Annotated in this window: 53 protein-coding genes; 29 read left to right on the top strand and 24 right to left on the bottom strand. The window is 44.1% G+C overall.

The features are described 5' to 3' along the window. Positions 1–572 precede the first annotated feature (572 nt). From FHS10_RS24960 to FHS10_RS24935, 6 genes are all read left to right on the top strand, one after another. Positions 573–1,148 carry an ankyrin repeat domain-containing protein gene (locus FHS10_RS24960; RefSeq protein WP_259096401.1) on the top strand — a complete coding sequence of 192 codons (576 nt, stop codon included), beginning with the start codon at positions 573–575 and terminating at the stop codon, positions 1,146–1,148. Positions 1,149–1,484: 336 nt separating this feature from the next. Then, positions 1,485–2,543 carry a hypothetical protein gene (locus tag FHS10_RS24955; RefSeq protein WP_259096398.1) on the top strand — a complete coding sequence of 353 codons (1,059 nt, stop codon included), beginning with the start codon at positions 1,485–1,487 and terminating at the stop codon, positions 2,541–2,543. A 668-nt stretch (positions 2,544–3,211) separates the two neighbouring features. Continuing rightward, positions 3,212–6,010, top strand: coding sequence for a type I restriction endonuclease subunit R (locus FHS10_RS24950; RefSeq protein ID WP_259096396.1), 2,799 nt, complete (start codon positions 3,212–3,214; stop codon positions 6,008–6,010). Then, positions 6,010–7,893 (top strand): restriction endonuclease subunit S, encoded by a 1,884-nt coding sequence (locus tag FHS10_RS24945; RefSeq protein ID WP_259096393.1) that lies wholly within the window; start codon positions 6,010–6,012, stop codon positions 7,891–7,893. Before FHS10_RS24950 ends, FHS10_RS24945 begins: the two co-directional genes overlap by 1 nt. Positions 7,894–7,895: 2 nt before the next feature. After that, entirely contained in the window at positions 7,896–9,152 is a 1,257-nt protein-coding gene (locus tag FHS10_RS24940; RefSeq protein ID WP_259096391.1) for a putative phage abortive infection protein, read from the top strand. Beyond that, positions 9,152–10,627, top strand: a complete 1,476-nt coding sequence (locus FHS10_RS24935; protein ID WP_259096390.1) for a class I SAM-dependent DNA methyltransferase — start codon at positions 9,152–9,154, stop codon at positions 10,625–10,627. The genes FHS10_RS24940 and FHS10_RS24935 overlap by 1 nt, the downstream gene beginning before the upstream one ends. An 887-nt stretch (positions 10,628–11,514) precedes the next feature. On the opposite strand, the gene FHS10_RS24930 is transcribed toward FHS10_RS24935, so the two are convergent. The 3 genes from FHS10_RS24930 to FHS10_RS24920 all read right to left on the bottom strand — a co-directional run bounded on the left by FHS10_RS24930 (position 11,515) and on the right by FHS10_RS24920 (position 13,643). Next, positions 11,515–11,859, bottom strand: coding sequence for a response regulator (locus FHS10_RS24930; protein WP_259096388.1), 345 nt, complete (start codon positions 11,857–11,859; stop codon positions 11,515–11,517). 301 nt (positions 11,860–12,160) lie between these two features. Further along, positions 12,161–12,877, bottom strand: a complete 717-nt coding sequence (locus FHS10_RS24925) for a pirin family protein (RefSeq protein ID WP_259096386.1) — start codon at positions 12,875–12,877, stop codon at positions 12,161–12,163. 178 nt (positions 12,878–13,055) lie between these two features. Then, positions 13,056–13,643, bottom strand: coding sequence for a Crp/Fnr family transcriptional regulator (locus FHS10_RS24920; protein ID WP_259096383.1), 588 nt, complete (start codon positions 13,641–13,643; stop codon positions 13,056–13,058). A gap of 387 nt (positions 13,644–14,030) precedes the next feature. Between FHS10_RS24920 and FHS10_RS24915 the strand changes: the two genes are divergently transcribed. The 9 genes from FHS10_RS24915 (at position 14,031) to FHS10_RS24875 (ending at position 29,631) form a co-directional block, all read left to right on the top strand. Continuing rightward, positions 14,031–15,203: a glycoside hydrolase family 172 protein gene (locus FHS10_RS24915; RefSeq protein ID WP_259096381.1), complete on the top strand. Its 1,173-nt coding sequence runs from the start codon at positions 14,031–14,033 to the stop codon at positions 15,201–15,203. Next, a complete protein-coding gene (locus FHS10_RS24910) occupies positions 15,203–16,060 on the top strand; it encodes a fumarylacetoacetate hydrolase family protein (protein WP_259096379.1) in 858 nt (285 codons plus the stop codon). The genes FHS10_RS24915 and FHS10_RS24910 overlap by 1 nt, the downstream gene beginning before the upstream one ends. A gap of 42 nt (positions 16,061–16,102) precedes the next feature. After that, on the top strand, positions 16,103–17,380 hold the full coding sequence (gene fucP, locus FHS10_RS24905; RefSeq protein WP_259096377.1) for an L-fucose:H+ symporter permease: 1,278 nt from the start codon (positions 16,103–16,105) through the stop codon (positions 17,378–17,380). Between the two features lie 34 nt (positions 17,381–17,414). Then, positions 17,415–18,203, top strand: coding sequence for an SDR family oxidoreductase (locus FHS10_RS24900; protein ID WP_259096374.1), 789 nt, complete (start codon positions 17,415–17,417; stop codon positions 18,201–18,203). Positions 18,204–18,505: 302 nt separating this feature from the next. Beyond that, positions 18,506–20,107 (top strand): SusR family glycan utilization regulator, encoded by a 1,602-nt coding sequence (susR, locus tag FHS10_RS24895; RefSeq protein ID WP_259096372.1) that lies wholly within the window; start codon positions 18,506–18,508, stop codon positions 20,105–20,107. Positions 20,108–20,683: 576 nt separating this feature from the next. Further along, complete coding sequence (locus tag FHS10_RS24890) at positions 20,684–23,824, top strand: SusC/RagA family TonB-linked outer membrane protein (protein WP_259096370.1); 3,141 nt, start codon at positions 20,684–20,686, stop codon at positions 23,822–23,824. A 23-nt stretch (positions 23,825–23,847) separates the two neighbouring features. Then, entirely contained in the window at positions 23,848–25,668 is a 1,821-nt protein-coding gene (locus FHS10_RS24885; protein ID WP_259096368.1) for a RagB/SusD family nutrient uptake outer membrane protein, read from the top strand. 129 nt (positions 25,669–25,797) lie between these two features. Continuing rightward, positions 25,798–27,936, top strand: a complete 2,139-nt coding sequence (locus FHS10_RS24880; protein ID WP_259096366.1) for a glycoside hydrolase family 97 protein — start codon at positions 25,798–25,800, stop codon at positions 27,934–27,936. A 432-nt stretch (positions 27,937–28,368) separates the two neighbouring features. Beyond that, the gene (locus FHS10_RS24875) at positions 28,369–29,631 is read left to right on the top strand and encodes a glycoside hydrolase family 99 protein (RefSeq protein WP_259096363.1); all 1,263 of its coding nucleotides are present in this window, start codon (positions 28,369–28,371) and stop codon (positions 29,629–29,631) included. A gap of 14 nt (positions 29,632–29,645) precedes the next feature. Here FHS10_RS24875 and FHS10_RS24870 read toward each other — a convergent pair whose 3' ends face one another. The 4 genes from FHS10_RS24870 to FHS10_RS24855 all read right to left on the bottom strand — a co-directional run bounded on the left by FHS10_RS24870 (position 29,646) and on the right by FHS10_RS24855 (position 35,879). Continuing rightward, entirely contained in the window at positions 29,646–30,323 is a 678-nt protein-coding gene (locus FHS10_RS24870) for an NAD-dependent epimerase/dehydratase family protein (RefSeq protein ID WP_259096360.1), read from the bottom strand. A gap of 337 nt (positions 30,324–30,660) precedes the next feature. Further along, positions 30,661–31,437: a GLPGLI family protein gene (locus FHS10_RS24865; RefSeq protein ID WP_259096357.1), complete on the bottom strand. Its 777-nt coding sequence runs from the start codon at positions 31,435–31,437 to the stop codon at positions 30,661–30,663. Between the two features lie 5 nt (positions 31,438–31,442). Next, positions 31,443–34,244, bottom strand: a complete 2,802-nt coding sequence (locus FHS10_RS24860) for an outer membrane beta-barrel family protein (protein ID WP_259096354.1) — start codon at positions 34,242–34,244, stop codon at positions 31,443–31,445. A gap of 327 nt (positions 34,245–34,571) precedes the next feature. Then, positions 34,572–35,879, bottom strand: coding sequence for an amino acid permease (locus FHS10_RS24855; protein ID WP_259096352.1), 1,308 nt, complete (start codon positions 35,877–35,879; stop codon positions 34,572–34,574). A gap of 799 nt (positions 35,880–36,678) precedes the next feature. Here FHS10_RS24855 and FHS10_RS24850 point away from each other — a divergent pair. Further along, positions 36,679–38,457 (top strand): PQQ-dependent sugar dehydrogenase, encoded by a 1,779-nt coding sequence (locus FHS10_RS24850; protein WP_259096350.1) that lies wholly within the window; start codon positions 36,679–36,681, stop codon positions 38,455–38,457. Between the two features lie 48 nt (positions 38,458–38,505). Here FHS10_RS24850 and FHS10_RS24845 read toward each other — a convergent pair whose 3' ends face one another. Then, positions 38,506–41,085 carry an NACHT domain-containing protein gene (locus FHS10_RS24845; RefSeq protein WP_259096348.1) on the bottom strand — a complete coding sequence of 860 codons (2,580 nt, stop codon included), beginning with the start codon at positions 41,083–41,085 and terminating at the stop codon, positions 38,506–38,508. A gap of 292 nt (positions 41,086–41,377) precedes the next feature. On the opposite strand from FHS10_RS24845, the gene FHS10_RS24840 reads away from it, so the two are divergent. The 6 genes from FHS10_RS24840 to FHS10_RS24815 all read left to right on the top strand — a co-directional run bounded on the left by FHS10_RS24840 (position 41,378) and on the right by FHS10_RS24815 (position 61,063). Beyond that, positions 41,378–53,089 carry a T9SS type B sorting domain-containing protein gene (locus FHS10_RS24840; RefSeq protein WP_259096345.1) on the top strand — a complete coding sequence of 3,904 codons (11,712 nt, stop codon included), beginning with the start codon at positions 41,378–41,380 and terminating at the stop codon, positions 53,087–53,089. 64 nt (positions 53,090–53,153) lie between these two features. Then, positions 53,154–54,155: a PorP/SprF family type IX secretion system membrane protein gene (locus FHS10_RS24835; RefSeq protein WP_259096342.1), complete on the top strand. Its 1,002-nt coding sequence runs from the start codon at positions 53,154–53,156 to the stop codon at positions 54,153–54,155. Between the two features lie 12 nt (positions 54,156–54,167). Next, entirely contained in the window at positions 54,168–56,129 is a 1,962-nt protein-coding gene (locus FHS10_RS24830; RefSeq protein ID WP_259096340.1) for an OmpA family protein, read from the top strand. Positions 56,130–56,314: 185 nt separating this feature from the next. Further along, on the top strand, positions 56,315–56,536 hold the full coding sequence (locus FHS10_RS24825) for a hypothetical protein (RefSeq protein WP_259096338.1): 222 nt from the start codon (positions 56,315–56,317) through the stop codon (positions 56,534–56,536). A 45-nt stretch (positions 56,537–56,581) separates the two neighbouring features. Then, complete coding sequence (locus tag FHS10_RS24820; RefSeq protein ID WP_259096335.1) at positions 56,582–56,911, top strand: hypothetical protein; 330 nt, start codon at positions 56,582–56,584, stop codon at positions 56,909–56,911. Positions 56,912–57,082: 171 nt separating this feature from the next. Then, positions 57,083–61,063: a Pls/PosA family non-ribosomal peptide synthetase gene (locus FHS10_RS24815; RefSeq protein ID WP_259096332.1), complete on the top strand. Its 3,981-nt coding sequence runs from the start codon at positions 57,083–57,085 to the stop codon at positions 61,061–61,063. Positions 61,064–61,369: 306 nt separating this feature from the next. On the opposite strand, the gene FHS10_RS24810 is transcribed toward FHS10_RS24815, so the two are convergent. Both FHS10_RS24810 and FHS10_RS24805 read right to left on the bottom strand, forming a co-directional pair. After that, positions 61,370–61,588 carry a hypothetical protein gene (locus FHS10_RS24810; protein WP_259096330.1) on the bottom strand — a complete coding sequence of 73 codons (219 nt, stop codon included), beginning with the start codon at positions 61,586–61,588 and terminating at the stop codon, positions 61,370–61,372. Then, entirely contained in the window at positions 61,588–61,890 is a 303-nt protein-coding gene (locus FHS10_RS24805) for a hypothetical protein (protein ID WP_259096327.1), read from the bottom strand. The genes FHS10_RS24810 and FHS10_RS24805 overlap by 1 nt, the downstream gene beginning before the upstream one ends. A 253-nt stretch (positions 61,891–62,143) precedes the next feature. Here FHS10_RS24805 and FHS10_RS24800 point away from each other — a divergent pair, with 253 nt between their 5' ends. The 5 genes from FHS10_RS24800 to FHS10_RS24780 all read left to right on the top strand — a co-directional run bounded on the left by FHS10_RS24800 (position 62,144) and on the right by FHS10_RS24780 (position 65,988). Then, positions 62,144–63,211 (top strand): family 8 glycosyl hydrolase, encoded by a 1,068-nt coding sequence (locus tag FHS10_RS24800; RefSeq protein ID WP_259096325.1) that lies wholly within the window; start codon positions 62,144–62,146, stop codon positions 63,209–63,211. Positions 63,212–63,286: 75 nt separating this feature from the next. Beyond that, positions 63,287–63,949 (top strand): MgtC/SapB family protein, encoded by a 663-nt coding sequence (locus tag FHS10_RS24795; protein WP_259096323.1) that lies wholly within the window; start codon positions 63,287–63,289, stop codon positions 63,947–63,949. Positions 63,950–64,001: 52 nt separating this feature from the next. Then, positions 64,002–65,204, top strand: coding sequence for a DUF2252 domain-containing protein (locus tag FHS10_RS24790; RefSeq protein WP_259096320.1), 1,203 nt, complete (start codon positions 64,002–64,004; stop codon positions 65,202–65,204). Positions 65,205–65,316: 112 nt separating this feature from the next. Beyond that, entirely contained in the window at positions 65,317–65,562 is a 246-nt protein-coding gene (locus FHS10_RS24785) for a DUF6364 family protein (protein ID WP_259096318.1), read from the top strand. A 6-nt stretch (positions 65,563–65,568) separates the two neighbouring features. Then, positions 65,569–65,988 carry a type II toxin-antitoxin system VapC family toxin gene (locus FHS10_RS24780; protein WP_259096317.1) on the top strand — a complete coding sequence of 140 codons (420 nt, stop codon included), beginning with the start codon at positions 65,569–65,571 and terminating at the stop codon, positions 65,986–65,988. Positions 65,989–66,184: 196 nt separating this feature from the next. Here the strand turns inward: FHS10_RS24780 and FHS10_RS24775 are convergent, their stop codons facing one another. The 6 genes from FHS10_RS24775 to FHS10_RS24750 form a co-directional block, all read right to left on the bottom strand. Beyond that, positions 66,185–67,891, bottom strand: a complete 1,707-nt coding sequence (locus FHS10_RS24775; protein WP_259096314.1) for a sodium:solute symporter family transporter — start codon at positions 67,889–67,891, stop codon at positions 66,185–66,187. Positions 67,892–68,470: 579 nt separating this feature from the next. Continuing rightward, complete coding sequence (araA, locus tag FHS10_RS24770; RefSeq protein ID WP_259096312.1) at positions 68,471–69,961, bottom strand: L-arabinose isomerase; 1,491 nt, start codon at positions 69,959–69,961, stop codon at positions 68,471–68,473. Positions 69,962–70,099: 138 nt separating this feature from the next. Then, positions 70,100–71,500, bottom strand: a complete 1,401-nt coding sequence (locus tag FHS10_RS24765; RefSeq protein WP_259096310.1) for a glycoside hydrolase family 27 protein — start codon at positions 71,498–71,500, stop codon at positions 70,100–70,102. Then, entirely contained in the window at positions 71,472–72,170 is a 699-nt protein-coding gene (locus FHS10_RS24760; RefSeq protein WP_259096307.1) for an L-ribulose-5-phosphate 4-epimerase, read from the bottom strand. The genes FHS10_RS24765 and FHS10_RS24760 overlap by 29 nt, the downstream gene beginning before the upstream one ends. Then, positions 72,167–73,882: a ribulokinase gene (locus FHS10_RS24755; protein ID WP_259096305.1), complete on the bottom strand. Its 1,716-nt coding sequence runs from the start codon at positions 73,880–73,882 to the stop codon at positions 72,167–72,169. The genes FHS10_RS24760 and FHS10_RS24755 overlap by 4 nt, the downstream gene beginning before the upstream one ends. Positions 73,883–73,983: 101 nt before the next feature. After that, complete coding sequence (locus FHS10_RS24750) at positions 73,984–74,691, bottom strand: NUDIX hydrolase (protein ID WP_259096302.1); 708 nt, start codon at positions 74,689–74,691, stop codon at positions 73,984–73,986. Between the two features lie 312 nt (positions 74,692–75,003). Between FHS10_RS24750 and FHS10_RS24745 the strand changes: the two genes are divergently transcribed. Then, positions 75,004–76,176: an aldose epimerase family protein gene (locus FHS10_RS24745; protein ID WP_259096301.1), complete on the top strand. Its 1,173-nt coding sequence runs from the start codon at positions 75,004–75,006 to the stop codon at positions 76,174–76,176. Positions 76,177–76,219: 43 nt separating this feature from the next. Next, entirely contained in the window at positions 76,220–76,804 is a 585-nt protein-coding gene (locus FHS10_RS24740; RefSeq protein ID WP_259096298.1) for an RNA polymerase sigma-70 factor, read from the top strand. Here FHS10_RS24740 and FHS10_RS24735 read toward each other — a convergent pair whose 3' ends face one another. The 8 genes from FHS10_RS24735 to FHS10_RS24700 form a co-directional block, all read right to left on the bottom strand. Further along, entirely contained in the window at positions 76,805–77,383 is a 579-nt protein-coding gene (locus FHS10_RS24735; protein ID WP_259096295.1) for a YdeI/OmpD-associated family protein, read from the bottom strand. A 272-nt stretch (positions 77,384–77,655) separates the two neighbouring features. After that, entirely contained in the window at positions 77,656–78,222 is a 567-nt protein-coding gene (locus FHS10_RS24730; RefSeq protein WP_259096293.1) for a DUF4256 domain-containing protein, read from the bottom strand. Beyond that, complete coding sequence (locus FHS10_RS24725; protein WP_259096291.1) at positions 78,223–78,615, bottom strand: DoxX family protein; 393 nt, start codon at positions 78,613–78,615, stop codon at positions 78,223–78,225. 6 nt (positions 78,616–78,621) lie between these two features. Next, positions 78,622–79,089, bottom strand: a complete 468-nt coding sequence (locus FHS10_RS24720) for an SRPBCC domain-containing protein (protein ID WP_259096288.1) — start codon at positions 79,087–79,089, stop codon at positions 78,622–78,624. Between the two features lies 1 nt (position 79,090). Then, complete coding sequence (locus tag FHS10_RS24715) at positions 79,091–79,411, bottom strand: ArsR/SmtB family transcription factor (protein WP_259096286.1); 321 nt, start codon at positions 79,409–79,411, stop codon at positions 79,091–79,093. A 515-nt stretch (positions 79,412–79,926) separates the two neighbouring features. Further along, on the bottom strand, positions 79,927–80,601 hold the full coding sequence (locus tag FHS10_RS24710) for a cyclase family protein (protein WP_259096283.1): 675 nt from the start codon (positions 80,599–80,601) through the stop codon (positions 79,927–79,929). Positions 80,602–81,133: 532 nt separating this feature from the next. Next, positions 81,134–83,533 carry an ABC transporter permease gene (locus FHS10_RS24705; protein ID WP_259096282.1) on the bottom strand — a complete coding sequence of 800 codons (2,400 nt, stop codon included), beginning with the start codon at positions 83,531–83,533 and terminating at the stop codon, positions 81,134–81,136. A gap of 93 nt (positions 83,534–83,626) precedes the next feature. Next, positions 83,627–86,029, bottom strand: a complete 2,403-nt coding sequence (locus tag FHS10_RS24700) for an ABC transporter permease (RefSeq protein WP_259096279.1) — start codon at positions 86,027–86,029, stop codon at positions 83,627–83,629. Between the last annotated feature and the right edge of the window lie 240 nt (positions 86,030–86,269).

Genomic DNA, 86,269 nt, shown 5'->3' with positions numbered 1-86,269 from the left:
GGAATTAGCGGAACAATCTACTAACTGAAAACCGCCCTCTGCTATCTGCAAACCGGCTTCCCCCGCTAACTGCCTGCCGAAAACTGAAAACTCAAAAGATCCTTAATCCAATAATTTTTTATCACTGGCCGAACGTTCTTATAATTCCATTTCTGCACGGTGTATAGTCCCCAGGATCTGTCAATCACAACCCTCAAAATCCACTCTCTCATCATTCTAACTTCTACTGTCCTTATTCTTTGCTCCTAAAATTCTTGCTCTATTGTCAATATAATGTCATAAAGGAATTTATTTCAAGCAAAAGTACCCTTCACGGTGCATAAACTATTAATTAAGCCCTTATAGCTTTGCGTTGTAGCGCCTAAAACGTTTATTCATTCTCCGTTCATTTTGTTCACTGAATTAAATTTCATTCAGGTTAAAATTTAAATAATAAGAAAGTCGACGCGCTCGTTGCCCTCAATTAGCGGTAAAACCGCCCCGCGGGGCCAAAACCAGGCAGTAAAAATTTGTCGTATTTTGAAGTAATTAACTTAACCGGCGAAAGCCACAAACTTTTTAACTGACTAACTATGACAAAAAAGATTGCCATTTTATGCCTGCTACTTGCAGCCTCATCCGCCACTTTTGCGCAAACCATTTTCACCGCCATTCAAACTAATGACATCCCCGGCGTGAGGTTTTTGCTTAGCCACGGTGCCGACCTGAGCAGTAAAGACGAAAACGGCAACACGCCCTTATTGGCCGCCATTAAAGGCAAACAGGATAGGGCTGTAAACCTGCTTTTACAACAACCCCTTAATGTTGACGCTAAGGACCGCGATGGTAACACTGCCCTGATGGTAGCCGCCAGCCAAAACAATACGGCTATGGTAAGCCTGCTGCTTACTTATTACCCCAACCTTAACACACGTAACAGCCAGGGAGCAACCGCGCTTATAGCCGCTGTAAACGCTGGTAACGCCGGCATTGTAAAAAGCCTGTTAGAACATGGTGCCAGCACCAAAATTAAAGACAAACAGCACAAAACCGCGGCCGACTACGCCCAAACCCAAAACAATGCCGATTTGCTTACCCTGCTTAACAACACCTACACCGTAACCGCCGCCCTGCGCAACACCACAGTCAGCGCTTACGTACCTTACTAACAACGGTTGGCGATAGTAACCTCTCCCCCGGTTACCAACCACAAACATCCCCCAAAACCAAAAGCTTTAAAAGCGCGACGGGTTAACCCCCATCCCTTTTAAGGCTTTTACTTTTTAAGCCCCTTGCGGTTGTTTTTTAGTCCGAAAGTCCGGGAAGTCGGTAAGTCCGGAAGTAGGCGGGTAATAAGTTGTGACTCACCAAAAATGCTTAAGTCCCGAAATTCAGATTCCGCCAGTCCAATAGTCCCCCAGGGCCCACAGTTCCAAAGTAAACAGTAGGGCGGGTTTTGAAAACTTTAGCGGTTAAATTTTAAAAATGATTATATTGGTTCAGTTATGCTAAAGTTTAAAAGTATTTATAAATATGCCGCCAGTTTTATTGGGGTTTGGGCGCTGCTATTCAGCGCGTGTCACAAAAATAACGGCTTGCCTGATCAGCCCAATAAGGTAGATTCCATTCCTAAATATACAGCCAACGTGTATGTGGCCGGCAGCACTTATGATTCTGTAACTTACCAAAGGGAGGCTGCTTATTGGAAAAACGGAGTGCCCGTAATCCTCACCCAGGGAATTAAAGATGCCGCTGCAAATGCCATAGCCGTGCAGGGTACCGATGTTTATGCCTCGGGCTACATCACCGCCACCAATGGAAAATACGTTGCCGTTTACTGGAAAAACGGGGTGCAAACAAACCTAACAGGCACCGGAACAAACGCGTCGGCAGGTAGCATAGCCATACAGGGCAACGATGTTTATATTACCGGCTTTGTAGAAGACGCGGCTGTATACTGGAAAAACGGACAACGGGTAACGCTTCCCCTATTGCCGGGCCGTACCAGCGCAAGCACCGCGGGCATAGCTATACAAGGCACCGATATTTATGTATCGGGTTACCAGATAGGGCAACAAACATCGGCGGTGTATTGGAAAAACGGGTCTCCGTTTACGCTTCCGAATAGTGCCAATTCATATGCCGGCAACAATATTGTGTTTCAAAATGGCGACATGTATATGCCCGCATCTTACCTGCAACCCGATTCAAAAAGCACAGTTACCAACTATTGGAAAAATGGCCTGCCGGTATCCCTGGCCGACGGAACAGTAGCAATCAATGCCATCGAAATGGCGGTTAGCGGTGCCGATGTGTATGTGGCCTGTGGTACATCAAAAGGACCGGGCTATTATAAAAACAGGAAACTAACTGTGTTTTCCGACTATTCCTCCGAAGTAACGGGTATCGCGGTGCTCAATAATGATGTTTATACCTCTGGCCAGTCCACTTATCAACAAAAATCGGTGGCTACGTTTTGGAAAAATGGTTTACCTGTCCGTCTTTTCTCGTCAATTGGTAAAGGCGGCTTCGCCTCGGCCATTGTGGTAACCCCCTTTCCATAAACTAACCCCCAATAAATCTTAAGGTATTACCCCTGCGCCGGCAAAAGGCCGAAATCCCCAAGCCAGCCAGGGTAAAAGATCCCCACGGCAGGCAAAGCCGGCGAAGTTCCCAGTTTGCATACGTCAACCAGTAGGATAGCCCGGAAAGCCGACACAGCACCCAAACCCTAATTTTATCCGCCGAACAAGTAGTCCGGAAGTCCGAAAGTCCGCGAAGTCCGGAAGTTGAGGAAGCTCGCCGCACGGCAATCCAATAGTACCCAAAGTTTCATAGTCCGAAAGTCCAAAAGTCAGCGAAGTCCGAAAAGTCCGGAAGTTGAGAAAGCCTTCCGCCCGGTAATCCAATAGTCCCCAAAGTCCCCGAAGTTGAGAAAGCCTTCCGCCCGGCAGTCCAACAATCCTCAAAGTCCGCAAATCCCAAAGTCCCCAATCCCAAAGTCTTAATTCTTGATTCTTGTCTCTTGACTCTTTCCCCCAATGGCGTTCCCTGCGGGCCGGGCTTTCCATTCATACGCCTGCAGGCCTTACGCGCTTTTGGCCGGTATCCATTTCAATCCCTAACGCTGAGCTGCGGGGGAATGGTTCAACATTATCACCTCACATACCGTACTAATAATATACTATGATTTCAAAAATGATACTATATTTATAAATTCCTAACTAAGCTAATGAACCAAAACCCCGAGCAATTGGCCCGCGATCATATCGACAAGCAATTAGAAGCTTGTGGCTGGCTGGTACAGGGTAAAAAACAAAGCAATATTAGTGCGGGTATAGGCGTGGCCATCAGGGAGTACCAAACCGAAACCGGGCCTGCCGATTATATATTATTTGTAGATAAAAAACCCGTCGGCGTTATTGAAGCTAAACGGGAAGACGAAGGATATAAGCTCATTGTAGCCGAAGATCAATCTACAGATTACGCTAATTCCAAACTCAAATACCTGAATAATGATCCCTTGCCCTTTGTTTATGAGAGTACTGGCGAGTTAACAAGGTTCACCGATTACCGTGACCCTAAACCGCGTTCACGACCTGTGTTCACTTTTCACCGGCCCGAAACCTTTCAGCAATGGATAAAGGAAGCCAAAACATTACGTAGCCGATTACATGATACGCCGGTTTTACAGGTTGATGGTTTGCGTGATTGCCAGGTAACAGCTATTACCGGTGTGGAGAAATCTTTCCGGGAAAACCGCCCTAAAGCCTTGATACAAATGGCTACGGGTTCGGGTAAAACTTTTACGGCTATTTCTTTTATATACCGTCTGCTCAAATTTGCCAAAGCCAAACGTGTACTGTTTTTGGTTGATACCAAAAACTTAGGCGAACAGGCCGAACAGGAATTTAAGCGTTACCAGCCACAGGATGATAATCGCCTGTTTCCCGAATTGTATGGCGTTACCCGTTTAAGCAGTTCGTTTATTCCTCAAGACAGCCAGGTTTATATCAGTACTATACAACGGCTGTATTCGATATTAAAAGGTAGCGAACTGGATGAGCGCGATGAAGAACAAAACCCTAATGAAAAAAAGTGGGCGGCTAAAGAACCTTTGCCCGTAATATATAATAAAAAAACGCCCATGGAGTTTTTTGATTTTGTGGTGATTGACGAATGCCACCGCAGTATTTACAACCTGTGGAAACAGGTATTGGATTATTTCGATGCCTTCCAGGTTGGCCTAACCGCTACGCCCGATAACCGCACCTTTGGTTATTTTAATCAAAACCTGGTTTGCGATTATGGTTATCAAAAAGCGGTTGAGGATGGCGTACTGGTACCTTACAATGTTTTTGAAATAGTAACCAAAATTACGCAACACGGCTCAAAAATTGAATTGGGCGAATACATTGGCAAGCGTGAAAAGCTTACCCGCAAGCAATTTTGGAACACCCTTGACGAGGATATAGAATACAACGGCAAGCAATTGGATGATAAGGTTGTAAACCCAAATCAGTTGCGCCTCATCATCAAAGCTGTTAAAGAGCAATTACCCGTCATGTTTCCCGATAGGGTTACACCGGCCACTCCCACCACCCTCGAAAGTTTTGAAGTACCCAAAATGCTCATTTTTGCCAAAAGCGATAGCCATGCCGACGACATTATCAATATAGTACGCGAGGAATTTGCCGAAGAAAACAAATTTTGTAAAAAAATAACCTACCGCAGCGAGGAAGACCCTAAAAGCATCTTACGGCAATTCCGTAACGACTATTTTCCACGTGTGGCCGTTACTGTTGATATGATTGCTACCGGTACAGACATACGTCCACTGGAAGTATTGCTGTTTATGCGAGATGTAAAAAGTCGCAGCTATTACGAGCAGATGAAAGGCCGGGGTACCCGCACCTGTAGCATTGAAGAATTGAAAGCTACGGGTACGCCTGCCGCCAAATTTACCAAAGACCATTTTGTTATTATAGACGCTATCGGTGTAGAAAAAAGCCAGAAAACTGATAGCCGCCCCTTAGAGAAAAAGCCGGGCCTGTCGCTTAAGGAAGTGATTGAAAGTGTGCATATGGGTAATACTGACGAGGATATGCTCACCACGCTGGCAAACCGATTGATCCGTTTGGATAAGCTGATCACTGAAAAGGAAAAAATGACTTTTGCCGAAAAGGCCGGAGGTCAAACCATTACCCAAGTAGTAAAGCAATTATTAAATGCTTACGATGCAGATGCGTTGGAAACCATCAGGCAAACTGTTGACAGGCAGATGCCGGGTGCTGCACCCATTGATAAGGATGCAGCCATTAAAGCACAGCACAATGCGTTGATAGACCAGGCCACCGCCGTATTTAACAGCTTTGAACTGCGCAATTATATTATTGACGTACGCAAACAGTACGACCAGGTGATTGACCACGTAAACCCCGACGAATTGTTAAACATAGGCTGGGTAAAAGATAATACCGCCATAGCCGAAGGCTTGGTACAGGATTTTAAAACCTGGATAGCCGATAACAAAACCGAAATAACCGCCCTGCAGTTATTTTACGGGCAGCCCTACCAACGGCGCGAACTCACGTATAAGATGATTAAGGATTTGGTAGATACTATTAAAACCAGTAAACCCATGCTGGCACCCCTAAATATATGGCGGGCTTATGCCCAGTTAGAAAAGGTAAACGACCAACCAAAAAACGAATTAATAGCCTTAGTTTCGCTCCTCCGTAAAATAAGCGGGATGGACGAAAGTTTAACGGCGTACGATAAAACGGTAGACCTTAACTTTCAGCAATGGGTGTTTAGCAAACAGGCGGGTAAAGCTGCCAAATTTAACGCCGAGCAAATGCAATGGCTGCGTATGATTAAGGATTACATAGCATCCAGCTTTCATGTAGAACAGGACGATTTTGAACTCGATCCTTTTAATAAACAAGGGGGCCTCGGTAAAATGTGGCAATTGTTTGGCGATAGCACCGGCGAAATAATTAATGAATTGAACGAAGTATTAGCGGCATAATGGATAAGAATATGGAATTGCCGGAAGGGTGGATAATGGTTAAACTCGGCACTGTTTGCAAACTTAAAAATGGTTTTGCTTTTAAAAGTACTGATTATTTAACTGATGGTATACCAGTAATAAGAATTTCAGATATTAAAGTAGGCCATGTTACTACTAAAAAATCAGTACGGGTAAAAGCAGGTAGCGAATACGAAAACTATTTAATTAATAATAACGACATTCTTGTCGCTATGTCAGGCGCGACAACTGGAAAATTTGGAATTTTCAGCAGTAATGAAATCGCATACCAAAATCAACGCGTCGGGAAGTTTAACATTTTAAATACTAATGCTTTAAATAATCAATTTCTTTTATACCAGCTTCATTCGTTAAAAAGGCAGATTGAAAAGGATGCTTATGGAGGGGCACAACCAAATATATCCTCAACAAAAATCGAGGAAATGGAAATTGTGCTTCCTCCAATAAAAGAACAGTATGAGATTGTTCAGAAAATAGAAGAGCTTTTCGGCGAACTTGATAAAGGCATTGAAAATTTAAAAACAGCACAGGATCAATTGAAGGTTTACAGGCAAGCAGTTTTAAAATGGGCCTTTGAGGGTAAGTTGACGAATGAGAACGTTAAGGAAGGGGAGTTGCCAGAAGAATGGGCACACAAGGAATTGGGAACAATAGCAAGCAAAATTTTCGATGGACCTTTTGGATCAAATCTAAAAAGCGATGATTATGTCGATGATGGAATTAGAGTTATTAGATTAGAAAATATAGGTGTTTTGGAATTTAAAGAGGAATACAAAACATTTATTTCTAAAGAAAAATATGCTTCTCTCGATAAGCATACTGTTAGCGCCGGAGATATTATTTTTTCATCATTTATTATCGAAAAGGTTAGGGTAGCCGTTTTGCCACCCGGTATAAAATTAGCCATAAATAAAGCGGATTGTTTTTGTATAAGGGTCGATGTAAAGAATTTAAATACCAATTACTTAGCTTACTTTTTGTCAACAAAAAATGTTTATAATCAATTAATAGACGAAGTTCATGGCGCGACAAGACCGAGAATAAATACAAAACAATTGAAATCTTGTATAGTCCCTATTTGTAGTTTAGACCACCAAAAACAGGTAGTTCAAGAAATTGAAAGCCGTCTAAGCGTTTGCGATAAAATAAAAGAAACCATAACTACCAGCCTGCAACAAGCCGAAGCATTAAGGCAAAGCATTTTGAAAAAGGCTTTTGAGGGTAAACTGTTAAAGGTGCAGCAAGCAGCCGAAGAAACTAAAGTTGTATCGATAGTTAAAAGAGGTAGTGATGACTGGCAGCGCAAAGTACTTGCCGGGCATATTATTTATTCGTTTCAAAAAGGTGGCTATGTTGGTCGTACCAAACTCCAAAAAATGTTGTACCTGTGTGAGCAACATGCAGAATTGGATTACGAAACTCAATATGTAAAAGAAGCGGCCGGGCCACTGGATTCAAAGTTTTTGTACGCATTTTTAACAGAAGGCAAACAAAAGAACTGGATTGAGGAAACGCCAGTAGGGCATGGTTACAAATATGAGCCAGCTGATGCCATTTCTGAATTGACAAAAGAATACCCTAAATATTTCCGGCCAATTAGTGAGAAGATAAAATTTATTATAAAACTACTTAAAGACAAGGACACAGACACCGCTGAATTGATAGCAACTATTTATGCGGTTTGGAATAACTACATTATTCAAAAAAAGGAATTAACCGACCAGTTGCTATCCGATGAAGTTTACCAATGGGATGATAGTAAATCTAAATTTAGCGAGCGATTGATTGCATCAACGTGGCAGTGGATGATAGAGGAAAAGTTATTGCCGGTTGGTTTTGGGAAAGTAATCGTTAAAAATTAGGTATGAAAAGAATAACAAAACATAACCTTTATATCGCGTCTTCAATATCCGTCATAATCTTGGGTGTATTATTTTCTTTTTTGTTTTATTTACATCAACCAGTTCTTCAATCTAAGTATTCGAGCAAAGAAGAAATGGAAGTTGCTTTAAATTATTACAAGGACTATTATGTTAGAAATGGAACTATAGGTGATTTCATAGCAGGCGTTTCAGGAACACTATTTTCCTTATCTGCATTCATAATAGTATATTTTACCTACATTGACCAAAAAGAAGATTTAAAAAAGGAAAAAATAGAAGAGCGTTTTTTTGAGTTGCTTAAGCTTCATAAAGAGAATGTTAGTGAAATTCAAATTAATAATTTGAAAGAGCCCTGTGAAGAAATTAAGGGGAGACAAGCTTTTAATTTTATTTACGAGCAAGTACAGATTTGTTATAAGGAGATTGCTCCATTCTTTGTAGATACTGAAAATAAACAAATATATCTTCCATCTTATCTGCCAACAATAGAGAATTTAATGCTTACAAATGACTCATTGGACGGCGTACAGCTTGCGCAGTGTGATATAGCTTATGATTTAGTTTTCTTTGGTGTAAACTACGATGATATAACTGTCCTATTACGACTTTTTTCTGAAGTTTATCAAGGCGAGTTTATAAGGAAGGTTGCATTATATATTAGTGCTAAACCTTTAGATAAAGATTTATTACTCCACTGGGAAAAGGTTGCTAATACTGTAAATAAACTTGAAGTTGTCAATTCAATAGAAAATTTCAGACATGGTATTGAAATTGCTAACCCCAATAATCTAAATTATTATCATCACCATTTAAAGAAAATTTTAGCAACTCCTAATTTTTCGAAATTTTATGCCGGGCATCAAGATGTAATAGGACATTATTATAGACATATTTTTCAAACGGTTAAGTATATTAATAAACAGTCATTGCTTACATACGATGAAAAGTATGAGTATATTAAAACACTAAGAGCCCAACTTTCCACGGTAGAACAATACTTGTTTTTCTTTAATTCGATTTCTTTTATGGGAAGGTCTTGGGAATTTAATTCGTTAAAGCAAGATTCAACAAAAAATGATGTGAATAATTATTTGGTTACAAAGTTCAGTTTTATAAAGAATATTCCTAATCAATTTATTTTCCAAGATATAGTATTGAAAAATTATTATCCGTTGGTTCATTTTGAATTTGAAGCCGAACCATTAAAAAGAGCAGCAGTTGCTAAATTATTTAACTAATGACATCTTCCGCAATAATATCTAAAGTCTGGTCTTTCTGTAATACACTTCGCGATGACGGTGTAAGCTACGGTGATTACCTGGAACAACTTACCTACCTGTTATTTTTAAAGATGGCAGATGAATATAGTAAGCCTCCATATAATCGTAAACTGACTATCCCGCAAGAATATAACTGGGAAAGCCTCACCGAGAAACGTGGGGCCGAATTGGAGTTGCATTACTCGGTATTGCTACGTGAATTAGGTCAGCAAAAAGGCGTGCTTGGCCAGATATTTACCAAAAGCCAAAACAAGATCCAGGACCCGGCTAAGCTGTACAAGCTGATAGATATGATCCACCGTGAAAACTGGATCATGATGGGGACAGATGTGAAGGGGGATATTTATGAAGGTCTGCTGGAAAAAAATGCCGAAGATACCAAGAGCGGTGCCGGGCAATACTTTACGCCAAGGGCATTGATCAGGGCTATGGTAGCCTGCATCCGCCCCGAACCAAACAAGACCATTGCCGATCCGGCCTGTGGCACAGGTGGTTTCTTTTTGGCCGCTTACGATTACATAGTTGACAACAATAAGCTTGACCGCGAACAAAACGTATTTTTAAAATACCATACCTTTTACGGTAATGAGATTGTAGCCGGGACCCGCAGGCTTGCCCTAATGAACTTGTTTTTGCACAATATTGGAGACATCGACAGTGATAATAATATTTCGCCGGCTGATGCTTTAATTGCGCAAAGCAGCATTACCTACGATTACGTGCTGGCCAACCCACCGTTTGGCAAAAAAAGCAGCCAGACATTTACCAACGAAGAAGGCGAACAGGAAAAAGAAGATTTGACCTACAACCGCCAGGATTTCTTCGCAACTACCAGCAATAAACAACTCAATTTTGTGCAGCACATCCGCACCATGCTTAAAACTACAGGCATGGCCGCCGTGGTATTGCCCGATAACGTTTTGTTTGAAGGAGGTGCAGGTGAACTGGTGCGCAAAAAGATATTAGAAACAACAGACTTACATACTATACTCCGTTTGCCTACCGGTATATTTTATGCCAACGGTGTAAAAGCGAACGTAGTTTTCTTTGACGCCAAACCATCGGCCAAAGAGCCATGGACTAAAGAGATCTGGTACTATGATTACCGTACCAACGTACACCACACCCTAAAAAAGAACCCACTCAAATTAGACGATCTGCAGGATTTTATCGATAGCTACATGCCGGGCAAGCGCCATAAACGTGTCGAAACATTTCACCCCGAAACTAATCCCGAAGGACGTTGGAGAAAGTTTAGCTACGAGGAAATTGTTAGTCGTGATAAAACAAGTTTGGACATTACCTGGCTAAAAGATAAATCATTAGCCGATTTAGACAACCTGCCCGACCCTGATGTTTTGGCATTGGATATCATGGAAAATTTAGAAGCAGGGTTGGAGAATTTTAGATCGATAATAAAGCAATTGCAATAGTACGGAACTTTCTCACTTTGTAAAGTTCGGGATTGCTTCATACCTCCCAATGATATAGCTTTTGCATCCACAATCCCCGCGTTAGTGATGGAAGTGGATACCGGCCCCGCGCCTAATGCCTTGTGCGCGTATGAACGTACAGCACGGCCCGCAGGGAATGCCCTTTTAATTCAAAAGTAAAAATTCAAAAGTAAAAAAGCTTTGCAGGTGGGAGTAAGTAGGTTGGTTTCCTGGTTGTTCGGGGATTAGCGGAACTGATTGGAGGTATTGACAATTCGGGTAGAAAATCGGGGGCGATTTTCCTGGATGTGCTAAATCGGTTTATCTTATTGATTGGCCAATATCACACCGGGCTTGAGCAAGCGGATGCGGCTATTGAAGCCGGGCTTTTGGTTAGCAGCACGGATGTTGAGGGGCTTTTTTTAAATAGCAGAAAATTGCTTTAGTACTTTAGTTTATTCGTTCGTTGCTTTATTGGTTTATTGCTGAAGTTTACACAAACCTGCCTGTTAATTAACCGCCTGCGCTGTTCTACCGGGCAAAGAAAATCGCGCTTTGGCAGCACCTCGGGTTTCATAGAATTTAGCCATCAACGGCCTTTTTCCCCCTGCGGGAGTGTTGTAAAACCTGGAAATCCGGTAGCCCAAAACATTGGTAAAAGCACCTGTTTTCGGGTCGTTTTTGGGCTTAAAAACGCAAAAATAGCTTTAAGTAGCTGATAGTGAAGTGTTAAGGTGTTCCAGGACTCGCCTTTTTTTAAAAAGCCTAACTTGTTGATTACTAATGGAAACGCGTTCCAAAGCGTTCCACAGTGTTCCATGCGTTCCGGTGGAACAGTAACAAGGTAATGCATAGTAGCTATCTGCCATGCCCCATCAACCCAATACCTACTTTAGTGCTTCGTAAATTTCGGCTGCTAACAACCCACTGCCGCCGCCGTAGTGTTGCACAATTTTAATTTGTGGGTTACGGCTCATGAAATAGGCGCTTAGGTGTTGCTCGCTTTCGGGCGGGATGCCGCCGCCAAGCAGTACCAGGGTGCAGGGTTGGGTATCAAAGTGTTGAATGGCTTCCTCGTCGGTAAGGCAGCCGGTGGCTTGCCAATCGGGGTTGTTGTTTATCAGGCGTACTACTGTTGCCAGTATTTCGGGATGACGACCGATGACGAGGATGGGAGCCCCACCTAAATCCTCCCCTGAAGGGTGAGACTTTTGATTTGCGTTGTTGTTCATATCTTATTAACTCTAAATTATGTCATTGCGAGGTGTGCCTACCCATGACGTATTTTTGGATGATTATTTTTTAAATCCCCTCTTGAGAGGGGGTGCGCCGGAATGAGTGATGGCAGGGGTGTGTTTAGCCCGCGTTCTATCGCATGTATAACACACCCCTCCGCCCCTCTCAAGAGGGGATTCGCACACGCCCTCGCTTTTAATCGTCATTTCCCCCTTCAAAGTCCACGAATTTTATTACTCGCAATGACATGGTTTGTTAGCTTTTCATCTGCACATCTGAAATCTGCACACCCGCACATTAAAACTCCATCGGTACATCCATCAGCAAAAATTCAGCGTCGGTGGTGGCGGTGATGGTAAAGCCTTCGGTGTCCCAGATGCCAAGGGCGTCGCGGGTTTGGAGGGTTTGGTCGTTCACCTGTATTTCGCCGCTTAGTACAAACACGTACACGCCGTTGCCGGGTTTGTGGATGGTGTAGGCGGTGCTTACGCCGGCATCAAACTTGCCCAGGTTAAACCACGCGTCCTGGTGAATCATTACGCCGGCATCGTCGGCACTGGGCGAAAGTACTTGTTGCAGCTTGTTGTGGCGGTCGGTCAGGTTAAGGGTAATCTGGTCGTACCGTGGTGTTACGTTGCGTTTGTTGGGGTACAGCCAAATTTGCAGGAATTTTACCCGCTGGTGCGCGTCCTGGTTGTACTCGCTGTGGTAAATACCGGTGCCGGCGCTCATGGCCTGGATGTCGCCATTTTTGATAACGGCTACGTTGTTCATGCTGTCGGCATGTTCCAGGTTACCCTCTAAGGGGATGCTGATGATCTCCATATTATCATGCGGGTGTTTGCCAAAGCCCATGCCTGCATCAACGGTGTCGTCGTTCAAAACGCGCAAAGCGCCAAAGTTCATCCTTTCGGGATTGTAATAGCTGCCGAAGCTAAAAGAGTGGTAGCTGTTAAGCCAGCCATGACTTGCGTGGCCACGGGTTTCGGCTTTATGTAATATGGTTTGTGCCATGATGTTGTTCCTTTTGTTTGTTGATATAAAGGTACGGCAGGTTTGGGGTGGAGAAGTTGATGTAGGTTAAGATTTAACACGAATTTCACGAATTGCGGCGAATTTCTCTAATCGTGCTGAAGAGATGCCAAACAGGTTGAATACGCTTTACTGCCCACTGCCAACCGAAAACTGCCCACTACTTCCGGCTTCTCATCCTGCTAAAAAACTCGGGCGTTACCCCAATATACGATGCTATTTGTTTGTGGGGCAGTGTGTTGATAAGCGTTGGGTAGCGCTTGCAGAAGTTGTTGTAGCGATCTTCGGCGGTAAGGCTTAGCCCGTCAATCAATCGCTGCTGACTGGCTACCAGCGAGTTTTCGATGAGTACACGAAAGAAGTGCTCAAACTTTGGCACCTGCTTATACAGCGTTTCCTGGTTGTGCTTGCTCAGAAGCAGTACCTGGGTTTCTTCCAGCGCCTCGATGTTGAGGATGCCGGGCTTTTGGCTAATGAGGCTGTACATATCGGCCATCCACCAGTCGACAGGGGCAAAGCTCAATACGTGTTCAATGGCGTTTTTATCTACGGTATAGCCCCGCAGGCAACCCTGGGTTACAAAGGCCGAATGCTTGCAGATGTCGCCATCGGTTAACAAAAACTGCTTGCGCTTAATGGTACGCGGCTGCAGCATGGCAGTAAAAACGGCCTGCTCATCGGGCGTTAAATGGATGTGTTTGGCAATGTTGTTTAGTATGAGGGTGTGGGGCATGTGTAAAAATCGCATTTCTTTTTTATATATAAGCAATGGAGATCGCAGGGCGAAGACGACTCACCCGGTCTACGCTTCGCTGGACCGCCCTCTCTCCGGCAAGCCGCAAAGAGGGCGGAGAAAACATTTTTTTAGCCCCTCTATGCGACGCAGTCGGAGAGAGGGGCAGACGGGCGTAGCCTCGTCGGGGTGAGTCGTCTGCATTATACTTTGCCTTGCCAATATCCTTGAAGTTTATGCTAATAAAGCGGGATGTTATAAAAAAAATTATCTTTATGATTGTGACCAGCTTTGGGCTTATTGGGCGTGAAGCAAGCGTTACAGCAAATAAACCGGGTGTGCATTTACCAATTTTGCATTACCGGTATTTACTAACAGGAAACCTGCTTCAATTTTTTGACCATGAAAAAACCTATTTTGTTGAGCTGTGTGTTTGTTTTGCTGACGTATGCCCATTCGTATGCCCAAAAAAAGTTTAATGGTTTGGATGTTGGTTTGGGTAATTTATACCGGACGAGCGATGCCAAAACCAGGTCGATAAGTCCGGAGAATTTTACGGGCGAGAAGGGGAAGGGCGGTATGGCTACCACGGGTACGGGCAGCGGTCCCTCGCGCGATTTGGGCCAAACCTGGAAGGTAAGCCCAAGCGTTGTGATCAAAAAGCACACCACCTACACCATTGCCGAAATAAACGAAAGCGGTGCCATACAACACATTTGGATGACGCCTACCGGTAACTGGCGCTACAGCATATTACGTTTTTATTGGGATGATGAAACCACCCCCTCGGTTGAAGTGCCCGTGGGCGATTTCTTTTGTATGGGCTGGGGCAAATATTCGCCATTGTCGAGCCTGGCGGTGGCGGTTAACCCGGGCAGCGCCTTTAACTGTTACTGGCCGATGCCTTTCCGCAAAAAATGCCGTATCACTATGGAAAACATTGACGATGCCGATATGGTGCTGTACTACCAGGTTGATTATACATTGACCGAGATCCCCGACGATGCAGGCTACTTCCATGCCCAGTTCAGGCGCAGCAATCCGCTGCCGTATAAAAAAGATTATGTTTTGGTTGATAGCATTGTGGGCAAGGGCCAGTACGTGGGTACTTACCTGGCCTATGGCAGCAACAAAAACGGTTGGTGGGGCGAGGGTGAGATTAAGTTTTATATGGATGGCGATACCAAATTCCCTACCATAAACGGTACGGGTACCGAGGATTATTTCTGCGGATCGTATGATTTTGATACCCACCACAAGGATGCCGCCGGCAAGGAGGAAGATAAAACCGAATACACCGAGTTTAACACGCCTTACACCGGCCTGGCCCAGGTAATTCGTGGTGATGGACATTATAACGTGGCCCAGCGCTTTGGCCTGTACCGCTGGCATATTGCCGACCCTATCCGCTTTGAAAAAAGCCTGAAGGTTACCATACAGGCCCTTGGCTGGCGGCATGATGGCCGGTACATGCCTTTGCAGGATGATATTGCCTCCACCGTGTTTTGGTACCAGCAGGGGCCACACACGCCATTCCCTAAGTTACCCTCACGCGATGAACTGGAAGTAAACTGATGAAGCTATATAAAATTGCCAAAGGTAGCTTGCTTGTAGTTCATGACGCTGCCTATATTATTGACGACGACTGGGATAAACTGATAAACCGGGATAACCTGGCAGGCTACCTGCAACAGATCCCGATAGATGCTATACCCTTAAGCGACGAGGTATATGCTGAATTTATGAGCGGACCGGTACTGCCTCCAATAGGCTCACAGGAGGTTTGGGCTGCCGGTGTTACGTATTTAAAAAGCCGGGATGCCAGGATGGAGGAGTCGGAAGGATCGGGAGCGGCAAGCCTGTATGATAAAGTTTACGACGCCGAACGACCGGAGCTGTTCTTTAAGTCGACAGCGCACCGGGTAAGCGGGCATGGCCGTGAGGTATACATCCGCAAGGATTCGGCATGGAATGTGCCCGAACCCGAGCTGACCTTGTATATTAACTCCAGGGGAGACATTCAGGGCTACACCATTGGCAATGATATGAGTTCGCGCAGTATTGAGGGCGAGAATGCCCTGTATCTGCCGCAGGCTAAGATCTACGAAAAAAGCGCCGCCCTTGGCCCATGCCTGTTTGTGAGCGCTGTGCCGATAGATGCGGCGTCGGCTATTAAGCTGGTGATTAAGCGGGATAATGAGGTGGTTTATGAAGATGCCACCACGGTATCGCGCATAAAACGCACTTTTACCGAACTGGTAGGGTTTTTATATGCCGAATTAAGTTTCCCTACCGGATGCTTTTTAATGACGGGCACCTGCCTTGTACCGCCCCCAACGTTCACCTTACAGGTAGGAGACGTGGTAGAAATGACGATAGACCACATCGGCACCATGGTGAACACGATAGCTTTTAACCCTAAACATCAATAAAAGATAAACCAACCCAATAAACCAATTATAACTAACCAACGGATGTCAAAAAATAATAACCTGTTTGCTGTAGCCCTCATTACCTCGCTGTTCTTTATATGGGGTTTCGCGCTAAACCTTAATCCCATACTTATCCCGCACCTGAAAAAAGCCTGCCAGCTGAGTGATCTGCAATCATCACTCATCGATTCGGCATCTTATATTGCCTATTTTTTATTACCTATTCCGGCGGCACAGTTCATGAAGCGTTATGGCTACAAAGGTGGTATTCTTTTAGGGTTGATCCTGTTCTCGTTCGGGGCGTTTTTGTTTTACCCAGCATCCATTGTACGTAATTACGCTTTCTTCCTTGGGGCTTTATTCATCATATTTTCGGGAGCTGCCTTTTTGGAAACCGCTGCCAACCCTTACATCAGCGTTATCGGCGATCCGGCAGGTGCTACACAACGGATCAACTTCGCACAAACTTTTAATGGTTTGGCGGCAGCACTGGCACCCTTAATCGGTGGGATATTTATCCTATCAGGAAAAAATTTAACAGTTAATCAGGAAAGCGCCATGTCGGCAGCGCAATTAAACGATTATTTGAATAAAGAGGCATCATCGGTGCAAATCCCTTATGTGATCATAGCGGTGGGAGTTTTGATAGTAGCCTTATTATTATGGAGAACCCACCTGCCCGAAATTGTGGAGGAAGGAGAAGGTACTATTCATCACGAAAGTCTTTCATTTTTTGAACGTACAGGTGTTTTATTACGCGAAAAAAACCTGAGGTTTGGCGTAGTTGCACAGTTCTTTTACGTAGGCGCGCAGGCATGCGTTGGCAGTTTCTTTATCCGTTTTGCCGAGCGTGTTGCTTTGTTCGATGAAAAATCTGCGGCTTATTATTTAACAGCAGCACTGATCGCCTTTTTGGTGGGCAGGGCAGTAGGTACATTCCTAATGACTTTTATCAACCCGGTAAAACTTTTGGCCATTTATGGCATTACCAATGTGGCGCTTATTGTACTATCGGTGTTTTTGCATGGTAAATTCCCGGTATTCGCGCTAATAGCAGTTGAGTTTTTTATGTCGATAATGTTCCCAACCATATTTTCGTTAAGTATCCGTGGTTTGGGAGCCAAAACAAAAGAAGGCTCTTCGCTGGTGATTATGGCTATTGTAGGTGGCGCAGTGTTTCCGCCAATCATGGGTAAGCTTTCGGATATGACCAACATACAGGTAGCTTACCTGGTACCGGCTTTGTGTTTCCTGTTCGTGTTTTATTTTGCCATCAGGAATTTAAAGGTAAAAGAGGTGAAACTCAGTGTTTCGCACTAATAATTTGATATTTTTATAACGTATACATATACCCATGAATTTACAGCTTACAGATAAGGTAATTATAGTAACAGGCGGCGCAAAAGGCATCGGCGAAGGAATTGTTAAAGTGCTGGCTGCCGAAGGTGCTATACCGGTCATAGTTGGTCGCAGTGCCGAAGATAACCTTAAAGTAGTTCATGAAATTGAAGCTACAGGCGGTAAAGCATTCCAGGTGGTTGCCGAACTGACCGATCCCAAAGCAAGCGAAACAGCTGTTAACGCGGTAGTTGCGCAATATGGCCGTATTGATGGGCTGGTAAACAATGCAGGGGTAAACGATGGCGTAGGTTTGGAAGATGGTACTTACGAAGGTTTTATATCGTCATTACATAAAAATGTGGTTCATTACTACATGATGGCCCATTATGCCCTGCCCGAATTGAAAAAATCAAAAGGCGCTATCCTTAATATCACCTCCAAAACAGCCGATACCGGCCAGGGGCACACCTCTGGCTATGCGGCATCAAACGGCGGGCGTAATGCCTTAACCCGCGAGTGGGCTGTGGAATTATTAAAATATGGCATCCGCGTAAACGCCATTGTAGTGGCCGAATGCTGGACCCCGCTTTACGAAAACTGGATTAAAACCCTGCCCGATCCTGAAGCCAGGCTACAGGAAATAGAATCAAAGATACCGCTGGGTAACCGCATGACTACGGCCGAAGAACTGGCCAATACAACCGCTTTCCTGCTGTCGCCAATGTCAAGCCATACCACCGGGCAACTGATTCATGTGGATGGCGGATATGTGCATTTAGACAGGGCGCTGGCGAGGGCGTAGGGAAGATGTGCAGATTTTAGATTTCAGATGTGCCGATGGGTTTTGCGATGACCTGAAAAGTAATGAAATCTGGAGTAAAAAGGCTAATAATTTTGTCATCCTTCGCGATAGTCAGGGATGACAAAATGTTTTTACGATATTTCTTTGAGTGGTACTTACAACCATCCCCTAAATGAAACTACGCCGCTTCATATCCACTTATTTTTGTAATTTTATGCTATAAACAAATAACCTGTTTACAGCATACCCAATTATCTAAATACTTATAAGTTAATGCCTCTGCAGCTTAACTATGCCTTGATATGAAACGAAGTTTACTCGCGCTTGCTTTTTTATTGATTTGTAATTGTGTTTGGGCCGAAGGTTATGACAGCCTTTTAACCAGGCTCAATAGCGTGATTGACAAAAAGAAGGAGTTTGATGGCGTTAAGCTTGCACGCATAGAAAAACTTAAGGCCACCCTGGCCAATACCGGGAACCCTGATCTTAACCTCAGGTACAATACCTATCTCAGCCTATATAATGAATATAAGTCGTTTAATTATGATGAGGCTTTTAACTATGCCCAAAGACTACAGCAGGTTGGGCACCTGTTAAATGATCCCCAAAAGATAGCTTACAGCCGGGTTAAACTGGGTTTCATTTTACTATCGTCGGGGATGTTTAAAGAAACTTTCGACTCATTAAAAACAGTGGATGTAAAGTTGCTTAATAATGATGGGCGAAAGGAATATTACTTTTTGAGCGCCCGTACTTATTATGACCTGGCCGATTTTGACAAGGATAATTATTACACGCCAATATATAACAGCCGGGCCGAAAAATATATCGATTCGGCCACCAGCCTATGTAAAACCAACTCGTTTGAATATCTCTATTACACGGGTTTAAAAGCACTAAAAGCCGGTAATATTGATAAAGCCATTGCCAATTTAAGGTTGCTGATAGATAAGTATAAGCTTACCGATCATGAATATGCGGTTACCACTTCAACCCTAAGTGATATTTACATCAGGATAAACCAGCCCGAAAAGGCCATAGATTTGCTGATAATGGCCGCAATGGCCGATGCCCGGTCGTCAACAAAAGAAGCCGCGGCCATGACCAACCTGGCCCAGCTGCTGCATCAGCATGGTGATGTTAAAAACGCGTATGCTTTCATCAAGCAGGCTATGGACGACGCCGTTTATTATGGTGCCCGGCAACGCAAGATCCAGGTGGGGGCCATATTACCGGTAATTGCCGGCGAGCGGATCAGTTATGTAGAGCAGCAGCGCCAGGTATTGTTCCTGTATGCTTCGCTATTAACGGTGTTGGCTATTATCGTGGTTGTATTCGCGGTGATCATTTACAAACAACTACGCAAAATCAGGATTGCCGATAAGGTGATCCTGGAATCAAACCATAACCTGCAGGTGAGTATCAATAAACTGAACGAGGCTGATAAGATCAAAGAGGAATACATAGGCTACTACTTTAACCTTATTGCGGAGTATATTAACAAGCTGGATAAGTTTAAACGATCGGTTGATAACAAGCTCACCACAAAAAAATATGATGATATCCGTTTGCTGGTAAACAATATCAACCTTACCAAGGAGCGTGAGGAGCTATTCATCAACTTTGATAAAGCATTTCTCAAAATCTTCCCCAATTTTGTGCATGATTATAATGCCCTGTTCTGCGAGGAAAACCGGGTTAAACTTTTACCCAACCAGTTACTCAATACAGATCTCCGCATTTTTGCCCTGGTGCGCTTAGGCATCAGCGATACCGAAAAAATAGCCCATATCCTGGAGTACTCTGTAAATACCATCTACAACTACAAAGCCCGCATCAAAGGCAAATCAAACATCAGCAATGACGAGTTTGAGCATAAGATCATGGCGATAAAGGCGATGTAGCGGAGGACTTATCTGCCATATCCCGTTGCCAATACTGATTTGTAAAACCCGTGAACTGTGAAGGGGATATGACGTTTTACAAAACGTTATTGGTAGGAACGAAGTAATCGCGAACTGCGCAAATGGGTTACAGGCGCTCCATATTCCTTTTTTGCTGTTATATACCGTTTATATTTCCATTCACTTTTAATTTTATTAATTAGTTGTATATCAATTATATAGGTAGGTTATGCTTTTCAATTTATTTATATTTTTACTGTGTAATTTGATGTGCCTGCATTAATCCCCTCTCTTTGATATTGTAATTGTGCTGCAATTGATACCGTTAGCTGCCGCCAGTTTATAAACCAGTTACCAGTTAAAATTTTTTATTGTCTATGAATTTAAGTCACTCATCCCGTGGGGTATTGGTGCGCTTTTTTGCACGCGGGTTATTGCGGCAAACAGGAGCAGCAGGTTCATCAGCAGGTTTAACCCGCCTGCTATCAGGCTAAAATATTTGCCGGTAAAAACATTGCAACCGGCAAGCACAGCATATCAACCAACCAATCATGAAATAAACCAAATCAAACCATTATGTATAGAAAACAATTACTACAGAAATTACTTTTTTGTCCTTTGTTTTTGCTGATATCCATGGCATCCTTTGCCCAGGTATCAGTTACGGGCAAAGTAACCGACGATAAGGGCGCACCACTCCCTGGTGTATCTATCGCCATTAAAGGAACAACAAAGGGTACCAACTCCACAGCCAATGGCACGTACTCGGTAACGGTCGACAATAGTTCGGCGGTGCTGGTATTCAGTATGGTGGGTTTTACCCGCCATGAAGTTACTGTTGGCAGCCAGCGGGTAATCAACGTAACCCTGCAAGACGATCAAAGGCAGCTTAACGAAGTTGTGGTTGTAGGCTACGGCACACAGCGCCGCCGCGATATTACCGGTTCGGTAGCATCGGTAAAAGGCGACCAGTTTAAAAACCAACCCATCACCAATCCTACCGAAGCATTACAAGGCCGGGTAGCAGGTGTGGATATTGTTAAAAACTCCGGCGCGCCGGATGCCACGCCTATCATTATTATTCGTGGTGTAGCTTCACTGAGCCAACCCAATCCGTTGTATATAGTGGATGGTGTGCGTGTGCCTGATGGTAACAACATCAACGTGCAGGACATCGCATCGGTTGATGTGTTGAAAGATGCCGCCGCTGCTGCAATTTATGGTTCGGCCGCTGCGGGTGGTGTAATTTTGATTACTACCAAGCGTGGCAGCACCGCCCAGCCAACTATTAACCTGAGCGCGCGTTACGGTATCACCAAACCCAAGCTGATTCACCTGCTGGATAAAAATGACTTTATTAAGCTGGAGAACTACATCCACCCAACTTATTTTAAAAACGCCGATGGCTCACCAAAAGCAGGCATCGATACACTGGCCAATACTGATTGGGTGAGTGCTTTGTATGGTAATGCTTATGAGCAAAACTATAACGTATCTATCTCGGGGCAGTCGCCGGTAGTAAATTACCTGGTATCGGGTTTTTATAACGATCAAAAAGGCATCTATATCAAAAACTACTCAAACATTGGCGGTGCGCGTGTTAACACCGATTACAAGCTGGGTAAATTTATCAAAGTAGGCGAGCAGATTGCTTTATCGCAACGCAAAACCGAACCGCCGGTAGGTTCAGAAGCGCAGCTGCATAACGCGCCGTTCCGCACGCTGCCTATTATCCCTATTATGGACAAAAGGGGCAATTACGGCATAGTACCACAGGGCTACGACCAGGTATCGCAGTTTGGCGGACCAAACCCGGTGGGTACCGCTCACTTTGCCGATGCGCAAAACTTTAAAAACAACCTGCAAACCAATTTTTACGCCGAGGTACAGTTGCCATTTCATTTAAACTTCCGTACCAATTTAGGCTATAACTACTACCTGGAAACCAATGACTATTTCCAGGATAAGTTTTCAATTGGTAAGGTAGGTATAGGTACCAACTCACTCACCAAATCATCATTACAAAGCACGCAACTGCTTAACAACTATGTGTTAACTTTTGACGAAAACTTTGGCAAACATCATGTGAACGCGGTTGCCGGTTTTGAGCAGATCATCAACAAATTCAACAACATTGTAGGTATCGAAAGTTCTGTAGGCTTGCCGGGATACTCTTTTGTGCAGTCATCGGCATCAAATCTTTCATTAAGCGGGCACTATGATCCAAACGGTTTAATCAAATCTGAATTTGGCCGGGTGAATTATAACTATGCCGGTAAATATTATCTATCGGGCTCTATCAGGCAGGATGCCAACTTTACCACTTTTGGTCCTAATAAACAAAAGGGAACATTCCCCGCTGCATCTGCCGGCTGGAATGTGAGCGAAGAAGGGTTCTGGAAGAATAATGTCCCGGTTATTAATGCCTTAAAATTAAGGGGCAGCTGGGGTCAGTTGGGTAACAGCAATATAGGTCAGTACCGCTTTTTATCAACCTACAGCCAGTTTAACGCTACCAACGGTATCGCGTCGGGCGCGCAAAACTTTGCGCCGGGTGGTCCGCTTATTATTGCCAATTCTATTAACGCTATACCCAACCCGGCCTTGCATTGGGAAACCGTTACCGAAACCAATATTGGCTTAGATGGAGAGGCATTGAACGGCAAAATTTATTTTACGGCCGAGTATTATAACAAAAATACCAGTAACATGCTGTATGGTATAAACCTGCCATTAAGCACGGGCATTACTACGCCTTTCCTGGCTAATATTGGTTCGGTTAATAACCGCGGTGTTGATTTACAATTAGGGTTTAAAAATCAGTCGGGTGCTTTTACCTATGATATCAGCGCTACTGCCGGCTTCAATAGAAACAAGGTAACCAAATTGGATGGTGTTGCTACCAGCAGTATCCAGGATGGGTATAACTACTACAGCTATGGCGATGCGGCTTTTAGCGCAACTCCAAGCCAAACCATTACCATTACCAAGGCAGGTTTACCATTTGGTTCATTTTATGGCTACAAAGCGCTGGGTATTTTTAAAACCGATGCCGAAGCCGCAGGCCAAACAGTTGATGGCCACGTAGCCCATGCCGGCGATTTGCACTACCAGGACTTAAATGGCGACGGTAAAATTACCGATGCCGACAGGCAGGTATTGGGTAACCCCAACCCTAAACTGGTTTATGGTATCAATATCCGTGTAGGGTATAAGGGCTTTGATGCCGCTTTACTGTTTAATGGCGTTGCAGGTGTACAGCTTTACAATGGTGTAAAAGCTTATACCCAGTTCCCTTTTTCTGACGGCAACACCACCAGCCAGGTTTTTGGCGCGTCGTTTTTGGGTAGCAACCAGGTTACATCGCAACCCCGCTTAGGCATAGTTGATGCCAATGGTTTTACCCCCGATCCTAATAAAAATTATTCATCGGTAAACAGCTATTTTGTTGAAAGCGGTAATTACCTGAAGCTTAAAAACCTGCAAATAGGTTATTCTTTTCCAACACAGCTGCTTTCGCATGCTAAAATTAAAGGAGCAAGGATTTTCATAATGGCCAACAACGTGTTCACCATTACTAAGTACAGCGGTTTAGATCCCGAACTGGGTTTTGCACAATCGCCAAGCGGTTATGGGGTTACCACCCGTGGGCTCGACCAGGTTTCGCAGTATCCGCAGGTACGTATTTATTCGGCAGGTGTGGATCTTACTTTTTAATGTTAACTATAAAAATTACCAAGATGTATAAAAAGATATATATAGCAATACTGGCAATGGCCTTAGTTTCCGGTTGCAAAAAAGATCCTTTGTTGGTAGCACCAACAGATCAGTATTCAACGGGCGGATACCCGCAAAGCACGGCCGATTTAAACAGCGTACTGGCAGCAGGTTATTCAAACCTGCGAGATCAGGGTTACCTGGGTTTTCATTTTTTGCCCAAAGCCTTATCAAACAGTATGCACACAGTAAACTCGTTGTATAACGGCGACGGCTCATGGAACGAAATGGCCAACACTAACCTGGCCGTTACTAATCAGTACGCTTTAGAAGCCTGGCAAACCATGTACACCGGCGTAAAAAACTGTAACGCCACCATAGCTGCCGCCGCGCTTTTCAATGCTAAATATGCCAAAGCTGCTGATGCACCAGATGTGAATGCCATATTGGGGCAAGCCTATTTTTTACGTGGTTTTTACTATATGCAGCTGGAAACCCTGTTCGGTGAAAGCTACATCAGCGCATCGGGCGGTGGCGATAAAATGGGCGTACCTATTTATGATGGCCTGCCTACCGACTTGAACAGCACGCAAAAAGCCCGTGCAACGGTTAAAGAAGTATGGACTTTTATTGAGGCTGATTTGAAAAAATCTGCCGAGTTACTTAAAGGCAAAGTTTGGACCGGCGATGACCGCGGTCGTGTTACCGAATGGAGCGCCAAAGGTTTATTGGGCAAAGCCTATGTTTATACCCAGGATTGGGCCAATGCTAAAACTGTTTTGCTGGATGTGATTCAGAATAGTGGTAAAACCCTGATGCCGTTTGCTAAATACAAAGATGCCTTTAACGGCAATACCGCTAATGAGTTTAATGAGGAATCATTATTTGAATTGAATGTTGATAACGACTCAAAGGGGGGCTATGGTATTTACAGCGGTGCAGCCAATGCTACCGCGCTTAATGGGTTGATCTGGGCACCATGGTCATTAGGAGGTAGCGGCAAGGTTGAAGACTCCTTTGCATTAGGCTATGGTAATGAGTTTCTGCACGATGGTAACGTGACCCGTTTTGGCTTTCCCTTGGGTACAGCTTATAACCTCGTAGCTAATCCTAAATATACAGGCAGCAACCCAAGCTATAAAAATCCCGAAAAGATCATGGACCCGGCTTATAAAACGGCATCGTTGGTGGTACGTACAGCGCAAACCGCCGACCCGCGTTTGTTTGTGAATGGTTTACAGCCCTGGGTAGATTCTGTAAGGTTTGATGGGGTAAACTACGCACCATCGGCTAAGCCAAATGGATTGGCCAATAATACCGCTGTTTACGCCTGGAGTGTACGTAAATACGCGCCAACCCTGTACAACGAAAACACAGGACAGGGCAATGCGCCAACCAATTCCATTGCCGATGCATGGAATTATTACCTGCTGCGCATGGCAGATGTTTACCTGCTGTATGCCGAAGCTTCAAAAGGAGCCGGTGATAATGCTACCGCGCTGGAGTACCTGAATAAGGTGAAACGCAGGGCCTATGGCTTGCCTTTTAATACACCATCTATTACCGTCGATTATAAATCATTAAGTGATAAAACATCGGCAAGTGACGCGGTATTAGGGAACAACCCATTATACTATGAGCGCTGGGCCGAATTGTTTAACGAAGGCAGCTGGTGGTTTGATGTTTGCCGCTGGAGAATTGGTAAACAAGAAGCTGCTTACTACAAAACAGCTATCAATGTTTCGGGTGATTTTCAGTGGGACGACAGCAAATCTTACACCTGGCCTATCCCTATAAATGAGATCAATTCCAACAGTAAAATAAAACAAAATCCGGGGTATTGATAATAGTTGATTATGAGTGTAAAGCCTTGAGAAAGCTTTACACTTTTTTATCTATATCCATGTAAATCATCAATCTACCTGTAAATCTGTTGATTTATAGCCCGATGTTTTAGCAATAATAAACCATACATGAAAAAAGTATATATATACCTGCTCAGTTTCTCCATATCTGTTAACGCTTTTGCTCAGGATAAAAAAACAACCGGCGCCCAACTCAACAAAGTTAAGCTCGATTTTACCATTGATGCCGATGGTCGTCCCGAATACTCGGTAAGTTACAACCAAAAATCAGTAATAAAACCATCGCGGCTGGGCATTAAATTATTGAATGATACAGGTTTTGATCAGCATTTACAGCTCATCAGTACCGAAACCACTGATGTAGACGAACTTTGGAAACCTGTTTGGGGCGAGGTAAGTGTGATACGCAATCATTACCAGCAACTTACCGTACATCTGAAACAAGCGGATGCGCCGGGTAGGCTGATGGATATTGTTTTCAGGGTGTTTGAGGATGGGGTTGGTTTTAGGTATGTGTTTCCGCAGCAGCCCAATCTCCGGTATTTTATTGTGAGCGATGAACTAAGCCAGTTTAGCCTCACTGGTGATCATAAAACCTTTTGGATACCGGGAGATTACGATAGCAACGAGTACAGCTACATCACCTCAAAACTAAGCCAAGTAGATGCCTGGGTACCCTATAAAGCCGCAACAGATATAGCGGTACGGGTGGTACCCGATCAATACGCCGTACAAACCCCGCTGATGATGAAAACCGCTGATGGCTTGTACATCAACATTCACGAGGCAGCCCTGGTAAATTATACATCGATGCAGCTACATGTGGATAGGGCAAGCTACCTGTTATCGGCCAACCTGGTGCCCGATGCTTTGGGTAATAAAGCCTACATGGTTGCACCCGGTAAAACGCCATGGCGTACCATTATTGTGAGCGATAAGGCGGCAGATATTCTATCCTCCAAAATGATCCTGAACTTAAACGAACCTTCTAAAATTGCCGATCCATCCTACATTCACCCCATGAAATTTGTGGGCGTATGGTGGGAAATGCAGATAGGCAAAAGTACCTGGAGCTATGCCAACAGCATGACCGATGTTGATGCCAATGGTAACCTTAAACCCAGCGGCAAGCACGGGGCAACTACAGCCAACGTAAAACATTACATTGATTTTGCCACCAAAAACGGTATAGGCGGTGTATTGGTTGAAGGCTGGAACGTGGGCTGGGAGGATTGGTTTGGCAACTGGAAGGAAGACGTATTTGACTTTGCCAAACCTTACCCCGATTTTGATGTGAAAGAGCTGAGCGACTACGCCGCTTCAAAAGGCGTAAAGATGATTATGCATAATGAAACATCCGGTTCGGCAACAAGTTATGAACGGCAGATGGATACTGCGTTTAAATTCATGAATAAATATGGTTACCCGGCAGTTAAAACCGGCTACGTAGGCAAAATTATCCCCCGTGGCGAACACCATGACGGCCAGTGGATGATTGATCATTATGTACGTGTAGCCCAAAAAGCGGCAGATCACCGGGTAATGCTTGATGCCCACGAACCGGTAAGGCCAACAGGATTATCGCGCACTTATCCAAACTGGATGGCCAGCGAGGCAGGCCGCGGTAATGAATACAATGCCTTTAGTACCGGCAACGCTCCTGAGCATGAAACCATTATGCCTTTTACCCGCCTGATGGGCGGCCCGATGGATTACACCCCAGGTATTTTCAAAATAAAAGGTTATAGCGATGTGCCCGGCCGGCAGGTACATACTACACTTGCCAAACAGTTGGCATTGTATGTAACCATGTATAGTCCGCTGCAAATGGCTGCCGATTTAACTGAGAACTACGAGCCGCATATGGATGCTTTCCAGTTTATTAAAGATGTTGCTGTTGATTGGGATGACACCCATATTATTGAAGCAGAGCCAGGTGATTATATAACTACCGCCCGCAAAGCCAAAGGAACAGATAATTGGTTTATAGGTGCCATTACCAACGAGAATAGCCGGAATGCCGTTATTCCGTTAAGTTTTTTAGATAAAGGTAAAAAGTACATCGTAACTATTTATGCCGATGCCGATAATGCCGACTGGAAAGTTAACCCTGAAGCATACCAGATTCATAGTTACCTGGTTAGCGATAAAACCAAACTCAACATTAAACTGGCAAAGGGTGGAGGCGCGGCCATCAGCATAAAACCTGCTGGTGCCGATGTTAAAGGGTTGAAAATGTATAAGTAGAAGAATGCAGAAATCGTTTATTCCTTCGCACCCTATAATGATGTGCTTCTTAAATTGTTGATTATCAATATTAAAAATCGTCATTGCGAGGAGGTACGGCGAAGCAATCCCCAACTATACAGGGCGAATTTGCAGGCGCACCTGCTTATCGGGGATTGCTTCGTACCTACCCATGACAAATATAAAAATATGTCATTGCGAGCGCAGCGTGGCAATCTCGTAGCCATACAGAGCGAATATGCATGGCGACGAGATTGCTTCGTTCCTCGCAATGACAAGGGGGCGATGTTGTCATTTCCACCTTCACAGTCTGCGGATTTTATAACTCGCAATGACGATTCAACAAATAACGTCATTACTGTTGATTTCAGGGTTTCCCTGATAGGTTACTCAATGACATGATGATTTACCCCTTTCAAAACCCTGAAAACCGTGTATAAATTATCCGCCATAATCGTCGCTCTGTTGTTTTTAAGCTGCGCCAAAAGCAGCCCGAAATCAAATCCGGTAACACCAATTGATCCTGTTGTCACCAACCCCGATACCACCAAAAGTTTGGTAAAAACGGATGCCAAACCTGTAGTAAAAACTAACAGCCAAAAGGTGTATGTACATTATATGCCTTGGTTTGAAGATAAAACAACATCGGGTACAGGTAAATGGGGCCAGCACTGGACCATGGCTAACCAAAATCCAGATATCGTTTTAGCAAACGGCCGGAGGCAGATAGCATCCCATTATTACCCCATGACGGGACCATATGCCAGCTCAGACAGGGATATTATAGATTACCAGTTATTGCTCATGAAATATGCCGGTATCGACGGTGTTATTGTAGATTGGAACGGCAGCCATAACGTTTATGATTACCCGCTCATTAAACGGAATACGGATAGCCTGTTCAGCAGGATGCCGGGTGTTGGCTTGCAGTTTGGTATTTGCTATGAGGATGCCTCGTTGGTAAATGTGAACAAAGTTACCGGCGAGGATATGGTTACGGCGGCTAAAGAAGATTTTGCTTACCTGCAAACCAACTATTTTAAAAGTAGCAATTATATCACCATCAGTGGGCAGCCATTGTTGTTAGATTTTGGTCCGCAGGGCTTGAAATCGGCCATTGACTGGCAGCAGGCTTTTTCGGGATTAACCATCAGGCCACGATTGCTCTCATTATTATATCAGGGCGATGTTACCGGTAGTGCAGGCAGTGGCGAGTTCTTTTGGGTAGGGGCAACCGACCCGGCACCAATTAATGATTTTTATAACAATAGGAGCAAAACATTGGCTACAGCCTTTGCCGGGGCATATCCGGGCTTTCATGATTTTTATAAAGAAGGTGGCTGGGGTAATAATTTGTTCACTATCAACTATAACGGAACAGGTACAATGCAAAGTACGCTCAACCTCGCCAAAAATAGCAATCTGCCATACCTGCAGCTCATCACCTGGAATGATTACGGTGAAGGAACTATGATTGAGCCAACGCTTGATTTTAATTTCGATTTTTTGGTGACCATACAACAATATACAGGCGTAAAGTATACTCAAACGGAGTTGGAACTCATTTACAAATGGTATACCCTACGCAAAAAGTATGTAGGCAATGCATCGGCACAATCACAGCTTACCCAGGCGTATAGTTATTTGGCCTCGCTGGATGTGGATAAGGCAAGGGAAATCATCGAGAAGCTTTAAGGCAAGCTAACTGCTTAAGCTTTCGCCAGCTCAACAATATCCTTCACCTCCAGAACTTTTTTTGAGTAACCTTTAGTGGCAGCCTTGATCATGGCCTGCCCAACTTCTTTTAGGGTACAAAAGCCGGCGGGATAAAGCGCCCGGCCAATTGGATATAACCAGGCAATGTATTTATAAAAGCTTTTTATTTTTTTTTGCCCTTCTGTGGCTTTCATAAAACCAGGCCGAAACATATACCCGTTTTTAAAAATCTTGAGCAAGTCATTTTCAGTAGCGCCTTTTACGCGTGCCCAGGCTACTTTGCCTTGCTCGCTGCTATCAGTGCCGGCACCGGTAACATAACAAAAAGTGGTATCGGGGTTTAGCTTTGCCAGGGTTTGGCCAAAGCCAAGGGTTATATCGTAGGTGATATGTTTATATTCTTCTTTACTGATGCCAACTGATGAAATCCCCGCGCAAAAAAAACAGGCATTATAGCCGGCCAGTTCCGCTTCAATAGGAGCAAGGTTCATCAGGTCTTTATGAATGATCTCGCGCAGTTTGGGGTGCGTTACGCCGCCCGGTCTGCGATTAATAACCAATATTTGCTCCACGTCGGGATTATTCAGGCATTCTAATAACACACCTTCGCCAACCATACCTGTTGCGCCTGTTATAATGGTTTTAATTTTCATATCCTCAAAGCTAAGCATTGTATAGCGATACTGTAAAAATAAAGGTTTTCCGAATCCCCCTACCATGTACCCACATCTTGTTAAACTACTCTCCAAATAAAAACAGTTGTCATTACGAACGAACCAGGGTGGGATTGCGCGCCGGAGGTGAGGAGAAATCTTCTAAAAGCGGACATTCGACCATACAAAGCGTATAAGATTTCTCCTCGCACCCCCGCTTTTCCCTGCGCTTGCTCGTTCGAAATGACATTTTTCTTTAATAAAAAGATGTGGGTACACGGTAGCCCCCCCCCCAAAAAAAAGCCCCGTTCAGCTTTTAACATAACGGGGCGATAAATCAATTGTGCAGGTTGTGTTATAGGCTAAAGGCTTTTAAATAGGCGTTGGCGTAAGTTCCCCAATCCTTCATTACATTCTTCAGAGTTGCTGCCAGTTGCTGGTTAGTTACCACTTTACCTTTTTTTGGCGGGGTAAGTGATTTTTCGTCAACCGGGATCTCGTTTACTTTGGTGGCAAACCAGGTTACGTTTTCGTGCGGTAAAGCCAGACCCAATATCATTCCCGGCAGGCCGGTAAAAGTTTCTGGTCCGCCCGATACCGCTATGTCATCGGTATAAAAAGCAACTACATAAATGGAGTCCATCACCACGGCATTTGCACGGCGACAGGTAAAGCCGGCTATTTCGCGGGTTTCGGTAGTTATCTTCCAGTTTATTTTACGCAGGCTGTCTTTTACCAAAAAGGTTGTTTCAAAAACTTTTTTCTGGTTAATGCTTTGGCCTGTTGTTAAATCGTCGGCAATGGTATTCACCTGGTTGGTAACCGGGCTATCGCCAAAAAAGAAACCGTTTTCCTGCACGTCAGATTCTATGGGCGTGTATAGCGTTTTGTTATCGCCAAAAGTGAGCGTGCTTTTAAGCTTTTTAAATTGAGGCTGCGTTTTTTTATACGAGTCAAAAGCAGAGCGAAGAAAATCTTCGTTGTTTTTGTTGATCTGCCTTTCAAAAAAAGCAAACATGTTCACTGTTTTTTCAAACTCGATGCTGCCGTGTACAGTAAAGTGTTTGTTTTGGCCAAACACGGCGCTGCTGCAGATGGCAATGATACAGGTGGTGATTATAAGGTTTTTCATAGTTTTTATTTTTTAGTTGCTACGCCGCCGCCAACATGATTAAAATCCCAGCTAATGCCCAGCATAAAGTATCTTCTGATGGCAGTATAACGGTCCTGTGTTAAAATGCCGGCAGATCCGCTTCGGTTGTATCCCTTATTTTGGTTAAGCAGGTCATTACCACTTAAAGTTACCTTAATGCTTTCGTCCTTCATAAATGATTTGGCAATGTTGGCATTAAGTATGGTACGTTTAAAATCCTCGGGGAACGACTGTGTTTTAGCATTATACTGGTATGAACCATCGCTGCCTATCGAAAAATGTGCCGGCAGGTATAAATTAAAACCGCCATTGGCATTAAATCCTCTACCATTGTTATTTACGTTTGGCAAAAGCGATGACGAGTTAAGGGTATAGGTTGGCCCCGCAGAAATGTATACATCATATTTTTTTTGCTTGTATTTTGACAGGCTAATGTTAGCAGAGTAGGTATACGATGTTGTTTTATTAAGCTTGCCGTTTGATAAGTTGTAGTACGTATTGCCATTGGCATCGCCGCCTAAACCGGCATTGATATCGCCAATAGGGATCTTGCGGCCATAATAAAAGTTGGCATACATGTTAACGGTTTGCTTGTTAAGGTTAGATGACTGGAAGATACTTTTACCCGATGTTGTATCCGTCGTTACGTTACTCACAATAGGGTTGGTTGTGTTACTGTACGAGCCGCCGATGTAAAGTGATTCCTCGCTGATAACTTTATAAGAGTTATACCATAATGAAAAACGGTTGGTAAATGATGGTTTAAGGTTAGGGTTACCCACGGTTACGTTCAACGGATCGGTATTTACCCTCACCGGCTGAATTTGATCGATAGTTGGCTGCGCAGTATTACCATTATAGCTTACGCGGACAGATTGATTTTGCGAAAAGCGATATTGATAGGTGGCTTGCGGAAACCAGTTTACAAAATTACGGGTGCGTGAATTGGCATCATTAAACAAATCTATCTGTTTAAAGTTAACCGTTGCGGCCTTGGTACCAAAGTTAAAAGTGCTCTTTTTGCTTTTGTAATTAAAGTTTAACCCGGCCTGGTTAGTAAGTTGGTTAAGTTTATAATTATTACTCAGCGAGTCTATCTGCACATTATAAACACCTGGTGCCGATTGGTTGTATGAACGCCTGTCCGAACTGCCATTATCAACGCTGATACCATAGTTAATTACTGCCGAGAACTTTTTAGATAGCGGCTCGGTGTAAGTAATATTGGAGCTCAATACATTGTTTTTGGTTTCGGTAGTCTTGCGTTGATCAATAACTTGCGGTGTACCGGTTACCTTTTCAAGGGTATCATAAAACGTGGTGTTTGATTTTAAGAAGCCTTTGGCGCTGCTTTCATTATAAGCCTCGCTAACGTTTACTGATAAAGTACGACCGACCTTTTTGAATTTTTTGGTATAAAAAGCGCTTGCGTGAAATATTTTATCGGTAACATCATTGGTTACCGTGCGGTTGTTGGTGTTTAGTTTGGTACCATTCTGCCGTAAACTGGTAGCGTTATAGTTAGTATTGATCTTACTATCCTTATCAGTACCATCAGTCATTATTTTTAAGTTCGTCGTGGTATCCAGTTTCACCTGGTAGGTTAAATCAAGCTTTTGACGAAAACTATATTTATGAAAGGTTTGATCGGAGTTACTGTTGATGAAATTGCCCGGTAATGTATTTTGAGTTTGCGTGTTTTTGGTGCCATCTACATCTAATGATCCTATTTTGTAGTTTGCATTAAGCGATTGCTTATCTGAACCCCATTTGGTATCATAATGTGCGCCCGCGGTACGCGCCAATGGGATACCCTCGCCTTCAAAACGGCCGTTCCAGGTATCAAGATCGCTTTCGCCACCACCACCGTTAAAGTATAAGCCGCCGTCGTCGGCAAATTCAAGGCCTGTTCCTCCGTATTTATTTTCGTCGCGCCAGCCAAGGCCTACCTTGCCGGTATTACCTATAGTACCATAAACCGAGAATTTTTGCTTGCCTTTAAAACGGTTAAACATCAGCTGCTCCTGGTAATATTTGCCTGTACCACCTTCGGCATCCAACTTACCAAAATAGCCGTTCTTTTTATCTTCTTTAAGTTTTATATTGATGGTTTTGTTTTTTACCCCGTCATCAATACCGGTAAAGGCTGCCTGGTCACTTTTTTTATCATATAGCTGTACCTTATCAACCATATCTGCCCGCAGGTTTTTGGTAACCAATGTAGGGTCATCACCAAAAAATTCTTCGCCATCAACCAAAACCTTACTTACGGTTTGGCCCTGGGCGGTAATTTTGCCATCCTTATCAACCTGTATACCGGGTAGCTCCTTCAGCAGGTCCTCTACCTTGGCATTGGGTTGTACGGTAAATGCGGCGGCATTAAACTCGGTGGTATCGCCTTTGATTTTTACGGCCGCTACTTTGGCTTTTATGATTACCTCTTGTAAAAGCTGCGTTTTCAGGATCATTTTTATCCGGCCAAAATCATGCGTAGTATGTGCCGAATCGAGCGTGAAACGCTCCACAAAATCGGCGTAGCCAGAGTAGGTTACCAACAGGATGAATTTTCCCTTTTTTAAGTTGTTAATGGCAAACTGCCCTTCGTTTACCCTGGTAAACTTTTGCAGGATAGAATCTTTGGCGTTTAAAACAGCAACGGTGGCATTGGTTAATTTAGAATTGGCGGCTGTGTCGGCAACCGAGCCTTTGATAGAATACGAATTTTGCGCAAAAACAGAAAACGTACTCAAGCAGAGTAGTATTAGTGCAGGTATTGTGATTTTCATAAGGTTGTTTATGAAAACCAAGGTATAACTAAAATCTTAGTAATCAAAAGCAGAGCCGTAGATTTAACAGTTACAACACCAAATTTAACATTTAGAAATTTGACGCACGGTGTAAGTAATTGAATATCATATAAGTAAATATATACTGTAATCAAATGTAAAAATATCAATACGCTGTGCTATAAAAGCACTATTATGAATTTTAATGGTTTGTGAGATTTAAATGTTTGTTAGCTCGTCGTTTAGTTTCCGCATAGCGGTTGATCTTTAAATTTATTGCCATATTAAATTCACGTTGCTAACTGTAAACCGACCACTGCAAACTTCTTACTGCCCGCTGTTTTTTTTATAAGCTACCCAAACGTAAAAAGGCACGCTGGCCATCAGCAGTAAAAAACCGTAATAAACGGCTTCCTTACCGCTGCCGGCAATGTTCCATAGTGCATAGCCAAATGCTATAATACCTAACAATATTGCGCTAAGCCAGCCATCTTTTATATTGCTTTTAGCCCTGATAATGAGGTACGATGCTGCCGAAAGAAGATAAGGAATAAGCATACATAGCAGGGATAATAACAGCAAAAACCTGAATTGCTCAACCATGCCTTTGTTATAGTTCATGTAAATAAAACACGATACCATTACACTGTTTAATAAAACACCAACATAAGGAACTCCCTTTTTATTTTGCCTGCTGAAAACCGCTGGAAATAGTTTGTCTTGTGCTGTAGCGAAGGGCATCTGGCCCTGCATCAGTGTCCAGCCGTTGAGCGCGCCAAAGGCAGCTATGGCCACGCCGGCGCTTATCCAGTATCGCGCATTGCTACCATAAATTACTACTGCGGCATCAGCATAAGGTGTTAATGAATGTTGTAGCTGCACCGATGGTATAATACCCATAACGCTGACGCTGCCTAAAATATAAACCAAAGTGGCTATCAACAAACCCAGTAAGGTGGCTCTTGGAACTGTTTTTTCGGGATTCTCGACACTGCCTGCCGGCACCGTAGCGGCTTCAATACCAACAAACGAAAACATGGTCATTGCGGCTGTAGCACTAATGGCTCCGTATACGGTTTTGCCGCTGCTGTTGAAAGGCAAAAAGTTTTTAGCCTGTAAAAAAAACAAACCGCCAAGCGCCACCAATAAAAGCGGTAAAACCTTTAAAATAGTGGTTATCAATTGTAGCTTGCCACTTGTAACTACGCCAAGGGTATTGATATAGGTAAGCAACCAGATAGCACACAGGCCCGCAGTTACCGCAGCCAAACTGCTGGTACCCAACACCGGGAAAAAGGTGCTAAGCGCGCTGATTAACGATATAGTGATAGCTGCGTTGGCACAAGAAGTAGCTAAAAAGTATCCCCAGGCCACTAAAAAGCCGGCAAAATCGCCCAGGCCGTTACGTGTAAAGGCATATGGACCACCTGTTGCGTGTGGCAGCAGCTTACTCATGTTGCTGAATACCTTTGCCAGGAAAAAGGAACCAATAGCCGAGAACACCCAACCTAATAAACCAATGCTGCCAAACGAGGCCATGGCGGCCGGCAATAAAAACACACCGGCACCTATCATATTACCTACCACCAGGGAGGTGCTGGTCCACAAGCCTAATTTTTTCTCTGAAGCGGGCATGATTAAATTAATTAAGGACGATAAGATAGGGTTTTTATTAAAGATGATACGGAAAATGTTTACTCCTTACAGAGAAATCGCTTTTACCCACCAGGAATGAATACGGGTTATCTTAAGATACCTTTTTTGAGTTAGACACGAATGCCCGCCGCCCCGGTTACAATTTAATCGAATTGCACGAATTTTGGAGTTGATCGATACCCAAATCAGGGCAACGCATCTAATTAGTTAACAGGGATAAGCTGTTATTTAATAATAAGTAAGGGAATAAGCTTAAGGAGCAGGAAAGAGATAAGCATCAAACAATACTTTGTTTTTATTGCCTGGTCCTGGTTAAGTAATGCAGGTATAGAAGAGGCTTGTATTGACCAGCAACAGACACAAATATTGGGTGTGCCTAAATTGCGCGGCACATCATTTTTGTGTTAACCATGCAAAAATACAAAGTATTGATTATTATGTAATTATGATGTATTTTATCTGAAATATGTTAAGTTATGTTAACCCAATTAACCGCGTTTTCCCTGTAGCCCGAGTTAAAATGTGATTGAAGAAATTCGTTAAATTAGCTATCATCTATCTTACGGGTAGTTAAATTCGTGTTTACTCAGCTCTCAGCCTGTGAGAAAATTAAGTTAAATATTAAAAGCGATTTGCCTTTTACTCCTTACCGCTCGGGCAGGGAAATTGTTTTTTTTAGCTCTGATTTTTCCGACAGAATTTCTAAACATTTACCGTTCAAAATCCTTTTACTACCGGCAGTTACCGGCTGCCGATCACAATCAGCAAGATCCCCTGTATGAAAAACACCATTTTTTTAAATCTGAAAAAAATCATACGAAAACCCTTAGCCACTGTATTTACGTTGGTGCTTGCTGTTATTACGTTTGGTTTTTCAACAATTATCAACTTACACAAAACGCTTAAAGCGGATGTGAATAATGGAGGGCTTTACCTGCCGGGTAATTTTAAGGCTACTATTGTGATTGACAGCCTGGCCGGCCGGGCAAGGCATTTGGCCGTAAATACCAACGGCGATATTTATGTGAAACTACGCTTCCCGGATTCTATAGGTGGTAATGTTGCCGCCCGGGACACTGATCATGATGGCAAGGCGGATACGATTGTAAAATTTGGTAATTATGATGATAAAGGCCCCTATGGAACGGGTATGCGGGTACATAAGGGATACCTGTATTTTAGTTCGGAGGTAAATGTTTATCGTACCAAATTAAATCCTAATACGCTGGTGCCCGATGGTCCGTTGGAGTTGATTTTGCACGATGCCCATGGCGAACATGAACATGATGCCAAGCCTTTGGCTTTTGATAATGATGGGCATATGTATGTTGCTTTTGGCGCTCCGTCAAATGCTTGCCAACAGCAAAACAGGGTGCCTGGTTCACCTGGGATTAAGGGTTGTCCCTTATTGCAGGAGTACGGCGGCATATGGCAGTTTGATGAGGCAAAGCCCAATCAGCAGCAAAAAAACGGCACCCGTTACGCCACGGGTTTGCGCAGCGTGGTAGCTATGGATTGGAACACGGCCGATAATTGCCTGTATGTGGTAGCGCACGGGCGCGACGATTTGCGGTTGCTGTTCCCCAAAAAGTTTAGCGCCTGGCAAAGTGCCGTTGCACCTGCCGAGGAGTTTTTAAAAATAAAACAAGGCACCGACGTAGGCTGGCCATATTATTATTACGACCCTATTCAGCATAAAAAACTGCTTAACCCCGAGTACGGCGGAGATGGCAAAAAAACGGGCGAAGGTGCTAAATACGCGCAACCCCTGATTGCTTTCCAGGCGCATTGGGCACCCAATGATTTATTGTTTTATACCGGTAACCAGTTCCCTGCAAGATATAAGAATGGGGCTTTTGTGGCTTTCCATGGTTCAACCAATCGGTCGCCGTATCCACAGGCTGGCTTTTTTGTGGCATTTGTGCCTTTTAAAAATGGTAAACCAGTAGGCAATTGGGAGATTTTTGCCGATGGTTTTGCCGGGCGAAACACAGTGGTGAGTGTGAGCGATGCCGAATGCCGCCCGATGGGTTTATCAATGGGCCCCGATGGATCGTTATATGTAAGCGATACTGAAAAGGGTAGGGTTTGGCGAATTTTTTATGGGGGTGATAAAACCAAATTTGGCAATGCCCAGCTTGCCAAAATGGAACAGCGTAAACAACTGCCCAATTTTAAGATACCTAACCAGGTGCGTAACAATTTTGCCACCGGCATGCTTAAAGGAGGTGCGCTCATCTACAATAAGTACTGTGTTAACTGCCATCAAAAAAATGGCAAGGGCGATGGTAACCTGTTTCCGCCACTAAGCGGATCTGAATGGGTTACAGGTGGAAAATATATGGAGAAGGAGCCGGGGATACGTGTGTTATTAAGTGGATTGGAAGGCCCTGTAACGGTAAAAAACAAACCTTATAACAGTGTAATGCCCAAACATGCGTTTTTAAGCGACGGAGATATTGCGGCTGTGCTTACTTACATCAGGAGCAATTTTGGTAATAACAGTAGCCTGGTTACGGCATCTGAAGTGAAAAAGATAAGGGCAAGCCTAAAGTAGGCTTGCCCTTATCTTCAACTGGATGACAAAGATTTCTTACATTCTTTACTAATATGGTGTGCTGATATTCAATTTTAATACCGTTGGCTCTTCTTCCAGTGGCCTTACCAATATTTCGGGGCTCAGGCCGCATTCGCGCAGCAGCTTGGTATGGTTATAAGATACTTGCCTGTATAATTGCGTATCGGTGATCCTGATTTGTTCGCAATTGATCAATACAAAGTGAATAAACAGCTTTGATAGCTTGTTGCCCGATTCATCGCACGTTTGATAAAACTGGGTTAAGTAGCCATTAATGCTGGCTATATCATTGAGCATAATTGCGGTTTTTATTTTAACAGCATACAAAAACGCATACATAAATGGGGTGGCCAAATTTTCTCTGAGTTTGCAGGCGGTTGCCAAGGATTCATACATCCTTAACATCTCTGTTTCGCTATAAAGGAAGAAATAAGCGGTTGAGGCCATCGCTTTTAAGAAGAAACGGTACGTGAACGACGAGTCTAAGCAGGTTTTGCATGTTTTTTGAGTGGCGTTGATGAACCTCAATACTTTAATTGGTTTTTGTGTTATGGATAGCGAATAACCGGCAAGCAGGTAAATAAGGTCGTTGCCTTTAAATGTATGAATAGCGGTTTTATGTTTCGGAGGATTAAAATAGAACCTGGTTAACTCGGCAAAGAACTCTTTTTTGATGATGCCGTATTTAAAATACTGGTAAATAGCGTCTAAGCAATGTAACGGGTTAATGTCGAAATTCTGAAAATCTTCGGGCGAGAAACTTCTCAGCTTTTTTAGATTATCGTCCATGCCTGCAAGATCAAGCTGGAATATGGATATAGTTGCTAACGCTGTGTAAACAAGCGCCTTTTTACTATTGGCCAGTTCAAACTTCAGGAGGGTAAGCAGTGTGTTTTTATATTCAAGATTGATGTATTCAAGTCCGAAAAAGTAATAGAACAGATCGTCGGTACAATCCGCCTTAAAGTAATTCACAATACTTTCTGAATAAATGGGCGATGATGACATTTTTAGCAGCAGTTCGCCAATAAATATCACTAATTCTGATTTTTCTTTAGGATTAAGGCGGGTATAAGCCAACAAGGCAAAGCTTTCCTGTTGCCCGTTTTTAACGGCATTCATCACACACCATTTTATAATGGGCAGTTTATGTTCGTTGTTATTAAATTTATCATTTATGGTATGAACCAGTTGAAGGTTAAATGTTGATTCGTTTTCAAAAAGTAAGTTTTTTGCTATAGTGTATTCTAAAAAGTTGCTGTTCCCAAATTGGATAACCGTTTTAAACATGAGGTCGGTGCTTATGTTGATCTCCCGTAAAAAACCAATGTTTAGCAATTCGGTGTAAGCATGGTTATATTGTTTAAGCAGTTCAATTACTTTTAGCTTATCAACATCGTAGGAGTCTTTTGTAAAGTCTATTTCGGCGACAAGGGTACGCAACAGGATGATTTTTTCTGTAGCATAATGACCCAGATAAACCTTATTAAGGATAAACGTTGAGATAAGGTCATGAATACAGATGTGATCTGCTATTCCAAAAGTAAAATCGTCTTTATGCTGCTTGTAATAAAACTGGAAGTATAGCGGATGATTAAAGTCTTTGGCGATATCAATGGCCATAAAGTTTTGAATGGCCGGATTGATGTTAATACAAAGATTCCTGACTTCGTTAAGTGTAAATAAAGGCACATTGGTAACCAGGTTGCTGTCGGTTACAAAACCGGTAAACCATTTTTCATTATCTGGATCTAATTCGTGTTGGTTGTTCACCCAGTTTGATGAACGCATGGTTAGGATCAATTTAAACCAGCTATGTGATTGATAAAAGGAAAAGATATTAGTAAGCTGGTTAAGCAAAAGATGAAATTGCTCTATTTTAAACATATGTTCGTCTAAACCATCAATAATAAAGTAAAATTTGCCGTCGCCCCGCTTATTGACGTCAAACAGAGCGGCAACATCGTCATCAGACGAGTAACCGAGCAAAGCGAGTAGCCAGTCATTTAAATCCCGGCCGCTTAAAAAAACGTTCATCAGCGCGCTGCTGCTAAAAAACAGTATGATATCTTTATTGTCATTAACAGCGGTTTTTTCATCTACCCAATGACAGAGCGCTAATGTTTTTCCATAGCCCGATGGTGCCATGATTACCGTTCCGGTGTAGTCGCCGGCTAAGAACTCATCAAAATGATCATTGATAAACTTTCTCTCAATAGTTTGGTTATAAGGAATACCTGACCGGTTTTTTAAGGCCTGTAAAGTAAAATTGGTAATTTTTGCTGCGTTTTGGCTCAATGCTTTCCAATCTATATCGGTATTGGTGGCCTTTACAGCAAGGCCTTGCTGGTTTATGCAAAAATCATCCCAACCTACATAACCGCAATATTTTGCCATTACCTCAATGGTAAAAAGAGAAGGTTTAAACTTACTAAAAGCAAAGCCGTATACCCTTTTCAAGGTGGTCTCGCTTACCGTAAGTTTTGTTGCTGCAAATATCATTGCCGAAAGTTCTCTACAATCACCGGGGGTGATGCTCTTAATGTCAGCGCGTTCCAACGCCCTTCCTTTAAGAATTTCAAATAATATTGGTGAAAAGGTTATCATGGTTTATATGTTTTGTCATTATTCTGCGTTATTATTATACGGTATATATACAGTAAAATGTTTGGCTCATTTTACTATCCAGAACGACGTATACCGTATTTATCAAGATATACGTAAATAAAATAGCGCATGGTTGTAAGAAAGTTTTTAATGAACAGAATGAACAGATATGTTTATTATGAACGGTATTTAATCATGGCGAAATAAGTGAATAAGATGTATTAATAATATTTCTTGATGCAAGTGTATTTTTAGGCTGTGTAATAATTGCACCTACCTTAAATACATTTGCATGAGAACTTCTACTCTCTTTAGCAGGTACATAAAAATTTTATGTCTGCTATTATTTTCTTCAAGTAAAATATTTGGTCAGCATCATTTTGCAACTACGCAGGTAAGCAGCACGCCCGGTTTACTTTGTGCCGCGTGCGTTGTAACCAACCCCGGCAACGCGGTTGACGGAAATCTGCAAACGTCATCTACCTTAAATTTAACGCTTGGTGTATTAGCACAAACCTACCAGGAGCTGATATTTCCCGGATCGGCAAAGGTTGCCGCCGGTACACCTGTAACCATAAAACTGGGTACAGGCGATAACCTGGTTGATTTAACTTTGCTTGGCGCAGTTACCATACAGGCTTATAACGGAGGCTCGGCTATTGGTAGCCCGGTTACTTTGGCTACTTTACTTACCGCGGTAAGCAATAACAATCAATACGAGGTTATCATAACCCCCGGCCAGGTTTATGACAGGGTTAGGGTTACACTTAATGGCGGGCTTTTAAGCGCCTTAAGCAGTATATATGTATATGATGCCTATTATAACGATAACAGCGTTGCCTCATGTAGTGCCGCTTTTGATGAACTGCACGGTATTTCGGCAGGGCTTTTAAATTTAGGAGTAGATATAGGCGGTGTTGCAAACCCGCAAAACGCTATCGATGGTAATATCAATACCGCATCAACCTTAAATGCGGGTGTAAATGTATTGGGGGCTTATGCACAACAGACCATCATCTTTAATCAAACCTCGGTTTTAGGCGATTCTGTAAGATTAACATTAGCAGTACCTACAAGTTTATTAAATGCTGATGTATTGTCGAGTATATCTTTATTAACCTTTAATGGCAATACCAGTAATAACGATGCCGTATTTTTAAATAGCAACCTGCTGCACGTACAGTTGCTTGGTATATTAAGTATTGGCTCAAACCTTAGTAAAGTTGTTGTAACCTACGCGCCCGCCAAATTATTTGACAGGGTACAGCTAAGACTTGGGAGTTTAGTAGCCAACGTATTATCCACCTTAAATTTATACGAGGCAGAAAAGCTTATCCCTCGTCCGATTGTAAAAATTGGCACTGTTGTAACCAACAGCGCTTCCGTTTGTGCGGGCAGTACCGTAACCTTTAGTGTAACCCCGGTAACAAACACCACATTTGCATGGTATACCACCGCGACAGGCGGTTCGCCAATTGCCGGTGCGGGGGCCACCTTTACAACACCTGCATTAAGTACAACCACAACTTATTATGTAGGCGCAAGCCGTATAGGCTGTACTAATGAGTCTGAACGGGCACCTGTGGTGGTTACCGTTAGCCAGATTCCTGCCGCCCCGGTTATAGCCAATGCTACAGCAACGGTATGTCCGGGTTCAACAGCTACTTTTAGTGCTGCGGCAGTTACAGGGGTAACCGTAAGCTGGTATGCCGCCCCAACCGGCGGTCCCCCACTATTTACCGGCAACAGCTATACAACTGCTGCTTTAACTACTACAACCGATCTTTATGCCGAGGCTGTGGCAGGTGGTACCTGCGTTAGCCCGACAAGGACAAAAGTTACAGCAACGGTTAGTCCGCTGCCTGCAGCACCGACTATTACCACACCAACAGTAACTATCTGCGATGGCGATGTAGCTATTTTATCCATAGCCAGCCCGGTTGCCGGCCAAACTTATAACTGGTACAGTGCTTCCAGTGGTGGCACCATATTAGCTACCGGCGTAAACTTTACCACACCTGCCTTACATGCCAACACAAATTATTATGCCGAAGCAGTTAACGTAACTGGTTGTATTAGCGCAAGCAGGGCACTGGCCACCGTAACCGTAAGCCCTAAACCGGCCAACCCGGTTTTAAGTGCTAATAATTCAACGGTGGTAGCCGGTCAAAGCGCCACTATTTCTGTTACCAATAGCCAGGCGGGTAATACCTATAACTGGTATACCTCCGCCGCAGCTGCTACCCCGGTATTTACAGGTAATCCTTATATCACACCATTATTATATAGCACTACCACCTATTATGTAGCGGCTGTAAACGCCGCTGGTTGCCAATCTGCTGCCAGGACAGCCATCACCATTAACGTTACCATCAACAATAACGCGCCTTGTACGTTTGCTAATCAGCAAACCAATGATGTAAACGGTGTTTGCGTGCTATGCGGTATTACCAATCCATTGCTGGCGACCGATGCTGATACAACAACGGCGTCAACTTTAACCGTAACTGCCGGTTTATTGGGCGGCTATAGTGAACAAACAATTCAGTTCCAGCAGGCAGGTTTTGCAAAAGATACCATCAAACTGGTATTACAAAGCCCCGTTGGTTTGGCCGATGTTGGCGTGCTGAGCGCTATCCAGGTATCGTTGTTAAACGGCGCTACCGTGGCTAATACTTATACATTGGATAATAACCTGATCACGGTAAGATTGTTAAGCGGTACTAACCGTTATGTTGTTTTAATCCCGGCGACTGCGGCTTACGACAGACTACAGATCAGGCTTAGCTCCGGCATCGCTAATTTGTTGACTTCGTTACAGGTATATTACGCTGTACAGCAATATCCAAAGCCAATATTTAACCCCGCATCAACAGAAGTTTGTAAGGGCAGCCCGGCTACCGTAGCCATCACTTCGCCGTCACCTGCAAACGGTACGTTTAACTGGTATGCTACACCAACAAGTGGCGCATCATTACATACCGGCACCACTTACACCACACCTGCCTTAAATGCCAATACCACTTATTATGTAGAATATAGCCGTGGCACCTGCGTAAGCCCAACCCGTTACGCGGTTGCGGTTACGGTTGATGATCCGCCGGCAAAACCGGTGGTTACACCAACCAGTGCAACTATCAACAGTGGGCAAACAACTACATTTAAAGCTACAGCTGCCACCAATGCCACCATTAATTGGTATACACAAGCAACCGGCGGTACAGTGGTGTTTACAGGCAGCACTTTCACCACACCTGTATTAAATGCCAATACAACCTATTACGCCGAAGCGGTTTTGGGCAACTGCGTATCGCCGGATAGAACCGTGGTAACGGTAACCGTGATTCCGGTAGTGATTCCGAATGTGACCGTAACGCCGCCAACCCAAGCTGTAAACGCGGGTACATCGGCCACTTTAACTGCGTCATCAACAACACCTGGTACTATATTTAACTGGTATACTACGCCAACAGGGGGTACAAGTATATTTACCGGGGCAACATTTACTTCTCCGGCGATATTCAGCAACACTACTTATTATGCCGAGGCTGTTGTTACCGCAACTGGTACAAAATCAGCAACCAGGGCATCAGGCAGCGTTACGGTGAATGCTATCAGCAATAATCCGGTACCTTGCGATGCGGCCATCGCCCAAACCAATACCACCAGCGGCTTGCTGTGTGTACTTTGCGGTATCGGCAATGCAGGCGGTGCTATTGACGCCAACAGCAATACCTTCTCGCAATTAAGTACCCCGGTAGGTTTATTGGGCGGCTATTCACAACAGACACTTCAATTTGCTAATGTGGCTCATGTTGGCGACAGCGTGATTGTTGACCTTGGGATTCCCGGAAGCCTGGCCAGTGTAGGTGTGCTATCGCAAATTAGTCTGGCTACTTATAATGGCGCTACTTATAATAACGATAGATTTAGTGTGAATGGCGGATTACTGAGTATCCGTTTATTGAGTGGCACAAGTCTTTTCCGTGTAGCCTTTAAAGCCACTGCCGATTTTGACAGGGTAGAGATCAGGTTAAACTCTGGCGTAGCCGGCGTTTTAAACGCTTTAAATATTTATGATGCCGCGCAGGAAGTTGCAGCGCCGGTGATCAGTGCAAATGCTGTAGCTACCTGCGCCGGAACACAAACTACACTAACAGCAACGGTACCAAATTACGTTACTGTAAAATGGTATACTACAGCAACAGGTGGCACACCAGTATTCACCGGTACTACATTTAATACACCAGTTTTAAATGCTACTACAACTTATTACGCGGAGGCCAGCAGAACATCTGATGGTTGTACCCAGGGCACCCGCACACCGGTAACTGTTACTGTAACTACAACGCCGGCAGCTCCGGTGGTTGCCAACGCTAACGCAACTGTGTGCCCGGGTTCAACAGCTACTTTCAATGCAACTGCAGTTGCGGGTGTTACGGTAAGCTGGTATGCTACCCCAACCGGTGGTACCCCGATATTTACCGGAAACAACTATACAACAGCCGCATTAACTAATACTACCAGCCTTTATGCTGAGGCTGTAGCAGGCGGAAGCTGCGTAAGTGCGACAAGGACTAAAGTAACCGCAACGGTTAGCCCGTTGCCTGCAACACCAACAATAGCTATCCCAACCACAACCATTTGCGATGGAGATGTAGCCATATTATCAATAGCTAACCCGGTTGCCGGTCAAACGTATAACTGGTACAGCACCTCAACAGGTGGTACTGTACTATCTACCGGTGTAAACTTTACTACGCCTGCTTTACACGCTAATACAAATTATTATGCCGAAGCGGTGAACATAACCGGTTGCACCAGCGCAAGCAGGGCGCAGGCTACTGTAACCGTAAGCCCTAAACCCGCTAACCCGGTTTTAGCTGCTAATAATTTGACAATAGCTGCAGGCCAAAACGCAACTATTTCGGTAACCAATGCACAAACAGGCATTACCTACAACTGGTATACTTCGGCAGCAGCAGCCACCCCGGTGTTTACGGGTACTCCTTATACTACACCTTTGTTATACAGTAGCACTACCTATTACGTAGCGGCGGTGAACGCGGCAGGTTGCCAATCGGCAGCCAGGACACCTATCACTATTAATGTTACCATCAATAACAACGCGCCATGCTCATTTGCTAACCAACAAACTAATGATGTAAATGGTGTGTGTGTATTATGTGGTATCACCAATCCTGTATTGGCAACAGATGCAGATACAACTACCGCATCAACTTTAACTGTAACTGCAGGGTTATTGGGTGGCTATAGCGAACAAACGGTGCAGTTTCAACAGGCGGGTTTTGCCGGCGATACCATCAGGCTGGTATTACAAAGTCCGGTTGGTTTGGCCGATGTGGGCGTACTGAGTGCCATCCAGGTATCGCTGTTAAATGGTGCTACCGTTGGCAGCACGCTAACGCTGGATAATAACCTGATCACTGTAAGGTTGCTAAGCGGCACCAATCGTTACGTAGTGCTGATCCCTGCAACTGCGGCGTATGACAGGCTACGGATCAGGCTTAACTCTGGTATCGCTAATTTGCTTACCTCATTGCAGGTTTACTATGCATTACAGCAATATCCAAAACCGGTATTTAACCCGGCATCAACCGAGGTATGTAAAGGCAGCCCTGCAGTAGTTTCTATTACTGCACCATCACCTGCAAACGGAGCATTTAACTGGTATGCTACCCCAACAGGAGGCGCGTCATTACATACCGGTACTACGTATACTACACCAAATTTAAATGCAAATACCACTTATTATGTAGAGTATAGCCGCGGTACCTGCGTAAGCCCAACACGTTACGCGGTAGTTGTTACAGTTGATGATCCACCGGCTAAGCCAACGGTAATCCCTCCCAGCGCCAGCATCAACACAGGGCAAACAGCTACCTTTAAAGCTACGGCAGCAACCAACGCCATCATTAAATGGTATACACAGCCAACAGGCGGAACTGCTGTATTTACAGGCAGTACTTTTACCACACCGGCTTTATCGGCCAATACAACCTATTACGCCGAATCTGTTTTAGGTAATTGTGTATCGCCAGACAGGACCGTTGTACCAGTAACCGTTACGCCACTGGTAATACCAGACGTAGCAGTTGCACCGCCAACACAAGCTATAAACGCGGGTACATCGGCCACATTAACTGCATCATCAACAACTCCCGGTACTATATTTAACTGGTACACCACAGCAACAGGCGGTACCAGCATTTATACCGGTGCTACCTTTACATCGCCGCCATTATTTGCGGCAACTACTTATTATGCCGAGGCGGTTGTTAGCGCCACAGGCTCAAAATCGGCCACCAGGGCATCTGGCAGTGTAACCATCAATGCCATCAGCAATAACCCTGTACCTTGCGACGCCGCCATCGATCAAACCAATACTACCAGTGGTTTACTTTGCGTGCTTTGCGGTATCAATAATGCAACAGGTTCTGTTGATGCCAACAGTAACACCTTCGCGCAATTGAGCGCCCCGGTAGGTTTATTAGGTGGGTACTCACAACAAACCTTACGCTTTGCCAACACAGGCAGGGCAGGCGACACCGTAGTGGTTGATCTTGGTATCCCAGGAGCGTTGGCCAGTGTGGGTGTGCTATCGCAGATTAGCCTGGCTACTTATAATGGAGCCACTTATAATAATGATCGTTTTGCATTGAATGGCTCATTAATAAGCATACAACTGCTGAGCGGAACAAGCCGTTTTAGGGTGACATTTAAAGCCGCTGCAGATTTTGACCGGGTTGAGGTTCGCCTAAACTCTGGTGTTGCAGGTGTTTTGAACGCCCTGAATATTTATGACGCCGCACAGGAAGTAGCGGCACCGGTAATTACCGCCAACGCAGTAACTGCATGCGCCGGAACACAAACTACGCTGACTGCTACTGTCCCAAGCTACGTTACCGTAAAATGGTATACTACAGCAACCGGCGGCAATCCTGTATTTACCGGGGCAACATTTAATACACCGGTTTTAAATGCTACTACTACTTATTATGCAGAAGCCAGCAGAACAGCAGACGGCTGTACCCAGGTTACCCGCACACCGGTAACCGTTACCGTAACACCTACACCAGCGGCTCCGGTGGTTGCAACAGCCAATGTTACCATATGTTCAGGCTCGCCGGCTACCTTTGCGGCAACGCCTGTAAATGGGGTTACCTTTAACTGGTATACAGCCGCAACCGGTGGTACATTAGTACATACCGGTAATAGCTATACCACCGGGGCATTAAGCCAAACCACATCTTACTTTGTGGAGGCCGCAGGTGCGGGTTCATGCACAAGTTCGACCCGTACCCAGGTAACTGCCAACGTTACCGCTACGCCATTGGTACCGCAGGTTGCGCAGGCTACTGTACAAACCTGTTCAGGTTCATCGGCTGTATTATCGGCCTCATCTACCCAGCCAGGCGTAACCTTTAACTGGTATACTGCTGCTACAGGAGGCACGCCAATATTTACCGGGGCACAATACACCACCCCAAATCTTACTGCCAATACATCTTATTATGTAGAGGCAGCCGCAGGCAGTTGTGTTAGCTCGACCAGGGCAAAAACAGATGTTGTGGTTAACCCAACTCCTGTCGCACCAGCTTTAACAGTAACACCAGCCAATGCCCAGATCTCGTCTGGCCAAACAGCTGTAATTAAAGCTACATCAACCACAGCAGGCGCTACCTTTAACTGGTATACCGCGGCAAGTGGTGGTTCGCCAATATTTACCGGTGCTGCCTTTACTACGCCGGCGCTTACTTCAAACATGACTTATTATGTTGAAAGTACGCTTGCAGCCACAGGCTGTACCAGCCCAACACGTACGCCGGTTACCATTACTGTAAATCCAATTTTCTCAACTTCATGCGATTTTGCATCGACACAAAACTTTACTGCCACCGGTATATGCGTGGGCTGTACTGTTAGCACGCCTAACAACGCTGTTGATATTGATACAACTAATGCCAGTCAGCTTCAATTAACTGTTGGTTTATTGGGGGCCAATGTTAGTCAGCAATTGATATTTGGCGATACCGGTAATGCCGGCGATAGCGTAACTGTTAAGTTAGGATTACCTGTAAGCCTGCTTACCGCAGGGGTGCTTGATGGTATTCAGATAGCATCATACAATGGCGCTACCTATAATAACGACCGTATCACCTTAAGCAGTAACTTACTGCACATCCGCCTGTTGGCAGGGTCACAAACCGCAATCATTAGGTTTGCACCTAAAGGGACTTACGACAGGGTTGAAGTAACTTTGTTGGGCGGGGTGTTATCGGCCTTAAATTCGGCCAGCATTTATTATGCAACCAAACAGGTTGACGCACCAAAACTGGCTGCATCAACCGATAATATTTGCCAGGGAAGCACAGCCACTTTCACGGTGAGCAATGCCCGCGCCAGTGTAACTTATAAATGGTACACCGCGGCTGTGGGTGGTTCATTAGTGCATACCGGAGCTACGTTTACTACCGGGGCATTGGCCGCAACTACAACTTATTATGTAGAAAGCAGCCGCACAGCCAATGGTTGCGTTAACCCCAACCGGGTAGCCGCCACAGCTAATGTGACACCGTCACCTGTTAATCCTGTACTGGCAAGTAATAATGTAGAGATCTGCGCAGGCGATAATGCCACTTTAACTGTAACCAATGCCGGTACCGCGACAGTTAAATGGTATGACGCGGCTACAAATGGAACGCTGTTATTTACAGGTGCTACCTATACGGTAAACCCTGTTACTACCCAAACTTACTACGCAGAAATAAGCAACGGTACCTGTACCAGCCCGGCCCGTACCCTGGGTACTGTAAAGGTTAATGCAAGGCCATCAAAACCCGGTGTTGTTGCTGCCGATGTACAGGTTTGTGCTAACAGCACAGCGGTGCTGGCCGTGTTAACACCAGAAGCAGGCGTTACCTATAGCTGGTATACCGCTGTAACAGGTGGAACAGCCGCGGGTACAGGCGCTACTTTTACTACGCCTGCCATTAGCCAGAATATTACTTACTATGTTGAGGCATCAAATACTACAACAGGCTGTATCAATAACGGAGGTCGCACACCGGTAAATATCACCGTAAGCGGTACATTAACCGCACCAATACTAAGTGCCGCTACAACCCAGGTTTGTAGCGGTGGCAGTGTAACCGTTAGTGTGAATAATCCTGTTGCGGGCCTGGTTTATAACTGGTATACCGCTGCTACCGGCGGCACACCAATATTTACCGGAACTACATTTACTGCCAATAATTTGCTGGCCAACATTAGCTATTTTGTTGAAGCTGCAAATAGCAGTGGTTGTGTGAGCAGCACACGCGCAAAAACTGATATCACCGTTCTGCCAATACCAACGCCGCCACAGGTTACCGCGCCAGCGGGTGGTTTAAGCGCTTGCGATGGCTCAACCATTACCATCAGCATAACCAATCCACAAGCCGACCAGGTTTACCGTTGGTACAATTTTGCAACGGGAGGTACACTGTTATTTACCGGTACACAATTTACAACGCCTGCAATTACCGCTACAACAACTTACTACGTTGAGGCAGCAAGTGCAGGCAACTGTAACCCATCGGCCCGTACACCTGTTAAGGTTACTTTAAACCCGTTACCAGCAGATCCTACAGTTACAGCATCAACAGTGCCTGTATGCGCGGGTGCAAGCGCTACCTTATCTGTGGCATCACCACAGGCAGGTATTACCTACACCTGGTATGATTCGCCTGCTATGACCACTGTGTTATTTACCGGCAGCACTTATATTACCGGGCCGATATCAACCAGTACTAACTTCTATGTATCGACAGCAAATACTTCGGGCTGTAACAGCAGTAACCTGGCACAGGTGAGGGTAAATATCATACCACCACCATCGGCACCTGTTGTTGCGGGTGGTGCACCTGTACAAACCTGTGTAGGTTCAAAAGCTACCTTAAGTATTGATAATCCAACAGCAGGCTTTACCTACAACTGGTATTCAGCAGCTACAGGTGGCACACCAATATTTACCGGTACAAGCTTTACCACTGCTAATTTATCGGCAGATATTTCATACTATGCAGATGCAGTAAACAGCACCGGTTGTAGTTCATCAAGCCGCACTCAGGTTGATGTGCATGTAAACGCGTTACCTGTTGCTCCGGTAGTAACAGCGCAGGGCGGTTCGGCAACACCATCAGTTTGTTCTGGTAACTCAGCCACGCTTACTGCTACAAGTGTTACGCAAGGCGTTACCTTTAACTGGTATACCGTTGCCCAGGGTGGCACACCGGTATTTACAGGGGCAACGTATGTTACACCTCCAATATCGGCCACAACTACTTATTATGTAGAGGCTGTGACTACGGCGGGTGGTTGCGCATCATCAACCCGTACTGCGGTGCAGATTACCATTAATAATACTACCGCGCCAACACCAACAGTTGATGCCGCTGGCTTAAGCGTTTGCCAAAATAGTGTGGCTACCATCAGCATAACAAATCCTGTGGCCGGCACTACGTATAATTTCTATACAGTGGCAACAGGTGGCAATTCTGTTTATACCGGTACAAGCTTTGTAACGCCTGCCATCACCCAAAACACAACTTACTACGTTGAGGCAACCGACGGGCAAAATTGCAAACCATCGGCAAGGCTGGCTGTAAATGTTACAATAGTACCACAGCCAGGTACACCTGTGCCAACAGCAGCAACCGTGGCTGTTTGTAAAGGCAGTACGGCTACACTTTCGGTATCATCGCCACAGGCTGCATTAACTTATAACTGGTATTCATCGGCAGCAAAAACAACCAAACTATTCACCGGGGCTACTTATGTAACAGGGCCAATTAATGCGAATACTACCTTTTATGTAGAGGCTGCAAATGGCTCGTGCAGTAGTTCGTCGCTGGCCACGGTGCAGGTAAATGTTAACAGCGCGCCTGGTGCACCTGTGTTGGTCAACAACGCCGTTACTGATTGCCAGGGCTCGCGAGCTACCTTGAGTATATCCAATCCGCAAGCCGGCTTTACATATAGCTGGTATGCCAATGCAGCAGGAGGCACACCGCTGTTTACCGGTACCGATTTTGTGACACCTGCTTTATCTGTTTCTGCTACTTACTATGCCGAAGCTATTAATAGCACAGGTTGCTCTTCGCCAACACGTACCAGTGCAACGGTAACAGTAACAACAGCGCCAAACGCGCCACAGGTAAACGTGCCCAATGTTGCTATCTGCCCGGGAACAACGGCTACTTTATCGGCAACAAGTTCGGCTAATACTACTATTAACTGGTATGCCAATGCAACAGGCGGTACCGCGTTAGCTACAGGTGCAAGCTTCATTACGCCGAGCCTTAGTAACAACATAACATACTACGCCGAGGCTGTAAACAACACAGGAGGCTGTGCATCGGCAACACGTACATCGGTAACTGTAACCATTATTCCTGCATTAACCGCGCCGGTTGTAAGTGCAAGTAATACCAGTACAAGTGTTATAACCTTTACGTGGGGCGCGGTGCCCGGTGCTACCGGTTATGAAGTAAGCCTTGATAATGGTGCAACCTTTATAGCGCCAAGTTCTGGCAGTGCCGGTACAACACATGAAGTAAGCGGTTTAAGCGCCAATCAAACTGTAACCATCATTGTGCGGGCAACCGGGCCATGCGGTTTGGGTGCTAACTCGGCTGTTGTTACCGCTACTACCAACAATCCATTCGGTAACGGAATTTTTGTACCAAATGTGTTTACGCCGAACGGAGATGGTAATAATGATTTACTGCAGGTGTTTGGTAATACCATTCAAAGTTTAACCTTATCTATTTACGATCAATGGGGCGAACTGCAGTTCCGCACCACCAATAAATCGGCCGGATGGGATGGCACTTATAAAGGGCATGCCCAGCCTGTTGGGGTATATGTTTACTACCTAACCGGCTTAACAACCGATGGGCAGCCAATAAAAATGAAGGGAACTGTAACACTGTTAAGATAAAAGCATCATGTGCCCCAATATGTTGGGGCACATGATCAACCATCAACATAAATAAACCTTTACTATGAAAAAACTACTCATGATCATGATGGCTGCGGCGCTTCAATTGGGGCTCATCAGCCGCTTACAGGCCCAGATTGACCCGCACTTTTCTCAGTACTATGCTTATCCCATATATCTTAACCCTGCTTTAACAGGAGTTATCAATGGCGATTTACGGGTTAATGCCAACTTTAAAAACCAATACGCAACTATTAATAACGCCTACCAAACCGAAGGTCTTTCGTTAGACTATCGCCCTACCGACAAAGTAGGCGTAGGCTTTAACGTGTTGAACCAGGCAGCGGGCGACGTGGGCTACAATTATTTTGCGGCTTACGGTACTTTTGGATATGCCATTGCAGTATCAAATGACGGTTATAAAAAAATAAGTTTTGGTATTAACGCTGGTGTTATTAACCGCAGCTTTGATCCATCCAAGGCCCAGTTTGGTAGCCAGTATAACCCCAACAGCGGTTTTGACCCCACTTTACCAAGCAACGAGAACTTTTTAAATACGAATGCCACGATCTTTGACGCGGGCGCGGGTGTCTTTTATTATGACGGTGATCCACTGCATAATGCCAACTTATTCGGGGGAGTAAGTGTAGGACACCTGGCCCGCTCCAAAGATCCATTCGCGGTTGATGGCAGCCAAAGCAAGTTGCCATTACGTTACACCGTGCATGGCGGGGTGCGGATAAAAGCATCTGAACTTTTTGATGTGATACCACACGCCATTTACATGCGCCAGCAAAAAGCCCAGGAAAAAGCAATTGGCGCGTATGCCGAGCTAAAAATGCAGGATGACAAAGGGTTGATTTTTGGCGGCATGTACCGCTTTCAGGATGCGGCAATTGCAAATATCGGGTATCATGTAAATAGCATGATCATTGGTGCAAGTTATGATTTCAATACATCGTCATTAAGCAAGGCAACATCAAGCCAGGGCGGTTTAGAATTGTCTATCAGCTACGTTTTCCGCAAACGGATCCAGGAACCAGAGCCTGTTTGTCCAAGGTTATAAATCTACCAATCCATGAAGAAGATATTTTTTACCATACTCCTGCTCGTATCCATTGTTACTGTAGAAGCCCAGTATAAGGCTAATCCGCGCGCGTTTGGCGACAAAGCTTTTAATAACAAAGATTACTATGAGGCGGCCTTTTATTACAAACAGGCTGCCGAAGGTTTAAGCCTCATTAAAAAGCAGGCTATCCCATATCACGCTACCGGCAAGGTCGATAAAAGCGCGAAATCAACAGATAGGGCATATATCTGCTATCAGCTGGCCGACTCATACCGCTTATATGAAAACTACCTGGAGGCCGAGGGTTGGTATTACAACGTAATTAACGAGAATTATGAAGCGCAATATCCGCTGGCCAGGCTTTGGTATGGCGTGTGCATGCGGGCCAACCAGCACTTTGATGAGGCTATTACCCAGCTTGAACAATTTAATCAAACGTTTACCGGCGAAGAAAAATATAAGCTGATGGCGCAACGGGAGATCAAAAACTGCCGCTTTGCAAAAGAGCAGTACCAGTATCCATTGTTGATAGAGGTGAAGAAGATGGATGGTGTTTATTATTCAGACGGATCGGATTATGCGCTGATACAGCGGGATGGAAACCAGTATTTTACTTCATCGCGGTTTCTTAAAAACGAAAGAAAACACCTGAACAGGGTATATTTAGTTACAAAGGATAAGCCTACAGAACCTGTGGCTATCAGTTTTAAAAACGACGACGGCAAGAGCGACCTGGAATATGGTACCCCGGCCATTAGCGCTGATGGACAACGCCTGTACTTTACCCGCTGGTATAAAGACGGCAGCAAAGTTTTACACGGCATTTATTACAGTCAGCTTGCCAATGGCGAATGGGGCACCCCTAAAAAAATGGGGACTAATATAAATGCCGATGGTTTTAACTCCATACAGCCATTTATTACTGCCGATGGCAAGCGTTTGTATTTTACATCAAACAAACCCGGCGGCCAGGGTGGCGATGATATTTGGATGAGCGATTTAGACGATAGCGGCGATGCCGTTAACTCTACCAACCTTGGCAGTACCATTAACACCCCGATGGATGAGCAGGCACCATACTATGATATGACTAATAAGCGGCTCATTTATAGTTCGAAAGGCTTTATTGGTTTGGGTGGATTTGACTTTTTTGATAGTTGGGATGATAACGGTAGCTGGAGCGAGCCGAAAAACCTGGGTTATCCTATGAACTCGGCCAAAGATGATCTGTATTACCTGCCGGATCATGACGATAGCAACAAATTCTACATCAGCAGCGACCGCGAATCTGATTGCTGTTTGAACCTGTTCGAGATAAAAGATAAAAGGCATATCCTGAGTGGCCTTGTGATAGATTGCGATACACACAAGCCGCTGCCCGGTGTTAAAGTGAGCTTTATTGATTCGTTAACCAGGCAGGTTATCAAAAGCATCGTGACAGACAATACCGCACGTTACGCTTTTGCGGTAACCACCAAACGGCCGTACCAGATCAACCTTGAAAAACAAGGTTATTTTAGCAAGGTATTGCCTGTGCCTGCCAACGACCAAATGAGTGGCGATACCCTAAACAACCCTGATATATGCCTGCAGGCCTTTGTGGTTGATAAGCCCATTGTGATCAAAAACGTGCTTTACGATTTTAACAAGGCAACCTTACGGCCCGAATCAAAAATAGTGCTGAATGAACTGGTAACCATATTGAAGGACAATCCTAAAATAAAAGTTGAGCTGAGCGCGCACACAGATTCAATAGGATCTGATAAATACAACCTGAGGCTATCACAGGCCCGTGCGCAGGCATGCGTGGATTATATTATAGCCAGTGGTATTGAGGAGAGCAGGATTTACGCTAAAGGGTATGGCAAACGCCAGCCTATAGCGCCAAACTCATTACCAAACGGCAAGGATAACCCCGAAGGCCGCCAGCTAAACAGACGTACAGAATTTAAAGTATTAAAAATAGAATAAAAAAGAATCAAGAATTAAGAGTAAGGAATCAAGAAAAAGAATGACGGATAGGTTTTAAAGAATCAGGTAAATGGTATAAAGAGTTAGCTACCGGCATAATTTTTTGTCTTAACTCTTGATTCTTGCCTCTTGATTCTCAATTCCCAAGTCTTGCCTCTTTTTACAAACCATTAATCCCTCAAACAATGACAGCAACTGTTAACAATTTTCATCCTTTGCCGTTGGGGTACTTTACCCTGATGATGTTACTGGCTTTAGGTACGGCAACATATGGTGTAGTAAAACTACGAAGCGTGGCTATAGACAATCGGTCGGCTATAGATCAATCGGATAAGCTGGTCATTGGTTTTTTTAATGTGGTCATCAGTCTTGTGGCTATATGTACTATGATATATATCGCCGCATGAAAATGAATAATCAAATTTTAAACAATCCCCTAAACACAACAAAACATGATCCACGAAGGAGTTTCACAAAGCAGGCCGCTTCTTAAAACCAAGGGTTTTTCGACACTGCATTTAGAGATATTTGAGTATATATTGCTTGGCAAAACCAACCGCGAAATAAACAGGATGCTGGGTTATACGCAACGTTCGCACGCGGTGGTTGATCACTCACGCAAAGTAATGTACAAATTGCTGGCCATGGAAGATTTGCATCGCGCCGATTTTACTGAACGGGTGGCGTATCCACGTAAATTTCAGTTTTGGTGGATGAAGCTGCTTGTGAAACATAAAGATGCATTAGTTTTTAAAGCCATAGCGGCAAAATTTTACGAATAGGTATGGATTTGGATAATAAGTAAAAGCCAGGCAAGTTTGATTGTACTGGCTTTTTTGTTTTAGTTTTTTACGGCTTAAACCATCAGCATGACTAATTCGTCATATTGGCGATATAGTTGTTAAAATATAAAACCTTATCCAAATTTAAATGTACTTTCCTGCAACCTATTTATGATGATATTCCAAAGCTTGTTAACCGGCACCGATATGCCGGAACTTATTAAAAACGAAACTGTTGCAGATATATTTAGAAATGCCGCTGCCCAACATCAAAATAAAATCGCCCTTGTTTTTGGCAATAAACACATTAGTTATGCCCAATTAAATCAATGGAGCGATCATATCGCTTACTTTATAGCCAGCCAGGGAATTGGCCGTGGCCACTCCATCGGCGTATGGCAATCCCGCGGACTGGAATTGCACGCTGTTATTCTTGGCATTGTAAAATCCGGTGCGGCCTATGTACCGCTTGACCGCGAAATGCCCGAAGAGCGGTTGCAGATAGTTTTACAGGAGGTAGGTGCCTCGGCTTGTTTTAGTGATGGAGCGCCCAATCTGCCCATTCCCATATTTACGGTGCCACCGTTGCAGCAAAGCTATGAGGATTTTACCTTGCCGGCTGGTCCAACAACTAATGACAGGGCTTATGTGCTATACACATCTGGCAGTACAGGTAAGCCGAAGGGTATCCCGATACTGCACCGCAATATTTGTCATTTGATCCGCTCAGAACAAAGCGTCATCAGTATTAGGCCCGATGATAAGGTTTACCAGGGGTTCTCGGTATCATTTGATATGTGGTGCGAGGAAACTTATATCAGTTACCTGGCCGGTGCTACCATTTGGGTGGCCGATGCCACAACGGCAAAATCTATTGACGAACTGAGTGAAACATTAAGGCAGCAAAAGATCACCATTTTACACGCTGTACCAAGTTTGCTGGCTGTAATTGATGATGATATCCCTTTGTTACGCCTGGTTAATGCCGGTGGCGAGGCTTGTACAACCGCTGTTTTAAACCGCTGGAGCAAGCCCGGAAAGAATGTTTTTTATAACAGTTATGGTCCTACCGAAACAACAGTTACATCTACCATGGTGGCCCTTAAACCCGGTGATAAAATAACCATTGGCGGGCCGCTGCCCAATTATAACCTGGCCGTTATTGATCCTCAATTTAACCTGTTACCGGTTGGGCAACAGGGCGAACTGATTATTTCTGGTCCGGGGTTATGTGAGGGCTACGTTAACCGCCCCGAGCTTACAGCCGAAAAGTTTTTGACAAAGCCGGCATCGTTAGTTAATTTACCCGGCGACCGCATTTACCTGAGCGGTGATGCCGTTATAATGCAGGCCGATGGAAGCATTGATTTTCATGGCCGTTTGGACGACCAGGTAAAACTGCGCGGCTATCGTATAGAACTGGGTGAAATAGAAGCCCGCTTAAACCAGTTAGAAGAAGTAGCCACCGCTGCTGTCGCCCTAAAAAAAGACGCCACAGGCCAGGATCAGATGGTGGGATATGTTACCTTGAAAAGCGGTTACGCGTTAGAAGAACATCACGCACGTACAAAGCTGGCAGAAGTGTTGCCGCCTTATATGGTACCGCTGGTTATTGTGGTACTTGACAAATTGCCCCGCCTTTCAAGCGGTAAAATAGACCGGAAAGGTTTACCCGTACCCGAGGCTTTATTACAAGTTAAAGCGCAGGAAGAAGTGAAAATTAATGCTTCGGATCCGTTGGCTGTAAAAGTAATGGCCGGGCTAAACCATATTTTCCCCGGTAGGGAAATCACACCCGATGTTGATTTTTTTACTGACCTTGGCGGACACTCTTTACTGGCTGCAAGCTTTTCATCGTGGCTCAGACAAGAGGCAGGCGTGCAACATGCATCGCTTAAAGACATTTACACCAACCGCCCCATAAAAAAACTCATTAATACCTGGGAAATTGCCGAAAAAGCAAACGAGCAAAAAGCCCATATTAAAAAAGAGCCTTTCCATCCCGTATCATCACTCCGGTATTGGTTATGCGGTATTGCGCAGGGCTTCTCTTTATTGGTTATTTACGGCTTGTTTGCCATTCAAATCATTATTCCTTACCTGGGCTACTATTATGTGGTGGCGGGTACAGAATCCGGGCGGGATAATCGTACCATCGCTTTAATTACCGCTTTGTTTTTGTATTGTCTTGTGCCGCCCTTTTTATCTATGATAGGTATTGCTGCTAAATGGCTGCTGCTGGGTAAGGTAAAAGAGGGTGAGCATCCGCTTTGGGGATTTTATTATTTTAAATACTGGCTGGTTGATAACCTGTTGAAGCTATCGCCGGCGCAATTCATGAACGGAACCCCCATTTATCCTTTGTACCTGCGGTTGCTGGGTATGAGCATAGCTAAAGACGCGCAAATAAGTTCAATAACGGTAGGGGCTTATGACCTGGTGGAAATTGGCAGCGACGCCAGCCTTAGTTCGGGCGTGGTGCTGGATAATGTAACGGTAGAGAATGGCCTGATCAAATTCACAAGCATAAAAATTGGTGCCCATGCTTATATTGGCAGTAATGCCGTAATATCTGGCGGTGGCAGTATGGAAGACTGGACTGAACTGCAAGATCTGAGTCACCTGCAAGGTGGTAAAACCATTAAAGCTTATGAAGTTTGGAAAGGCAGCCCGGCAGAAAAATCGCATGATGCAAAACCCGAAGAGCTGCCTCAGCCTTTCCAGGCCAAATTTTTGAAGATCAAAACTTATGGGATTCTATATTCCTTGTTGCTCATTATTTTTCCGGTGGTGGTTTTGCTGCCGCTATTGCCCGTAATAGAGATCCTGAACTATATGGACTTGAACGCGCCTGATTATAATTTCAGCTATTTTATACATATCCCCTTACTTACGCTACTGTACATTGTGATATACGCCTTTGAAACGGTATTGTTATCAAGGCTGTTATTGTGGGGTATTAAGCCCGGTACGTACCCGGTATTTAGCAGTACCTATGTGCGTAAATGGCTGTCAGATCAAATGATCTCTGTTGCGCTTATTGTATTACACCCGGTTTATGCCACTGTATTTGTTTCCTTTTTCTTCAGGATGTTAGGGGCTAAAATTGGTAAAAATACCGAGATCTCAACAGCCAGCAACGTAACCCACACCATGCTTACCATAGGTAACGAATCATTTATTGCAGATGCCGTAACGTTGGGCGAGGAGGATATCCGTGCGCAAAGGCTCATTTTAAATAACACTACTATTGGTAATAGTAGTTTTGTGGGTAATAGCGCTTTGATTCCGCAAGGGTATACCCTGGGCGATAATATGCTGATTGGGGTATTATCTGTTCCACCCACAATAGAGCAACAGGCTGATAACCCGCTGGGCGATTGGTTTGGCTCGCCGGCTATAGCGCTCCCACACAGGCAAAGTAGCGGAGAATACCCGGCATCACTTACAACCACACCTTCATGGGGCCGTAAAATTGCCCGTGGTACCATTGAAACCATCCGGATTATTTTACCGGAAACCGTCATCATTTGCTGCAGTGTGCTGTTGATTGCCTATTTTCATGATCTGCTAATAGACCGCACAGCCATACAGATCCTGCAACAGATGCCCAAACTACCATTTTATTACCTGTATTATATGGGCATGCCTGCGCTGCTGGTAACCGTGATCATGAAGTGGGTTTTTGTAGGTAAATATAAGGTAGAGCAAAAACCAATGTGGACACATAAGGTTTGGCGCAGCGAAGCCATTACCAGTACTTATGAAGCCCTCGCAGTTCCGTTTTTCCTGGAGTTTTTAAAAGGGACGCCGTTTTTGCCCATGTTTTTACGTTTATTCGGCGTTAAAATTGGTAAACGGGTATGGCTTAATACCACCGATATTACCGAACACGATATGGTTACCATTGGCGATGATGCGGCATTGAATGAAGACTGCGGTCCGCAAACGCATTTGTTTGAAGATAGAGTGATGAAAGTGGGCACCGTAACCATAGGCGCGCGTACCAGTATTGGTACCCGCAGCATTATTTTATACGATACCGAAATTGGCGACGACGTGAAACTGGAGCCGCTATCACTCATTATGAAAGGCGAGCAGCTTGCTCCCGGAACCGAGTGGACAGGCAGCCCGATAAGGCCTTTGCAATAGCCTGCAACCCCCTGTCAGCCAGCCTGTCGAAGGATCTATTCTGCGCCATGCCTATTCGCTCTGCAAAGTTCGCGAATAGATCTTCGTTCCTACCCATGACAAGTCCACCATGTCATTGCGAGGAACGAAGCAATCGCGAACTGCGCAGAACCGCTCTGTATAGCATGAGATTGCTTCGTGCCTCCTATGACATAGCTTTATATTGTCATTCCACCTTCAGAATTTTGCGGATTTTACAACTCAGGATGACAGTTGTTTATTTGAAAGGACATGCTGAAGATTTTATCCTGATCCAGCATTACCCGATCACGAAAACGTAGAAATGAGCAGCGGATAGTTTATCCGCATTACCCGTACCGGATGGCTGCTGTGCAAAAAAATTGATGGATTGGTTATCCGGATGGCATCGCCAAAATGAGTCCAGTTGCCTAATGAGCAGTGAATGATAAAGCTTGGCAGATTATGATCTACCTGGTTTATGAGGCAGATATGGCCTTGGTGACCACCACTATCGGGATACACCATCAAATCGCCTGTAAGTGCATATCTGCAAGCGCTATCTCTTTAAATAAGCCGTCTTTAACCGGTTTTCCGCCGGCCCAGTATTCGTCGGTACTCAGCCAATGGCCGCTTCCCGGTGGTAATTCACGTGGAATGCCAATAGCCCAGACAATAAAACCCGAGCAATCACACTCCTTGGTTATTGGTTTTGAGGGATCGAAGCCTCCCTGGCCTAACTTGTAAACTGTTTTTTTTGCTAACGCGCTGTGTGCCCTGCTAAGGGTTTGTTGTGTACTTGCTGTAACAAGTGTTGCTTTCCATGGCATAACGATAAGATTTTTGGTTACTTAAATATAAGCATTTTGGACGATTTAATTGGCAAAATGTTATAAACATTATTTGCGTAGCTTTATGCCTGTGACTGCCATGATAAAGAAAACTATCTTATTTAGCTTATTGCTGTTTACATGTTTTTGTCTGCACGCACAGTCTGTCTTAAAGCCATTCCCTCAGCATATAACATACACGCAAGGCATTATTATTCCCAATCACGTTAGCCGGCAAAAGCTTGATAACACCGTGCTTTCATTTTACAACCAATGGAAAAGCCGCTATGCAAAACCGGCGAAAGCTAAAGGACAAAGGTACATTTGGTTTGAACGGCCTGGTGGTAAACAATGCGTATCTGAAGGGCAGGGCTACGGCATGATCATTACCGCTTTAATGGCCGGTACCGATGCATCTGCCAAAATAACTTTTGATGAATTGTTCAGATATTACCACGCGCACCCGGCAAGGGCCGGTCAGTATTTAATGAGCTGGGCGCAGGATTACCAGGGTATTAATACCGATCATTCTTCGGCCACTGATGGCGATATGGATATAGCCTATTCGCTTTTATTGGCAGATAAACAATGGGGGAGTAAGGGAGCTATCAACTATCAAAAAGAAGCCAAGGCGTTACTGGCCGATATCATGAAGTATGAGATCAATCAAAAAAGCTTTACCATATTGCTGAGCAACGAAACCGAGCCGGATAGTAAAGATTATTACGATACCCGTACGTCTGATTTTATGCCATCGCATTTCAAGGCTTTTAAAATCGCGACCGGCGATATTCGTTGGGATAAGGTCACGGCAAATACCTACAAGCTATTTGCCGCTATGCAGCAAAAGTATAGCCCAGATGCAGGTTTATTGCCCGATTTTATTCAGCAGGTAAATCATAACCCACATCCCGCCAAAGCCATGTACCTCGAATCGAAATACGATGGCTGTTATAATTACAACGCTTGCCGCGTACCCTGGCGCGTAGCAGTTGATTACCTGTTATATGGCGATGCCCGGGCAAAAGCTTTTGTCAGGCCGATCAATAACTGGATCCGGTCGACCACGTCCGGCAATCCCGATAATATTTCGGCCGGGTATACCCTGGCAGGGAATGACCTACCAACCCGCCATTTTGAGGCTTTGAGTTTTATAGCCCCATTTGCAGTTGCGGCAAGCATCGATACCAAAAACCAACAATGGCTTAACCATGTGTGGGATTACCTGGTTAACTTTAAACTAAAGGATTATGACTATTATGATAACAGTATTAAGATGCTTGATATGATTATTTTGAGTGGGAATTATTGGCGGATCTGAGCACAACTGTAAAACAGCGTTAAGCAGTGTATTTTGTTGTTTATTAAATTTAATTTTACATAAAATATAAGCCATATGATAAACCCTTTGTCCTTGGATCTTTCACAAAACCTGTATGGTAACGAGGTGCTCAAACTCTTGCTCTCGGTAGTGGTGGGCTGTATTTTAGGATTGGAGCGAGAGGTGAGGGGCAAATCGGCAGGCTTCAGAACCCTCGCATTAATTTGCTTTGGTGCATCTGTTTTTACCATTTGTTCCTACCTGTTAGGTGTTGAAAGCAATCGTGACCGTATTGCCGCCAATATCATCACTGGGGTAGGTTTTTTAGGGGCGGGCGTTATCTTCAGAAATAATTCTTCTGTATCGGGCATTACCACCGCGGCATCTATCTGGATAGCGTCGGCCCTAGGCATGCTGATAGGCATAGGCGAGTATTTGCTTACCGGCGTGGCGCTGGTAATGTCGCTATTTATACTGTACGCTTTGGATTTTATACAATTGTGGATAGACGACCGTTTTCAGCACCGCAATTATACCCTGTTATTCAGGGGCGAAGATCAGTCGGTTTTAGTAACCGGCGAATTGAGTAAACTCCAGTTAAAATGCAGGTATACCAAAACCTTGCGCACCGATTCGCAGATCCGGTTCCAGGGAACCATATCCGGGCGCGAAACCAATTTAAAAGAATTTAACGACTGGCTTTTGAAGCAAAGCTTTATTTATTCGGTTGAATGGTAAAGCTTTAATCATATCCATTAACCTATTCTTTAATCACCTCAATATCTATAACATGGCATCAGTTTTTGAAAGAATTAAGAAGTTTAACGAAAACCGGCTGCCAGATATGGTTCAGTTAAAGATGAAGGCCATGACTGAAAACGCCTTCCGGTTTTTTAGGGGCACCTGTCATTTGTTTTACGAGGATCTTAGTGGCGTTAAAAAATTCCCCCCATCGCCCCAAACCTGGATCTGCGGCGATCTTCATTTAGAAAACTTTGGGAGTTTTAAAGGGAATAACCGGATGGAATATTTCGATCTGAATGATTTCGACGAATCGACCCTGGCACCTTGCGGCTGGGAGGTAGCCCGGATGCTTACCAGTATTTACGTGGGCTTGTCATCATTGGAAATTAAATTAAATGATATTGATGAACTTGCCGAGTTGTTTATTAACCAATATGCCGAAACCCTAAGGCTGGGCAAAGCCCGGTATATAGACCCGCGCACAGCAACCGGCATTGTTCACAAATTTTTAAAGAATATCAAAAAACGGAAAGAAAAAGATCTGATTAATAAGCTGGCTTATACCGAAGAAGGGGGCTATGCCATCAAAATTAACAACCTCACCCATTTTAAAGTTGAGCGAAGTTTAAAAAAGGAATTGAAGCAAGCGCTTAATAGCTGGTTAAATAAAACAGAACGACTTGAAGATTATAAAGTTAAAGATGTGGCATTTAGGGTAGCCGGCACCGGCAGTATTGGCTGTAAGCGCTATATGTTTATGCTTCAGGATAGCCTAATCAAAAACAAGTTCATTTTTGTAGAGCTTAAGGAGTCCAGGCAATCATCATTAAACCCGTATAATAAGATAAAGCAGCCGTCATGGCTGTCGCAGGCGGATAGGGTAATTGCGGTAAAAAAGCGGATGCAAAATGTTTCGCCCGCTTTACTGAGCACCTTTGATTTTCAAGGCATCAATTATGTATTGCAGGAAATGCAGCCTATTGCTGATAAGGTTAATTTTGAAACAATTGCCGGTAACCGTAAAGATTTGCGGAGTGTTTTAACAGATATGGCAACCCTAACAGCATCGGCACAACTCCGGAGCGGTGGCATTCAAGGATCGGCCATTATTGATGAGCTAACTGTTTTTGGAGCCGAAGAAGACTGGCAAACCGGCTTGACGTTATACGCTAAAAACTATGCGCAGCAGGTGATTAAAGATTATGGCGCTTACGTTGTTGATTATAAAAAATCGTTGCTGGATATATAACTGTTTAAGTTTAGGCTTATGCACCTTTTGATTTGCCAATTCAGCATAAATTTCAAATCAACGGTAAAATTAGTAAATCATACGTATCTTTGAATAAGAAAATACACGTGTAATGACAACTAAACTTACATTAACAATTGACGACAGTGTAATAAATGCTGCAAAAAAGTATGCCCATAAAAAAGGGAATAGTTTATCGGCCATAGTGGAGAATTATTTAAAATCGATCACTACTGTCGAGGATGCCCCGGTTATCCTATCACCCAAAGTAAAAAAGCTTATGGGTGTAGTTAAGCTCCCCGATGATTTTGATTACAAAAAAGAATTAGGAAATGCATTGGTAAAAAAATATAGCTAAGCCAACATGAAGCATGTTTTTATGGACACCAATGTGGTGATTGATTTTTTGGCTGATCGAAAACCATTTTCGATGGATGCAGCCAGGATTTTTGATTTGGGGGTTATCGGAAAAATAAAGATCTATATATCGGCGGTTTCTTATAATAACATTTATTACGTGTTGAGGCAGTCGTTATCACATCCTGTTACCTTACAGTTATTGAATGAACTGGCCGACATGACCGAAATTGTTGATGTGACAGACAACGTGATCAGGCAATCTTTAAAAACAGACTTTAAGGATTATGAAGATGCTATTCAATATTATTGCGCCCTTAGCATATCGGCAACCAATTTTATTGTAACCCGGAATACCAAAGATTTTAAAAAGAGCACGTTGCCTGTTTTAACGCCGGCCGAAGCATTGAAAGCTCTTGAAGAATAAATGTTTAAGATTAATATCCCCTCATGAATAACACGGTAATCCTTTCAATTATTAGTCAAATAGGACTTTGAGAAGATTGGAATAAAGATTTTGGGAGCAAAGAGTAAAGACTTGCGGACAAAAGACAGGAAAATCAACGTCAAAAAAATCCCCCGGCAACTACTCCGGGGGACTCCATCAATATATAAACAAAAGTTTACCAGAACTTCACGTAAAGCATGGTAAGTAATAGCAAGGTTACAATGATGAGGGCCATGGTTGATTTTTCTACCTTAAACATAGCCTTAGGAATATCGAAGGCTTTCGGGTTAATTTTTGGTCCGGCAAGGCTTACGGCTACCATCGCGATGATGGTGAACATAAACGATAGTCCCATACAAATAAGGAACGGAATTTCCCAGGTTCCATCTCCTTTGGGGAATGCTGTATATAGGAAAGTTTCGTGCCCAAATAAGTCTGGCGCAAAGTTGTTGAACAATACCGACATGGCAAAGCCCATCAAAATGCCCACAATAGCCGCGGCACCTGTAGTGCGTTTCCAAAAGAAACCTAAAATAAATATGGCAAAAATCCCCGGGCTGATATAGCCTGTATATTTCTGAATATAATTAAAGCCTCCCTCGCCGCTGATGCCCAGCATATCTTTCCAGGTTAGCAGTATCGAAAATACCAGCGCAGCCAAAATAGTCAGCTTACCTACCCAAACCATCTTACTCTCATCCGCATCTTTAGCGATGTGCTTTTTGTAAATATCCAGTGTGAAAATGGTAGAGATACTGTTGGCTTTACCCGCTAACGAGGCCACAATAGCTGCTGTAAGTGCAGCTACAGAAAGGCCTTTTAAACCGGTAGGCAAGAAGCCCAATATAGCCGAGTAAGCATTATCCGAATTAAAATGCCCGCCCGAAGCCATCTCTTGCTGCAAACCGCCGTTTTTGTATAATACATAAGCGGCAATCCCCGGTATCACCACAATAATAGGCATAGCTAACTTCATTAAACCTGCAAACAGGATACCTGTACGCGCGGTTTTAAGGTTGGCACCAAGCGCGCGTTGGGTAATGTATTGATTACAGCCCCAGTAGTTAAGGTTCACAATCCACTGGCCGGCAAAATACATGGCAATGCCGGGCAGGGCCAGGTATTTGGTAATTTCTGCCTGTGGCGCACCCGGTTTGGGTTTGGCCATCATCATTTTAAAGTGCTCCGGCGAATCTTTAAACATCAGCTTTAAACCGGCTATAGCATCTTTGCCTAAGCCAAAATGATCGCTCACCAGGGTTAAGGCAATATAGGTGGTAGCTAAACCACCAATTACCAGTACCAATACTTGTATCACATCGGTAAAGCCAATAACCTTCATACCACCAAGGGTAATAAATAAAGCAAACACCGCCAATGCAATAATGATGATGTGCATACTGCCCATATCACCACCTATGAGGTTATTGATAGCCAATGCGCCCAGGTAAAGTATACTGGTAAGGTTTACAAACACATATAAAAACAGCCAGAAAATGGCCATAATAAAGCTCACAGTTTCGTTATAGCGGGTATGTAAAAACTGCGGCATGGTGAAGATCTTGTTCTTCAGATACACCGGTATAAACCATACCGCTACAATAATGAGCGCGATGGCGGCAACCCACTCGTACGCGGCCACAGCCAAGCCCACAGCAAAGCCCTGCCCGCTGGTGCCGATAAACTGCTCGGCCGAAATGTTGGATGCGATAAGCGACGCGCCAATGGCCCACCAGGTAAGTGACCCCTCGGCCAAAAAGAAATCATGACTCGCCGATATGCTTGCCTTTTTTTTGCGGCTGTACACCCAGTAGCCATAACTGGATACCACAATAAAATAGATCACGAATATGACGTAATCAATTGTTGAAAATTTATTCATAATTGGGTTTAAATTAGTTTGGTTTTATTTTATTAGTTCTTTCTTATTTGTTTCTACTTTTTTAAAACAGGCAACCGGAATCCCATCGTGGGTTGCCTGTTTGGTAATATGTAATTTAAAAACGCTTGTCATTGCGAGCGTAGCGCGGTAATCCCGTTGCCCTACAGAGCGATTAGGTAAGGCGATGCTATTGCTCCGCAACTCATTCCAACTCAGCCCTGTCATTGCGAGGCCCCTTTCTCCGCTGTTGCGTTTTTGTAAAATGTGAAAAATGAGAACACTTTGATTATTAGTAAGATATAATTTTACAGCTTATACACCTGTTGCGCAACGCAACACTTTTTTTCCTTTTCTGTCCTTGCTCCTTAATCTCCCCATCCTTGCTCCAATAAGTGCGTTACCTTCGGCCCAGGCTATCCGCTCATACTGCACAGGCCTTAAGCTCTTGGCCGGTATCCGCTGCTATCCCTAACGCGGGAGCCTCACCCTGCCCTCTCCAAAGGAGAGGGTTCTGGAAAGTCTCAAACCTGCAAATCCAAAGTCTCCCCCTTCAGGGGGAGATTTAGAGGGGGCCTCTCCCTATTTATACGCCACCTCATTCCACATAATCTCATTTCTGAACTGTGGAATAGTAGTATCCTTACCAATGCGTAAAAACTCAATGCCGGCCATATCCGCAAAATCCTGCAAATGTTCGGCAGTCAAATTTTGGCTGTAGGCGGTATGGTGCGCGCCGCCACCGTAAATCCAGGCTGCACAGCCGGTTTTCATATCAGGTAGCGGTTTCCAAAGTACACGGGCTACAGGTAGGTTTGGCAGGTTTTCAACCGGCTCAACAGCTTCAACTTCATTAATCAACAGGCGGAAACGGTTGCCCATATCTACAATAGAAGCATTAAGCGCTGCGCCGCCGGCCACGTTAAATACTAAACGCGCAGGATCGGCCTTGCCGCCAATACCTAATGGATGAACTTCTAATGATGCTTTACCACTGGCCAAAGAAGCATCTACTTCTAACATATGCGAGCCCAATACCAAGGCATTGTTAGGGTCGAAGTGGTAGGTGTAATCTTCCATGAAAGCGTTACCGCCCGGCAGGCCTGCACCGATAACCTTAAAGGCACGTACCAGGGCCGCTGTTTTCCAATCGCCTTCGCCGGCAAAGCCAAAGCCATCGGCCATCAGGCGCTGGGCAGCAATACCGGGTAACTGGATCATGCCATGCAGGTCTTCAAAGGTATCCGAGAAACCTTTAAAACCACCATCAACCAAAAACTTACGCAGACCCAGCTCAATCTTAGCCGCATCATATACCGACTGATGTTTGGCACCACCTTTTTTCAAATCATCGGTCATGTTGTAGGCAGCCTCGTATTCGTCAATCAGTTCACTTACTGATTCCTCGCTTACCGCGTTAATTACGGCAACTAAATCGCCGATACCATAGGTATTTACCGAGAAACCGAATTTCAATTCTGCCTCAACTTTATCACCATCGGTAACGGCAACAAAACGCATGTTATCGCCAAAGCGGGCAAATTTGGCACCTTGCCAATCATACCAGCCAGCGGCAGCACGGGTCCAGGTTTCAATCTGAGCCAAAGCCTCAGGATCCTGCCAATGACCAACAACTACCTTACGGTTCATGCGCATGCGCGATACCATAAAACCAAACTCACGGTCGCCGTGGGCGCTCTGGTTTAGATTCATGAAATCCATATCAATGCTGCTCCACGGAATATCGCGGTTGTATTGGGTATGCAGGTGCAGCATCGGCTTTTTAAGAATGCTTAATCCTCGTATCCACATTTTAGCCGGACTAAAAGTATGCATCCAGGTAATGATACCGATACAGTTGTCTGCAATGTTGGCCGCCTGTAGGGTTTCATAAATTTCTTCGGTTGATTTTACAACAGGCTTATAAACAACACGTACCGGGATGTTGCCGGTAGCATCAATTCCCGCCGCAATTTCCTGCGAGTGCTCGGCAACTTTTTTTAATGTTTCTTCTCCGTATAAGTTCTGGCTTCCTGTAATAAACCAAACTTCAAATGCTTTAAGGTCGATCATATATTTAGTTATTGAATTATTGAATTAGTGAGTTATTGGATTATTGATTAACGGTTAAATTATTGGAGGGTAATGGCTATTTGATAAATACAAACGGCCTTTTCAAATCAATAATTCAGTCAATCAATAATTCAATAATTATTTCGCTGGTGATAGTCTTAGCAGGGTTGCACCATGTAGGTTAATATTTTGCTGATAGCTGGTTTTAAATTGGCCAACATCCTGCTTTTTCCACAGGTCGCGCACTTTTACTTTGCCTTTGAGGCCCAGGTCTGCAAAGTTTATAGCTATATCTTTGTTTACATCCTCAATGTTGAATAACCCAACGTAAATATCCTTAGTGCCTGGGATGGTTGAATACCAAACCATAGCGCCATCTTTTTTATAAAGCTGTTTTGGGTTGGCACCTTTTTGGTTGGCGGCCAGTACTTCATCGTTGGTAAACAGGTTCAGCTCAAAGTCACGGTTCTCGGGCATATTTCCGCCAATCATCAGCGGCGAGCGGAAAATACTCCAGAAAGTCACATGGGTTATTTCTTCATCTTGGGTAAAACGACTAAAGCGTTCTTCACCAACAGGGCCTCGTTTGCTTAGTTTACCTATCTGGATCATATCACAATCGGGCCAATGGCCTGGGCCGCTTACGCCTTCCCAGCTTTTGGCATAATCAAACATGTGCAAAATCTCTTTCCAGTTGTCCCAAAAATCATCTGCCATGCGCCACATATTTGCATATTTGGTAGCGTGGGCGGCCTCGGCAACCGGGGTTTCGCCGGGCGAAAGGCTCAATACTATCGGCCTGCCGCAATTTTGAATGGCTTTTTGGTAGCCTTCTACTTCGGCATTACTGTATGGGCGCGATAGGTCATCTACCTTAATAAAATCAACACCCCATGAAGCGTACAATTCTAAAATAGAATTGAGGTATTCCTGTGCACCTGGCTTTTTCATATCCAGACCGTACATGTGGTTCATCCACGGGCATTTGCTGTTGGTATCGGCAACCATATCGGCAGTAATACAATTGGTGCCTTTTACGGGCGATTTAGCCCAGTAAGCCTGTCTTGGAATGCCCCGCATTACGTGGATCCCAAACTTCAATCCCTTACCATGCACATAATCGGCTAAATGCTTAAACCCGTTGCCGCCAAATGCCGATGGGAATTTGGTAGGCTGAGGCGTTAGCCTGCCCCATTTATCCATAGTTAACCAGGGTACGTATGAGCCATCCTGCAAGCGTAATTGGAATGGATTGCCAATATTGCTACCCGGCGGGTTATCGTACGACCATAAAAAATCGACCACAATGTACTCCCAACCATGTTGTTTCAGGTTGGCGGCCATGTAATCGGTATTGGCTTTTACCTCATCTTCATGCACTGCCGAACCAAAACAATTGTAGCTGTTCCAGCCCATAGGCGGGGTGGCGGCTACAGTTTGCGCCGATGCGGTGTTTGCGCCCAATAATCCTGCTGCCAGGATACCGATATAAATTAAAGTTGATTTCATTTTATTGGCCGTAATAAGAGTTTGGTCCATGCTTGCGTTCAAAATGCTTTTTAATGAGCGAATCTTTAAGGCGTGGTGCCTGGTCATTGATCTGCTCGGTAAGGTAAGCCATTTGGGCTACAGCCTCTAACACAGCGCTGTTGTAAACTGCTTTATGCGGCGTTTTGCCCCAGGTAAATGGTGCATGGTTACCAACCAATACCATTTCTACCTCGTTATAATCCAGGCCTTCTGCTGCAAAATGATCCATGATCTGGAAACCGGTTTGGTATTCATAATCACCTTCAATCATCTTGTCGTCCATTGGTGGGGCACAAGGAATATCAGCAGTTAAATGGTCTGCATGGGTAGTACCGAAAATGGGAATACAACGCTGCGATTGGGCCCAGGCAGTACCATAAGTAGAATGCGTATGTACAATGCCACCAATATTTGGCCAGTGTTTGTATAATACCGCATGGGTTTGGGTGTCTGAAGATGGCCTTAAATCACCTTCGATAGTTACACCTTCAAAATCAACTATTACCATTTTTTCTGGTGACAGGTCCTCATAAGGTACGCCGCTTGGTTTGATAGCGAAAACGCCCAAGTCCCTGTCTGCCGCGCTTACGTTGCCGAAAGTGAACAATACCAGGCCTAATTTAGGCAGCTGCATATTGGCTTCATAAGCAGCTTGTTTTATATGTTGATACTTGCTCATGCCAAAACTGAATTATCCGTTACCGTTTGTGCCGATTTAGCTATTTGCTGCGCGATGAAATTGCCCAGGGTTTTGTATTTGTTATAACGGGCTGTGTAGGTAGCTTCGTTTGCTTTGTTAGGATAATACTCTACGTCAAAACCACGGCCCATAGCTTGCATAGCATCTTCAACCGTTGGATAAATGCCTGCAACAACCGCCGCGAACATGGCCGCGCCCAAAGCACAGGTGTGTTTAAACTGGTGAATGCGGATAGGCATGCCCAATACATCGGCCATCATTTGCATTACAAACGGCGATTTTTTAGCCACGCCGCCAATACCGATGATCCCTTTAACCGGGATGCCTTCGCTTATGAAACGTTCTACAATACTCCTGGCACCAAAACAGGTAGCCTCGGCCAATGAACGGAAAACCCGTGGCGCGTCGCTGCCTAAACCAAGGCCGGTAATAGCGCCTTTTAATTCCTGGTTAGCATCCGGTGTGCGGCGGCCGTTAAACCAATCAATAGATAATTCGTTATCAAAATCCAAAGGCAACAGATCGGCCTGGCGGCTTAATTCAGGAATAATTAGCTCCGCCATTTCAGCTTTTAAAGCTTCGGCTGTAGCCGCGTCAATTACAGTTGATTGTGATAGCAGGTTGTTCAAAGGCCATAACACTACATTTTTAAACCAGGCATAAGTATCGCCAAAGGCCGATTGACCGGCTTCTAAACCGGTCATGCCGGGTATAACCGAGCCATTTACCTGCCCACAGATACCTGCTACCAGCTTATCGCCAATTTCGGCAGTTGGTGCAACCAAAATATCGCAGGTTGAGGTGCCCATCACTTTGCTTAAATGATAGGGTTCAATTTGCCCGCCTACAGCGCCCATGTGCGCGTCAAAAGCACCGGTGCCAACAATAACATCGGTTGATAAACCTAATCTTTCGGCCCATTCCGGGCTTAAAGTGCCGGCGGCTTCATCGGCGGTATAAGTATCTGTAAACAGCTTAGCGGTGATGCCTGTCAATAATGGATCAAGCGATGAGAAAAACTCATCGGACGGTAAGCCGCCAAACTCCTCGGCCCATAAAGCTTTGTGACCTGCCGAACAACGGCCGCGTTTAATTTCCTTAACATCGGTACCTCCGGTAAGCAGGAAAGGAATCCAGTCGCAATGCTCAACCCATGAATGCAGCGCTTCATGTACCTGCGCATCAACCCTTACAATATGTAATAACTTGGCCCAAAACCACTCTGACGAGTAAATGCCGCCAACATATTTTAAGTAATTGGTATCAAATTTTGTAGCATGTTCATTGATTTGGGCGGCTTCCAATACCGAGGTATGGTCTTTCCACAAAATGAACATGGCATTTGGGTTTTGCTCAAAGCCAGGGGTTAAGGCTAAAGGGGTGCCGGTTTTATCAACCGCTATAGGGGTAGATCCCGTAGTATCTATGGATAGGCCCTTTACCGCTTTGGCTATATCGGCACCGCCTGCTTGCGCAAGGCAGTCTTTAATAGTGGTTTCCAGTCCCTCAATATAATCAAGGGGGTGCTGACGGAATTGATTATCAGCGGGTTTGCAAAATAAACCTTGCTGCCAGCGTGGGTAGTTGAATACAGATGAGGCTATTTCGTCGCCGTTGTGCACGTTGATCAGCACGGAGCGAACAGAGTCGGACCCATAGTCCACCCCAATCACAAATTGGTCTTCTCTCATATTGGTTAAATAATTCGTGTTGAAGTAACACTTATTTTTTTACAAATGAAAATTTTTCTAAAAAAACATTTAAAATTTTACAAAACCAATTTACAAAAAAACTATTGAGATAGGGTGTCCGGGTTGGGGATGAAGTTCATAAAAGCCTGAAATTTAGCGTAGTAGTTCTGCATATTGAGTTGGTAATAGAATGCGCCGCGCTTTGATCCGGCTTTATCCTTGTCAGTTAATTTTATAAGTAACCCGGTGGCTAAAATGCGCTTGCTAAAGTTTCTTTTGTCTATCTGGGTATTAAAAACGCACTCATAAAGTGTTTGTAACTGCGGAAGTGTGAACTTGCCAGGTAAAAGTTCAAACAAAATGGGATGCATGGCGGCTTTGTACCTGATGCGTTTTTTTGCCGCCTCTACCATTTCCTGCTGATCAAAAATAAGCTTGGGGAAGCGTTTGAGCGGGAACCACTCGGCATGGTAATCCTTACTTAGCTGGGTTTGGTATTTATTAATGTCTATTAACGCGAAGTAAGTTACAGATACCGTGCGCTCTATAGGGTCGCGTTTGGTGCTGCCAAATGTGTGTAATTGCTCTAAATAAACGCCTTCAAGGTCGGTTAGCTGCTTTAGGATGCGGTTTGCGGCCTGGTCTAAACTTTCCTGTGGCTGTACAAAACCACCCATTAAACTCCAGTTATCCTTCTCGGGCTGAAAAGCCCTTTTGATGAGCAGAATTTTTAAAGTATCGCCATCAAAACCAAAAATAATGCAGTCAACGGCTAATAAAATTCGGGTTTGTTTGGAGTATTTCTGCATATAATGAAGTGAATAAGGGCGGCAAATATAATTTTTTTTCAGGCCACGAAATTATATTTCATAGCGATTTAATTGTCAAAACAGCTTTAAAATGGTTTTAGCGCCTTTTAGGCGTGTGGCTGGTACACCAATAAAAGTAAAAATTATTTAATTGTTTTTTTCACAATTAAATAATTTTTATTCTACCTTAGATTTTAATTAGGGCCGCCAAACGCCCCGATGATATAACCAAGCACCAATTGTAACCAGTTATTACCGCCCATTTAAACTTTAAAAAAGGGATAAAAAAGCTGTAAAAAAACGTCAATAAAAATGAAAAGAAACTACAAAAAACAGTACTTATTATACAGCTTTGCGATAACTTTATTGGTAAGCTGCAGCGGCCCGACCGAAAAAAAGGTTGCCGGCGATTCTACCTCAACTACCAAAGCCGCCGCACCCGACGCTAAAAATTTTGAAGGCAATGTAAATGGCAAAGCAGTTAAACTATATACTTTAAAAAACAGCAAAGGTGCCAGCGTGGCCATCACTAATTATGGTGGCCGGGTGGTAAGCTTGTTGGTGCCCGATAATAAAGGGACCTTAACGGATGTGGTTTTAGGTTACGATAGTGTAAAAACTTATCAAAAACCCAAAGAACCATTTTTTGGTGCTATTATAGGTAGGTACGGTAACCGCATAGGCAAAGGAAAATTCAGTTTGGAAGGCAAGGCTTACCAGCTGGATATTAACGATGGGGTGAACACCCTGCACGGCGGCTTTAAGGGATTTTACAGCCAGGTATTTGATGCCGCCCAGGCAAATGATTCCACGCTTAACCTTACCTATGTATCAAAAGATGGCGAAGGCGGTTACCCAGGTACTTTAACAACCAAAGTAACTTACACATTAACCAGCGACAACGCCCTTAAAATAGACTATACCGCAACCACCGACAAAACTACTATAGTAAACTTGACCAATCACGCCTACTTTAACCTGAACGGCGCGGGCGATTCAACCATACTGGATAACGTGGTAAAGATTAACGCCGATAACATAACCCCGGTTGATACCACGCTGATCCCTACGGGTAAACTACAACCGGTAAAGGGTACGCCATTTGATTTTACCACCGCTAAAGCCATCGGCACAAATATTAATGATAAAGATGAGCAGCTGAAAAATGGCAAGGGATACGACCACAACTTCGCGCTTAATAAACATGATGGGGCAACATCGGTAGCTACCGTCAGCAGCACGAAAACGGGTATTGTAATGGATATTTTTACCGAAGAGCCCGGGCTGCAATTTTATAGCGGCAACTTTTTAACAGGCCAGACTCATGATGGTAAAGGTGGCAAGGCTTATCCACACCGCTCGGCATTTTGTGTAGAAACACAGCACTTTCCGGATGCGCCCAATGAGCCTTCTTTTGCTTCAACCGTGTTAAAACCCGGGCAAACGTATCATACAACAACTACCTATAAATTCTCGGTTAAATAAGTAAAGCGATAAGGTTTTTGACGCCAATTATATAGCTATCGAGATGACTGATACCGAAATAAAATATCTGCTCAATGATATCGCTTTGAATAACAGCCGTGCATCCTTTAAAAGGTTGTACCAGTTTTACTATTCGCAATTATTTTGGTTTGCCAAATCGATAGTTAAAACGGAGGAAGCTGCCGAAGAGATAGTTGATGATGTATTTTTAAACCTATGGATGCAGCGTACAAGGTTAACGGAGATTAATAACCTGGCTAATTATTGCTACATGAGCGTTAAAAATAAATCGTTAACCCTCATCTCTAAACCACATCTTAACCAGGTGAGCATTGAAGATGTGGATGTAGAGATCACAGATCAGGCTGCTACGGGCGAGGATAAATTGATTTGCGCCGATACCGTAAAAGCTATTAACCATTCGCTCAATAAGCTATCAGGCCAGTGCAAAATAGTTTTTAAGCTGGTAAAGGAGGATGGGTTAAAATACCGTGAAGTTGCGGAGTTGTTAGATCTATCGGTAAAAACGGTTGAATATCATATGGGTAATGCCTTAAAGCAGGTAGCCTGGGGCATTGCCGATTTTCAAAAAAATAAAGCCGCCGAACCCGGGAAAATATTTAAATAGTTAATCATCTAATCCCTTGCCATCCAAAATTTGCGGGATATATTTTTCAACCCTTTGCTCGCGGGTTTTGGATTGTTTGGCTGCCGAAAAATAAAGCAGGTACCCTCTTTGGCGTCCTGGCGTTAATGCTTCAAAAGCGGTTTTCAAGATGGGCATGGCATCTAATTTAATTTGAAATTCTTCGGCTATTTTAAACTCGGTGGTCTTTTTAAGCTCTACTTTCAAACCGGCCTTTTCTACTTCAATCGCTTCATAAATATAGGCTTTCAGAGTGGGCACCAATTCAACTATTTGGGCAACGCTGGTAAACCGTGCCTGGCGTGCCGCCTGCACATTTTCGGTTTGTTGAACCAGGATCCCATCGCTATCATTTAACAAGGATCCTTTAAAAAACAAAAACGCACAGTATTCATTAAACACGTGGATTAAAACGATGTTGCCGTTTTGGTGTGTGTAACAGGGGCAGCCCCACTTCAATTCTTCGGTTAAATTACAATCAAGCGCTATCATTCTCAAACGCTCAATTTCTTTCTGCCATTTTTGGGATTTGTTAAAATAAAAATCAACTTTAGGGTTCATGCTTTTATAAATTATAGGAGGACACGAATACTTACACACTAATGTTCGATAATTTTTTCTAATTGCACGAATTAACTTTTTCCTACTTACAGGGCGGATCTGCACAGTTCGCGATTGCTTCGTCCCTCGCAATGACATAGCTTTATATTGTCATTCCACCTTCACAGTCCGCGGTTTTTAAAACCCAATGGTGACTCGGTTTGTTTTTAGAAGGTTCCTACTTGCTAATTTAATTCGTGCAATTAGAAAAAAATTGGCAATAATTAGTGTGCCTAAGTTTTTAATGAGCCACGGAAACCCCTGGCGGCGTAATAGGATTCGGCCCCGTTATGATAAACGAAAACGGTATCGTAGCGGCGGTCGCAAAAAACGGCCCCGCCAAGTTTCCTGATATTGGCAGGAGTTTTTATCCAGCTGGACGTTTTGATATCAAACTTGCCAAGTTGCTGCAAACCGCGATACTCTGCTTCAGTTAAAAGCTCAACACCCATGGCTGCTGCCATCGCGACAGCACTATTAGCAGGTTTAAATTCTTTCCTTGCTTCCAGTGCTTCATGATCATAACAAATACTTCTGCGGCCTTTAGGGCTTTCGGCCGAGCAATCATAAAAAACGTATTCGCCCGTAGTTTTGTCGTAATGAACAACATCCGGTTCACCGCCGGTTTTTTCCATTTCATTAAGCGACCATAGTTTTCCGGCGTTACTTTCCAGTTTGGCCTGTACAATAGCCCACTCAATATCCTGGTGGCGATTCCTGTTTTTTTCAAAACGAGCCCTCAATATTTGGAGTAGGTCTTCACTTTCCTGTGGTGATAATTTAGGGTTCATGCTCTTCATTTATTGGTTAACAGGAATGATTTTTCTATCGGCAGGCCTAAAACACCAGGATACCACCGTTAGTACTAATAGCAGCAATGCCGGCGCTATTTTACCGATACTATCGCCCACCGCGATATGCGAAAATATCGCTCCCGACATGACGAAGAAAAATCCGGCGTAAGCCCATTCCTTTAATAACGGAAATTTAGGAATAAGCAGGGCTAAAACGCCTAAAAACTTCCAAATACTTAGTATGGTTAACAGGTACATAGGATAGCCTAAATGCGCCATGCTATCTGCTCCTCCCTGTCCCTCTTTCATTTTTAATAACTGCACAATGGCTGTTGATAGCATCCCTAATGCAAGCCAGAGTGTGGCAACCCAATAAATGATTTTATCTCGCTTTGTCATGATGTGTTATTTTAATTTGCCTGCAATTTCCTGTAAACGGTTGTGCGCGTAGTTTAATCCCTGGGCAAAAGGCAGCTTCAACATCTGGTCCCTCAGTTCAACCGATTTATATACGCTGAGCATACTTACTTTGCTGGTATTATCGGTAAGCTTTTCAAACTCCACAAACTCAAGCTGAACACCAAAAGGTGCATTCTCCATTTCAAAAGTCCGCGTTATTTTCTGGTTGGGGATAAACTCGTGGAATACCCCATTGGCGCGGAATACTACATTTCCTTTATTATCACTTGTTTCAAATTGCCAGCCGCCGTGCTTTTTATTTTCAAGCTTCAGCACTTTGGTCCCCATCCATTGCTCAACAATTTCCGGCTCTACGTGCGCTTTAAAAAGTAACTCAAGGGGCAAATCAAATTCTCTTGTAATTACTAAAAACTGCTTGCCCTCTTCTGCATTGATTTTTGTTTTCAGTTCCATTTTATTTGGTTTTATAATTTTTCATGATGGTTTCTAATTTGCTGAACCTGTCTTCCCACATCTGGCGGAAGGGTTCAATAAAGTCGGCTACTTCTTTCATCTTTTCGGGGTTTAAATGGTAATAAATTTCCCTGCCGTTTTGCTCCTGTTTAAGCAACTCGCACTCGGTAAGTATTTGCAGGTGTTTTGAAACTGTGGGGCGTGCGGTATCAAAGTTTGCCGCTATGAGGCCAGCTGTCATGGCGTGCGAAGTAACCAGCATCAATATGGCCCTACGTGTTGGGTCGGCTATCGCCTGAAATACATCTCGTCTTAAATTCATTATGTAGCTATTTGACTACAAATATATATGTAGTTATTTGGCTACGCAAATTTTTTTAATTTTTTTGTGGGGATTGAGTTAAACGTTTGTCATCCTGAACGTAGTGAAGGATCTTCTTCCCTATAAAAGTCTGCGATGAGTAGGGCGAAGAAGATTCTTTGTTCCTGCCAATAACAAGTTAAAGATTCCGTCATTGCGAGTAACCACCAGGGAAAGCCCTGAAAAAAATAGTGATGACGTATAGCAAGCCGGACTTTTCGTAGAGACGCATTACATGCGTCTTCAACTATACAGAGCTGTCTTTTCAGAGCGATTTACAGGTTGGATTTGCACGCGGAAGACGCATGTGATGCGTCTTCAATGAAAAAATATTGGTAATCAATAACTTACATCGATGTCATTATAAGAAGGAACGACGAAGCAATGACGGTGGGATATGTGTTTCGTGAAAACTAAAAAACTTCGGTAAACCCAATTTAAACAGCTTCTAAAACAAACCTTATTTCTCATTTTCCTTACCCCTTTACCACCGCATAGGCCCTTACCGGGAAGGTACCCACCCCCTTAAACTTTGGCGGTACGGCGTTAAATTGATAATTGCCAGGTGGCAATTTATCCAGGTTACATAAATGTTCTACTATCAAAATATTGGCACCTAATAAAATGGTGTGCACCGGGCGGGTTTTGCCTTGGGTATCATCTATGTTATGGCTATCTATACCAACAAGCTTTACTTGCTGGCCTTTTAAATATTCAGCTGCTTCGGCAGTTAAATAAGGATGATTTTCAAAATAAGCATCGGTATTCCAATGCCGGCTCCAGCCAGTATGTACTATAACTGCTTTATTGCGCACGTCTTTATCCTTAAAAAACACAGCATTAATAGCCGTCGCGTTTAAGGCATCAATAGTGATTGAATCCAGGTTGGCAAACTGTTCTAACGGTACTTCAGATAGATCGTGCCCATGTTCATACCTGTGAAAGGGGCAATCGATATAAGTACCGGTATTAGATACCATTTCAATTTTTCCTATCTGAAATTCGGCCCCGCCTTCGTAAATTCCTTTTGATTGTTCGCGGCTTAAATAATCACAAATGATTGGCGCGGGGAGGCCTTTGTAAGTAATAAGTCCATCAAAAATAACGTGACTAAGGTCTATTAGTTTAGGTGTAATTATGGCTTGATTCATATGCTTAAAATTGAAGGTTGATGATTGTAAATCGCCTGGCCCGAATATAGGTTATCTGGGTTTTAGAAGCTGTTTAAAAACGGTTTCGTAAAAATATTATAACACAAAATAATCGTGCCTTATAATGACGTGGTCGAAAAGAATTGATTATCTGCATATATTTTTCACACGTAACGCCCTCGCTACCGTCATTGCTTCGTCGTACCTCCTACCCATGACAGGTTGTAAAACGGAAATCATGCCGAACGTGTTTCGGGCCCCCACAGGACAGGTAACCCGCATGATGTATACTTAGCGAGTGGGGTGCTGAAACAAGTTCAGCATGACATTGGGTTTCAATTCGCATTGTCATTTCCACCTTCACAGTCCCCAGATTTTAAAACTCGTAATGACGATCCTTTTTAAACAGTTTCTTATATTTTCCATAAATGTTACCACCTCACCATCCCTCCTAAACCAAATAATGCGTCCCGTATTGCTACAGAACGCATCACAGACCAGTTATTAATCTTATTGCAAGAGGTTTTATCTTCTATTCGCTTCTTAAACTTTTTACCGGGTTTGCCAGCGCCGCCCTGATGCTTTGGTAGCTTACCGTGGCCAGGGTGATGGCAATGGCTGCTATAGCGGTAATAGCGTATACCCACCAGGCTATGTGGGTGCGGTACTCATAATTTTGCAGCCAGGTGTGCATAAAATAGTAGGCAACAGGTGTGGCTATCAGTAGCGAAATAACAACCAGCACAACAAAATCTTTGGAAAGCAACTGCCACAGGTTAAGCACGGTTGCGCCTAATACTTTGCGTACCCCAATTTCTTTAACACGTTGCTCGGCCATAAAGGTGGCCATACCAAACAGGCCCAGGCAGCTAATAAAAATGGCCAACCCTGCAAAGCAGCTTGCCAGCTTACCTATGCGTTCTTCGTTATTAAATTTTTTAGCGTATGCCTCATCAATAAATTGATAGTTGAATGTGGTTGATGGATCATATTTTTTAAAAATTGTCCTGATCCTGGCGATAGCATCATGGGCACTTACCCGAGGGTTTATTTTGATGTTAACATTTGATAAATGCTGCCACCTTGGCAAATAAAACAGGGTAGGCTGCGGCGCGTCATAGGCCGATTGATTGACCATATCTTTTACTACGCCGATGATCTTGAATTTGGCGTTACCCACCCAGTCAACAATTTCACCAATGGGGTGCTTAAGTCCCATAAATTTAACCGCGGCCTCGTTTACAACAAACCCCGAAGAATCTGACAGGAAAGCCTCGTTGAAATCGCGCCCTGCTGCAATTTTCCAGCCCACTGTTTTTCCAAAATCGGAGGTTATGGCCATACTTGTAAATTGTTCCTGTATGGCCGGGTCTTTACCGCTCCAGTTAAAACCTCCGTTAGAAATATATAAGTGGGTAATGGCATTTTCAGATTCGGCCACATTGGTAACAACTCCGCTGGCAAGTAAATCATTTTTCAGGGGTTGGTATTGTTTATTGATCTCGTCGGTTTGCAGGTCTACATTGATTAGATTATTGCGACTGTAGCCAACCGGGCGGTTTTTTGCAAACTGAATTTGCTGAAAAACTACGATGGTACCTATGATCAATACTACAGATACGGTAAATTGAACAACCACCAATACTTTGCGCGGGATAGCTGCCCAACGACCAACCCTGAATGTTCCTTTCAGCACCTTCACCGGGGTAAAAGATGATAGATATAACGCGGGGTAGCTGCCGGCAACAAGGCCTGTAAATAAACTAAAAGCAATACCCAGCGCCCAAAATAAGGGACTGCCCCATAAAACAGTTATTTTTTTATCTGCAAGCTGGTTAAACTCGGGCAGAAATAGCACCACCAATAGTATCGATACAAAGAAGGCCAACACCGCAATCAAAAGCGATTCACTGTAAAACTGCCCTATCAATTGGCTCCTAACCGAACCGATAGCTTTGCGGATACCAACTTCTTTGGCCCGCTTTTCAGACCGGGCAGTGCTTAGGTTCATAAAGTTGATGCAGGCCAGCAGCAGCACAAATACACCGATAATACCAAATAACCACACGTACTGAACGCGGCCGCCAATGTTAATGCCGTTTTTAAAATCGCCATACAGGTACCAGCTGCTCATGGGCTGCAGAAAAAGTGCCGATTTATAGCGGGCATCGTCGTTGTGCAGGCCTATAAGCGCGTTTAGTTTTAAGTTTTTGATTTTTGCCGATACATTGTTCATATTGGCATTGTCGGCAAGCTGCACATAGGTTTGAAACCAGCCCGCACCCCATGGGTTATTAAAACGGGCAGCATAATGTTCGCTTATGGCCAGCATTTGAAACGGAGCGATAAAAGTAAGATCACCAAAAGATGAATTTTGAGGCAGATCCTGGTAAACACCGGTTACTTTGGCATCCAGTTTTTTATCAATTTTGATGACCTTGTTTAACGGATCGGCATTGCCGAAAACGGCTTTTGCTGTTGATTGCGATATCAACAGCGATGTAGGATCATTTAAACTGGCCGCGCTTCCTTTCAGCATTTTTACAGAAAGCATATCGGTAATGGCAGGCTCCATAAAATTACCTTTTTTGGTCACCATGGTTTCGCCATAAGTTAAAATATGGTCATTCGTCCAGGAGGTTATCACCACATGTTTAAAATAGTTACCATAGTTATTGCGAAGCGCGGGCGCCAGTGGTAAGGCCGATGAACCGTAGGTTTGCGTTTCGTTGTTAACCCATGAATTATCCATAACCTTGGCAATACGCGCCTTGTTTGGGTAGCCCGAATCAAAAGAAACCTCGTCCCAGATCCATAAACCAATCAGCATGGCCACAGCCATACCCACAGCAAGGCCGCCAATGTTAATTAAGGCCGATGCCTTGTTTTTAATAAGGTTTCGCCAGGCAATTTTTAAATAGTTTTTGATCATGATCTTACGGGTTGAAATCGAATTTTTTAAAAAAAAGTATTTTAATATAATAACAGGCATTGCTTAGCCAGTTTCGCCTTGATTCTTTGCTTCTTACTCGCTTTTTAAACTTTTAACCGGGTTAACCAGCGCAGCTTTAATGGCCTTGTAACCAACCGTGAGCCAGGCAATAGCAACTGATAGCACAATAGCCAGCAGGAAGATGCCCGGACCGAGTTTGATTCTGAATGTGTACGATTCCAGCCATTTATTCATCATGTACCAACCCGTGGGTGCCGAGATGGCAAACGCTACCAGTACCAGGAATGTGAATTCTTTGGAGAACAGGTAAACGATATGGCCGACCGAAGCCCCCATGGTTTTGCGTATGCCTACTTCTTTGGTGCGCTGAACGGCCATAAAGGAAACGAGGCCAAATAAACCCAGGCAGGAGATCAATATGGCAATACCTGCAAATATTTGGTATAACAGCGATAACTGGTTGTCGGTTTTATAAAAGCGGGCTACTTGCTCGTCAATAAAGTGATATTCATATAAAGCTTCCGGGAAAGTGGCGTTCCATTTGCTTTCGATTGTAGCGAGCGTTTGTCGCATATCAGCCTGGCCTATTTTGATGTTAAGCGTGCCATAAGCACTCCTTTGGGAGGCCATCAATACCGGCGGTATGGCATCTTTGAAAGAGCCGACGTTAAAATCGCGGACAACGCCGACGATGGGCGCTTCCAAATGCTTATTGCCCCATAAGCCGATGGATTTACCAATGGCTTGCTGCGGATTGGCCAGGCCGAGTGATTTTACCATAGACTCGTTAACTACATAGCCGTTAATGGTATCGCCTGGCGCGTAGGGTTTCCCAGCCAGAAACTGTAGCCGGTAGAGTTTAAAGAACCCGGCATCGGCCCATTTAAGGCTCACACCAAATTCGCTCTCTTTAGGAGCGTGGTCAAAGTGGATCCTGGCAAACCAGCCGTTCTCGTCCACCGGGTTATAAGCACTGTAACTCAAAGCCTTTACACCCGGCTGTTGCAGCAGTTCTTCCCGCAGAAATGCGGTCTTGCTTCGGCTGACGCTGTCGCCGGGAACACCGATTGCAACAACAGCCGTTTTATCGAAACCAGGCGATTTGTTTTTAAAATAGTTGAGCTGGGAGATCATGACCAGAATGCCGATGATCAAAACCTGGGCGATGCAGAACTGAAAAACCACCAAAGCGCGCCTTAGGGAAATGCCCTTAGAACTAACCGCGCTGATTTTATTTTTAAGTGCCGAAATGGGGTTAAACCCGGATAATACCATGGCTGGATATAAGCCGGACAGGATGGTAACCGTTAACCACAGGACGGCGAGAAAGATTAACACCCTTGGGGCAAGAGCAAACTGTGTATTTAAGTGGATTTCCAGCAGTTGGTTAACAAATGGAAGAACAAGTAAACTGATTGTAAGGGCCAGCACAATTGCACCAAGCGTAATGATACCGGTTTCGCTGATAAACTGGAAGATCAACTGTTTGCGACGGCTGCCCAATACTTTACGGATACCAACTTCTTTAGAGCGGTTGACTGCTTGCGCAGTAGCCAGGTTGATGAAATTAACACAGGCGATGACCACCAGGAATAAGCCGATCATGCTAATGGCGTTGATGAGCTGTTTACTGAAGGGATGCGCGGTAAAAACATCAATACGGGTATCATAATGCATCGCGGTAAGCTGTTGTAGTTGTATACGCAGGCCGTTCTTATAATCCCCGGGGCTATGCCGTTTGAGAAAGGCATCCAATTGCTGTTCATAATTCCGGGCCTGCGCACCGGCCGGCAAAGTAACAAAACAGTAATTTTCACCCAAAACCATCCCCCAATTATGCATGGAGTCGAAATTGTCGCCGCCTTTTGCCCGCATTGTGGCATAGGATACCACAATTTTTAGCGGAAAGTCTGTATTGTCAGGCATATCAGCTAAAACACCGGTTACTTTCAGAACCGTTTTACCTTTATAGGCAATGGTTTTACCAACGGCCTGGTGCCAGTCGCCAAAAAACTTATCGGCTTCGCTGCGTGTTAGCGCTACGGTATTAGGTTCTGCCAGGGCTGTTTTTTTATCGCCGGCCAACCAGTCAAAATCAAACGTATCAAAAAACTGCGGCTCGGCATAATAGGCCTCGTCTTCCTTGAATTTTTTATTATTGACGCTGAAAAAATTGCCTTCATTACGCAGTATAACGGCTGCCGGCAACTGTGGGAGATCCAGGCGTAGCGCTTCGGCCAAAGGAAAAGGCACGCCGCTTTGAAAATTCAGACTCGGTTTGGTGACTACGCCGGTCACCCGGTATATCCGGTCCTTTTTTGTATGAAAGGTGTCAAAACTGGTTTCATACTGCACCACTAAAAAAATAAGCAGGCAGGCGGCTATGCCTACCGCTAATCCGGTGATGTTAATAGCCGTATAGGTTTGATGGCGGAGCAGGCTTCGCCAGGCTGTTTTAATATAATTCCTGATCATAGCTTTAGCTTTATGAAAGCAATGAGAATTTAATGCCATTTTTGTAGTTATCTGATATTTAGATTGTTGTATTGTTTTGTGGCTATCGGGTTGTATCAGAAACGAACAGCAACTGCACGCTTATGGTTAGGTGGAGTTGGTAAAATGACCCGTCCGGAAATAGCTATACAGATTTGTGAGTAAATCCTGTAAATACTATACAAGGTATTCTGTTAGTCCTAAGATGAACTATACAGGTCT

It is taken from the genome of Mucilaginibacter dorajii (assembly GCF_024808255.1).
GTDB lineage: Bacteria > Bacteroidota > Bacteroidia > Sphingobacteriales > Sphingobacteriaceae > Mucilaginibacter > Mucilaginibacter dorajii.
The sequence above is the reverse complement of the archived record's forward strand: the minus strand, read 5'-3'. Positions and strand labels throughout refer to the sequence as shown.

Coding starts and splice junctions, on each gene's coding strand:
- FHS10_RS24845 (WP_259096348.1), bottom strand. CDS start 41,085: ATGATAACCTTTTCACCAATATTATTTGAAATTCTTAAAGGAAGGGCG.
- FHS10_RS24880 (WP_259096366.1), top strand. CDS start 25,798: ATGAAAAAAGTATATATATACCTGCTCAGTTTCTCCATATCTGTTAAC.
- FHS10_RS24825 (WP_259096338.1), top strand. CDS start 56,315: ATGACAGCAACTGTTAACAATTTTCATCCTTTGCCGTTGGGGTACTTT.
- FHS10_RS24940 (WP_259096391.1), top strand. CDS start 7,896: ATGAAAAGAATAACAAAACATAACCTTTATATCGCGTCTTCAATATCC.
- FHS10_RS24725 (WP_259096291.1), bottom strand. CDS start 78,615: ATGACAAAGCGAGATAAAATCATTTATTGGGTTGCCACACTCTGGCTT.
- FHS10_RS24810 (WP_259096330.1), bottom strand. CDS start 61,588: ATGGTGTATCCCGATAGTGGTGGTCACCAAGGCCATATCTGCCTCATA.
- FHS10_RS24870 (WP_259096360.1), bottom strand. CDS start 30,323: ATGCTTAGCTTTGAGGATATGAAAATTAAAACCATTATAACAGGCGCA.
- FHS10_RS24960 (WP_259096401.1), top strand. CDS start 573: ATGACAAAAAAGATTGCCATTTTATGCCTGCTACTTGCAGCCTCATCC.
- FHS10_RS24700 (WP_259096279.1), bottom strand. CDS start 86,029: ATGATCAGGAATTATATTAAAACAGCCTGGCGAAGCCTGCTCCGCCAT.
- FHS10_RS24815 (WP_259096332.1), top strand. CDS start 57,083: ATGATGATATTCCAAAGCTTGTTAACCGGCACCGATATGCCGGAACTT.
- FHS10_RS24860 (WP_259096354.1), bottom strand. CDS start 34,244: ATGAAAATCACAATACCTGCACTAATACTACTCTGCTTGAGTACGTTT.
- FHS10_RS24885 (WP_259096368.1), top strand. CDS start 23,848: ATGTATAAAAAGATATATATAGCAATACTGGCAATGGCCTTAGTTTCC.
- FHS10_RS24730 (WP_259096293.1), bottom strand. CDS start 78,222: ATGAAGAGCATGAACCCTAAATTATCACCACAGGAAAGTGAAGACCTA.
- FHS10_RS24765 (WP_259096310.1), bottom strand. CDS start 71,500: ATGGACCAAACTCTTATTACGGCCAATAAAATGAAATCAACTTTAATT.
- araA (WP_259096312.1), bottom strand. CDS start 69,961: ATGATCGACCTTAAAGCATTTGAAGTTTGGTTTATTACAGGAAGCCAG.
- FHS10_RS24855 (WP_259096352.1), bottom strand. CDS start 35,879: ATGCCCGCTTCAGAGAAAAAATTAGGCTTGTGGACCAGCACCTCCCTG.
- FHS10_RS24930 (WP_259096388.1), bottom strand. CDS start 11,859: ATGAACAACAACGCAAATCAAAAGTCTCACCCTTCAGGGGAGGATTTA.
- FHS10_RS24830 (WP_259096340.1), top strand. CDS start 54,168: ATGAAGAAGATATTTTTTACCATACTCCTGCTCGTATCCATTGTTACT.
- FHS10_RS24720 (WP_259096288.1), bottom strand. CDS start 79,089: ATGGAACTGAAAACAAAAATCAATGCAGAAGAGGGCAAGCAGTTTTTA.
- FHS10_RS24715 (WP_259096286.1), bottom strand. CDS start 79,411: ATGAATTTAAGACGAGATGTATTTCAGGCGATAGCCGACCCAACACGT.
- FHS10_RS24950 (WP_259096396.1), top strand. CDS start 3,212: ATGAACCAAAACCCCGAGCAATTGGCCCGCGATCATATCGACAAGCAA.
- susR (WP_259096372.1), top strand. CDS start 18,506: ATGAAACGAAGTTTACTCGCGCTTGCTTTTTTATTGATTTGTAATTGT.
- FHS10_RS24865 (WP_259096357.1), bottom strand. CDS start 31,437: ATGAAAAACCTTATAATCACCACCTGTATCATTGCCATCTGCAGCAGC.
- FHS10_RS24705 (WP_259096282.1), bottom strand. CDS start 83,533: ATGATCAAAAACTATTTAAAAATTGCCTGGCGAAACCTTATTAAAAAC.
- FHS10_RS24795 (WP_259096323.1), top strand. CDS start 63,287: ATGATAAACCCTTTGTCCTTGGATCTTTCACAAAACCTGTATGGTAAC.
- FHS10_RS24900 (WP_259096374.1), top strand. CDS start 17,415: ATGAATTTACAGCTTACAGATAAGGTAATTATAGTAACAGGCGGCGCA.
- FHS10_RS24915 (WP_259096381.1), top strand. CDS start 14,031: ATGAAAAAACCTATTTTGTTGAGCTGTGTGTTTGTTTTGCTGACGTAT.
- FHS10_RS24790 (WP_259096320.1), top strand. CDS start 64,002: ATGGCATCAGTTTTTGAAAGAATTAAGAAGTTTAACGAAAACCGGCTG.
- FHS10_RS24835 (WP_259096342.1), top strand. CDS start 53,154: ATGAAAAAACTACTCATGATCATGATGGCTGCGGCGCTTCAATTGGGG.
- FHS10_RS24850 (WP_259096350.1), top strand. CDS start 36,679: ATGAAAAACACCATTTTTTTAAATCTGAAAAAAATCATACGAAAACCC.
- FHS10_RS24780 (WP_259096317.1), top strand. CDS start 65,569: ATGAAGCATGTTTTTATGGACACCAATGTGGTGATTGATTTTTTGGCT.
- FHS10_RS24910 (WP_259096379.1), top strand. CDS start 15,203: ATGAAGCTATATAAAATTGCCAAAGGTAGCTTGCTTGTAGTTCATGAC.
- FHS10_RS24760 (WP_259096307.1), bottom strand. CDS start 72,170: ATGAGCAAGTATCAACATATAAAACAAGCTGCTTATGAAGCCAATATG.
- FHS10_RS24820 (WP_259096335.1), top strand. CDS start 56,582: ATGATCCACGAAGGAGTTTCACAAAGCAGGCCGCTTCTTAAAACCAAG.
- FHS10_RS24755 (WP_259096305.1), bottom strand. CDS start 73,882: ATGAGAGAAGACCAATTTGTGATTGGGGTGGACTATGGGTCCGACTCT.
- FHS10_RS24925 (WP_259096386.1), bottom strand. CDS start 12,877: ATGGCACAAACCATATTACATAAAGCCGAAACCCGTGGCCACGCAAGT.
- FHS10_RS24840 (WP_259096345.1), top strand. CDS start 41,378: ATGAGAACTTCTACTCTCTTTAGCAGGTACATAAAAATTTTATGTCTG.
- FHS10_RS24955 (WP_259096398.1), top strand. CDS start 1,485: ATGCTAAAGTTTAAAAGTATTTATAAATATGCCGCCAGTTTTATTGGG.
- FHS10_RS24920 (WP_259096383.1), bottom strand. CDS start 13,643: ATGCGATTTTTACACATGCCCCACACCCTCATACTAAACAACATTGCC.
- FHS10_RS24735 (WP_259096295.1), bottom strand. CDS start 77,383: ATGAACCCTAAAGTTGATTTTTATTTTAACAAATCCCAAAAATGGCAG.
- FHS10_RS24710 (WP_259096283.1), bottom strand. CDS start 80,601: ATGAATCAAGCCATAATTACACCTAAACTAATAGACCTTAGTCACGTT.
- FHS10_RS24740 (WP_259096298.1), top strand. CDS start 76,220: ATGACTGATACCGAAATAAAATATCTGCTCAATGATATCGCTTTGAAT.
- FHS10_RS24890 (WP_259096370.1), top strand. CDS start 20,684: ATGTATAGAAAACAATTACTACAGAAATTACTTTTTTGTCCTTTGTTT.
- FHS10_RS24805 (WP_259096327.1), bottom strand. CDS start 61,890: ATGCCATGGAAAGCAACACTTGTTACAGCAAGTACACAACAAACCCTT.
- FHS10_RS24785 (WP_259096318.1), top strand. CDS start 65,317: ATGACAACTAAACTTACATTAACAATTGACGACAGTGTAATAAATGCT.
- FHS10_RS24775 (WP_259096314.1), bottom strand. CDS start 67,891: ATGAATAAATTTTCAACAATTGATTACGTCATATTCGTGATCTATTTT.
- FHS10_RS24750 (WP_259096302.1), bottom strand. CDS start 74,691: ATGCAGAAATACTCCAAACAAACCCGAATTTTATTAGCCGTTGACTGC.
- fucP (WP_259096377.1), top strand. CDS start 16,103: ATGTCAAAAAATAATAACCTGTTTGCTGTAGCCCTCATTACCTCGCTG.
- FHS10_RS24935 (WP_259096390.1), top strand. CDS start 9,152: ATGACATCTTCCGCAATAATATCTAAAGTCTGGTCTTTCTGTAATACA.
- FHS10_RS24945 (WP_259096393.1), top strand. CDS start 6,010: ATGGATAAGAATATGGAATTGCCGGAAGGGTGGATAATGGTTAAACTC.
- FHS10_RS24745 (WP_259096301.1), top strand. CDS start 75,004: ATGAAAAGAAACTACAAAAAACAGTACTTATTATACAGCTTTGCGATA.